The sequence below is a fragment of the Caballeronia terrestris genome (assembly GCF_001544515.1).
Classification (GTDB): domain Bacteria; phylum Pseudomonadota; class Gammaproteobacteria; order Burkholderiales; family Burkholderiaceae; genus Caballeronia; species Caballeronia terrestris.
Map to the genome: position 1 here is coordinate 1 of NZ_FCOL02000024.1, position 88,421 is coordinate 88,421.

Consider the following 88,421-nt stretch of genomic DNA (forward strand, 5'->3'; position numbering starts at 1 on the left):
TGGAGCGGTAGTTCAGTTGGTTAGAATACCGGCCTGTCACGCCGGGGGTCGCGGGTTCGAGTCCCGTCCGCTCCGCCAACAAGCCTCGTGTGGGTCACGTCGAGTGAGTCAAGGAATCCGGCTGATGAGCCGGTTTTTTTTCGCCACGGGCCACAAAAGATTTTCCTGTCCCCTTCGTCTAGAGGCCTAGGACATCACCCTTTCACGGTGAGTACAGGGGTTCGAATCCCCTAGGGGACGCCAGAAACATCGGCGGTTGCCATCGGCGCCGCAATCGATGAAAGCGCTGGAGCGGTAGTTCAGTTGGTTAGAATACCGGCCTGTCACGCCGGGGGTCGCGGGTTCGAGTCCCGTCCGCTCCGCCAGCCAGTTTCGAGAAAAAATCCAGCTCACGCGCTGGATTTTTTTTCGCCCATCGATTCCATCGTTTCCGTTCGCATTACGCCGGGGGTTTGCGGAAACCGGTTTTCGTAAAACTCTCCATTGCCAGCCCGCGCGCTCTGACTTAGTGTTTAGGCACTGACTTCCGTGCCATTGGCCCGCGCGATGCTCGATCCGACAGAAGATCTCTCGCTATATCAATTGCGCCAGGCGACGATGGACGATTTTCCCTTCGCCGAAACGCTCACGCATCAGAATATGGATGGCTATTACCGTCGGCATAATCTCGTCTGGCGGGGCGATCTTTTTCTCTGCAGCTGGCGCGAATCGGAGAATTTCGTGCTCGAAGCAGACGGTGCGCCGATCGGCGTCATGCGTGTGACCGAGGAAAACGATTCGCTCCACATCCGCGACGTGCAGATCGCCGAAGGTTGGCGCGGCCACGGCGCGGGGACGTTCCTGCTCAACACCGCTCATCGATGGGCGCGCGCCCGTGGCCTCGCCGAATGCCAGTTACGCGTGTTCGTCGATAATCCGGCGGCGCGGCTTTATATCCGGATGGGGTATCGGCCGGCGGGATCGCGGCTCGCGCAGCTCGGCGCCATTCGGCATATGGCGCGGCGAGTCTGATTATGTCTACGCCGCACCTTCGCGGTTCGATTCCAGAGTGTCACCCCGGCCGTCGCGCACGAAGAACGCGCGCGGACTCTCGCCGAACGCGCGCCTGAACATCGCTGAAAACGCGCTCTGGCTCTGGTAGCCGAGATCGCGCGCGACCTGCGCGAGCGGCCGACCCGCGCTCAAAAGCGGAATCGCGCGCGCGAGCACCGCCTGCTGGCGCCATTGCGAGAAGCTCACGCCCAGTTCACGCCTAAAGAGCCGCGCAATCGTGCGTGTGCTCGCACCGGCTTCCGCCGCCCAGTGTTCCAGCGAGTCGGCGTGCGCCGGGTCCGCGAGCACCGCATCGCAAAGCGCGCGCAGGCGCTTGTCGTCGGGCATCGGTACGGAAAGGGGCAACGGCTGTGAGCGTGTAATTTCGTCGAGGGCGAGCGTGCCGAGCAGCCGCTCTCGATGACGCGAGACGCCACGATCATCCAGCGCGGCAATCACTTCGCGCAGCAAAGGCGATACCTCCACCACACGACACGCGTCGAGTCCCGGCGGCACGACGCTCTCGTCCAGATAAAGCGTGCGCAGATAAGCGTCCTCGACGATCACCACCTCGTGCGTCACGTTCGGCGGCACCCAGATCGCGCGCGAGGGCGGCACCATCCACGTCGAATCGAGGGTGGCGACGCGCAGCACGCCGCGCGCCGAATACGCCAGTTGCGCCCACGCGTGCGTGTGCAGCGCGATCCGCACGCCGGCCGCCACCGGGCGCGCCCGCACGCAGATCGGATGCGCGTGCGTCGGGGAATGCTCGACGGGGATGTCGAGATCTTCGACGGTTTCGTGCAGCACGCGCAGATCGGCGGACGGTCTCATTCGGTGACAGGTGGGGCGTCTCAAAACCCGATGGTAATTTGAATCGGCGTAACGCGCCGTGCGAGCGCGGCATAATGCGCGATTAGGCAATTTTCGAATGGAGTTTTAGCCGATGCAACACGTTTTCATCTACGGCACGCTGCGCGCGGGCGAGATCAACGACATCAATCGCGCGGCCGAGCGGCATGGCATCGTGCGGCCCGAGCGCCTCGGCGTCGCGCATGTGACGGGGCGGTTGTTCGACTTCGGGCGCTATCCGGGCCTCGTGCTCGATCCGGAAGGCGCGCCGATTCGCGGCGACGTCTACCGTATCGACGACGCGCTCGTTCCCGTGCTCGACGAAATCGAGGAGGTGTATCCGGGCGTCGAAGGGCTGTTCCGGCCGCATCGCGTGCACGTGACGGTGGACGTGGAGGGCGCGGAACACGGCGTCGATTGCCTGATGTATCCGGTGGCCGCGCATTCGGTCGATGGCCTGCCGCACATCGAGGGCGGCGACTGGGTCGAGCATCGGGTGAGTCGAGGAAAATAAGAAAGCCGCGCCATCATCCCGAACGGCTTGCTCCTGAGCCAGGCCAGCCCTCAGTTTCCTTCGTAAAGCGCCAGCGTCAGGAACTCGGTGAACTTTTCAAGCAAAAAGCCGCTCCCGGAAAGCGGAACGGCTTGCTCCTGAGCCAGGCCAGCGCTCAGATTTCTTCGTAAAGCGGCAGGGTCAGGAATTCGGTGAAATTCTCCGACGTCGACATCTCTTCGAAGATCTTCACCGCGCGTTCATAGGGCTTCGTATCGCCGCCGACGGCAAGCTTCACCTTCTCCAGCTCGTCGATCGTGAAGCCGCGCACCATTTCGGCCGTGACCTTGCGGCCGTCCTCCAGCTTGCCCTTCGGCGAGCGAATCCACTGCCAGACCTGCGAGCGCGAGATTTCCGCGGTCGCAGCGTCTTCCATCAGGTTGTGGATCGGTACCGCGCCATTGCCCGAGAGCCACGCCCCCAGATAATGGATGCCGACGTTGATGTTATTGCGCACGCCCGCCTCGGTGATCGGCTCGTCGGGGCGGAAATCGAGCAGGTCGGTCGCCGTGACCTGCACGTCGGGGCGCTGCCTGGCGATCTGGTTCGGCTTGTCGCCAAGCACTTTCACGAACTCTTCCATCGCGATCGGCACGAGGCCCGGGTGCGCGACCCAGCCGCCGTCGTAGCCGTCGCCGGCATCGCGGGCCTTGTCCGAGCGCACGCCGCCCATTGCCTTCTCGTTCGCCGCCGGGTCGTTCTTGATCGGGATCAACGCGCTCATGCCGCCGATCGCCGGCGCGTTGCGCTTGTGGCACGTCTTCAGCAGTTCGAGCGCGTAGGCGCGCATGAACGGCACGGTCATCGTGATTTTCGCGCGGTCGGCGAGGCAGAAATTCGGGTCGGCCTTGAACTTCTTGATCGCCGAAAAGATGTAGTCCCAGCGGCCGGCGTTCAGGCCCGAACTGTGTTCGCGCAACTCGTAGAGGATCTCGTCCATTTCGAATGCGGCGAGGATCGTCTCGACGAGCACCGTCGCGCGAATCGAGCCGCGCGGCACACCGACAATCTCCTGCGCCGCCACGAAAATCTCGTTCCACAGACGCGCTTCGAGGTGGCTTTCGAGCTTCGGCAGATAGAAGTACGGGCCGGCGCCGCGCGCAAGCTGCTCCTTCGCGTTGTGGAACAGGAAAAGCGCGAAGTCGAAGATGCCGCCGGAGACGCGCTGGCCGTCGACGCTGACGTGCTTTTCATCGAGATGCCAGCCGCGCGGACGCACGATCAGCGTGGCGGTCGTGTCGTTCAGCTTGTACGACTTGCCGTTTTGCTCCAGCGAAATCGTGCCGCGCACCGCTTCCTTCAGATTCAGGTGGCCGGTCAACTGGTTGTCCCAGTTCGGCGTGTTCGAATCCTCGAAGTCGGTCATGTAGGCATCGGCGCCGGAATTGAGCGCGTTGATGATCATCTTGCGCTCGACCGGCCCGGTGATTTCCACGCGACGGCGTTCCAGCGACTTCGGCAATGGCGCGATCTTCCAGTCGCCTTCGCGGATCGACTTCGTTTCCGGCAGGAAATCGGGACGCTCGCCGGCGTCGAGCCGCTTCGTGCGCTCGACGCGCGCCGCGAGCAGTTCCTGGCGGCGCGGCTCGAACCGGCGATGCAGCGTCGCGACGAGTTCGAGGGCGTCGCGCGTCAGGATGGTCTCGTAACCGGGCTTGATGTCGGCCGTGATTGCCACGCCTTCGGGCAGGTTCAGCGGATTCGGCGATTGAGGCATGGTTGTTCTCCTTGGTCGGTCAGACGGTTTTCTGGCAGGCAATGGGTTGAGGGAAATCACGCGCCGGGGCGGCGGCGCATGCTGATTGGGCGTAGCGAATGGGCGGAGGGGCGGGGCCGAAAGGCGCTGCGCGGGGAAGTCATTGCGGGTGTCGTTTTGGCCGACATAGCCGTGCACTCCTATAGAGGTCTGACCAATTTTATTCGTGATCAGGATGCATAAAAAGACGCTCCGGATCACTTGATCTTTTACTTTTTCGTACTTAATCTGAGCGCGTGGTCTTCGATACAGGAATTTCGCGCATGGATCGCTTCAAGCAGATCGAAACGTTCGCCGCCGTCGCGGCGAAGGGCAGCCTCTCCGCTGCGGCGCAGGCGGAGGGCGTGGCGCCGGCGGTGATCGGCCGGCGGCTCGACGCGCTCGAGGAGCGGCTCGGCGTCAAGCTGCTCGTGCGCACGACGCGCAAGATTACGCTGACGTTCGAAGGCTCCGCGTTTCTGGAGGACTGCCAGCGCGTCATCAACGACATGCAGAACGCCGAGGCGAGCGTCTCGGCAGGCGGCGTGAAGGCGAGCGGACATTTGCGCGTGTCGGCGCCGGCGGGTTTCGGGCGGCGCCACGTCGCGGCGCTCGTGCCGGAATTCACGACGCAGCACCCCGACGTTTCGATTTCGCTCGATCTCACCGACCGCATGATCGATCTCGTCAACGAAGGTTTCGACTGCGCGGTACGGCTCGGCGAGCTGCCGGATTCGTCGCTGGTATCGATCAAGCTCGGTGAGAACCGGCGCGTGTGCGTCGGCTCGCCGGCGTATCTGGGCAAGCGCGGCAAGCCTGCCGACCTCGCCGCGCTCGCCGGGCACAACTGCCTTGCGCTCGGCGCATCGGCGAACCAGCAGCGCGGCTGGATGTTCCAGCACGACGGGAAGGTCACGACGATCAAGGTCTCGGGCACGATGGAATGCTCCGACGGCGCCGTCCTGCACGAATGGTGTCTCGCGGGCTATGGCCTCGCGTGGCGTTCGTGGTGGGAAGTCGGCGAGGACATCGCGGCGGGGCGTCTCAGGAGCGTGCTCGACGATTTCGCCGCGCCGCCGATCGGCATCCACGCGGTCTTTCCGCAGCGCCGCCATCTGCCGCTGCGCGTGCGGCTGTTTCTGGACATGTTGAAGCATACGTACAGCGCTCCGGGTTATTGGGGCTGAGTCGGCACTTCGTGTTACTACAATGAAAGAGCGCAACGACGTTCCAAGGAGGACGCCATGTTTAAGCACATCCTGGTTCCGACCGACGGCTCCGAGCTGTCGCAAAAAGCAATCGATGGCGCGATCGACCTGGCGCAATCTGTCGGCGCGCGGATTACGGCGTACGCGTGCTTGCCGCAGTACCCCTACTCGCCGTTCGCGGACGTCGCCGTCGAGCCTCCCGACGATTTCCACGACCGCGCCGAGCGCGAGGCGCGCGAGCATCTGCGCGCGGTGGAGGTGGCCGCGCGCGAGGCGGGCGTCACGTGCGACAGCGTGACGAGCATCGATTCGGCGCCGTATATCGGCATCATCGAGGCGGCGGAGTCGCACGGCTGCGACGTGATCCTGATGGCGTCGCACGGAAGGCGCGGGCTCGGCAGCCTCCTGATCGGCAGCGAGACGCAGCGCGTGCTGACGCATACCAAAATTCCGGTGATCGTCTATCGATAGCCTCAAAAAAAACGCGCGACCGAAGCCGCGCGTTTTCGTTATTGGTGGCGAATTGTGCCCGCCACCTTGTTCACTACGCTCCCTGATTACGCCTTTCGACTTCTGATCACGCCACTTTCTTGTCGAAGAACTGCTCGTCTTCGGTCGAGCCGTGCAGGGCGGTCGTCGATGCGTCGCGCTCGACCGTCTGCGTGACCGCGTCGAAGTAGCCCGTGCCGACCTCGCGCTGGTGCTTGACGGCGGTGAAGCCCTTCTCGGCGGCAGCGAACTCGGCCTGCTGCATTTCGACGAACGCGGTCATCTGATTGCGCGCATAGCCGTGCGCGAGGTTGAACATCGAGTAGTTCAGCGCGTGGAAGCCCGCGAGCGTGATGAACTGGAACTTGTAGCCCATCGCGCCGAGTTCGCGCTGGAACTTGGCGATCGTTGCGTCGTCGAGGTTCTTCTTCCAGTTGAACGACGGCGAACAGTTGTACGACAGCATCTGATCCGGGAATTCCTTGTGGATCGCGTCGGCGAAGCGCTTGGCGAACTCGAGGTCCGGCTTGCCGGTTTCGCACCAGATCATGTCGGCGTACGGCGCGTAGGCGAGACCGCGCGAGATCGCCTGCTCGAGGCCCGGGCGCGTGCGGTAGAAGCCTTCGATCGTGCGCTCGCCGGTGAGGAACGGCTTGTCGTTGTCGTCGATGTCGGAGGTCACGAGATCGGCGGCTTCCGCGTCGGTGCGGGCGAGCAGGATCGTCGGCGTGCCGCAGACGTCGGCGGCGAGGCGCGCGGCCGTCAGCTTCGCGATGTTCTCGCGCGTCGGCACGAGCACTTTGCCGCCCATGTGGCCGCATTTCTTCACCGAGGCCAACTGGTCTTCGAAGTGCACGCCGGCGGCGCCCGCTTCGATCATCGACTTCATCAATTCGAACGCGTTCAGCACGCCGCCGAAGCCGGCTTCCGCGTCCGCGACGATCGGCGCGAAGTAGTCGAGATAGCCTTCATCGCCCGGATTCTTGCCTTCGGACCACTGGATCTGGTCGGCGCGCGTGAGCGTGTTGTTGATGCGCTTCACGACGAGCGGCACCGAATTCGCCGGATACAGCGACTGGTCAGGATACATTTCACCTGCGACGTTGGCATCGCCCGCCACTTGCCAGCCGGAGAGATAGATCGCCTTCAGGCCTGCTTTAACCTGCTGCATCGCCTGGTTGCCGGTCAGCGCCCCGAGCGAGTTCACGAACGGCTCGTTATTGACGCTTTCCCACAGTTTTTCGGCGCCGCGCTTGGCGAGCGTGTGTTCGACCTGCACCGAGCCGCGCAGACGCACGACGTCTTCCGCCGTGTAGGTGCGCTTGATGCCCTTCCAGCGCGGATCGGTTTCCCATTGTTGTTGGAGTTCCTGCGCTTGTTGTTGACGTGTCATTGCGTTTCTCCTTGAGGTCCTGATCAACTAATAGGTGGTGAATCTGTCCTGAGAGCGACTTGGGCTAGACGCAGCGTTTCGGCGTTTCGTTTGCTCAACTCTTATATAAGAGTCTAGGCTTGTCGGGACTTTGGATATACCCTTGTCGAAGGCTTTTATGGATAAATATTATTCAACTAATTCAATTGGTTACAGACAATTTTTCGTAATGAGAAACGTCGTTTTCCATCTCGATATAGCGTTCATTGTGCCGCGCAGCACATTCTTTTGCGACGCAAAAAGCCTTTCCGTATCGTGAAATACGGGGAGCGGACGAAAAAAAACCGATGCACGAGGCATCGGTTTTTCTGGAGTGCTTGCCAGGTGAGGGCGATTCAGCCGCCCTCCGGCATTGCTTGTCGCTTTAGCTGCCACGGCGCGGTGCGCGCGGGCCGTCGTTGCGGCGCGTGCTGTAACCGTCGCGCGAACCGCCGCCGAAGCCGCTGCCGCCGTCACGCGAACCGCCGCGATAGCCGCCGCCGTCGCTGTTGCCGCCACGGTAGCCGCCGTCGCGCGCGCCTGCGCTTGCCGGCTTGTTGCCCCAGCCGCCCGGCTTGCCCGAACCGCCGGTGCCCGTGCCGCCGCCGCTGCCGTAACGACGGCCACCCGACGAACCGCCGCCCGGACGGCCACGTCCGCCGCCGAAGCCGCCACGGCCACCGCTAGGCGCCGACTTGCGCGGCTCGAAGCCGGCAATGACGTTCACCGCGAGCGGCGCACGCACGAAGCGCTCGATGCGCTTGAGCGCACCTTGCTCGGCGTGATGCACGAGGCTCACCGCCGTGCCGGTACGGCCCGCGCGGCCCGTACGGCCGATACGGTGCACGTAGTCTTCGGCGAACTTCGGCAGATCGTAGTTGAACACGTGCGTGATGCCGGGGATGTCGATGCCGCGAGCCGCGACGTCGGTGGCCACCAGCACGCGCACGCGGCGCTCGCGCAGCGCGCGGATCGTGCGGTTGCGCGCGCCCTGCGGCAGGTCGCCGTGCAGCGCGGCCGATTCGAAGCCGGCGTCGGCGAGACGGATCGCGAGCTGGTCGGCGTCGTTCTTGGTCGCCGTGAAGACGATGGCCTGATCGAGGTCGGCGTCCCGCAACAGGTGGTCGAGCAGACGATCCTTGTGATCGCGGTCATCGACGTAATGCACGGTTTGCGCGATGTTGTTCTGCGCTTCGAGCTTCTGGACGATCTCGATGCGTTCCGGGTTCTTCAAGAGACGGCCGGTCAGCGAGCCGATCTTGCCGTCGATGGTGGCCGAGAACAGCAGCGTCTGGCGCGAAGCGGGCGTCGCGGCGACGATCGTCTCGATGTCGTCGATGAAGCCCATGTCGAGCATGCGGTCGGCTTCGTCGAGGACGAGCATCGTCAGGTTCGACAAATCGATACGGCCGCGTTCCAGGTGATCGAGCAGGCGGCCCGGCGTTGCGACGAGGATTTCGGGGTTCTTCGCGAGCAGCATCAACTGCTGGCCGTACGCGACGCCGCCGAGAATGCTGACGGTGCGCAGGCGGCGAAGATGCTTGCCGTAGTTGGTCGCGGCGGCCGTGACCTGCATCGCGAGTTCGCGCGTCGGCGTGAGTACGAGCAGGCTCGGGCGTGCGACGGGTTGCTGGCGGCGCGCCGGGCGGCCGTTCGGGTCACGCGGTTCGCGCGGCTGCGAGGCTTGCAGCTTTTCGAGTTGCGAGAAACGCTCGATGGCGGGCAGCATGAACGCCGCGGTCTTGCCCGAACCGGTCGGGCTGGAAACGAGAAGGTCGCGTCCGGCGAGCGCTGCGGGAATCGCGCGCTGCTGCACGGGCGTCGGGACCTGATAGCCAGCGGCCGTCAGGGCGGTAACGATGTCGGCGGACAGGCCGAGCGATTCGAAGCTCGGGCCTTCAGGAACGGCCAGCGCTGCCTGAACGGGCGGAGTGGCTTGAATCGGTGCTTGAATGGGGGGCGATGCCGGCGCGACTGTTGCGTCCGTGCCGAGTGCTTGTGCTGCGATGGTGTCCAACGGGCTCTGGGTATTGCTCGAAGTCATGTCGATCCTTGAAACGGGAAATGAGGCGTCGGCGCCAATCGGCATACCCAAGTCGTCGGATTCAGCGAGCGAAGAAACAGCGAGCAAATCGAAAAACGGGGGCAACTCGCGACAGTGAAGGCGAGCTTTGTTGTTAGAAGCTGTATCGGATACGGCAGGCCGGGAGGGCGCTGTCGTCAGCCTGGTGCATGACGGGCCGAATGAGGCCTAGCAAGGAGGGGACAGTTTCTAAACTGGATTGGAGCAAAACGCTACGAAACGCCGCGCTGCGTTAAAAACTTAGTTCACAGTGAAGCGCGTAGACGCAAGTATATCGAAATTTGTTGCAGTGCGCCAGATAATAAGACGGCACCAGTGCGGAAAACCCTGCGCCGGGCCGTCAGCATGCGGTTCAGGCGGACGCGCCGCTTTTTAGAGATTCGACGAGGTCAACGTATTGCTGCTTCGCCTCGTCCTGCGGCGTGCCCTTGAGCGCGGACCACGCTTCGTATTTGTACTTGCCGGCGATGTCGGCGAAACCGGGCTTGTCGCCCTGCACGTCGCCGGTATTCGCCTGCTTGAAGAGCGCGTAGAGACGCAGGAGCGTCAGGTTGCCGGGCCGCTCGGGCAACTGCTTGACGTCGGCCTGGGCCTGGGCGAATTGCGCGTCGATGTCGCTCATCCGGGTTCTCCTCGTTGCTATTTTGGGACGGACGATCATAGCAAGCATGCGCGGCGTGGCTGTCGAGGCTTTCTTCCAGACGAAAGCGCGTTTTTTTGCGATCGGCGACGCATAAGGCGCGCGGCTCGACCGTTACGTCCCGCATTACAATGGCGCCTATGACACGCACCGTTTTGCTCGCCCTCGATACATCGACCGAATTCTGCTCGGTCGCGCTGCTTCTCGCCGATACCGATAATTCATCAAGCGCCGTGGCCGTGAGCGCCGTCACGGTGCCGAACGCCGTCACGGCTCCAAACGCCGCCGCGCCGCAGTACGTCACCGGGTCGAGCCGCGTGTGGTTTCGCCACGAAGCGACGGGCGCGGTATCGAGCACGCGGCTTTTGCCCGCGATCCGCGAACTCTTCGATGACGCCGGCCTCGCGCTCGCCGATTGCACGGCGATCGCGTTCGGCGCCGGTCCGGGCTCGTTCACCGGGCTGCGGACGGCGACGGGCGTCGCGCAGGGGCTCGCTTTCGGACTCGGCGTGCCGGTCGTGCCGGTCGGCACCTTGCTTGCGTGCGCGGAATTCGCGCGTCTGCGGGAGCCGTCGGTGACGCGCGTGCTCACCGCGCTCGACGCCCGCATGGACGAGGTCTACTGGGCCGACTTCGAATTCGATCCCGCCGCCGGCGACTGGCGCACGATCCGCCCCGCATCGCTCGATGCGCCGGACGCGCTCGTCCTGCCCGACGTGCCTTTCACGCTCGCCGGCAACGGCGCGGCGGCGTTCGGCGAGCGGCTGCCTGCGGTGGCAGCGGCCGCGCGTGTCGATCACGAGGCGTTGCCGCATGCGCTGCCCGTCGCGCTGGCGGGCTTGCGTGCGCTGCGTGCCGGTCGCACGGTGCCGCCCGAACTCGCCGCGCCGGAGTATGTGCGCGACAAGGTTGCCCAGACCACCGCCGAACGGCTCGAAGCGCGCGCCGCGAAGGACGCGCGGGGCAAGGAAGAGGAGCCGGTACGGTGAGCGGGGTGCTGCTCGCGGATCGCTATCTGTCGTCGATGACGGAGGGCGATCTCGACGAAGTCGCCGCCATCGAAAAGCTCGCCTACGAGTTTCCGTGGAGCCGCGGCAATTTTCAGGATTCGCTCAGGAACGGCTATTTCGGCGTGTGCATGCGGCATGTGACCGGAACGCTGGTCGGCTATTGCGTGCTGATGCCGGTCGTCGACGAGATGCATCTGCTCAATCTGTGCGTCGCGCCTGCCGCGCAGCATGCCGGCGCGGGGCTCGCGCTGCTGCGCGAGGCGGTGCGGATCACGCGGGCCGAGAAGCTCGACGGTGTATTGCTCGAAGTACGGCCGTCGAATCCGCGCGCGATCCAGCTCTACGAGCGCTTCGGGTTTTCGGCGATCGGGCGTCGCAAGAATTATTACCCCGCGCGGCATCGGTCGCGCGAGGACGCAATCGTCATGCGTCTGTCGTTTTCGAAGGAGGGCGCGCATGGCGCTGCATGAATCGATGCTGGAAGAGTTCGGGCTCGGGCCGGTTTGGGTTAGACGGCGGAGTGGGGCGGGGTCGGCTGGGACACTTGCTGATGATGCGGTTGGGCAGCCTGCAGCGCGGACGGATGAAGCGGGCTTAGCGTCCGCGTTGCCGCCACGGAACGCTGATGGTTCGCGGGCGCCTGCACCGCCGTTGCGAACCGTCGAAACGCTACAAACAGCCCCGCCTTTGACGCAACAAGTCGAAACGCCACGGGCAGTTCAGCCTCCGACGCAGGATGTCGAGCCGGTGGACGCGTCAGCGTCATTCGCGCAAAACATCGAAGCGCCGCGAACTCCTACGTCGCCGCCCCGAACCGCCGACGCGACGCGAACGCCTGCATCATCCCCGCGAACCGCCGAACCGCCGCAACCCCCCGCCGACTACTTCGACGCCCCGCCTTTCGACGATCTACCGTGGCTCGATGACGACCCCGTCGCGCCTTCAACGCCCGCCGCGATAGAACCGCCCGCCGACACCCACACCCTCGACTGGCCCACCCTCGCCGACCGCGTCGCGAACTGCCAGCTTTGCCGCCTCTGCGAGCGCCGTACGAACACGGTTTTCGGCGTCGGCGACCGCGAGGCCGACTGGATGCTGATCGGCGAGGCGCCGGGAGAAAACGAGGACAAGCTCGGCGAGCCGTTCGTCGGCCAGGCGGGCAAGCTGCTCGACAGCATGCTGCGCGCCGTCACGCTCGCGCGCGATTCGAACGTCTACATCGCGAACGTGATCAAGTGCCGCCCGCCGGGCAACCGCAACCCGGAACCCGACGAAGTCGCGCGCTGCGAGCCGTATCTGCAGCGCCAGGTCGCGCTCGTGAAACCGAAGGTGATCGTCGCGCTCGGCCGCTTCGCCGCGCAGAGTCTGCTCAAGACCGAGGCGAGCATCGCGTCGCTGCGCGGTCGCGTGCACCAGTACGAAGGCGTGCCGGTGATCGTGACCTATCATCCGGCGTACTTGCTGCGCAGCCTCCCCGACAAGGCAAAGACCTGGGCCGACCTCTGTCTCGCGAAGAAAACCTACCGCGAAGCCCTCGATGCGCTGGGAGTCGCGCAGGGCGGCAACTAATGGATACGGAGCGGCTCGTCGATGCCTACGGCGACGTCACCGTCCGCGATCTCGCGTGGCTGCTCTTCGCGCCCGACCTGCTGCGGGCGAGCCCCGCGGGCGCCCCGCTCGCGCATCCTTTCGAAACACCGTCCGAACGTGACGCCACGCTCGACTGGCTCGCCGCCCTCGATCGCGATCCGGCTCCGCTGCACGAGCGCGCGCGCAATCCGAAACTCACGCGGCTCGGCTTCTACGCCGAAAGTCTCCTCGAATATTTCCTGACGCACGGCCCGGCCGCGAGCCTCGTCGCGGCGAATGTGCCGTTGCGGCGCCAGCGTGTGACGATCGGCGAATTCGATTTCCTGCTGCAAACCGCGCGCGGCGCTCGCCTGCACTGGGAACTGGCGGTGAAGTTCTATCTGCACATCGGCGACGGTTCCGCCGCGACGGCGCGTCTTTCCGACTACGTCGGCCCCAATCTGCAGGACCGCTTCGACCTGAAGCACGAGCGTCTGCTCACGCATCAACTCGCGCTGACGTCGCGCGCGGAATTCGCGTCGCTCGGATTCGAGGGGCCGTGGGAGCCGCAGTTGTACATCAAGGGGCGGCTTTTCTATCACGGTGAGAGCGTGACGCCGGCGCCCGAACTAGGCGACGCGCATCTGCGCGGCTGGTGGCGCACGGTGTCGGAGTGGGGTGCGCTGCATGCGGAATCGGACGATGCCTGGGTTGTCCAGCCGCGTCTTGCGTGGCTCGCGTCGCGGCGGCTCGCGGCGTCGGATGGCGACGCCTTGCTGGCGGACGCCACTACGATCCGCGAAAGCCTCTCCAACACCGTGTCGCCGACGATGGTCGCCGCTTACGGGCGCAATGAAAAAGGCGAGTTCGTCGAACGTTCGCGCGGCTTCATCGTCCCGGACGACTGGCCGGAACGCGCGCGCGAATTCGCCCTCACCACCATCTGAAAAAGTGATGTACCGGCCCGACGCCGTGACCGACGTCGAGCCTTGCGCTCTGTTCGATCGCGCCCGTCAGGTAGCGCTTGGCTTCGGTGGTGGCGTCGGCGAGGCCGTCGGTTTGCGGGATCAGCGCCGCGATCGCCGACGAAAGCGTGCAGCCCGTGCCGTGCGTGTTCTTCAGCGGCACGCGCGCGCCGCCGAGCCTGAGCGCGCCGCCGCTTTCCACGAGCCAGTCGGGGCTGTCGGCGGAGGCGAGGTGGCCGCCTTTCATCAGCACCGCCCGCGCGCCGAGCGCCAGGAGCGCTTCGCCCTGGCGGACCATCTCGTCTTCGTCGGCGGCGCTCGTCGTGTCCAGCAGCGCCGCCGCCTCCGGCAGATTCGGCGTGACGAGTGTCGCGAGCGGCAGCAGTTCGTCGCGAAGCGCGGCGACCGCTTCCGGCGCGAGCAGCGCGTGATTGCTCTTCGAAATCATCACGGTATCGAGCACGACGTGCTGCGGATGATGGCGCCTCAGCGCATCGGCGACGGCGCGCACGATATCTGCGTTCGCGAGCATGCCGATCTTTACGGCATCGATGCGGATGTCGTCGAACACGGCGTCGAGCTGGGCGACGACGAACGCGGCGTCGGGCGTGTGGATCGCCGTCACGCCGCGCGTGTTCTGCGCCGTCAGCGCCGTGATGACGCTCGCGCCGTACGCGCCGAGCGCCGAGAACGCCTTCAGGTCGGCCTGGATGCCCGCGCCGCCGCCGGAATCGGAGCCGGCGATCGTGAGGACGTTGGGAATCGGTCTGGTATCTGGCATGGGTTCAGGGCTTCAATGTGATCGTCTCGCGCAACCGGGCGGCGGCATCGCGCGGATCGGCGGCGCGGCAGATCGCCGAAACGACCGCCACGCCCGCCGGACGCGCGCGCATCACGTCGGCGGCGTTGTGCAACTGGATTCCGCCGATCGCGACCGTCGGATAGCGCGACTGTGCGCACAGCGCGGCGAGGCCGTCGATGCCGCAGGGCGCGGAGGCGTCGGTCTTGGTGGGCGTTGCGAAGACGGGGCCGGCGCCGAGGTAATCGACGAGGTCGCCTAAAGCGTTCGCCTCGTCCACTTCGGCTGCGCACGACACCGACAGGCCGATCAGCGCATCCGGCCCCATCAGGCGGCGCGCAACGTCCGCGGGCAAATCGCGCTGGCCGACGTGCACACCGTCGGCGCCGCACGCGAGCGCGATATCGACGTGATCGTCGATGACGAGCGGCACGCCCGCCGCGCGCGTGATCGGCAGCAAATCGCGAGCGAGCGCGAGCCACGCGCGCTTGTGCCACTCGGGCGCGCGGAGTTGCACGACGGTCGCGCCGCCTTCGATCGCCGCACGGGCCACGTCGAGCGATGCCGCATGGCCGCCGCACTGCACAGGGTCGAGCACGAGATAAAGGGAAAGATCGAAGGCGGGGCGCATGCCGATCACGCCGCCGTGACGTCGCGCGCAACGAGCGTCGCGGCGAAGCTTACAGCGTCAAGCGAGGCCAGCCGGTCGAGATAGGCCACGGCGAAGCTGCCGGGCAGCGCGGCGTCGCGCGCGGCGAGTTCGCCCGCGATCGTCGAATAGGCGACGGCGGCGACCGTCGCGAGCCAGTATTCATCAGGCCCGGCCGACGCGCCCACGAACGCCGCGACCGTCGCTGAGAGCGCGCAGCCGACGCCCGTCACGCGCGTCATCAGCGGCGAGCCGTTCGAGAGCGCGACCGTGCGCCGGCCATCGGTGATGTAGTCAGTGGCACCCGTCACGGCGACGACCGCCTGCGTTTTCAGGGCGAGGATCTGCGCGGCGTCGAGTGCGGCATCGGTGGCGGCAGTGCTGTCGACGCCGCGTCCGCTCGCCATGCCACCCGACAGGCTGATGATTTCCGAGGCATTCCCGCGAATCACCGCCGGCTTCGAATCGAGCAGATCGAGCGCGAATTCCGTGCGGAACGCAAGCGGGCCGACCGCGACCGGATCGAGCACCCAGGGCTTTCCGGCGGCGTTGGCGGCATCGACGGCGACGCGGATCGCCTTCGACTGCGGCACGTCGAGCGTGCCGAGATTCACCGAAAGCGCGTTGGCGATTCCCGCGAACTCGCCGGCTTCCTCGCGCGCGACGACCATCGCGGGCGCGGCGCCGATCGCGAGCAGCACGTTCGCCGTGAAGTTGGTGACGACGAGGTTCGTCAGGCAATGGACGAGCGGTGCGTTCTCACGCACGCGCGTCGCGAACGAATGGAGATCGGCGGCGTGCATGGTCGTTAAAAAAGGAAAACGGCGTTCGCAGCGGTCGCTGCAAAAATCAGTGACGCGCCTCGCCGATCAGCGCGACCGAATCGAATGCGCGCTGATTCGCCTGGTGCCGGCGCATCACGAAATACATCATCAGGCAGACGAATGAGCCGAACAGCACGATCACGAACTGGATCGGCACGTCGAGCCAGACGAGCACGGCGTACAGGCACAGCATCACGAGCACGGAGAGATTCTCGTTGAAATTCTGCACGGCGATCGAGTGGCCGGCCGAGAGCAAAACGTGTCCGCGATGCTGCAGGAGCGCGTTCATCGGCACGACAAAGAACCCCGACAATCCGCCGACGATCATCAGGAACACATACGCGACGAGCAGATAGGCGGGCACGTGCATCGCGCCGATCGAGACGCCCCAAGTCGCGGGAAAGAGGTCGCGCGTGTAGAACGCCATCAGCATGACGGCGAGGCCCATCATGATGCCGACCGGCAGCACCGAGAGCGAGCGCTTGAGCGGCACGCGCGCGGCCGCGAGAATCGCGCCGACCGCGACGCCGACCGCGATCACCGCCTGCAGGATCGCCGCCTGCGAGAGCGACATCCCGAGCGCGACTTCGGCCCATTTCAGCACGATGAACTGCAGCGTCGCGCCCGCGCCCCAGAAGAGCGTGGTGACCGCGAGCGAAATCTGGCCGAGCTTGTCGTGCCAGAGCGTGACGAAGCAGTCGGCGAAATCGGTGATCAGCTTGACGGGGCGCGTCTCCTGCTTCGGATAGCGGGCGCCGGTGTCGGGGATGCGCAGATTGAAGATCGCGGCGACCGCGTACATCACGACGATCACGAGCATCGCGGCTTCGGCCGGCGTGTGGATGCGCGGAATGTTCAGGCTGAGAATGTGCCCGGCGATATGCGGACTGATGAGGGCGCCGCCCATGACGGTGCCGAGAATGATCGAGCCGACCGTCGTGCCTTCGATCCACCCGTTCGCTGCGACGAGCCGGTCGGGCGGCAGCAGCTCGGTGAGAATGCCGTACTTCGCGGGAGAATACGCGGCGGCCCCGAATCCGACGATGCCGTACGCCAGCAGCGGATGGGCGCCGACCAGCATCGTGAGACAACCGACCACCTTGATGGTGTTGGTGATGAACATCACGTTGCCTTTCGGCCGGGAGTCGGCGAAGGCGCCGACGAAAGCAGCGAGGACGACATACGACAGCACAAAAAACAGCTTGAGCAGCGGTGTCATCCAGTTCGGGGCGTGAAGATCTTTCAGCAGTGCAATAGCAGCGATCAGAAGCGCATTGTCGGCCAGCGAGGAGAAAAACTGCGCGGCCATGATGGTGTAAAAACCTTTTTTCATCTGATCCGAAGCTTTCCTCACTGCGGGTGATCCGCCCCGTCCGCCTGAGGCGCGGTCGGGCTTATTCCGTTCGAAATGGGTTGTGTGCACGGCTTTATAACACGAAAATAGGCGCATTCTGACTAGCAGTAATCTCGATTCGGTGTTGCAAAACACACGACCGTGCTGCTGGTTCTTCATAAGATACTGATTCGCAAGGCGTCTTGAACTGCTCGCTCGCCTCGCGCTCCAACTGCGTTTAATCCGAACTCTCATGCCGCGCCCCCTGTCAGCCACGATCCACACCGCCGCACTCGCCAACAATCTCGCCGTCGCGCGCAAGCACGCTCCGAAGTCCAAGATCTGGGCCGTCGTCAAGGCCAATGCCTACGGCCACGGACTGGCCCGGGCGTTCCCCGGACTGCGCGCCACCGACGGCTTCGGACTTCTGGACCTAGAAGAAGCCGCGAAGTTGCGGGAACTCGGCTGGGCCGGCCCGATCCTCCTGCTGGAAGGCTTTTTCCGGCCGACCGACATCGACGTGATCGACCGTTACAGTCTGACGACCGCCGTCCATTGCGACGAGCAGTTGCGCATGCTCGAAATGGCGCGGCTCTCGAAACCGGTCAACATTCAACTGAAGATGAATAGCGGCATGAACCGCCTCGGCTACACGCCGGAGCGCTATCGCGCCGCGTGGGAACGGGCGCGCGCATGCCAGGGCGTCGGGCAGATCACGCTCATGACCCATTTTTCCGATGCCGACAGCGATCGCGGCATTGCGTATCAACTCGAATCGTTCGAACGCGGCGCGGAAGGCATTGCCGGCGCGCGCAGCCTCGCGAATTCCGCGGCGACGCTCTGGCATCCGGCGGCGCACTTCGACTGGGTGCGGCCGGGAATCATTCTGTATGGCGCGTCGCCGTCGGGCGTGACGGCCGACATCGCCGGCATCGGCCTGCGTCCCGCGATGACGCTCGCCTCCGAACTGATCGCCGTCCAGTCGGTCGACAAGGGGCACACGATCGGCTACGGCTCGACCTACACGGCGGGCAAGCAGATGAAGATCGGCGTGGTCGCGTGCGGCTATGCGGACGGCTATTCGCGCATCGCTCCGGAAGGCACGCCGGTGATCGTCGACGGGATTCGCACGAAGCTCGTCGGACGCGTGTCGATGGACATGCTGACCGTCGACCTGACCCCGTGCCCGACGGCGGGCGTCGGCTCGCGCGTGGAATTGTGGGGCGCAAAACTCCCGATCGACGACGTCGCGCAAGCCTGCGGCACGATCGGCTACGAGCTGATGTGCGCGGTCGCGCAGCGCGTTCCGGTGCGGGCGGAATAAGCGTCTGCGTCACGTCTGACAAAATAGTCGTTTTTAATAGCAGTCGAATTCAGGATCACGCGTGGCAAAAGTAGCGAAGGCGAAGACGCTGTACATCTGTAGCGAATGCGGCGGTCAGGCGCCGAAGTGGCAAGGGCAATGCCCCGCGTGCGGCGCGTGGAACACGCTGGTGGAATCGGTGGCGGAAACGCCCTCGGCGCACCGCTTCCAGTCGCTCGCAAAGACCTCGACGGTGCGTCGGCTCGCCGACATCGAAGCGACCGACGTGCCGCGCTTCACCACCGGCATCGGCGAATTCGACCGCGTTTTGGGCGGCGGCCTGGTGGCGGGCGGTGTGGTGCTGATTGGCGGCGATCCGGGCATCGGCAAATCGACGCTGCTGCTGCAGTCGCTTGCCGAAATCGCGCGCGAGCGGCCCGCGCTCTATATCAGCGGCGAGGAATCCGGCGCGCAGATCGCGTTGCGCGCCCAGCGGCTCGGCCTCTTGAACGGCTCGGAATCGGCCGCGCCCGATTTGCGGCTCCTCGCCGAAATCCAGCTCGAAAAAATCCAGGCGACGATCGATGCCGAACGGCCCGAAGTCGCCGTCATCGATTCGATTCAGACCGTTTATTCCGAGGCACTCACGTCCGCGCCCGGCTCGGTCGCGCAGGTGCGCGAGTGCGCGGCGCAGCTCACGCGCATCGCCAAGCAGACGGGCACGACGATCATCATGGTCGGCCACGTGACGAAGGAGGGCAATCTCGCGGGGCCGCGCGTGCTGGAACACATCGTGGATACGGTGCTGTACTTCGAGGGCGACACGCACTCGTCGTTCCGTCTCGTGCGCGCGTTCAAGAACCGCTTCGGCGCGGTCAACGAGCTCGGCGTCTTCGCGATGACCGAGCGCGGCCTGCGCGGCGTGGCGAATCCGTCGGCGCTGTTTTTGTCGCAGCATGAGCAGAGCGTGCCGGGATCGTGCGTGCTCGTGACGCAGGAAGGCTCGCGGCCGCTGCTCGTTGAAGTGCAGGCGCTCGTCGATACGGCGCACGTGCCGAATCCGCGCCGGCTCGCGGTCGGGCTGGAGCAGAACCGGCTCGCGCTGTTGCTCGCGGTGCTGCATCGGCATGCGGGCATCGCATGCTTCGATCAGGACGTGTTTTTGAACGCGGTCGGCGGGGTGAAGATTACCGAGCCTGCCGCCGATCTCGCCGTGCTGCTGGCCATTCAATCGTCGATGCGCAACAAGCCACTGCCGAAGGGTCTGATCGTGTTCGGCGAAGTGGGGCTCGCGGGCGAAATCCGGCCGTCGCCGCGGGGACAGGACCGGCTGAAGGAAGCCGCGAAGCTCGGGTTTTCGATCGCGCTGATTCCGAAGGCGAACGCGCCGAAGCAGCCGATCGACGGGCTGGAGGTGATCGCGGTGGACCGCATCGAGGAAGCGATCGACCGGGTGCGCTCGCTCGATTAAGTAGCGTTCGGTCCCTCGTAATGCCGCGTAAAAGAGTTGGCGGCGCATGTAACCCAATCGACGCGTAGTTTTCTTATCCTTTCACGGCTGCAATTTCGAAAGCCTGCAAGAGTAGAGGACTACGCCTTGAAACACTCAGAACAATCCGGGCCGCAACCTTCGTATCACCTGCGCGGCTGCCGCGTCTCCGCGCCGATCGAGCAGCCTTGGGGCGGCGGTTGCCGGATCGTCGAATGGATCGATGCCGAAGGGCAGATTTCGCGCCGCGTCGTGGCGGCGGACGTGACCGAGGATGAAGTCGTCGCGACCATTCGACGTCACGTGACGGGACGCAAACACATGCTCGTCGACGATGAGCGCATGCCGCGGCAGACCTTGCCGCGCCGCTAAGCGTTTTTGCGCTGGAACAGCGGATGCACCGCCGCTTCGGCGGGCGTCAACACCGGCGCCACGCAGCAGCCGAGTGGCTCAAGCAGCGCGATCCATTCGTCGCGGGTGCGCTCGCGGAACAACGCGGCGAGCGATTGAGTGAGCTCGTCGGCATCCGCGCCGCCGATCGCCTGGCCGAGGCTCCAGTGCCGCGACGCCCATTCGGGCTGTCCGAGCGCCTTGCACAACGTTTCCCAGAACTTGAGTTCCAGCGCGCCCACCGCGACGAAGCGATCGTCGCGCGTGCGATAGACGTTGTAGCAGGGCGTACCGCCGTTCAGCAGCCCGGCGCCCGCGCGCGTGGTGGCATCGGCGGAATTGTCGAGTGCGATGTGCGCCATCACGTTGTGCGCGTGCACGGCGTGCGTCATCGATACATTCAGACAGCGGCCTTCGCCGCCGCGCGCCACGGGCCAGAGCGCCGCGAGAATCTGCGTGACGGCCGCGAGCGCGCCGCCCAGCAAATCCGCGATCTGGAAGTTCGGCACGATCGGCGTGCCGTCGCTCGCCGCGAGCTGGTCGAGGACGCCCGCGTACGCCATGTAGTTGAGATCGTGGCCGGGCAGGTCCGTGAACGGCCCGTCGCTGCCGAAACCTGTGATCGCGCAATAGACGAGCTTAGGGTTCGCCTCGCGCAACACGTCGTAGCCGACGCCGAGCCGCGCCATCACCGAAGGTCGAAAACTCTCGACGAGCACGTCGGCGTCGCGCGCCAAGCGGATCAACTGCGCGCGGCCTTCCGCGCTTTTCAGATCGAGCGTGAGAAAGCGCTTTCCGCGATTGACCTGCCGATAGAACGCGCTCGGCGTGCCCGTCGCGCGATCGGCGTCGCTCAGCAGCATCGAGCGGGCGTAGTCACCTGCGCCTGGCGCTTCGATCTTGAGGACGTCGGCGCCGAGTTCCGCGAGCCGCAACGTCGCCACCGGGCCGGGCAGGAGGCGCGTCAGGTCGAGCACGCAGAGGCCGTCGAGGGGTAAGGTTTGCGACAAGGCTCGGCTCCGGTTCCTGGTGGTAATGCTTCAGCCGATCTGCTCCAGCTCTTCGTGCACTTCGAGCCATTCGAGTTCCAGCGTTTCGAGCCGCGCGCTCACGTCGGCCTGGCGGCGGATCGAGTCGGTGAGCCTGGTTTTCATCGACGCCTCGTAGCTCGCCGGATCAGCGACGAAGTGATCGAGCGCCGTCTTCTCCGCATGCAGCGCGTCCATCTCCTTCTCGATCTTCGCGATCCGCGACTGCAACGGCCTCTTCAGATGCGAGAGCTTCTGCCGCTCCTGCGCTTCCTGCCGACGCTGTTCCTTCCGATTCTGCGCCGAGTCCTGTCCAGCATCGGCTGATCCGTTCGCTTCCTTCGCCGCCGCGCGCGCCTCGGCGGCGTGCTGCAGCAGCCAGTCGCGATAGTCGTCGAGATCGCCGTCGAAGGGCTGCAGACGGTGTTTCGCCACCAGCATGAAGATGTCGGTCGTCGCGCGCAGCAATGCGCGGTCGTGCGACACGAGGATCAGCGTGCCTTCGAACTGCGCGAGCGCCATCGTCAGCGCGTGGCGGGTTTCGAGGTCGAGGTGGTTCGTCGGCTCGTCGAGGAGCAGCAGGTTCGGCTTCTGCCAGATGATCAGCGCAAGCGCGAGGCGCGCCTTCTCGCCGCCGGAAAACGGCGCGATCTTCGCGGTCGCCATCTCGCCGGAGAAGTTGAAGCCGCCGAGAAAATCGCGCAATTCCTGCTCGCGCGTGTCAGGCGCGAGGCGCGCGAGATGCTGGATCGGCGAGTCGTCAGGACGCAGCGTTTCCAACTGATGCTGCGCGAAATAGCCGATGCGCAGGCCCTTGCCCTGGCGCACGGTGCCCGAGAGTGCATCGAGCGTGGCGGCGAGTGTCTTGATGAGCGTCGACTTGCCCTGGCCGTTCGCGCCCAGCAGGCCGATGCGCTGTCCGTTCTGAATCGATAACGTCACGTTCTCGACGATCGGCACGTCGCCGCTTTCGGTGTGATAGCCGCAGCGGACGTCGTCCATGACGATCATCGGATTGGGCGCGGCGTCGGGCATGCGGAATTCGAACGTGAACGGCGACGACGCGTGCGCCGGCGCGATCAGTTCCATCTTTTCGAGCGCCTTCACGCGGCTTTGCGCCTGCTTCGCCTTGGTCGCCTTCGCCTTGAAGCGGTTGATGAAGCTCTGCAGATGCTCGACCGTCTTCTGCTGCTTTTCATAGGCGCTCTGCTGCAGCGCGATCTGCTGCGCGCGCAGGATCTCGAACTGGCTGTAGTTGCCGCCGTAGCGCTTGATCTGGCGGTTTTCCAGATGCAACGTCACGTTGCAGACGGAATCGAGAAATTCGCGATCGTGGGAGATCACGATCAGCGTCCCCGGATAGCGATGCAGCCAGTCTTCGAGCCAGACGATCGCGTCGAGATCCAGGTGGTTGGTCGGTTCGTCGAGGAGTAGCAGGTCGGAGCGGCACATCAGCGCCTGCGCGAGGTTCAGCCGCATGCGCCAGCCGCCCGAAAAACTCGCGACCGGCTCGCGCGTCTGTGCGAGCGTGAAGCCCAGGCCGAGCAGCAGCGCCTCGGCGCGCGCGGGGGCGGTGTAGCCGTCGGCATCGGCGAAGGCGGCGTGTTCGTGCGCTTCGGCGGCGCCGTCGTGAGCCGCCGATGCCACCGCGATGCGCGCTTCGATCGCGCGCAGTTGCGTATCGCCGTCGAGCGTGTAGTCGAGCGCGGTGCGGTCGACGGCGGGCGTCTCCTGCGCGACGTGCGCGATCTGCCAGGACGGCGGCATCGAAAAGTCGCCGCCGTCGGCGTGCAGGTCGCCGCGCAGCACGGAGAAGAGCGTCGACTTGCCCGCGCCGTTCGCGCCGACGAGGCCGGCCTTCTCGCCCGGGTTGAGGGCGAAGGTGGTCGCGTCGAAGAGCGGCTTGGTGCCGCGGGCAAGGCTGAATTGGTTGAAGCGAATCACGACGTGACGACCGGGGCGGGGGAAAAGGGTATTTTAGACTGCCGGCGCTGCGCGGCGTCGGCTGGGCTTCGAGGCAGCCGCTGGCCGCGCCGCAATCAACTCCTTCAACAATCCCCCCATCCACCGATGCGCCGGGTCCCCATCCAGCCGGCTGTGCCACATCAGATACATCGCGACATTCAACCCCGCGAGCGGCGCCTCGAACGCGACAAGCCCATGCTGCGCCGCGATCTCGCACGCCATGCGCGTGGGCATCGTGCTCACGAGATCGGTCACCGCGACGACTCGCGGTACGTCGAAGAACGAATGCACCGTCGTATCGACTTCGCGCGCGAGGCCCTTGCTGTGCAGGAACTGGTCGATCGGACGCGCCCCTTGCCAGCTAGGCCAGGCGATACCGATATGCCGTGCCTGCAAATAACGCTTGAGCGTGACGGGCGCATCGAGCAGCGGATGCCCGCGCCGCACGACGCACGAAAGCGTATCGGTCGCGACCGCCTCGCAGCGAAAGCCGCTGTCCTTCACCGGCACGGCCCACAGATAGAAATCGACCTTGCCGAACTGCATCGCGTCGCGCACTTCGCCGAAGTGCTGTGCGCGCACATTGATGCGCAATTGCGCATCGAGATCCTGCAGGCGCCGCATCAGCGCGGGCAGGATCAGCAACTCGCCATAGTCGGAGAGCACGAGGTTGAACTCGCGCTGCGAGCCCGACGGGTCGAACACGGCGTCGTCGCGCAGCATGCCGTCGACATCGTTCAGCACGCTTTCGATCGCGACCCCGAGCCGATGCGCGCGGGCGGTCGGTTCCATCGCGCGGCCGTCGCGCAGGAACAACTGGTCGCCGAAGGTTTCGCGCAGGCGCGTCAGTGCATGGCTCACCGCTGGCTGGCTCAGGCCGATGCGTTCGGAGGCGCGCGTGAGGTTACGCGTCTTGTAAATGGCGTCGAAGATCGCGAGGAGATCCAGGTCGATGGCGCGCAGGGACATGGTGGTGATGGGGTCGTTCAGCTATTCGCGGCGTGAATGATTCATATGCTAACACTTCAGTTCCGTTTATTTTTTGGCGTGCCTACTCTTGTCTCACAAAAAAGATTCAACACGAATCCAGGAGACAGGTGGCATGGCAGAACAGCGAATTTCCGCGAACGGGGCGCGCGCCTTCAGGCTTTCCATTGCCGGGACCGAGCGCGTGTGCGACGTGCGTCCGGGCGAGACGATCCTCAAGGCGGGGCTTCGGGACAACATCAAGATCGCGCATCTTTGCCTCGTCGGCGATTGCGGCTCGTGCCGCAGCCAGCTCGTCGCGGGGCGCGTGCAGTTGAAGCGCGATATCTCCAGTCACATCTCAAGCGACGAATTGCAGGCGGGCTTCGTGCTCGCGTGCCAGTGCGTGCCGCAAAGCGACGTCGAGCTGATCGTGCCGGGCGTGTCGCCCGATCACGGCGAAGCGCACGCGGTGCATACGGTTGAAGGGTGTATCGAAAGCACGCGGCTGCTCAATCACGACATCCGCGAACTCGTGATCCATACCGATCAACCGGTGCGCTACGGCGCCGGTCAATACGCGCAGATCTCAGTGCCCGGCCATCCGACGCTCGCCGACGCGCCGCGCTGCTATTCGTTCGCCTGCGCGCCGCAGCCTGACGGCCAGACGCGCCTTCATTTCCACGTGCGGCGCGTGCCTGGCGGTGCGTTCACCGAATGGCTCTTCGAAGCCGATCGCAGCGGCGCGCGCGTTACGCTGACTGCACCGCTCGGCGCGTTCGGCCGCACGACAGGCGGCGGCCGGCCGATGGTCTGCGTCGCGGGCGGCAGCGGACTCGCGCCGATCAAGGCGCTGCTCGAATCGATGGTCCAAAACCCGCAGGTGCCCGACGTCACGCTCTTTTTCGGCGCGCGCACGCAGGCGGACCTCTATTGCATCGAGGAGATCGAGGCGCTCGCCGCGCGCTGGGCGGGGCGCTTCATCTTCGTGCCGGTGCTCTCGAATGAACCGCCCGGCTCGTCGTGGAGCGGCCACACCGGCTACTGCACCGAATTCCTCGACGCTTACTGCGACGTCGCGTCGAGCGCCTTTTTCCTGTGCGGCCCGCCCGCGATGGTCGATGCCGTGCGCGACGCGGTGGCATCGCGTGTAGCGGCCGCCCACATCCACTTCGATCGCTTTCTGGATCAGAGCACCCTTCAAACCGAGGAGATTTGACGATGTTCCGTACCACCCGTTTCACCACCGCAGCCTGCGCGCTCCTTCTGATGAGCGCCGCGACGACCGCCGTAGAGGCGCGCGAACTGCAATCGACGGTGCAGCTCGGCGCCGGGATCCGCAACATGAGCCGCACGACGATTCCCGGCGATCGCGCGCGTCTCGCGTTCATCGCGGAAGGCGCGGGCAAGCTCACATTCGACGCGCGCTCCGAGCCGATCTACGTGAACTGCGACGGCGTCGATGTCGTCGATGCGAAGAACACCGTCGTCGACGGCACCGCCTTCTGCGAGTTCAAGACGCAAAACGCGGGTTCGCTCTTCGTGCGCTTCCAGAAAATCTTCGATGACAAGGGCGTCTGGCATCAGACCGGCACGTTCACGATCACGGGCGGCACGGGCGAGATGTCGAAACTCGGCGGCGCGTTCGACGTGAAGGTCGAGGTGAGCCCGCCGCAGACGGGCGGCAAGCTCGTGTTCGGCGTCGCGGGCGCGGGCCGTCTCAGCGAGAAGTAAAAGTAAAGCCGGCAGATCCGGAGGAGACCGAGCATGACACTGGACATCAAAATCGCAGCCGCCACGTTCGGCGCGCTGCTGCTGTGGGAAATCGTCGCGGGCGAGTATCGCAAGCCGCGCGTGTGGACCGCGAACGAGCTCGGCGTGAGCGCGGGCGCGGCGATCAACCTGTTCACCGTGCGCGCGCTGCAACTGCTGCTGATCGCCACCGTGCTGCCGCGCCTCGTGCCGCAATGGCAGGGTGCGCTCGCTCATACCTCGGCATGGCTCGTCTTCCCGATCGCGATGCTGATGGACGACTACGGCAACTACTGGCTGCATCGCGGCGGCCACACAGTGCCGTGGATGTGGCGCCTGCACAAGCCGCATCACACGCCGACACGCCTGAACGTGCTCGCAACGATGCGCAACAACTGGATGTTCAACGCGCTCCTGCCGAACACCTGGATCGCGGGGACGCTGCTCTTTCTCGGCGCGACGCACGCCGCGCTCGCGATGCTCGTGCTGAAGATCGTCGTGGTGTATCTGCAGCACACGGCGGTGCGCTGGGATCTGGCGATTCGTCGTGTCGCGATCGGCCGCGCGGTGCTCGACGTGTTCGAGAAAATCTTCGTGCTGCAGGACTATCACCACGTGCATCACGGCATCGGGCGCTATGGCAATACGTCGGCGAACTACGCGAACGTGTTCGTCGTGTGGGATCACCTGCACGGGACGTCGGTTGGATCGCCGCATCGCGTGCAGGATGCGTTCGGGCTGCCCGTCGGTGTGCGCTCGGAGCCGTGGTACGAACAGCTCTGGTGGCCGCTTTTTCGCTCGAAGCCTGCGATGAATGCGGTCCGCAAATCTACCCCGCAACGCGAATACAGCGCCGACGAAGTGGCCGAGGCGCGCGCGGTCATCTATCTCGCCGACGGGCGCGCGGTCGTCGTTGGTCGGGCCTGAATAAATCTTTTCATACCTATAACGAGCGGCGCGCGATGCGCCGCGATGGAGATGTGTCATGCGTGGACTGATGCAGGATCGTCCGCTGTTGCTGTCGTCGATTGCGGAGTTCGCCGAGCGCTCGCACGGCGACGTGGAAATCGTGAGCCGTCGCGTGGAAGGCGACGTGCATCGCCATACCTATCGCGAGGCGTTCGCCCGCAGCCGCCGCCTGGCCAACGCGCTCGATGCGTTGGCGCTAAAGCCCGGCGAAACCGTCGTCTCGCTCGCGTGGAACGGCTACCGGCACTTCGAGTTGTACTTCGGCGTCTCGGGGTCGGCGCGCGTGCTGCATACGGTCAACCCGCGTCTCACGATCGAGCAGGTGCAGTGGATCCTGAACCACGCGCAGGATCGCGCGCTCTTCTTCGACCTTACCTTCCTGCCGATCGTGCAGAAGCTGCATCAGGCGTGTCCCGCGATCGGCGTGTATGTCGCGCTGTGCAGCGAAGCCGATCTGCCGCAGGAAAGCGGCATCCCGAACCTGCTGAGCTACGAGGCGCTGATCGGCGCGCAGAGCGACCGCTACGACTGGCCGCAGTTCGACGAACACGCGGCGTCGTCGCTTTGCTACACGAGCGGCACGACGGGCAAGCCCAAAGGCGTGCTCTACAGCCATCGGTCGTCGGTGCTGCACGCGTATGCCGTATCGCTGCCGGATTCGCTGAATCTCTCTGCGCGCGACACGATCCTGCCCGTGGTGCCGATGTTCCATGTGAACGCGTGGGGACTCGCCTATGCCGCGCCAGCGATGGGCAGCAAGCTGGTGCTGCCGGGGCAGTCGCTCGACGGCGCGTCGCTCTGCAAGCTGATCGAGGACGAAGGCGTGACGCTTGCCGCCGGCGTGCCGACCGTGTGGCAGGGCCTGCTCGATCACGCCGATGCCGAGCGCATCCGCTTTCGCACGTTCAGGCGCACGGTGATCGGCGGGGCGTCGTGCTCGCGCGGGATGTATGACGGGTTCACCGGGCGTCACGGCATCGACGTGTTGCACGCGTGGGGCATGACGGAGACCTCACCGCTCGGTACGGCGTCCGCGCCACGCCGCTCGCCCGCCGACATGACGCCGGACGAGCGCGCGTCGGTGGCGCTGTCGCAGGGACGCGCGCCGTTCGGCGTGGAACTGCGCATCGTCGATGAAAGCGGTGCCGGGTTGCCGCGCGACGGCGTCGCGGCGGGCGAGCTGCAGATTCGCGGCGCGTGGGTGCTGAGCGCGTACTTCGGTGCGGACCAGGCCGAAGCACTCACCACCGACGGCTGGTTCGCGACGGGCGACATCGCGACCATCGACGGCGACGGCTTCATGCGCATCACCGATCGCGCGAAGGACGTCATCAAGTCGGGCGGCGAGTGGATCAGCTCGGCGGAGCTGGAGAACATCGCGCTGTCGCATCCGGGCGTGCTGCGCGCGGCGTGCATCGGCGTCAAGCATCCACGCTGGGACGAGCGCCCGATCGTCCTCGTGATGAAGCGGCCCTGCGCGAGCGTAACGCGCGAGGCGTTGCTCTCGTTGTACGCGGATCGCGTGGCGAAGTGGCAGATCCCGGACGACATCGTCTTCGTCGACGACCTCCCGCTCGGCGCGACCGGCAAGCTGCTCAAGCACACGCTGCGCGAAACGTGGCGTGACCATCTGCTTGCAGTTACGGATTGAGGACAAGCCACATGAACATGCGTCTGGACATACCTCCCGAGAGCGAAACGACCGACACCCTGCGCGAGCGTTTCGACGTTCAGCGCGCCGCGTGCCTCGCGTCGCCGCCGCCGGATCTCGCGCTGCGCCTCGACCGGCTCGCGCGCCTCGAACGCATGACCGAGCGCGAGGCGCCACGGCTCATCGAGGCGATCCGCGAAGACTTCGGCCATCGCTCGACGCACGAGACGCGGCTCATCGACTTCGAGATGATCCTGTCCGCGATCCGTCATGCGCGCAAACATCTGCGCGGCTGGATGAAGACGCGCCGCGCGCCGACCTCGCTGTCGTTCCGGCCGGGGTGCAACGTGCTGATGCGCCAGCCGCTCGGTGTCGTCGGCGTGATCGCGCCGTGGAACTATCCGTATCAGTTGTCGATGGGGCCGGTCGTGCCCGCGCTCGCGGCGGGCAATCGCGTGATGGTGAAGCTTTCGGAGTTCACGCCGCGTTTCGCGCAAGCGATGCGCGAAGCCGCGCCGCGCTATTTCCAGGCCGATGAGTTCGCGATCGTCACGGGCGGCGTCGAGGCGGCGGAGGCGTTTTCGCAACTTCCATTCGATCACCTCGTGTTCACCGGATCGACGGCGGTCGGGCGGCGCGTCGCGCTCGCGGCTGCGGCGAATCTCACGCCGGTCACGCTGGAGCTCGGCGGCAAGTCGCCGGCGATCATCGATCCGAGCGCCGATCTCGATGCCGCCGCCGCGAGCCTCGTTTACGGCAAGTTGCTCAACGCGGGGCAGACGTGCATCGCGCCGGACTACGCGCTCGTGCCGGCTGGGTTGCGCGATGCGTTCGCGAAGGCACTGATCGCGGCGGCGCAGCGTCTCTTTCCGGCGGCGGCGAGCAATCCCGACTACACGTCGATCATCAACGAGCGGCAGTATCGGCGGCTGACCGGCCTGATTGGCGATGCACGCAAGCAAGGCGCACTCTGCGTGCCGCTCGGCGAGGCGGGCAAGGACGCCAAAGCGCCGCTCGGCGGCTGGCGTCTCCCGCCGACGCTGATGCTCGACGTCAAACCTGACATGGCCGTGATGCGGGAGGAAATCTTCGGACCGATCCTGCCGGTGCTGACCTATGGCGGCGATGTCGGCGAAGCGATCACGTTCGTCGCGGCGCGCGACCGGCCGCTCGCGCTCTATTGGTACGGGCGCGATACAGCAAACCGCGATCGCGTGCTTAGCGAGACGGTGTCCGGCGGCGTGACCGTCAACGATTGTCTCTGGCACTTCGGGCAGGAATCGCAGCCGTTCGGCGGCGTGGGCGCGAGCGGCATCGGTGCTTACCACGGCGAATGGGGGTTTCGCGCGTTGTCGAAGGAAAAGCCTGTGTTCCTTCAATCGCGCATCAACGGCATGCGCTTCATGTATCCGCCGTACGGCGCGCGCTTCGAGCAAATGCTGAAGCTTCTGCGCGTGATCGGCTAGTCATTCGGTTGCACCCGCGAGCACGTTCATGGCGAATTCATCGCCAGGGAAGCGCTCGCACAAAAAACACACACGAGACAAAGAATCAGGAGGAGATCACTATGAAACGAGCCTGTCTGCTGGGCGCGGCGCTTGCGCTCGACTTGAGCACGGCCTACGCGCAATCAACCGTGACGCTCTACGGCCTCATCGATGAAAACGTGCGTTATGTGACGAACGCCAATGCTAAGGGTGACGACAAGGTCGGCCTCGGCAACGGCGGGTTGTCGGAGAGCATGTTCGGCCTGAAGGGCACCGAAGACCTGGGCGGTGGCCTGAAAGCCGTCTTTCAGGTGGAGAACCGCTTCTTCCCGAACAGCGGCATCACCGATCCGGCCTATCCGTTCTTCAATACAGCGTTCGTCGGCTTGCAGTCGGCGAACGCCGGGCGGCTTACGCTCGGGCGCCAGTTCAACCCGCTCGCCGACGCGATGGTGCGCAACTACAGCTCGAACGCGTGGCTGCCGACCGTCTACGTCTTTAAGCCCGAAGCGACGATGGCCGAAGGCGTCTGGAGCAGCAACATGGCGAAATACGTCGCGCGCTACGGCTTCGTGCAGATGGAGCTGTCGTACTCGTTCGGCAACGTGGCGGGCGAGTTCAATCAGGGGCGGCAGATCGGCGCGATGCTCGAATACTCGTCAGGCGGGCCGTTTCGCGCGGCGGCCGGCTGGGTCGATGCCACCGACGCCGCCAACGGCGCGCATTCGAAGGCGTGGACGCTCGGCGCATCGTATCTGTGGGGCAACACGCGCTTCAATGCGGGCTACGTGGAGAACCGGCTGGACGCGGGATTCTCGTCGTATCCGAACGGCCCGTTCACGCCGGCCGCACTCGCTGCGCTCAAGTACACGGATTTTTCGAAGCGGCGGATGTATTTCGGCGGTGTGACGCAGCAGATCGGCGACCTGACGCACGTTTCGGGCAACGTGTGGCGCACGCTGCAGGACGGGCAGACCCCGTCGAAGGACGGCGCGGCGACGCAGTACCAGATGGTCGTCGACTACGGGCTGTCGAAGCGCACGAGCGTGTATGCCGAAGTCGATTACGCGGATTATCGCGGCGGGTTAATCGGCGCGCAGTTGCAGGGCATCAACGCGCCGAGTTCGGCGGGGACGGGCAACCAGCTCGGCGCGATGCTCGGGATGCGGCACGTGTTCTGAGCCTATCCCATCCGGCCGGATGCTCGCGCAGGGAATTTCGCTTAGACTGGATTTTTACCTCGCGGAGCATCGAATGGACTCTCTCTACGCCTTCACGGCAGACACGCTCGACGGCCAGACCGTCGCGCTCGACAAGTACCGCGGCAAGGTCCTCCTGATCGTCAACACGGCGAGCGAATGCGGGTTCACGCCGCAGTACAAGGGCTTGCAGGATCTGTACGCGCGCTATGCGGCGCGCGGCCTGGAAGTGCTCGGCTTTCCCTGCAACCAGTTCGGCAAGCAGGAACCCGGCGACGCCGCGCAGATCGGCAGCTTCTGCGAGAAAAACTACGGCGTCACGTTCCCGATGTTCGCGAAGATCGACGTGAACGGTGCGAACGCGCATCCGCTCTATAAGTATCTGACGGAGAAGGAGCCGGGCGTGCTCGGCATCGAGGCGATCAAGTGGAACTTCACGAAGTTTCTCGTCGATCGCGAGGGCAACATCGTCAAGCGTTTCGCTCCGATCACGAAGCCGGAATCGATCACCGACGAAGTCGAGAAGCTGCTGTAGGTGCTGTAGCCGCGCTCAAAGAATCGGCGAGAAGAGCCGCGCTACGTGCATCGCGATGCGCCGCCACGCGGGCGCAAGGCGGTAATCGTCCTGATCGATCTCGTATGACTCCGCGAAGTCGTCGAGCAGCATCGTTTCGACTTCGGCGGCGAAGCGCCGGTCCACGGTCAGCACCATGATCTCGAAGTTCAGGCGAAACGAGCGGTTGTCGAGATTCGCGCTGCCGATCGCGGCGGCGATGTCGTCGACGAGCACGACCTTCTGGTGCAGGAATCCCGGCCGGTAGCGGAAGATGCGCACGCCCGCCATGACGGCGTCGTAGGCATAGAGCTTCGACGCCGCGAACACCACGCGATGGTCACGCCGGCTCGGGATCAGGATGCGCACGTCCACGCCGCGCATCACCGCGAGGCGCAGCGCCGAGAACACGGCTTCGTCGGGGATCAGGTAGGGCGTCGTGATCCAGATCCGCTTGTGCGCCGCGTTGATCGCTTCGACGAAGAAGAGCGAGCAGGTTTCCTGTTTGTCGGCGGGGCCGCTCGAAAGCACGAGGCAGTGCATGTCGTCGGGGCAGCGCGTGGTCGGCCCGACTTCCGGCAGGCGCTGCGTCGCCCAGTACCAGTCCTCGATGAAGACGAACTGGATGCTCGCCACTGCCGGGCCGCGCACTTCGATATGCGTATCGCGCCACGGCGAGAGCCGCGGGTTGCCGCCTAGATATTCGACGCCCACGTTGTGCCCGCCGACGAAAGCGCGCTCGCCGTCCACCACGACGATCTTCCGGTGATTGCGGAAGTTGATCTGGAAGCGATTGACGAACACGCGTTTGGTCGCGAACTTGTGCACTTCCACGCCTGCGTTGCGCAGCGCGCCCACGTAGTGATGCGGCAGGTCGAAGCTGCCGATGCTGTCGTAGAGGAAGTAGACGCGCACGCCCGCCTGCGCCTTCGCGATCAGCGTCTCCTTCAGCAACTGGCCGAGCGCATCCGCGCGCACGATGAAAAACTGCACGATCACGTAGTGCTCGGCAGCTTCGATCGCGCTGAGGATCGCGGAAAAAGTGGCGTCGCCGTTGATCAGTACGCGCACGGCGTTGCCGCGCAGAAACGGCATGCCGGAGAGACGCGTGAGCGTGCGGATCGCCGGATGGCCGAGGTATTCGGCGGGTCCCGGCGCCGCGACGCCGCGCACGCTCGACACGTTCTGCAGCGCGCCGGCGTCGGTGGCATCGCCCGATTCCCACTCGGCGGGATGCGAGCGGCTGCGCAGGATTTCGTTTTCGAGACGGCGTTCGTCGATATAGCCGGCGAACTTGCTGCGGCCGAGGAAGAGATACGGGATCAGCGTGAAATACGGCATCGCCACGAGCGACACGGCCCACGCGACCGCGCCCTGCGACGTGCGCGTGTTGAGCACGGCATGACACGCGGCGATCGTGCCGAGCACGTGTGCCGCCATGACGAAGGTGCCGATGTGAAGCCAGTCTGCGAATTGCATGGATGCGCGCGGCCGAGCGTGGCGATCGGGGACTGGCCGGTGCTTCAAAGCACCGGCCGACGTTGCGTCATCTTACAGAAGGTAGGGCGCTTGCGGCCCGTCATTGCGCGCGCTCAAGCGCTCAGCCGGGCAGGTCGCCGGCCTGGATGAGAAAGACGTTGTCGTCGCCGGCGGAGGTCGAGAGCCACACGAGGTCGAGCCCGCCCAGCGACGCTTCCACGTTTTCCCGCTCGTTGCCGATCTCGACCACGAGCACGCCGTCTTCGGTCAGCCACTTGCTTGCCTCGGCGACGATCCGCCGCACCACGTCCATACCGTCCGCGCCGCCCGCAAGCGCCAGTTCCGGCTCGTGACGGTACTCGGCGGGCAGGTTGCTCATCGCGATGGCGTTCACGTACGGCGGATTGGTAATGATCACCTCATAGCGCACGCCCGGCAGCGGCGCGAAGAGATCGCCTTCGTAGAGCGCGATGCGGTCGTCGAGGCCATAGTCGTCCACGTTGCGATGCGCGACTTCGAGCGCAGCGGGCGAAATGTCGACCGCGTCGATGTCGGCGTTTTCGAACGCTTGCGCGGCGAGGATCGCGAGACACCCGGAGCCGGTGCAGAGTTCCAGCACGCGCGCGACCTGATCGGGATCGGCGACGTACGGTTGCAAGCCGTCCTGGAGCAATTCGCCGATAAAAGAGCGCGGCACGATCACGCGTTCGTCGACGTAGAAGCGATGCCCGTGCATCCACGCCTCGTGCGTGATATACGCCGCCGGCACGCGATCCTTCGCGCGGCGCTCGATCACTTTCATGACGGCGTCGATCTCGGTGTCGAGCAGGCGCGCGTCGAGGAACGGTTCGAGCGTGTCGAGCGGCAGGTGCAACGTGTGAAGAATCAGGTACGCGGCTTCGTCGTACGCATTCGACGAGCCGTGGCCGAACGACAATCCGGCTTCGGTGAACCGGGACACGCCGAAGCGCAGCAGGTCACGCACGGTGGTGAAGGGCAGCGCCATCGTCAGGCTCCTTGTGTTTTTACGCGATCAGTTGTTCGAGCACGCGGCGATACACGTTCTTCAGCGGCTCGATGAATTTGACTTCGATATGTTCGTCGATCTTGTGGATGCTGCCGTTCGGCGGCCCGAACTCGACCACCTGATCGCAGATGCGCGCGATGAAGCGGCCGTCGGAGGTCCCACCCGTCGTAGACAGTTCGGTGCGCACGCCGGTTTCATCGTGGATCGCTTTTTCGAGCGCGTTCGAGAGCGAGCCGCGCGGCGTGAGGAACGGCAGGCCGCTGACCGTCCAGGTGAGGTCGTAGTCGAGCGCGTGCTTGTCGAGGATCGCGTGGACGCGCGACTGCAGGCCTCCCACGGTGCTCGCTGTGGAAAAGCGGAAGTTGAACATCAGGTCCGCGTGGCCAGGGATCACGTTGGTCGCGCCCGTGCCGCTCGTCAGGTTCGACACTTGCCATGTCGTGGGCGGGAAGTATTCGTTGCCTTCGTCCCAGTGTTCGGCGACGAGCTCCGCGAGCGCGGGCGCGAGCAGGTGAATCGGATTCTTCGCGAGATGCGGATACGCGATGTGTCCCTGCACGCCCTTCACGACAAGTTTGCCCGACATCGAACCGCGACGGCCGTTCTTGACCATGTCGCCGAGCGTGGCCGAAGAAGTCGGTTCGCCGACGATGCAGTAATCCATCCGCTCGCCGCGTGCCTTCAAGGCTTCGATCACTTTCACGGTGCCGTCGGTCGCGGGGCCTTCCTCGTCGCTCGTGATGAGGAACGCGAGCGAGCCGCGATGCTCCGGATGCGCCTTCACGAACTCCTCGCTCGACACGACGAACGCCGCGATCGACGTCTTCATGTCCGCCGCGCCGCGTCCGAAGAGCTTGCCGTCGCGATGAGTCGGCGTGAAAGGTGGCGAGGTCCACTGTTCGAGCGGGCCGGTCGGAACGACGTCGGTGTGGCCGGCGAACGCGAGGAGCTTGCCTTGCGTGCCGTCGATGCCGCGCTTCACGGCCCACAGGTTCGTGACGCCGCCGGATTCGATGGTCTCGCAGTCGAAGCCGATCGCGGCGAGCCGCTCGGTCAGAAGCCGCTGACAGTGCTGGTCATCGGGCGTGACGGAGGCGCGCGCGATCAGGTCTTCGGTGAGGAGGAGGGTGCCGGACATGGATGGACCACTTTCAATAAAAAATGCCGGCGCGGCGGCCGGCTTTGCGTTAATCGACGCGACGCTCGGCGTCGCGTCAGGCGAACAGCGTTTCGTACTGCTCGGCCGAAAATCCGAGCGTCTTCACGCGGCCGTTCACGACGACGACCGGCCGCTTGATGATCGACGGCTTGTGGATCATCAGCGCGATTGCGCCGGCCGTCGTGCCGGCTTCGGCCTTGTACGTGTCGGACAGGCCGCGCCAGGTCGTGCCGCGGCGGTTGATCAATTCATCCAGCGACACGTCCTTCAGCCAGTCCTGCAAGAGCGCCGTCGAGACTCCCGCCTTCTTGAAGTCGTGGAATTCGAACGGCACGCCGTGCTCTTCCAGCCACACGCGTGCTTTTTTCACGGTGTCGCAGTTCGGAATGCCGTAGACGACGGTTTTCTTCGCCACGTCAGTCGCCTCGCAGCAGCTCGTTCAGGCCGACCTTCGCGCGCGTCTTGGCATCGACCTTTTTCACGATCACGGCGCAGTAGAGGCTGTGCGAACCGTCCTTCGACGGCAGATTGCCCGCAACCACGACCGAACCCGCCGGAATGCGGCCATACGTGACCGAACCGGTCTCGCGATCGTAGATCTTGGTGCTCTGGCCGAGATAGACGCCCATCGAAATGACCGAGTTTTCCTCGACGATCACGCCTTCCACGACTTCCGAGCGCGCGCCGATGAAGCAGTTGTCCTCGATGATGACGGGGTTCGCCTGCAGCGGCTCCAGCACGCCGCCAATGCCCACGCCGCCCGACAAGTGCACGTTCTTGCCGATCTGTGCGCACGAGCCGACGGTGGCCCACGTGTCGACCATCGAGCCTTCGTCGACGTAGGCGCCGATGTTCGTGTACGACGGCATCAGCACGACGTTCTTCGCGATGAACGAGCCGCGGCGCGCGATGGCCGGCGGCACGACGCGAAAACCGCCCGCCGCGAAGTCTTCGGCCGTGTAGTTGGCGAATTTCGAGGGCACTTTGTCATAGAACTGGCTGTAGCCGCCGGCCGGCATCGGCGCGTTGTCTTCGAGGCGGAACGACAGCAGCACGGCCTTCTTGAGCCACTGGTTGACGACCCAGTCGCCGTCTTTCTTCTCGGCGACGCGAAGCTGGCCTTTGTCCAATTGCTCGATGGCATGAGCGACGGCGTCGCGCACTTCCGCGGGCGCGGCTTTCGGCGACAGCTCGGCGCGGTTTTCCCAGGCGTTATCGATGATCTGCTGAAGTTGTTGCGACATGTCGGTGGTATCGGTAATGGAGGTGGAAGGTTACGGCTGCGCGAGCTGACGACAGAACTCGACGATGCGGCGGGCGCCCTCGACGCATTCGTCGACGTCGGCGACGAGCGCGACGCGCACGAACCCCTCGCCGGGATTCGTGCCGTGCGCGGTGCGCGCGAGAAAGGAGCCCGGCAGAACCGTCACATTATAGTCGGCGTAGAGACGCGCGGCGAACGCGGTGTCCGTGAGGCCCGTGCGCCCGACGTTCGCCCACAAATAGAACGCGGCGTCGGGCAGGCGCACGTCGAGGACTTCGGCGAGCATCGGCGTGACGGTCGTGAATTTCTGCAGATACTTCGCGCGGTTGTCGCGCACGTGCGTTTCATCCTGCCAGGCGGCGATGCTCGCTGTCTGGAACACGGTGGAGAGCGCCGCGCCGTGGTACGTCCGATAGAGCAGGAATTTCTTGAGAATCGACGCATCGCCCGCGACGAACCCCGAGCGCATGCCCGGCACGTTCGATCGCTTCGACAGGCTCGACAACATCACGAGCCGCTCGAAACCGCGTCCCAGCTTGTGCGCCGCTTCCAGGCCGCCGAGCGGAGGCGACGCTTCGTCGAAATAGATTTCCGAGTAGCACTCGTCGGAGGCGATCACGAAGCCGTGCTTGTCCGACAGCGCGAAGAGTTCGCGCCAGTCGTCGAGCGTGAGGACCGCGCCCGTCGGGTTGCCCGGCGAGCAGACGTAGAGCAATTGCGTGCGCGCCCAGATGTCCTCGGGGACGGCCGAATAGTCGCAGGCGAAGTTGCGCGCCGGATCGCTGTTCACGAAGTACGGCTCGGCGCCCGCGAGCAGCGCGGCGCCTTCGTAGATTTGGTAGAACGGGTTCGGACAGAGTACGATCGGCGGTTCGGCCGGATCGGTCGAACGGCTGTCGATCACTGTTTGCGCCAGCGCGAAAAGCGCCTCGCGCGAGCCGGAAACGGGCAGCACTTCGGTGGCGGCATCGACGGCCGGAAGGTGGTAGCGCGCCTTCACCCACGCCGCGATGGCTTGCCTGAGCGGCTCGCTTCCGAGCGTCGCCGGATACGACGACAAGCCGCCGAGCGCGTTCACGACGGCATCGCGCACGAGCAGGGGCGTCGGATGCTTCGGCTCGCCGATGCCGAAGCTGATGGGCTTGAAACCGGCGCGCGGCTCGATGCCCTGGAAGAGCGCCCGCAGCTTTTCGAACGGATACGGCTGAAGTTTCTGCAGAAGTGGATTCACGGCGACGGCGGCAAATGAGGGACTTGGAACGGCTCGCCTGGCGACTGACCGAGACCGCTCGCGCTACGTGTGCGGCGCCTGGAAACGGCAGTCGGCGGCGGCGGACCGCGGCTCGGGACATCGGGAAACGCTGTCGCGCGTGGGCGCGACGAAGCATCCGATTATACAGTGACGGATTACGACATTCCGCCGGGAAGACGCGGCACAGAAGGGTCTGCCGGGCGCGGCGACAGATGGACAACGCGCGCGAAAGCGCATGGCACGAAAGACGGAGCAGTGAATGCAGGCAAGTGAAGCAAGAAGCATTGCGCCGGGGGCGGCGCAGAGGCTCGGTGAAATGGAGACGGTTTCGATGCACGGGACGGATCGGCGCGGCTGGAGCGTGGCATCGCGTGGCGCGGTCGACTGCGGGTGGCACTTTGAGCGGCGCCTTGCAGGCCTTGACGTTTCAGGCGAACGCCACCCGCTTATGCTGCAGCGCCGCGCTGGTTCAGCCGTCCTGCCGCCAGCAACCCAGCGCTTCCGCCAAACACGCGGAGGCGCATCGCAATGAACCAGCGCCTTAAAAATACCCTGCCGACCCTCGCGATCATGCTCGGCGCGTCGGTGTGGGGCGTCATCTGGTATCCGATGCGCATGCTCGCCGCGCTCGGCCTCTCCGGCACGGCAGCCAGCGCGACGACGAGCGCCGCCGCGTGCCTCTTCGTCCTCGCGCTGCGCCGCCACGCGATCCGCACGGTCTCGTGGCACTGGCTGCTCGCTGCGCTCGCGCTGGCGGCGGGCGTGACGAACATCGGTTTCGTGTGGGGCGCGATCCACGGGCAAGTGATGCGCGTGCTCCTGCTCTTCTACCTGACCCCCGCGTGGACCGCCGTTTTCGCGCATTTCATCCTGCACGAGCGGCTCACGCGCTCGGGTGTCGCGCTCGCGGGCCTGTCGCTCGCGGGCGCGATGACGATGCTCTGGTCGCCCGAACTCGGCATGCCGCTGCCCGCGAACCTCGCCGAATGGGCGGGTTTGATGGCCGGCATGGGCTTCGCGATGAGCAACGTGCTGATCGTCAAGATCTGTCGCGTGCTGCCCGACATGAAGGCCGAAATGCGCACCGCGACGATCTTCGGCGGCGCGGCAATCGTCGCGGCGTTCGCGACCCTCTTCGAAGCGATGCCCACGCCGCCCGCGGCCTCGCAGATGGGTACGGTCGTGTTCATCGTGATCGGGTTGGGCGTCGTGCTCGCGTCGAACAACATGCTCGTGCAGGTCGGCCTGGCGAAGGTGCCGGCCAATCGCGCGTCGATCATCATGCTGTTCGAGCTCGTCGTGACGGCGCTCTCGGCGTGGGCCTTCGCAGGCGAAGTGCCGGGGCCGCGCGAGTGGGCGGGCGGTGCGTGCATCGTCGTGGCGTGCGTGCTGTCGAGCTGGGTGCATCGCGATCGCGCGCCGGTCGGACCGCTCGAAGCATTGCAGCCGATCGACCCCGCCGACCCGCCAAAAGAGCCCTCCGGCGACGCCTCAGCCAAAAAGAAATCGCAACGCGCGATGGTATGATTGTGACCGCTCGCCGGGCCGTGCCGACCAGTCAATCGGACAAATCCGCAAAGCGGTCCTAAGTCGTTGATTGCGCGCCGATTGCATATCGAGCGCAGCGCAAGCCCGAGCGATTCGACCGGCGACACGGCCAGCCGCGCATGCATCGAGACATCGAAACCGCGCGCGCCAGTCCCGCCGGCCCCGTATCAGAGATACGCCCAAGCATTCTTTTCCAACAGCGATATCGCCGTGCGTCTGACCTCGATAAAACTCGCTGGCTTCAAGTCATTCGTCGATCCCACGCATTTCCAGGTCCCCGGCCAGTTGGTCGGCGTCGTGGGGCCCAATGGCTGTGGCAAGTCCAACATCATCGATGCCGTGCGCTGGGTGCTCGGCGAATCGCGCGCCTCCGAATTGCGCGGCGAATCGATGCAGGACGTGATCTTCAACGGCTCGACGGCGCGCAAGCCCGGCAGCCGCGCCAGCGTCGAACTGATCTTCGACAACGCCGACGGCCGCGCCGCCGGCCAGTGGAGCACCTACGGCGAAATCGCCGTGAAACGCGTGCTCACGCGCGACGGCACCTCCAGCTACTACATCAACAACCTGCCGGCCCGGCGCCGTGACATCCAGGACATCTTCCTCGGCACGGGTCTCGGCCCGCGCGCCTACGCGATCATCGGGCAGGGCATGATCGCGCGGATCATCGAGGCGAAGCCGGAAGAGTTGCGCGTGTTCCTCGAAGAAGCGGCGGGGGTGTCGAAGTACAAGGAACGGCGTCGCGAAACCGAGAACCGTCTGCATGACACGCGGGAAAATCTGACGCGCGTCGAGGATATCGTTCGCGAATTGAGCGCGAATCTCGAAAAGCTCGAAGCGCAGGCGGTCGTCGCGACGAAGTACAAGCAGTTGCAGGCAGAAGGCGAGGAAAAGCAGCGGCTGCTGTGGCTCCTGCGCAAGAACGAGGCGGGTAACGAGTCAGAGCGTCAGCAGCGCGCGATCCGCGAGGCGCAGGTCGATCTCGAACGGCAGACGGCGCATCTGCGCGGAGTCGAAGCGCAACTGGAAACGCTGCGCGTCGCGCACTACAGCGCGAGCGACGCGATGCAGGGCGCGCAGGGCGCACTCTACGAAGCGAATTCCGAAGTGAGCCGTCTGGAGGCGGAGATCCGCTTCATCGTCGAATCGCGCAATCGCGTGCAGGCGCAGATCGCCGCGCTCACCGCGCAGCGCGAGCAATGGCAGATGCAGGCGGAGCGGGCGCGCGGCGAGATCGACGACGCAGAGGAAGCTCTGGCGATCGGCGAGGAAAAGGCGGCGGTCGCGCAGGAAACGGCGGCGGCGAAGCATGATGAGTTGCCGGCGCTCGAAGCGCGTTTTCGCGACGCGCAGACGAAGCTCAACGACGAACGCGCCGGCATCGCTCAGACGGAGCAGGCGCTCAAGCTCGAGGCGGCGCACCAGCGCAACGCCGATCAGCAGTTGCAGCAATTGCAGCAGCGCCACGAGCGGCTGAAGAGCGAAGCGGGCGGGCTCGACGCGCCTGACGAAGCCCAGCTCGAAGAGTTGCGCATGCAGCTCGCGGAACACGAAGAGATTCTCGCCGACGCCCAAACGCGTCTCGCCGATGCGCAGTCCACGTTGCCGCGTCTCGATGGCGAGCGCCGCTCGGCGCAGGAGCGCGTGCAATCGGAAAGCGCACTGATTCATCAACTGGAAGCGCGGCTCGCGGCATTGAAGCAGCTTCAGGAAAACGTCCAGACCGAAGGCAAGATCCAGCCGTGGCTCGACAAGCACGAACTCGGTGGATTGCCGCGTCTCTGGAAGAAGCTGCATATCGAGGCGGGCTGGGAAACGGCGCTCGAAGCCGCGTTGCGCGAGCGGATCGCGGCGCTGGAAGTGTCGAATCTCGACTGGGTCAAGGCCTTCGCCACGGATGCACCGCCCGCCAAGCTCGCGTTCTATGCGCCGCCGCCGGCCGGTCGTCCGCTGCTCGAAACGCCTGCGGGCTTGCGCTCGCTGCTGTCGCTGGTTCGCATCGACGATCCGGGCATTCGCGCCGTCCTGAACGACTGGCTCGGCACGACCTTTGTCGCGGACGATATCGCTCAGGCGCTCGCGTCGCGCATGCAACTGCCGGAGGGCGGCGCGTTCGTCGTGAAGGCGGGGCACATGGTGACGCGCGTCGGCGTGCAGCTCTATGCCGCCGATTCCGAGCAGGCCGGCATGCTCGCGCGCCAGCAGGAAATCGAGAACCTGACGCTTCAGGTGCGCGCACAGGTGCTTTTGGCCGACGAAGCCAAGGCCGCCGCCGTGCGCGCCGAGGCGGCCCACACGGCGGCATCGCACGCATTGGCGGACGCGCGCTCCGCCGCCGAGCGCGCCACGCAGCGCGTCCACGCCTTGCAGCTCGACGTGCTGAAGCTCACCCAGGCGCACGAGCGCTACACGCAGCGCAGCACGCAGATCCGCGAGGAACTGGAGGAAATCACCGCGCAGATCGACGAACAGCGCGCGCTGCGGGCGGAATCGGAAGCGAACTTCGAGCGTCACGACGCCGAACTCGCCGAATTGCAGGCGCGTTTCGAAGACAACCAGCTCGCCTTCGAAGCCCTCGACGAAACGCTTACGAACGCCCGCCAGGAAGCGCGCGATCTCGAACGCGCGGCCTCCGACGCTAGCTTCGCGGTGCGCGGGCTCGCGGCGAAGATCGACGAGTTCAAACGCAATATCGAGACGGCGCACGACCAGAGCGAACGCGTCGCGGGGGCACTGGAAGACGCGCGCGCCGAGCTCGAAACGATCAACGAGCAGACCGCGCACACCGGCCTGCAGGACGCGCTCGAAGTCCGCGCGGCGAAGGAAGCGTCGCTGCACGCGGCGCGCATCGAACTCGACGATCTCACCGCGCGCCTGCGTCAGTCCGACGAAGCGCGCCTGACCGCCGAGCGTTCGCTGCAGCCGCTGCGCGAGCGCATCGGCGAGTTGCAGTTGAAAGAGCAGGCGGCGCGCATCAGCGGCGAGCAGTTCGTCGAGCAGTTGCAGGCGGCGGGCGTCGATGAGGCCGAGTTGCAGGCGAAGCTCACGCCGGACATGAAGCCGTCGTACCTGCAGGGCGAAGTCACGCGCCTGAGCAACGCGATCACGGCGCTCGGGCCCGTCAACATGGCGGCGCTCGAAGAACTCGCGTCGGCGAGCGAGCGCAAGGACTTCCTCGACGCGCAATCGGCCGACCTGAATCATGCAATCAATACGCTGGAAGACGCGATCCACAAGATCGATCAGGAAACGCGCGCGCTCCTGCAAGGCACGTTCGACGAGGTGAATCACCACTTCGGCGAGCTGTTCCCCCGGCTTTTCGGCGGCGGGCAGGCGAAACTCATCATGACCGGCGACGAGATCCTCGACGCTGGCGTGCAGGTGATGGCGCAGCCGCCCGGCAAGAAGAATTCGACGATTCACCTGCTCTCGGGCGGCGAAAAGGCGCTGACGGCCACCGCGCTCGTCTTCGCGATGTTCCAGTTGAATCCGGCGCCGTTCTGTCTGCTGGACGAAGTGGACGCGCCGCTCGACGACGCCAACACCGAGCGTTTCGCGAATCTCGTGCGCGCCATGTCCGCCAAGACGCAGTTCCTGTTCATCTCGCACAACAAGATCGCGATGGAAATGGCGCAGCAACTGATCGGCGTGACGATGCAGGAGCAGGGGGTATCGCGGATCGTTGCCGTTGACATGGAATCGGCGGCCGGATTCGCACAGAATGCTGGCTGACAGGTAGTTGTTATCAAAAAAATGCGGGGCGGGATCCAGAGTCCGGCCCCGAGCGCGCAGGCGCGGAGTCCTGCGCACGCCGACACACGGCGTGCGCGACAGATCGCGCGGCGCATCGCAATCAAAAGAATGATGGAGCGTGCATGGACGAGTTGACACTCGGTTTGATCGGCGCCGGTGCCGTGGTGGTGGGCGGCGTCGTGGTTTACAACGCATGGCAGAGCGCGAAGGTGCGCCGCAGGATGCCCCGTCCGATGCCCGAAGAAGCCGCGGATTCGCTCGCGCGCCAGGATGCGGACGAAGAGCATCCGTTTATCGAGCCGGTGCGGCCCACGCGCCGCGAGCCCGCGATGGGCGAAGCCGAAACCAGTGAGAACAGGGAATCGCGCCTCGAACCGAGTTTCGGCGGCGCGCCGATGCCCGGTGTAGCCCCAGCCGATACGGCCGTCGACCTCCAGGCCGAGGCGACGTCGACGAACGGCGAAGCGCAAATCGAGGACGAAAGCGACGAGCCGATCCTCCCCGCCGCGACGACGATCTCATCGGCGCCGCCCGCGCTGGTGGATCGCCGTATCGATTGCGTCGTGCCGATTCGCCTCACCGCGCCGATCGCCGGCGACAAGCTCGTGCCGCTGGCCCAGCGCTTGCGCCGCGCGGGCAGCAAGCCGGTGAACATCGAAGGCCAGCCCGAGGGCGAGACCACCTGGGAGCTGCTAAAGAACGGCGCGCGCTATGCGGAATTGCGCGCGGCGGCGCAACTGGCGAATCGCAGCGGGCCGCTCAACGAACTGGAATTCTCCGAATTCGTGACCGGCGTGCAGCGTTTCGCCGATGCGATCGACGGCGCGCCCGAATTTCCCGACATGCTGGAAACCGTCGGCATGGCGCGCGAACTCGATGCGTTCGCCGCCCAGTGCGACGCGCAGTTGTCGATCAACATCCTTTCCGACGGCGCGCCGTGGTCGGCAAATTACGTGCAGGCGGTGGCGTCGCAGGACGGCTTGCTGCTCTCGCGCGACGGCACGCGCTTCGTCAAGCTCGACGCCAAGCAGAATCCGGTCTTCATGCTCCAGTTCGGCGACACCAACTTCCTGCGCGACGACCTCACGTACAAGGGTGGCCAGATGATCACGCTGGTGCTCGACGTGCCAGTCGCCGACGAAGACATCCTGCCGTTTCGCCTGATGTGCGATTACGCGAAGTCGCTGTCCGAGCGGATCGGCGCGCGCGTCGTCGACGACCAGCGCCGGCCGCTGCCCGAATCGGCGCTGCTCGCGATCGAAAAGCAGTTGATGGCGCTATACGCGAAGCTGGAGCAGGCCGGCATCCCGGCGGGATCGCCCGCGACGCGGCGGTTGTTCAGCCAGTAACGCCGTGCTGCCTGCCACGCAATGATACGAATCGCGCTCCACGGAGCGCGTTTTTTTGTGCGCGTCCGCACGGCGGCGCACACGTTGCGGCGCCGTTGGCCATCCGGCCGATGCCACGATTTACCGATCTTCTGAGACAATCGAACGGTCGGATTTCTCTTAATCCAAACCATTTTCCGTGTTACTACGCATGTCCGCCAAAACGAAAGCCGAGTCCATCGCCAAGTCGCAGTCCGCCGCCCCGGTGCCGAGCGCCGAGCGCCCGGCCGAGCGCGCCGCGTGGCTGCGCTCGGAACTGGAACGCGCGAACTACGCGTACTACGTGCTCGACCAGCCGGATTTGCCCGACGCCGAATACGACACGCTCTTCAAGGAACTGCAGCAGATCGAGGCCGACCAGCCCGATCTGGTCACGCCCGATTCGCCGACCCAGCGCGTGGGCGGCCAGGTGGCGGCGGGCTTCGAGCCGGTCGTCCACGACGTGCCGATGCTGTCGCTGAACAACGGCTTTGCCGAGGAAGACATCGTCGCGTTCGACAAGCGCGTGTCCGACGCGCTCGGCCACGCGCCGGTGCAGTACGCGTGCGAGCTGAAATTCGACGGCTTGGCGATCTCGCTCCGCTACGACGACGGCCGCCTCGTGCAGGCCGCCACGCGCGGCGACGGCGCGACCGGCGAGGAAGTGACCGGCAACGTCCGCACGATCCGCTCGATTCCGCTCAAGCTGAAGGGCAAGAACGTGCCGAAGCGCCTCGACGTGCGCGGCGAAGCGCTGATGTTCAAGCGCGATTTCGAGCGCCTTAACGCGCGGCAACGCGAGGCCGAGCATCGCGAGTTCGCGAATCCGCGTAACGCGGCGGCGGGCAGCCTGCGCCAGCTCGATCCGAAGATGACGGCGCAGCGGCCCCTCTCGTTCTTTGCATACGGCATCGGCGTGCTCGAAGGCGCCGAAATGCCGCCGACGCATTCCGCCTTGCTCGACTGGTACGTCGAACTCGGCTTGCCGGTCAATGCGGAGCGTGGCGTGGTTGAAGGCGCGCAGGGTTTGCTCGACTTCTTCGCGAAAACCGGCGAGAAACGCGAAGGCCTGCCGTACGACATCGACGGCGTCGTCTACAAGGTCAACCAGCGCGACGAGCAGGACAAGCTCGGCTTCGTCTCGCGCGCGCCGCGCTTCGCGCTCGCGCACAAGTTCCCGGCGCAGGAAGCGCTCACGCAACTGCTCGCGATCGACGTGCAGGTCGGCCGCACGGGCGCGATCACGCCGGTCGCGCGGCTCGCGCCGATTTTCGTCGGCGGGGCGACGGTAACGAATGCCACGCTGCATAACGAGGACGAAGTGCGCCGCAAGGACATCCGTATCGGCGACACGGTGATCGTGCGCCGCGCGGGCGACGTGATTCCCGAAGTGGTCGGCGCGATCCTGGACCGCCGTCCCGACGACGCACACGAATTCGTCATGCCGGCCGAGTGCCCGGTCTGCGGCTCGAAGATCGAGCGCCTGCCGGACGAAGCGATCGCGCGCTGCACTGGCGGCCTGTTTTGTCCCGCGCAGCGCAAGCAGGCGCTGTGGCATTTTGCGCAGCGTCGCGCACTGGATATCGACGGCCTGGGCGAAAAGATCATCGACCAGTTGGTCGAGGAGAACCTCGTGCGCACGCCCGCCGATCTCTTCAGCCTCGGCTTTTCGACGCTTGCCGCACTTGACCGTTTCGCTGATAAATCCGCACAAAACCTGCTCGATTCGCTCGAAAAAGCCCGAAAAACGACACTGGCGCGGTTCATCTACGCGCTCGGCATCCGGCACGTCGGCGAATCGACGGCGAAGGATCTCGCGAAGCATTTCGGCTCGCTCGACCCGATCCTCGCGGCCACGGTCGAAGAATTGCTGGAAGTGAACGATGTCGGGCCGGTGGTTGCCGAATCGATCCACAATTTCTTCAGCGAAGCGCACAACCAGCACGTGATCGAGCAGTTGCGTGCGAAGGTGTCGTGGCCCGAAGGTCCTCCCGCTCCGAAAGCGCCACAGGGTGTGCTGGCGGGCAGGACGGTCGTGCTGACCGGCACGCTGCCGGCGTTGTCGCGCGAGGAGGCGAAGGAGATGCTGGAAGCGGCCGGGGCGAAGGTGGCCGGGTCGGTATCGAAAAAGACCGATTACGTCGTGGCGGGGACGGAGGCGGGCAGCAAGCTCGCGAAAGCCGAGGAACTCGGCATCCCCGTGCTCGACGAAGACGGGTTGCGCAGGCTTTTGGAAGGAGTGACTCCATGATTCGCGAAATACTGAAGATGGGCGATCCGCGGCTGTTGCGCATCGCCGAGCCGGTCGAGCATTTCGATACCCAGGAATTGCACGAGCTCATCAAGGACATGTTCGACACGATGCGCGACGCGAACGGCGCGGGGCTCGCCGCGCCGCAGATCGGCGTCGATCTGCAGGTCGTGATCTTCGGGTTCGGCTACAACGAGCGCTACCCGGACGCGCCGTCCGTGCCGGAAACCGTGCTGATCAACCCGATCATTTCGCCGAATTCGCACGACATGGAGGAGGGCTGGGAAGGATGCCTGTCCGTGCCCGGCCTGCGCGGCGCCGTGCAGCGGTACTCGATGATCCGCTACCAGGGCTTCGACCAGTTCGGCGGCGCGATCGACCGGCTGGCCGAGGGGTTTCACGCACGCGTCGTGCAGCACGAGTGCGATCACCTGATCGGCAAGCTCTATCCGATGCGAATTACGGACTTCTCGAAGTTCGGCTTCACCGACATCCTGTTCCCGGGGCTCGACTCGCCGCGGGATGATTGATCGGTAGCTTTTTCAAACGCGAAGGCCGCTCCGGGGAGCGGCCTTCGTCGTTTCAGGCGAACGTTTTCTTCGCACCGATCTCGGGTTGGCGAAAGAGCTTCACGTGCTCGGGATTCGCCGATGCCTGCAAGCGCCCGTCCGGCAACCGCGCAATGACGACCTCACCGATGCCCGGGCTCATCACGACGACTTCGTCGCGCAGGGCGAGGAGCGCGTCGAGCCGTCGTCGGCCGCTGATGATTTCGAGGCCGGTTTTGGTTTCGCGAACAATGATCTCAACTGACATGGCGGTTCTCCCCAATGACGTGCGAAGCATGAATACGCGCCCTCAGGCGGTAAAAAGGGCGTTACCTTCCTATCGGGTGGATGACATATTTTCTTTAATCAAAAATCCATAAAAAAATCGACGCGCACGATTGGGGTGCGTGCGCGTCGATTTCGTGGTTTTTCGTCGTTTTTTTACTACGTATTTTTGGTGGATTGCGAGATCAGAACGCTTCGTCCGGCCCGAGATACCGCCATTGTCCCGGCGGCAGCGCGCCGAGTGTCACGCGACCCATGCGAATGCGTTTCAGCCCGACCACTTCGAGCCCGACCAGCTCGCACATCCTGCGAATCTGACGCTTTTTGCCTTCGCGCAGCACGAAGCGCAGTTGTTCGCCGTTCTGCCAGCTCACCTGCGCCGTCTTGAGCGGGACGTCGTCGAGTTCCAGGCCGTGGCGCAGCAACGCGAGGCTTTCGGCGGGCAGATGCTGATCGACGTCGGTCGTGTGCTCGCCAAATTTCACGCGCACAAGATATTCCTTGTCGACTTCCGAGTGGCCGCCGATCAGTTGCTTCGCGATGCGGCCGTCTTGCGTGAGGACGAGGAGGCCCGTCGAATCGATATCGAGACGGCCGGCGGGCGCGAGCGTGCGCAGGTGGTTCGGCGTGAAGCGGATGCCGGACTGGTCGTCGGGCCAGTGATTCGACGGGCTGACCAGCGTGACGGCCGGCTGGTAGCCGTCCTCGGCCTGTCCGGAGACGTAGCCGACAGGCTTGTGCACCAGGATCGTGACCTGTTGCGACTGGGCGGCGTGCGCGGCCGGCAGGACTTCGACGTTTTGGTCGGGACGGATCCGCGTGCCGAGCGTGTCGATCACCTGGCCGTCGACGAGCACCCAACCCTTTTCGATCCACTCGTCGGCTTCGCGGCGCGAGCACAGGCCGAGTTCGGACATCACCTTCGAGAGGCGCACGAGGCCTTCTTCTCCGGCGCGCGCCATGCGGGCGGGAGAGATGGCGGGTTCCTTGCGTTTTTTCTCCGCGCGGGGGAGGGAGGGCGCGCTGGACGAGGGGCGGCGGTCGTCGTTGCCTGGGCGGTCGCTACGCGGTGCGGCACGGTCGCCAAATGAAGGGCGGGGGCCGCGGTCGGCGGAGCGCGAATCATCTCCACGCGCCTTGAACAGACGGCGTTCGTCACCGCTCGGGCGGTCGCCACGCGGGGCGCCGCGATCGCCAAATGACGGACGCGGGCCGCGATCGCCTGATCGCGAATCGTCGCCGCGAGCGTTGAACGGACGACGCTCATCGCCGCTCGGGCGGTCACCACGCGGGGCGGCGCGATCGCCGAATGACGGACGCGGACCGCGATCGCCCGATCGCGAATCATCGCCACGCGCTTTGAACGGACGGCGTTCGTCGCCACTCGGACGATCACCACGCGGTGCGGCGCGATCGCCCGACCGCGACTCTTCTCCGCGCGGTTTAAACGGACGGCGTTCATCGCCACTTGGACGATCACCACGCGGTGCGGCGCGATCGCCAAATGAGGGGCGCGGACCGCGATCGCCCGATCGCGAATCATCGCCACGCGCTTTGAACGGACGGCGTTCGTCGCCACTCGGACGATCACCACGCGGTGCGGCGCGATCGCCAAATGAGGGGCGCGGACCGCGATCGCCCGACCGCGAATCATCGCCACGCGGTTTGAAAGGACGCCGCTCATCCCCAGCCGGCCGATCACCACGCGGTGCGGCGCGATCGCCGAATGACGGACGCGGACCACGATCGCCTGCCCGCGAATCATCGCCACGCGGTTTAAAAGCACGGCGTTCGTCGCCGCTCGGCCGATCACCACGCGGCGCGCTGCGGTCACCGAACGAGGGACGCGGACCACGATCGCCCGATCGCGAATCATCTCCACGCGGTTTGAAAGGACGCCGCTCATCCCCACCCGGCCGATCGCCACGCGGCGCGGCGCGATCCCCGAACGAAGGACGCGGACCACGATCACCCGACCGCGACTCCTCACCACGAGCTTTAAAAGGCCGCCGCTCATCCCCACCCGGCCGATCACCCCTCGGCGCCCCACGATCCCCAAACGAAGGACGCGGACCACGATCACCCGAGCGCGACTCCTCACCACGCGCCTTGAACGGCCGCCGCTCATCTCCACTCGGCTGAGACTGAGACTGAGGCCGAGGCCGATCCCCCGCCGCCACACTCTCACGCACAGGTTTCCTCCCCGCAGCACTACCGGAACGCACAGGGGAGCGCGCCGGCGTGGCCGGGCGCGGATGTTTGGCTGTCAGTTTGACGCGCATAATTTCTCAGGCTGCGATCGCGCGCAGCAGTTCGGTTTCGACCTGAATCTGGGTCCGGTTGCTGGAAAGGCCTTTGCCGTCGAGCAGGAACACGTCCTCGACGCGTTCGCCGAGCGTGTTGATCCGCGCCGCCTGCACGCCGATCCGGTGCTGGGCCAGAACCCGCGCGATCGAATAAAGGAGGCCCTGCCGGTCGTTCGCCGACACGGACAGGATGTAGTACTGGCCGCGCTCGTCGGGACGCAAATCCACACGCGGCGTAATCGGGAAAGTGCGCACGAGCCGCGACAATCGTCCCTTCGACGGTTCCGGCAACATGCGCTCGGCCGTCAGGAGCGTGCTCAACTGCTCCTCGACCAGATTCGCAATGTCGCGATAATGCCCGTCATGCTCCGGGTGCGCGACAAGAAAATTGTCTAGCGCGTAGCCGTGACGGGTCGTCGTCACCCGCGCATCGAGCACGGAGAGGCCGTTCTTGTCGAAATAACCGCACATCGCCGCGAACAGGTCCGGGCGATCCGGCACGTACACGAGGACCTGCAACCCCGCTCCGATCGGCGACGGCCGTGCCCGCACGATCGGCTTCGCGCTCTCGACGTGCTTGTACAAGACACGCGTCTGCCAGGCGATGTCGGCGGCGTCGTGGCGCAGGAAATAGCCGACATCGAGCTGATCCCACAGCCGCCGCTCCGCATGTTCGGGCACCGTTTCGAGCCGCAGCAGCGCGAGCGCTTCTTCCTGACGCGATTTCAGCTCGGAATGCGCATCGGGTTCGGCGCCGCCGAGCACGGCCCGCGTCGCGCGGTACAGGTCTTCCAGCAGTTTGCCCTTCCACGCGTTCCAGACCTTCGGGCTCGTGCCCCGAATATCCGCGACGGTCAGCAGGTACAGCGCACTCAGCCGGCGCTCGGTTTTCACGAGCGCGGCGAACTGCTTGATGACTTCGGGATCGCTCGTGTCCTGCTTCTGCGCGACCTGACTCATCGTCAGATGCTGCTCGACCATCCACACGACGAGCGCGCTGTCCTCGGCACCGATGTCGTGCTCGCGGCAGAAGCGGCGCGCGTCGACCATGCCGAGCGTCGAATGATCGCCGCCGCGGCCCTTCGCGATATCGTGAAACAGCGCCGCCACGTAGAGCACCCACGGCCGCTCGAAGTTGCCCATCAACTGGCTGCAGAACGGATATTCGTGCGCGTGCTCGGCGATCGCGAAACGTCGCAGATTGCGCAGGACCATCAGGATGTGCTGATCGACGGTGTAGACGTGATACAGATCGTGCTGCATCTGTCCGACGATGCGCCGGAAATTCAGCAGATAACGCCCGAGCACGCTCGTCTGGTTCATCAGACGCAGCGCGTGCGTGATGCCTTCCGGCTGCTTCAGGATCTCCACGAAAAGCCGGCGGTTTTCCGGATCGCGGCGCCAGTCGCGATCCATCAGGTCGCGCGCGTTGTAGATCGCGCGCAGCGTGCGCGCCGAGAGGCCTTTTATGCCACGCGTCTGTTCGTAGAGCAGAAACGCCTCGAGAATCGCGTGCGGCTCGCGTTCGAACACATCATCACGAGCGATTTCGAGCATGCCCTGCTTCTCGACGAAACGGCCCGAAATCACGCGCGTGATGCCGCTCGTCGTCGGGAAAAGCTGCGCTTCGACGTTCTGGATCAGGATCGTCGCGAGTTGCGTCACGGCTTTCGCCGCCCAATAGTAGCGGCGCATCAGTTGCTCGCTCGCGCGCTTGGTCGCGGTCGCCTGGAACCCGAAGCTCTCGGCAAGCGCCGTCTGCAGGTCGAACACGAGGATGTCCTGCCGACGCTTCGCGATCACGTGCAGCCGCGCGCGCAGCGTCTTCAGGAAGCCTTCGTTGCGGCGCAGTTCGCGCGCTTCGCGTTCGGTGATGAGGCCGCGCAGGTCGAGCTCACGCCAACTGCTGCCGAAGCCCGCCGCGCGCGAAATCCACAAAATGAGTTGCAGATCGCGCAGTCCGCCCGGACTTTCCTTGATGTTCGGCTCGAGGCTGTAAGGCGTGTCCTGGAATTTCGCATGACGCTGGCGCATTTCCAGCACTTTCGCCTGGAAGAACGCGCGCGGGTCGAGCGTCTGCTGGTAGCGCTCGCGGAAAAGCTGGAAGAGCGGTGTGTCGCCGTAGACGCGCCGCGCTTCCAGCAGCGACGTGAGCACGGTGACGTCGTTCGTCGCTTCGTCGATGCACTGCGCCACCGACCGCACGCTGCTGCCGATATCGAGCCCCAGATCCCACGCCATACCAATGAAGCGCTCGATGCGAACGGTGAGTTCGGCGTCGCCGGAATCGGCCGGCTTGTGGTCGGGCAGGAGGACGAGAATGTCGACGTCGGAATAGGGCGCGAGCTCGCCGCGTCCGTACCCGCCGACCGCGACGAGCGCCGCCCACGACGGCATCGCGCAGGCGTCCCAGGCGCCTTTCAAGGCGTCGTCGGTGACGCGGGCGAGGGCGTTCATCAGCGCATCGACGTTCGAGGCGGTCTGGAAACGCTCGAGCAAATCCGCTTTCGCCGACTTGAAAGCGGCCTTCAGCGATTCACAGGGCGGGGCGACGACGGTAACGCTCATGGATGGACCGGTGCGGAAGATCGGTTGGACGGAACGGCGTTTTGGTCCTGCGACTGCGTTTTACGCGTCTTTTTGTGCGTCTCGTTGATCATGGGCGACGCTGCGTTTTGAAAACGGCCAGTAAACGGCAAGGATTTCCTCGGCGTCAGCGGAGCTTTACCAGTGTTACCCTAACTGCGGCGGCGGACTGCTGTAAAAGCCGGTCTCAGACGCGTTCCGCGAGCGAATGGCTTCGCGGTACGGAGAGCCGCACGGTTTCACGCGAATTTCGGTGCTACCGCGTCCGGTCAGTTTGCCCGTCTTGAAATTCGGGCGCCGTCATCGCAAATCAAACGCCCGAGCTCTTCGGGGAAACCGCCAACTCAAGCCGTAGCCGCAATCAACTGCGACGGCGCCTGCGTCCCCGCCGACACGGTCAGCACGTCATACCCCGTCGGCGTGACGAGCACCGTGTGCTCCCACTGCGCCGACAGACTGCGATCGCGCGTCTTGACCGTCCACTGATCCGGCATCGTGCGGATATCGCGCCGGCCGGCGTTGATCATCGGTTCAACGGTGAAGATCATGCCCGCCTCGAGCTCCATACCGGTACCCGGGCGTCCGTAATGCAGGACTTGCGGCTCTTCGTGAAACACCTGCCCGATGCCGTGGCCGCAATACTCGCGCACGACGCTATAGCCCTGCGACTCGGCGTGTTTCTGGATTGCGTGGCCGATATCGCCGAGATGCGCGCCGGGACGCACCTGATCGATGCCGAGCCACATGCAGTCGAAGGTGGTCTGCACGAGGCGTTTCGCGAGAATCGACCCTTCGCCGACGATGAACATGCGGCTCGTATCGCCGAAATAGCCGTTCTTGATGACCGTGACGTCGATATTGAGCGCGTCGCCGTTCTTCAGCGCCTTCTCGCCCGGGATGCCGTGGCAGATCACGTCGTTGACCGAGATGCAGGTGGCTTTCGGGTAGGGCGGATAGCCGGGCGGCTGGTAATTCAGCGGCGCGGGCACAGTGCCCTGTTCCTTCACCATGTACTCGTGACAGAGGCGGTCTAGCTCGCCGGTCGACACGCCGGCTACGATGTGCGGCGTGATGAAGTCGAGCACTTCGCTGGCGAGCCGGCAGGCGACGCGCATCTGCGCAATATCGTGGTCGTTTTTCAGCGTAATGGACATGACTGGGTGGGCAAAATCGTGTAGGCGGCGCATTCGCGCGAAAGCGGCATTATCGCACCTTAGGGCGGGGGGCGCAGGTGGGGAGGGCGTTGCCGGGCGTTCGCGCGCATCGGGCGGTGCGTTCTGCCCGCCACTTTCCGCCTGACTGGCCACCTTGAGCCCCGTAACCCGTGCGTGCTATACTCTTTGGCTAAGTCGGTATCCACTTTACGGCCGTTGTCAATCGGACGAAGCGAAAGGCAGCCAAGCTACAAGGCAGGAAACAGACTTGATTCGCAAGCCGGCGCACCCAGGGTGTCCGGCGTTCTTCCAAAACTGGCCGAAAGGCAGGAAGGGCGCGGGATGCGGCAGCCGGCTTAAGACCCAACCCTCGCGGAGAATTTCATGGCAGTTACCATGCGTCAAATGCTGGAAGCCGGTGTCCACTTCGGTCACCAAACGCGCTTCTGGAACCCGAAGATGGCCCCCTATATCTTCGGTCATCGCAACAAGATTCACATTATCAACCTCGAAAAGACGCTGCCGCTCTATAACGACGCGCTGAAGTACGTGCGTCAACTGGCAGCCAATCGCGGCACGATCCTGTTTGTCGGCACGAAGCGCCAGTCGCGCGACACGGTCGCTGAAGAAGCGCAACGCGCCGGCATGCCGTTCGTGAACGCGCGCTGGCTCGGCGGCATGCTGACCAACTTCAAGACTCTTAAGATTTCGATCAAGCGCCTGAAGGACATGGAAGCAGCGCTGGAATCGGGTGAAACCGAACGCATGAGCAAGAAGGAAGCGCTTCTGTTCGAACGCGAAATGGCCAAGCTGCAAAAGTCCATCGGCGGCGTGAAGGACATGGGCGGCATTCCGGACGCGATCTTCGTGATCGACGTCGGCTACCACAAGATTGCCGTGACCGAAGCGAAGAAACTGGGCATCCCCGTTATCGCCGTGGTCGACACGAACCACTCGCCGGAAGGCATCGACTACGTGATCCCGGGTAACGACGACGCCAGCAAGGCCGTCGTGCTGTACACGCAAGGCGTGGCCGAAGCGATCCTCGAAGGCCGTGCGAACGCGGTGAACGAAGTCGTCCAGGCTGCGCGCAGCGGCGAAGGCGACGAGTTCGTCGAGGTCAACGCAGAGGCGTAAAGAGCCCTCTCGTCCGGCAAAAAAGGGGGCTTTGTGAAAGGCCCCTTTTTTTTAAGCCGACGACCGGAGTTCGACCTGCAGTACATGGCGGCACCCCAATTATTGTCGCGGGCTTTTACGCCGGCGGCACGTATCAAACAGACTCAAGGAGCAGATGATGGCGGCAATTACCGCAAGCATGGTGGCAGAACTGCGCGCGAAGACCGACGCGCCGATGATGGAATGCAAGAAGGCGCTGACGGAAGCCGACGGCGACCTCGAGCGCGCGGAAGAACTGCTGCGCGTGAAGCTTGGCAACAAGGCGAGCAAGGCGGCATCGCGCGTGACGGCTGAAGGCATCGTGACGTCGCACATCGAAGGCGGCGTGGGCGCGCTCGTCGAACTGAACTGCGAAACCGACTTCGTCGCGAAGAACGACGATTTCCTCGCGTTCGGCAAGACGGTCGCCGAAATCGTGGCGAAGACCAACCCGGCCGACGTCGCCGCGTTGAGCGCACGTCCGCTCGAAAGCTCGACGGTCGACGCCGTGCGTCTCGCGCTCGTCGGCAAGATCGGCGAAAACGTCTCGATCCGCCGTTTCGTGCGTTTTGAATCCAGCAACAAGCTGGCTTCGTATCTGCATGGCACGCGCATCGGCGTGCTGGTCGAGTTCGCGGGCGCTGATGAACAGGTCGGCAAGGACGTCGCGATGCACATCGCCGCAATGAAGCCGGTTTCGCTGTCGTCGGAAGAAGTGCCGGCGGACCTGATCGCGAAGGAACGCAGCATCGCCGAGCAGAAGGCCGCCGAATCGGGCAAGCCGGCTGAAATCGTGGCGAAGATGGTCGACGGCAGCGTGCAGAAGTATCTGAAGGAAGTCTCGCTGCTGAACCAGCCGTTCGTTAAGAACGACAAGCAGACGATCGAGCAGATGCTGAAGGCGGCAGGCGCTACGGTGCAGAAGTTCGCGCTGTTCGTGGTCGGCGAAGGCATCGAAAAGCGTCAGGACGATTTCGCTGCCGAAGTGGCCGCCCAAGTCGCAGCAGCAAAGCAGAGCTAAATCCGGCGGCGGGCGGCGCGGCACGAATCCAGTGCGCGCCGCCCGCGGCAGGAACGCAGTACCCGCAGCACAGCGAGACGTCCGGTGGAACATTCGTTCCGCCCGCTCGCAAGCAACACCAGCAGGTCGCAAATTCAAGGGTTTACCCTAAGTCAACCCGCCGCTGCACGAATTTGGCGCGCTTGCCGTAAATATCGTTTCACCCCTACAGTTCTACGTTGTTGCAACCCCCTCGGCGCGATCGGAACCTTCATATGCCCACAGCCTACAAACGCGTACTCCTCAAGCTCTCCGGCGAAGCCCTTATGGGCGATGATGCCTTTGGCATCAATCGCGCGACCATCGAACGCATGGTGGCGGACATGGCTGAAGTGGTCCGCATGGGCACCCAGCTTGCTGTCGTGATCGGCGGCGGCAACATTTTTCGCGGCGTGGCGGGCGGCGCGGCCGGCATGGACCGTGCAACAGCCGATTACATGGGCATGCTCGCCACGATGATGAACGCGCTGGCGCTGCAAGACGCGATGCGCCACGCGGGCATCGAAGCGCGCGTGCAGTCGGCGCTGCGCATGGACCAGGTCGTCGAGCCGTATATCCGTCCGCGCGCGATTCGCCAGCTCGAAGAGGGCAAAGTGGTGATTTTCGCGGCCGGCACGGGCAATCCGTTCTTCACGACCGACACCGCAGCGGCCTTACGCGGCTCGGAGGTCGGCGCCGAAGTGGTGCTGAAGGCGACGAAGGTCGACGGCGTATACTCCGCCGACCCGAAGAAAGACCCGAACGCCACGCGCTACAGCACGATCAGCTTCGACGAGGCGATCGGGCGCAATCTGCAGGTGATGGACGCGACGGCGTTTGCGCTGTGCCGCGACCAGAAGCTGCCGATCCGCGTGTTTTCGATCAATAAGGCGGGAGCGCTCAAGCGCATCATCCAGGGCGACGACGAAGGCACGCTCGTCCACGTGTAAACTCTTGCGGGATAGGGCGCGGTGCGGCTCGACAGCCTGCGCCCGGAGCGCCTGCATTGCCAGTAACCAAGGTTTGGAGGTTTAAATGAGTGTGGCTGACATTAAAAAGGGCGTCGACCAGAAGATGCAGCGGTCGATCGAAGCGTTCAAGGCCGATCTCGCCAAGATCCGCACGGGTCGCGCCCATACCGGCTTGCTCGACCACATCCAGGTCGATTACTACGGCTCGAACGTACCCATTTCGCAGGTCGCGAACATGACGCTCGTCGATGCGCGTACGATCGGCGTCCAGGCGTGGGAAAAGAAGATGGTGCCGGTCATCGAGAAGGCGATCCGCGAGTCGGACCTCGGCCTGAACCCGTCGAACCAGGGCGATTTGATCCGTGTGCCGATGCCCGCGCTGACCGAAGAGCGCCGCAAGGAACTTACGAAGGTCGTGAAGAGCGAAGGCGAAACGGCCAAGATCGCGGTGCGCAACCTGCGCCGCGATGCCAACGAGCAACTGAAGAAACTCGTCAAGGACAAGGAAATCTCCGAAGACGACGAGCGTCGTGCAAGCGACGACGTTCAGAAGTTCACCGACAAATTCGTCGCGGAAATCGACAAGCTGGTTCAGTCGAAAGAAGCCGAGATCATGACGGTTTGAAGGCCGATTCCGGTCTTGCCAGTGTTGCTGGCACTTCATTCTGTCGATCATAAGATTCAGCGGCCATGACCTATACCAGCTCTACCGTTCGCGTACCCGATGTCGCGGCTGTTCCACGCCATATCGCGATCATCATGGACGGCAACGGCCGTTGGGCGACGCAGCGGCGCCTGCCGCGCGTCGCCGGCCACACGCGTGGCGTCGATGCCGTGCGCGCGACCGTCGAAAGCTGCGCGCGGCGTGGCGTCGAGTACGTGACGCTGTTCGCATTCAGCTCGGAAAACTGGCGCCGCCCGACGGAGGAAGTGTCGTTTCTGATGCGCCTGTTCGTCACGGCCCTCGAGCGCGAAATCGGCAAATTGCATGCTAATGGCATCCGTCTGCGCGTCGTCGGCGACATCTCGATGTTCGACGAGCGCATTCGCGCGCTGATCCAGCGCGCCGAAACCAAAACCGCGCGCAACACGCGCCTCACGCTGACGATCGCAGCCAACTACGGCGGCCGCTGGGACATCATGCAAGCCACCCGTAAGCTTGCCGAGCAATCGGTGGAAGAAGGGCAGGCGGTCGTGGTGGACGAGGCATCGTTCGCACAGCACCTCGCGATGGCCTATGCGCCGGAGCCCGATCTCTTCATCCGCACGGGAGGCGAGCAGCGCATCAGCAACTTCTTGCTGTGGCAACTCGCCTACACCGAGTTTTATTTCACCGATACCTACTGGCCGGATTTCGACGCCGACGCCCTCGGCCGCGCCATCGAATCCTATGGCGAGCGCGAACGCCGCTTCGGCCGCACGAGCGCCCAACTCGCACCGCAATCGCAGAAGGTCGACACCCTTTCATGCTAAAGACCCGTGTCATCACGGCAATCGTTCTGCTGGCAGTGCTGGTGCCGATCACGCTTTTCGCGCCGGTCGGGGCTTTCGGGGCGCTGATCGGGTTCGTCGTCGTGTTTGCCGCCTGGGAATGGGCGCGGCTGCTCAAGGTCGGCGGCGCCGGGCCGGTCGCCTATGCGGTCTTTACCGCACTCGTGCTGATTCTGAGCACGTTTCTCGGCGTCGCGCCGAAAGGCCTTTTCCAGATGGCCGCGATCTTCTGGGTGCTGGCGGGTCCGTTCGCGCTGTTGCGCAAGCCCGTTCTAGCCGCTGGTCTGTGGCAGGTCTTTCTTCTTTTCGCCGGAATTGTCGTGTTCGTCGCCTGCTGGCACGCGCTCGTCGCGGCGCGCACGGTCGGCGTGGCATTCGTGCTATCGCTTCTCCTAGTCGTCTGGCTCGCCGACATAGGCGCATACTTCGCCGGAAAAGCCCTTGGGCGCCACAAGCTCGCCCCGTCGATCAGCCCCGGCAAGACGTGGGAAGGGGCGGTCGGCGGCTGGGTCGCGGTGATCGTGATCGGCTCGATCGCCGCCGCCAGCCAGGTTTTCGCGCCCACGCTCTTCACGGCCTACGTCGAGCATAGCGGATGGCTCAAGGCGCTGGTCGCGCTCACCGTGCTGGTCGCGTTCAGCGTGATCGGCGACCTGTTCGAGTCGCTCATGAAGCGCCAGGCCGGCGTCAAGGATTCGAGCGGTCTGCTGCCGGGCCACGGCGGCGTCATGGACCGCATCGACGCATTGTTGCCTGTACTGCCGATCGCGCTATTGCTGCTCGGCTAAAGAAGGATTTATGCAAAAACGTCTGACTTTGCTCGGCTCCACGGGCTCGATCGGCGAAAGCACGCTCGACGTCGTGGCGCGGCATCCCGACCGCTTCTCGGTCCACGCGCTCACCGCTCATCGCAACGGCGACAAGCTCGTCTCTCAGTGCCTGCGCTTTCAACCCGAAGTGGCGGTCGTAGGCGATGCCGATACGGCCGCGAAGGTCGCTGCCGTTCTGCGCGCCGCGGGCTGCCGGACCGAAGTGCTGCACGGGCCGCAGGCGCTCGTCGACGCGGCATCGTCGGCGGCGTGCGACACGGTCGTCGCGGCGATCGTCGGCGCGGCGGGGCTCGCGCCCACGCTCGCGGCCGCGCGCCACGGAAAGCGCATCCTGCTCGCGAACAAGGAAGCGCTCGTGATGTCGGGACAGATTTTCATCGACGCCGTGCGCGACAACAACGCCGTGCTGCTCCCCGTCGACAGCGAGCACAACGCCGTGTTCCAGTGCCTGCCGCGCGGCGCGGATGCCGAGGCGAAACTGCACGGCGGCGTCTCGAAGATCATCCTGACCGCATCCGGCGGGCCGTTTCGCACGCGCGAGCCGTCGACGCTCGTCAACGTCACGCCCGACGAAGCCTGCAAGCATCCGAACTGGGCGATGGGCCGCAAGATATCCGTCGATTCCGCGACGATGATGAACAAAGGCCTCGAAGTCATCGAGGCGCACTGGCTCTTCGACCTGCCGGGATCGCGCATCGAAGTGCTGATCCACCCGCAAAGCGTCATCCATTCGATGGTGTCCTACGCCGACGGCTCCGTGCTCGCGCAGCTCGGCAATCCCGACATGCGTACGCCGATCGCGCACGCACTCGCGTATCCGGATCGCGTGGAATCGGGTGTCGCGCAGCTCGATCTCGTGCAGATCGCCACGCTCACGTTCGAAAAGCCCGACTTCGAGCGCTTCCCGTGCCTCGCGCTGGCGATCCAGGCGCTCGAAGCAGGCGGCATTGCGAGCGCGGCGCTGAACGCGGCGAACGAGATCGCCGTGGAAGCGTTCCTCGCGCGCCGTATCGGCTTCATGGCGATCGGCGATGTGGTGGAACGCGTGCTGAACGTGCTGCCGAACACGAGCGCCGCCACGCTCGACGACGTCCTCGCCGCCGACGCCAGCGCGCGCCGCCTCGCGAACGGTTTCGTCGACAACCTGAGCGCGGACGCATCGAGTCCCTTGCCCGCCGAGCGCATCGCGCATTGAGGCCGTCATGAACTTCCTGACCGAAATCGTTGCCTTCGTCGTCGCGATAGGCGTGCTTGTCGTCGTCCACGAATTCGGCCACTACAGCGTCGCGCGGCTGTGCGGCGTGAAGGTCCTGCGGTTCTCGGTCGGCTTCGGCAAGCCGCTCGTGCGCTGGGTCAGCAAGAAGACGGGCGTCGAGTGGACCATCGCCGCGTTGCCGCTCGGCGGCTACGTGAAAATGCTCGACGAACGCGAAGCCGATGCCACGATCCCGCCCGAGGACCTACCGCGTGCGTTCAACCGGCAGAGCGTCGGCAAGCGCATCGCGATCGTCGCGGCGGGCCCGATCGCAAACTTCATCCTCGCGATCGCGCTGTTCGCGGCCGTGTTCGCCGGCGGCGTGACGGAACCCGCCGCGATCATCGCGACCCCCGCCGCCGAATCCGCCGCGGCTCAGGCCGGCTTCGAAGGCGGCGAAACGATTCTGTCGCTGCGCGACGCGCAAAGCGGCGGCGATTCGCACCCGATCCGGTCGTGGTCCGACCTGCGCTGGAAGTTGCTCGACGCCTCGTTCGATCATCGGCGCGTCGTGCTCACGGCGAAAAAGCCCGACGGCACGTTCGATTTCCCGATCGACGTCGCGGGCATCGGCGACCCCGACGCCGACACCGATTTCATGGACAAGCTCGGCTTCGCGCCCGGCGGCGGCACGCTCGCGGTAGCGGGCGTGGAGGCGGGCAGCGCGGCGCAAAAGGGCGGCCTGCGCGCGGGCGACAAGCTGATCGCGATCGAAGGCAGGAAGGTCGAGAACGCGAGCGGCTTCATCGATTTCGTGAAGACGCACGCGGGCAAGCCGGTGACTCTAACTGTCGAGCGCGATGGCAGCGCGCGCACGGTGCAGGTCGTGCCGGACCTCAAGCGCGATGCCGAGAGCGGCCGCGAAGTGGGACGCATCGGCGCGGCGCTCGCGAACCATCTGCCGACCGTCGACGTGCGCTATGGCCCGATCGAAAGCGTGCGGCTCGGCGTGAGCCGCACGTGGGACATCAGCGTGTATTCGCTGCGCATGTTCGGGCGGATGATCGTCGGCGAGGCGTCGCTCAAGAACCTGTCGGGCCCGGTTACCATCGCCGACTACGCGGGCAAGAGCGCGCGGCTCGGATTATCGGCGTTCGTATCGTTTCTGGCGCTCGTCAGCATCAGTCTGGGCGTCCTGAACTTGTTACCGATTCCGGTTTTGGACGGTGGCCATCTGTTATATTATTTGGTTGAAGCCGTTACCGGCAAAGCGGTTTCCGATCGCTGGCAGCTGGTTCTGCAACGGGCGGGCCTCGTGTGCATCGTCGCTTTGTCGATGATTGCGCTGTTCAACGACCTGGCTCGCCTGATTCGTTTTTGATCCATTTCCATCAGTCCCTGGCGTCTCATCATGAAGACCGCCGGAACTGATGCAGCTTTAACACTGGGGAAGCACGTTGTTCAAACCTCATCGCTTTGTTCCTAAGACGGCTGTGGCCGCGGCACTGGCCGCAACCGGCATGGCGGCACACGCGACCACGCCTTTTGTCGTGCAGGATATCCGGATCGACGGTCTCCAGCGCATCGAACCGGGTTCCGTCTTCGCCTACCTGCCGATCAAGCAAGGCGACACGTTCACCGACGACAAGGCATCCGAAGCGATTCGCGCGCTCTACGCAACGGGCTTCTTCAACGACGTGCAGATTGCGACCGAAGGCAATGTCGTCGTGGTGCAGGTGCAGGAACGTCCGGCCATCTCGCAGATCGACTTCGCCGGTCTGCATGAATTCGAAAAGGACAATCTGACGAAGGCATTGCGCTCGGTCGGATTGTCGCAAGGCCGCTCGTACGACAAGGCGCTCGTCGATCGCGCGGAGCAGGAACTCAAGCGTCAGTACCTGACACGCGGCTACTACGCGGCCGAAGTGACGACGACGGTGACACCGGTCGACCGCAATCGCGTGTCGATCTTGTTCTCGGTTGCGGAAGGCCCGAGCGCGAAGATCCGCCAGATCAACTTCATCGGTAACAACGCGATCAGCACGAGCACGCTGCGCGACGAAATGCAGCTTTCCACGCCGAACTGGTTCTCCTGGTACACGAAGAACGATCTGTACGCGAAGGAAAAGCTGACGGGCGACCTCGAGAACGTCCGCTCGTATTACCTGAATCGCGGCTACCTCGAATTCAGCATCGACTCGACGCAGGTGTCGATCTCGCCGGACAAGAAGGACATGTACCTGACGGTCGCGCTGCACGAAGGCGAGCCGTACAAGGTGAACAGCATCAAGCTCGCGGGCAATTTGCTCGATCGCGAAGCCGAGCTCACCAAGCTGATCAAGATCAAGCCGGGCGAGCGTTTCTCAGCCGAAAAGCTGCAGGCGACCACGAAAGCGATCGTCGACAAGCTCGGCGAGTACGGCTACGCGTTCGCGCAGGTCAACGCGCAGCCGCAGATCGATCAGGCGAACCATACCGTCGACCTCACGCTGCAAGTCGATCCGAGCCGCCGCGTGTATGTGCGCCGCGTGAATATCGTGGGCAACACGCGTACGCGCGACGAAGTCGTGCGTCGCGAAATGCGCCAGCTCGAAAGCTCGTGGTTCGATTCGAGCCGTCTCGCGCTCTCGAAGGATCGTGTGAACCGCCTCGGCTACTTTACCGACGTCGATGTCACCACGCTGCCGGTCGAAGGCACGAACGACCAGGTCGACGTGGATGTGAAGGTCGCGGAAAAGCCGACCGGCGCGATCACGCTGGGCGCCGGCTTCTCGTCCACGGACAAAGTGGTGCTCTCTGCGGGCGTGTCGCAGGACAACGTGTTCGGTTCCGGTACGAGCCTCGCGGTCAACGTGAACACCGCGAAGACGTACCGCACGCTGACGGTGACGCAGGTCGATCCGTACTTCACAATCGACGGCATCAAGCGCATCACCGACGCGTACTACCGCACGTACCAGCCGCTGTACTACTCGACGGATTCGAGCTTCAAGATCGTCACGATGGGCTTCGATACGAAGTTCGGCATCCCGTTCTCCGAGCAGGACACCGTGTATTTCGGTGCCGGCATCGAGCAGAACACGATGGACGTCGACCAGAACACGCCGGAAGCCTACCGAAACTACGTGAATGAATTCGGCCGCGTCGTAAACAACATTCCGTTGACGGTCGGCTGGTCGCGCGACAATCGCGACAGCGCCTTGGTACCGAGCCGCGGCTACTACGTGCAGACGAACGCCGAATACGGCACGCCGCTCGGCGGCACGACGTACGGCAAGTTCGACGCGCAGTTCCAGTATTACTACTCGTTCGCGCGCGGTTTCGTGCTCGGCTTCAACCTGCAGGGCGGTTACGGCAAAGGGCTGCAGGGCCAGACGTATCCGATCTTCAAGAACTACTACGCCGGCGGTATCGGTTCGGTGCGCGGCTACGAGCCGAGCTCGCTCGGTCCGCGCGACGGCAAGACGAACGACCCGATCGGTGGCTCGCGCATGGCGGTGGGTAACATCGAACTGACGTTCCCGCTGCCGGGCACGGGCTACGACCGCACGCTGCGCGTCTTCACGTTCCTTGACGGCGGTAACGTCTGGGGCGATCCGGGCCAGGGCGGCACGGCCGGCGGTTCGAACGGCCTGCGCTACGGCTACGGTTTCGGTCTCGCGTGGATCTCGCCGATCGGCCCGCTCAAGCTGAGCCTGGGCTTCCCGCTGCAGAAACATGAAGGCGACCAGTACCAGAAGTTCCAGTTCCAGATCGGCACGGCATTCTGACGTGATGCGTGACTCGTTTCTGCACTCTAGTAACGTGAGGAAGACTTTGCGAACCGGTAAGCTTTCGAAACATGTGGGATTGGCCCTGGCGCTTTCGATGATGATCGGCTTCTCGGGCGTTTCTGCGGCGAATGCCCAGGACATCCCGTCAGCCCGGATCGCGGCGGTCAATTCCGACCGCATCCTGCGCGAATCGGCGGCGGCGAAAGCGGCGCAGACGAAGCTCGAGCAGGAGTTTTCGAAGCGCGACAAGGCGTTGCAGGAAATGGCCCAGCGCCTGAAGACGATGTCGGACGGCATGGACAAAAACGGTCCGTCGATGTCGGCGACCGACCGCGCCGCGCGTCAGCGCGATCTGTCGCAACTGGATGCCGACTTCCAGCGCAAGCAGCGTGAATTCCGCGAGGACCTGAACCAGCGCCGCAACGAAGAACTCGCGGCGGTGCTGGATCGCGCGAACAAGGTCATCAAGCAGATCGCCGAGCAGCAGCATTACGACCTGATCGTGCAGGAGGCGGTGTACGTGAGCCCGCGCATCGATATCACCGATCAGGTGCTGAAGGCACTTGCCGCCAGCAGCGCGAACTGATCAGGAGCCACACACGCATGGCATCAGGCACTGAACCGGGCATGACGATCACGCTCGCCGAGTTGATCAAGCGCTTCGGCGGCGAGATCGCCGGCGATGCGGCGCATCGGGTCGGCAGCCTGGCGCCGCTCGACAAGGCCGGTCCCGCGCAGCTTGCGTTTCTCGCGAATCAGAAATATCTGCCGCAAGTCGAGACGACGCGAGCGGGCGCGGTCCTGATTTCACCCGCGGATCGCGAAAAAGTGATGGCCCGCGAGGGCCTTAACTTCATCGTCACGCCGAATCCCTACGCTTACTTCGCGCGCGTCGCGCAGGCGTTCATCGACCTCGCTACGCCGCCCGCCAGACCCGGCGTGCATCCGAGCGCATCGATCGATCCGTCCGTAAAGGTCGCGGCGAGCGCCGTGATTGGCGCGCACGTGTCGGTGGAAGCGGGCGCGGTGATCGGCGAGCGCGTGAAGCTCGACGCGGGCGTCGTGATCGGCCGGGGCGTGAAGCTCGGCGACGACGTCCATCTGTACCCGAACGTCACCGTATATCACGGCTGCAAGCTCGGCGCGCGCGTGATCGTGCACGCGGGCGCGGTGATCGGCGGGGACGGTTTCGGCTTCGCGCCGGACTTCGTCGGCGAGGGCGAGGCGCGCACCGGTAGCTGGGTGAAGATCCCGCAGGTGGGCGCGGTCGATATCGCCGCGGACGTCGAAATCGGTGCGAACACCACGATCGATCGCGGCGCGATGGCTGACACGATCATCGAGGAATGCGTGAAGATCGACAATCTCGTGCAGATCGGGCACAACTGCCGGATCGGCGCGTTCACGGTGATCGCGGGCTGCGCGGGCATTGCGGGCAGCACGAACATCGGGCGGCACTGCATGATCGGCGGCGCGGTGGGCATCGCGGGCCACGTGACGCTCGCGGACTACGTGATCGTGACGGCGCAGTCGGGCGTGTCGAAATCGCTCACGAAGCCCGGCATGTACACGAGCGCCTTCCCGGCCGTGAATCACGCCGACTGGAACAAGAGCGCGGCGCTCGTGCGCAATCTCGACAAACTGCGCGACCGAATCAAGGCGCTCGAAGCCGCGCTCGACAAGCGCGACGGCGAATAGCCAGCAGCGTCACCCCGAAAGCGGGCCGGTTCGAGCCGCGAACGAGACATCAGCATCCCCGGCGGGCCGCGTGCGCGGCCCGCAGTCAACATCCGCGCTTAACAGGCGCGCGAGCAGAACGACCATGAGCACAGAAAAAATCAACCTCGACATCCACAAGATTCTCACGTTGCTGCCGCATCGGTATCCGATCCTGCTCGTGGATCGTGTGCTCGAACTCGAGCCGCACAAGAGCATCAAAGCGCTCAAGAACGTGTCGATCAACGAGCCGTATTTCCAGGGTCACTTCCCGACGCGTCCCGTGATGCCCGGCGTGCTGATCCTCGAGGCGCTCGCGCAGACGGCCGCGCTGCTGACGTTCGCGGAAGAACCGCACGATCCGGAAACGACGCTCTACTACTTCGTCGGCATCGACGGGGCGCGTTTCAAGCGTGTCGTGGAGCCGGGCGACCAGTTGATCCTGAACGTCGAGTTCGAGCGGTACATGCGCGGCATCTGGAAATTCAAGGCGCGCGCCGAAGTCGAGGGCGCGGTCGCTGCGGAAGCCACGCTCATGTGCACCGTGAAGAACACCGGGACCGAGGCTTAAAGCGAATTTCGACGCTTCAAAAGCATCGGACGAAACGAACAGAACACAAGGCGAGGGCGCATGAGCAAGATTCACCCTACCGCGATCATCGAGCCGGGCGCTCAGCTCGACGCATCCGTTGAAGTCGGGCCCTACGCGATCGTCGGCCCGCACGTCGTGATCGGCGCGCGCACGACCATCGGCTCGCATAGCGTGATCGAAGGCCACACGACGATCGGCGAAGACAACCGCATCGGCCATTACGCGTCGGTCGGCGGTCGTCCGCAGGACATGAAGTACAAGGAGGAGCCGACGCGGCTCGAAGTCGGCAACCGCAACACGATCCGCGAATTCACGACGATCCACACCGGCACCGTGCAGGACGCAAGCCTGACGTCGGTCGGCGACGACTGCTGGATCATGGCGTACGTGCACATCGGCCACGACTGCCGGCTTGGCAGCAACGTGATCATGTCGAGCAACGCGCAACTGGCGGGCCACGTGACGGTGGGCGATCACGCGATCGTCGGCGGCATGTCGGGCGTGCACCAGTTCGTGCGCATCGGCGCGCATTCCATGCTCGGCGGCGCCTCGGCGCTCGTGCAGGACGTGCCGCCGTTCGTGATCGCGGCGGGCAACAAGGCGGAGCCGCACGGCATCAACGTCGAAGGCTTGCGCCGGCGCGGTTTTTCCGCCGAGGCGATTTCGGCGTTGCGTGCGGCGTACCGCGTCGTCTACAAGAGCGGTTTGTCGCTCGAAGAGGCGAAGGCACAGTTGCGCGAACTGGCGACGGCCGGCGGCGACGGCGACGCGCCCGTCACCGCGTTTTCCGATTTCATCGCGACGTCGCAGCGCGGCATCATCCGCTGACCGGCCGCCTGAATGACGCTGTTACCCAATCCCTTGCGCGTCTCGATGGTCGCGGGCGAGCCGTCCGGCGACCTGCTCGCGGCGTCGCTGCTTGGCGGGCTCAAGGAGCGGCTGCCGGCCGCGACGCACTATAGCGGCATCGGCGGCCCGCGCATGACGGCCGCCGGCTTCGACGCTCACTGGCCGATGGACAAGTTGACCGTGCGCGGCTACGTCGAAGCGCTCAGGCACATTCCCGAGATTCTCGGCATCCGCAACGAGCTGAAGCGGCAATTGCTGGCCGAGCCGCCGTCGGTGTTCGTCGGCGTCGATGCGCCCGATTTCAATTTCGGGCTCGAGCACGCGCTGCGCGACGCGGGCATTCCGACGGTGCATTTCGTGTGTCCGTCGATCTGGGCGTGGCGCGGCGGGCGCATCAAGAAGATCGTGAAAGCGGTCGATCACATGCTCTGCGTGTTTCCGTTCGAGATCGCGCTGATGGAGAAGGCGGGCGTCGCGGCGACCTACGTCGGCCATCCGCTCGCCGACGAAATCCCGATCGAGCCGGACACATTGGGCGCGCGCCGCGAACTTGGCCTGGCCGAAGGCGGTCCGGTAATCGCGGTGCTGCCGGGCAGCCGCCGCTCGGAGATCGCGCTGATCGGCCCGACGTTTTTCGACGCGATGGAGCTGATGCAGCAGCGCGAACCCGGCGTGCGCTTTCTGGTGCCAGCGGCCAACGCGGCGCTGCGCGAGTTGCTGCAGCCGCTCGTCGAGGCGCATCCGCGGCTGAACCTGACGATTACCGTTGGCGATGCGCAAACCGCGATGACCGCCGCCGACGCCATTCTCGTGAAAAGTGGCACGGTGACACTGGAAGCGGCGCTGCTGAAAAAGCCGATGGTCATTTCGTACAAGGTGCCCTGGCTCACGGGCCAGATCATGAGACGGCAGGGTTATCTGCCCTACGTCGGCTTGCCGAACATTCTGGCGGGGCGCTTCGTCGTGCCGGAAATCCTGCAGCATTTCGCGACGCCCGAAGCACTTGCCGACGCCACGCTGAAGCAGTTGAACGACGACGCGAACCGACGTACGCTCACGGAAATCTTCACGGAAATGCACCTGGCGTTGCGGCAGAACACGGCGCAGCGGGCAGCGGAAGCTGTCGCGACGGTGCTCGAAACCCGGAGGCCGCGGTGAAAGGCACGTCGTCCAAGCAGCGCGGCCTGAATTTCGACTCGCCGTTCGACGTGATTTGCGGCGTCGACGAAGCGGGGCGCGGGCCGCTGGCCGGGCCGGTCGTCGCGGCGGCGGTGATCTTCGATCCGGCAAAACCGAAGATCCGCGGCCTCGACGACTCGAAGGTCCTCAGCGCCAAGAAGCGCGAAGAACTGTACGAGAAGATCGTCGACCGGGCGCTGGCGTATTACGTTGCGTCGGCGACTGTCGAGGAAATCGACACGCTCAATATCCTCCACGCGACCATGCTCGCGATGAAACGCGCGGTCGAAGGGCTGTCGGTGACACCGACGCTGGTCAAAATCGACGGCAACCGCTGCCCGATCCTCGCGATCCGCTCGGAAGCCGTTATCGGCGGCGACGCACTCGTCGCGCAGATTTCGGCGGCGTCGATCCTCGCGAAAGTCACGCGCGACCGCATGCTGTTGCAACTGCACGAGACGCATCCCGTCTACGGTTTCAACGCCCACGCCGGCTACGGCACGCCGCAGCACCTGGCCGCCTTGCGCGACCACGGGCCATGCGAGCATCACCGGCGCTCGTTTGCGCCGGTGCGCGAGGCGCACGCGCGTTTCGGCATCGTGCTGCCCGAAATCTCGCCCGAAGTGATCCAGGCGGCCGTCACGGCCGATCAGGATCCGGACGCCCGCGCCTTCTGACCCTCCCAACGTGAAAGCCATTACCTCGCGGGACAATCCGCTCTACAAGCGCCTGAAGGCGCTCGCCGGTTCGACCGCGCAGCAGCGCCGCAGCGGCCACGCGCTGCTCGAGGGCCTGCATCTCGCGTCGGCGTATCTCGACGCGGCCGGGCAGCCGGAAACGTGCATCGTCACCGAAGGCGCGCTCGCACACGAGGAGGCGCGGGCGATCGTCGCGCGGATCGAAGAGAAGCGCGTCCACACGCTGCCCGATGCACTCTTCGGCCAGCTTTCGAGCGTCGTGCATGGCGTCGGAATGCTGCTGCTCGTCGAGAAAATCGAAACGCCGATACCGGAACGCGTCACGACGACCTGCGTCGTGCTCGACGGCGTGCAGGACGCGGGCAACGTCGGTTCGATCCTGCGGAGCGCGGCGGCGGCAGGCATCCAGAACGTGTTTTGCGCTCCCGGGACGGCGTACGCGTGGTCGTCGAAGGTATTGCGCTCCGGGATGGGCGCGCATTTCCTGCTGAATATTTTCGAGGACGCCGAGCCCGCCGATTTGATCGCGCGGCTCGACGTACCGGTCACGATCACCGATTCCCACGGCGCAAAGGCGCTCTACGACTGCGACCTGTCGGGCCAGCTCGCGTGGGTGTTCGGCAATGAAGGGGCGGGGGTGTCGCAGGCTTGGCGCGATGCCGTGACGCATCGCGTGACCATTCCGCAGCCGGGCGGCATGGAATCCCTGAATGTCGCGGCCGCAGCCGCCGTGTGTCTTTTCGAGCAATGCCGCCAGCAGCGCGGCAAATAGGCTCTCGTTCTAGTAATACGACGGCCGCTCCAGCTTGATTTCCTGCAGGATGGTCGTCGCGATTTCCTCGATCGACTTGTGCGTCGAGGAAAGCCATTTTATCCCCTCGCGCTTCATCATCATTTCCGCTTCGTTGATCTCGTAGCGGCAATTCTCCAGCGCCGCGTACTTGCTGCCCGGCCGCCGCTCGTTGCGGATTTCCGAAAGCCGCTGCGGATCGATCGACAAACCGAACATCTTTTCGCGATGGTCCAGAAGCGGCGTCGGCAGTTTGCCGCGCTCGAAATCTTCCGGGATCAGCGGGTAATTCGCCGCTTTCACGCCGTATTGCATTGCGAGATAGAGGCTCGTTGGCGTCTTGCCGCTGCGCGAGACGCCCACCAGGATCACGTCGGCGTCGGTCAGGTTGCGGTTCGACTGGCCGTCGTCGTGGGCGAGCGAAAAATTGATCGCCTCGATGCGGTTCTTGTACTCCTCCGTATCGGCGTTCTGGTGCACGCGCCCCATCGCGTGCGTCGACTTGATGTCCAGTTCGTGTTCCAGCGGCTCAATGAACGTCTGGAACATGTCGAGCACGAGCGCATTCGACGCCTTCACGATCTCGTTCGACTGGCTGTTGACCAAGGTCGTGAAGACGATCGGACGCCGCCCGTCGAGCGACACCGCCTCGTTGATCTTCGCAACCGTCGCATGCGCCTTGTCGCTCGAATCGACGAATGGCACGCGCACGAGCCGGAATTTCTGGTCGAACTGGGAGAGGATCGAGTGCGCGAAGGTTTCGGCAGTGATCCCGGTACCGTCGGAAACGATGAATACGGATGGCGGCATCGGAAAAAAGGGGAACGAGAGTGGGCGGGCGCGCTCAAATCAATACGCTGTCCATTGAGTGCGGGCTAAAAGCTTAAGGCTAGGGCGGTGTGCGCCGGCGCACCGTACACGCCAGGAAGACGTCGATTTCACCGTGCTGGGTGCGCTGCCGAAACATTTTCGAGAGCCAGCACGGTAGAATAGCGGCAACCTGTTTGATAAGCAATTGCGAACAATTTGATAACGAATCTCGTTGATTTTACCGGGATTCGCGCAGTTTTCCTGCAAATTGTCCTCGATTCGAGCATATTCTGGCCGAATCGGCGCATCGTCTGCCGGACGTTTTTATCCGCGCCGGACTATTTTGCGATAGCTCATCAAACAGGTTGTGCAAGATGCGGCACGCGTTTTCAATGAACGCCGCCGCATGAGAGCCCACTTGCATGATCGTGAATTCCATCCACCTTAGGGGCTTGTATGAACAACGCAGTCAATGTTGCGAAAGATGTCGCAAAGGATCAGGCGTATGTAGTTCCATTCGAGCAGTTGCGAATGACCGATGTTGAAATCGTCGGCGGCAAGAACGCGTCGCTCGGCGAGATGATCAGTCAGTTGGCCAACGCTGGTGTGCGCGTGCCGACGGGTTTCGCCACCACGGCGCTCGCCTTTCGCGATTTCCTCAATCACAACAATCTGACCGAGCGCATCGCGAAGCGCCTCGAACTCTTCGACGTCGACGACGTGAAGGCCCTCGCCGTTGCAGGCAAGGAAATTCGCCAGTGGATCGTCGATGCGCCGATGCAGCCGCGTCTCGAAGAAGAAATCCGCAAGGGTTTCGACACGCTGCAAAACAGCTCGCCCGAAGAGCTTTCGTTCGCCGTGCGCTCGTCGGCGACCGCCGAGGACTTGCCGGACGCGTCGTTCGCCGGTCAGCAGGAAAGCTATCTGAACGTGGTCGGCATCGAAGAAGTGCTCGACCGTATGAAGCACGTCTTCGCGTCGCTGTATAACGACCGGGCCATCTCCTATCGCGTCCACAAGGGTTTTACCCACGCTGAAGTCGCGCTGTCGGCGGGCGTGCAGCGCATGGTCCGCTCGGACGTGGGCGCGGCCGGCGTCATGTTCACGCTCGACACCGAGTCGGGCTTCAAGGAAGCCGTGTTCATCACGTCGAGCTATGGTCTCGGCGAAACGGTCGTGCAGGGCGCCGTGAACCCGGACGAGTTCTACGTCTTCAAGACCACGCTCGCGCAGGACAAGTACCCAATCATCCGCCGCTCGATCGGTTCCAAACTGATCAAGATGGAATTCACCAAGGCAGGCGAAGAAGGCCGCGTGAAGACCGTTGACGTGCCGCACGAGCAGCGCAACCGCTTCTCGATCTCCGACGAAGACGTGATCGAGCTCGCGAAGTACGCCGTGATCATCGAAAAGCACTATCAGCGTCCGATGGACATCGAGTGGGGCAAGGACGGCCGCGACGGCAAGATCTTCATCCTGCAGGCGCGCCCCGAGACGGTGAAGAGCCAGGCGGCCGGCAAGGCCGAGATGCGCTTCAAGCTGAAAGGGCAGTCGAACGTGCTCGCGACCGGCCGCGCGATCGGCCAGAAGATCGGCGCGGGTCCCGTGCGCGTGATCCACGATCCGTCGGAAATGGAACGCGTGCAGCCGGGCGACGTGCTCGTCGCCGACATGACCGACCCGAACTGGGAGCCGGTGATGAAGCGCGCCTCGGCGATCGTCACCAATCGTGGCGGGCGGACCTGCCACGCGGCGATCATCGCGCGTGAGCTCGGCGTGCCGGCGGTGGTCGGCTGCGGCGACGCCACCGACGTGCTGAAGGAAGGCGCGCTCGTGACGGTTTCGTGCGCGGAAGGCGACGAAGGCAAGATTTACGACGGCCTGCTCGAAACTGAAGTGACCGAAGTGCAGCGCGGCGAACTGCCCGAGATTCCGGTCAAGATCATGATGAACGTCGGCAATCCGCAGCTCGCGTTCGATTTCTCGCAACTGCCGAACGCGGGCGTCGGCCTCGCGCGGCTCGAGTTCATCATCAACAACAACATCGGCGTCCATCCGAAGGCGATCCTCGAATATCCGAACATCGATTCGGATCTGAAGAAGGCCGTGGAAAGCGTCGCGCGCGGTCACGCGTCGCCGCGTGCGTTCTACGTCGACAAGCTGACCGAAGGCATTGCCACGATCGCGGCGGCGTTCTATCCGAAGCCCGTGATCGTGCGTCTGTCGGACTTCAAGTCGAACGAGTACAAGAAACTGATCGGCGGTTCGCGCTACGAGCCGGACGAAGAAAATCCGATGCTCGGTTTCCGCGGCGCGTCGCGCTACATCTCCGACGACTTCGCCGAAGCGTTCCAGATGGAATGCATCGCGCTGAAGAAGGTGCGCGAGGAGATGGGGCTCGATAACGTCGAGATCATGGTGCCGTTCGTGCGGACGCTCAAGCAAGCGGAACGCGTGGTCGGGCTGCTGGAGAAGTTTGGCCTGAAGCGCGGTGTGAACGGCCTGAAGCTGATCATGATGTGCGAAGTGCCGTCGAACGCGATTCTGGCCGAAGAGTTCCTGCAATTCTTCGACGGCTTCTCGATCGGATCGAACGACCTTACGCAGCTCACGCTCGGCCTCGACCGCGACTCGGGCATGGAACTGCTCGCCATCGATTTCGACGAACGCGATCCGGCCGTGCAGTTCATGCTCAAGCGCGCGATCGAAACGTGCCTGCGGCTGGACAAGTACGTCGGTATTTGCGGGCAGGGTCCGTCGGATCATCCGGACCTCGCCGAATGGCTCGCGAAGGAAGGCATCAAGTCGATGTCGCTGAATCCGGACACGATCATCGATACGTGGCAGACGCTTGCCAAAGCCTTGAACAAGTAAGCAGGCAGCTCATGGCGGCCTTTCGATAGCCTTTTCGAGACGGTTGCCGTGCTATAAACACCCCGGATATTCCGGGGTGTTTTCGTTTGGAGACTGGCATGGCCGCAAGCGGACTTTTCTGGTGGATCGCAGCCGGCGCGCTCGTGGTGATGGAGCTGTTCACGGGCACGTTCTATCTGCTGATGATCGCGCTCGGTTTCATCGCGGGCGGGCTCGCGCATTGGGCGGGCGCGTCGCTCGCCATCGAACTGGCGGTGGCCGCGCTGGTGGCGCTCGTCGCGGTTATCGTACTCAGGCGCTCGCGCTTTGGCAGTTGGAAGCGCCGCGATGCCTCGCGCGATGCGGGCGTGAACCTCGACATCGGCGAGACGCTGCAGGTGAACGAATGGCACGAGGGCCATGCGCGCGCGATGTATCGCGGGGCGGAATGGGACGTCGAACTCGCGCCCGGCGAAACGGAAGGCGCGCGCTGGTACCAGATAATGGCGATGCAGGGCAATCGGCTCGTCGTGGCGGCGAAGCGTTGATAACAAAGGAGTGAAGAGATGGATGTAACTATCGTCGGGGCAATCCTGCTGGTGATCGTGATCGTGATCGCCGCGCAGACCATCAAGATCGTGCCGCAGCAGCACGCGTGGGTCCTGGAGCGGCTCGGCCGCTATCACACGACACTCACGCCCGGCCTCACGATCGTGCTGCCGTTCATCGATCGCGTGGCCTACAAGCATGTGCTCAAGGAGATTCCGCTCGAAGTGCCGAGCCAGGTCTGTATCACGCGTGACAACACGCAGTTGCAGGTCGATGGCGTGCTTTACTTCCAGGTCACCGACGCGATGAAGGCGTCGTATGGATCGAGCAATTTCGTCTACGCGATCACGCAGTTGTCGCAGACCACGCTGCGCTCGGTGATCGGCAAGCTTGAACTCGACAAGACGTTCGAGGAACGCGACTACATCAACCACAGCATCGTGACGGCGCTCGACGAAGCGGCGTCGAACTGGGGCGTGAAGGTGCTGCGCTACGAAATCAAGGATCTGACGCCGCCGAAGGAAATCCTCCACGCGATGCAGGCGCAGATCACCGCCGAGCGTGAGAAGCGCGCGGTGATCGCGGCATCGGAAGGGCGCAAGCAGGAGCAGATCAATCTCGCGTGGGGCGCGCGCGAGGCGGCGATCCATAAGTCGGAAGGCGAGCGGCAGGCGGCGATCAATCAGGCGCAGGGACAGGCGTCGGCGATTCTGGCTGTTGCCGAGGCGAACGCGCAGGCAATCGCGAAGGTCGGCGCGGCGATCCAGAGCGGCGGCGGGATGGAGGCGGTGAACCTGAAGATCGCGGAGCAGTATGTCGGCGCTTTCGGCAACATCGCGAAACAGGGCAACACGCTGATCGTGCCGGGCAATCTGTCGGACATGGGATCGATGATCGCGTCGGCGCTGGCGATCGTGAAGGGCGACGCCGGCGGCGTCATCCGCAAGAGCTGAAGAAGCTTCAAAAGACAACGGGGCGTTGACTCAAGCAGTCAACGCCCCGTTTTCATTGCCAACGCAATGGTTACTTCGTCGCGCCGCGCATGATGCGCGCCTTTTCGCGTTCCCAGTCGCGTTTCTTTTCGGTTTCGCGCTTGTCGTGCATCTTCTTGCCCTTGGCGAGGCCGATCTCGCATTTCACGCGGCCGCCTTTGTAATGAAGATTGAGCGGCACGAGCGTATGGCCGCGCTGCTCGACCTTGCTGATGAGCTTCGAAATCTCTTCCGCATGCAGCAGGAGCTTGCGCGTGCGCACCGGATCGGGATTGATGTGCGTCGACGCTTCCGGCAGCGGGCTGATGTGCGCGCCGATCAGATACAGCGCGCCGTCGCGGATCATGACGTAGCCTTCCTTGATCTGCGTGCGGCCGGCTCGGATGGCCTTGACTTCCCACCCTTCGAGCACGAGCCCGGCCTCATAGCGGTCTTCGATGAAATAATCGAAGAAGGCTTTTCTGTTGTCTATGATGCTCATGAATGGAAAGTGCCCAACTCGTTTAAAATCCTGATTTTAGCAGCGCGGCGTCGAACGGAGCCCAAGGCCCCGCCCGATAAGGTCTGAAGAAGCGGCCGCGATGCTTCCCACTCTTGCCACATGTTGCGCCCTTTATGGCAGATGTTCAGAAAACCGTTTTGATCCGCCATTCGGCGGAGCAGATGTTCGACCTCGTCACCGACGTTGCCGACTACCCCAATTTCCTGCCGTGGTGCGGCGGCGTCGAGATTCGCCGCCAGGACGAGACCGGCATGGAAGCCAAGATCGACATCAGCTTCAAGGGAATCAAGCAGCATTTCGCGACGCGCAACACGCAAAAGCGGCCGACCAGTATCGATATGGAGTTCATGGACGGTCCTTTCAAGAAGTTCACCGGCTACTGGCGCTTCACGCCGCTTCGGGCCGATGCCTGCAAGATCGAATTTGCGCTGCATTACGAATTTTCCAACATCATCCTGGAGAAGCTCATCGGGCCGGTGTTCAGCCATATCGCGAACACGTTCGTCGATTCGTTCGTCAAGCGCGCGGACCAGAAGTACGGGAAGGCATGAGCATGCGGATCGAAGTATGTTACGGCTTGCCCGAGGGGCAGAGTTTTCTTGCGACGATCGATCTGTCCGACGGCGCGACCGTGCGGCAGGCCATCGATGCGAGCGGTGTTTTGCAGCGCCATCCGGAAATCGATGTCGATGCGCAGAAAGTGGGCGTGTACGGCAAGATCAGTCCGCTCGGCGCAGTGCTTGCAAATCACGATCGTGTAGAGATTTACCGGCCGCTGAAGGTCGATCCGAAGATGGCGCGTCAGCGGCGCGTCGAGAAGACTCGCAGGGCAGGGTCGATCGAGGGCAGGAAGTGGCAGAACAAGGATTCGCGGTAGATTAATGACAAAAGGCCGTTCCAGTTGACTGGAACGGCCTTTTGTCTTGTCCGAAGCGTGTCGCGCTATCGCTTGAGTTTCGCGAAAGCCGCCGCCATCGCGCCGGACGGCTCCGTCTCGCGACGGCCGCTATTGCCACGCACGTCGCGATTGCCGCCGCCGCCACCGCCACGCCTGTCCTGAGCGCCGCGCTGCGAGCCGCCCGTCGCTCCACCCGCCGAGCCCGCAGCGGCGAAGTCGTCGTCGAGACGCATCGTCAGCGCGATACGCTGGCGTTTCACGTCGGTCTCCACCACCTTGACCTTCACGACTTGCCCTGCCTTCACGACTTCGTGCGGGTCCTTGATGAACTTGGTCGACATCGCCGAGACGTGCACGAGCCCGTCCTGATGCACGCCGATATCGACGAACGCGCCGAACGCCGCCACGTTCGTCACGACGCCTTCCAGCACCATGCCCGGCGTGAGGTCCGAGATTTTCTCGACGCCTTCGCGGAACGTCGCCGTCTTGAATTCGGGACGCGGATCGCGGCCCGGCTTCTCCAACTCGGAGAGAATGTCGCGCACGGTCGGAAGACCGAAGCGATCGTCGACAAATTCCGCCGGCGACAGGCCCGAGAGCGCCTCGCGCTTGCCGAGCACATCGGCGACGTGCTTGTTGATCTTCGCGAGAATCCGCTCGACGACCGGATACGCCTCCGGGTGCACCGACGAGCGGTCGAGCGGATTGCTGCCGTTGTTGATGCGCAAGAAGCCGGCGGCCTGCTCGAACGTTTTATCGCCGAGACGCGGCACCTTTTTCAGATGCTCGCGCGACGGGAACGGCCCGTTCGCGTCGCGAAACTCGACGATATTGCGCGCGAGCGTCGCGTTGAGCCCCGACACGCGGGCGAGCAGGGCGACCGACGCCGTATTCGCATCGACGCCGACCGCGTTCACGCAATCCTCGACGACCGCATCGAGCGAGCGCGCGAGTTCGCGCTGGTTCACGTCATGCTGATACTGGCCGACGCCGATCGCCTTCGGATCGATCTTGACGAGTTCGGCGAGCGGGTCCTGCAGACGCCGCGCGATCGATACGGCACCGCGCAGCGTCACGTCGAGGTCGGGAAACTCTTTCGCGGCTAGCTCGGACGCCGAATACACCGACGCACCCGCTTCCGACACCACGATCTTCTGCAGCTTCAGCTCCGGATGCTTCGCGATGAGTTCGCTCGCGAGCTTGTCGGTTTCGCGCGATGCGGTGCCGTTGCCGATACTGATCAGTTCCGCTTGCGTCTGCGCGGCGATGCGCGCGAGCTTCGCGAGCGAGCCGTCCCAGTCGCGGCGCGGCTCGTGCGGGTAGATGGTATCGGTGGCGAGCACCTTGCCCGTCCGATCGACCACCGCGACTTTCACGCCCGTGCGCAGGCCCGGATCGAGTCCGATCACGGCTTTCGGGCCGGCGGGAGCCGCGAGCAGCAGGTCCTTGAGGTTGCGCGCGAACACGCGGATCGCCTCGGCTTCGGCTTCTTCGCGCAATTGCGTCAACAGATCGTTTTCGATGCTCGGCTGCACCTTTACGCGCCAGCACCAGCGGCAGACGTCGGAAAGCCACTTGTCGGCCGGACGCCCCTGATTCGCGATGCCGAAATGATGCGCGATCATCGCTTCGCCCGGATGCGGCACTTGCGCGTCGAGTTCGTCGCCCAAGCCCAGCTTGACCATCAGCACGCCGGCATTGCGTCCGCGAAAGAGCGCGAGCGCGCGGTGCGACGGCACGGTGCGAATCGTCTCGCTGTACTCGTAGTAATCGCGGAACTTCTCGCCTTCTTCGCTCTGTTTTCCATCGACCACCGTCGACATCACGCGGCCTTGGTTGAACAGGTAGTCGCGCAGCCGGCCGAGGATTTCCGCCGTCTCGCCGAACTGCTCGGAGAGAATGTCGCGGGCGCCGTCGAGCGCGGCCTTTACATCCGCGACGCCTTTCTCGGCATCGACGAACTTCGCGGCTTCGGCTTGCGGATCGAGCTTCGGATCGGCGAGGAGCGCCTGTGCGAGCGGCTCGAGCCCGGCTTCGCGGGCGATCTGCGCGCGCGTGCGGCGCTTTGGCTTGTAGGGGAGATAGAGGTCTTCGAGGACCTGCTTGCTGTCGGCGCCTTCGATAGCGGCGCGCAGTTCGCCGGTGAGCTTGCCCTGCTCGTCGATGCTGTGAAGGATCGACGCGCGGCGGTCTTCGAGCTCGCGCAGATACAGGAGCCGTTCTTCGAGATTGCGCAGTTGCGTATCGTCGAGATTGCCGGTCACTTCCTTGCGATACCGGGCGATGAACGGAACGGTTGAGCCTTCATCGAGGAGTTGCACGGCCGCGGCGACCTGACGCGGCTGAACGGTCAACTCGCTGGCGATGCGCTGGACGATCTTGAGTGCTACGGTTTCCGTCATGGGTTTCTGCACTGCCTGCTGGCTCATCAAGGGCGTTGGCGTCGCGCGATCCGGACTCGCGCGGGAGCGCGCGAGTATTGAGGGCGCGAGCACGTCGGCCGGGTTGGTGAAGCGGGGCATTTTGCCATAAATGCCGGGGCGCTCCGGCGCGCGGTGATAGAATTTCGGGATCGTTCAAGCTGCTTGCCCATCACGTTGCCGACCTCCCGCCTTAACCACGTCCTGCCGAGCGCATCGTCCGCGAGCGCGTCGAAAACCGCCGTCGCTTTGTCTTCGGGTTCGTTTCCTCACGTGCATGTCGGTTCCCCGTGGCGGGTGGTGGCGCTGGCTGTATCGGCGGTGCTCTTGATGTCGTCGCAGGCGGTGTCGGCGCAAACGCCCAAGCCGATCGACGCCACCACGTCGGTCACCGCGAAGCCGCTCGGCGATGCTGTCGATGCCCCTGTCGAGAACGAGTTTGCGCAACGGCAGAAAGTACTGAGCCTCCGCAGCGAGGAAAACAACTACCGGTATGGCGTCGCGCAGCACAACTGCTATAGCACGTTTTTCGTGAATCACTGTCTCAACAAGGCGCGCGACGAAATGCGCTTCGAGCGCCAAGACATTCGAAAGCAGCAGCTCGCGCTCGACGACGAACAGCGCGCCCAGCACGCGAGCGAACGCGACCAGCAGACGGCGATCAAGCGCGCGCAATACGAGGCGGAAGCGCCGCAGCGCGCCACGAACGAGAAGGCGAACGAGACATCGTTTGCCGAGAAGCAGCGTCAGAGCGATCTGGCGGCGGCGCAGCGCAACGCCGAGGCGCCGCAGCGCGCCGCGAACGAAGCCGCGTACCAGAAGAAGCAGGCCGACTACCAGAAGCAGCTCGACGATGCGCGCGCCCGCGGCGCGCAGGACGCGCGCGATCGCGATGACAAGGCGCAGCGCTACGAGGAAAAGCAGCGCCAGGCGGCTCTGCACCAGGCGGAAGTCGAAGCGCGCCAGAAAGAGGCTGCGGCGAAACAGCAGCAGCGCGCGCTCGAGGCCCAGCAGGAACAGCAGCGTCAGCAGCAGCAGATCAAACAGCAACAACAGCAACAGCAGCAGAACAAGTAGCACCTTCGAGCCGGACAGCAACCTCGGGCGATGCCGTTTTCGACGCGGCGCCGCGCGTAGTGTGAGGAGGCGAGCATGCAACAGCGTTTGACCACAGCGCCAGCCGTAGCCGTGGATGCAGGCACGATCCGCGATCGCATCGCGCAATTGCAGACCGAGCATCACGGCCTCGACAGCCTGATCGGCAAGATGGCGAGCGTGCCCGGCATCAACGATCTCGAGCTGCGGCGTCTCAAAAAGCGCAAGCTCAAGGTGAAAGACACCATCATCCTGTTGCAATTGCAACTGGAGCCGGACGCGCACTGAGCGTCGCGTTCACCGCCAGGCGGCGCGCGTACCGGCATTAGCAGGAATCGCTTGCCTTGAATTCTCCCGTCCGTTCATCGCCTTCAAACAGCGCTGCCGCCATCGCCGATGGCCCGGCCACGCTCGTCCTCGCCGACAAGCGCCGCGCCGAACTCGATTCCATCTTCTCCGCCGAGGGCCTGCTTGCCCGCGCGATCGACGGCTATCGCTCGCGCGCGTCGCAGATCGACATGGCGCGCGCCGTCGCCGCCGCGATGGAAGCGTCCGGCCGCGCGATGCCCGAGCCCGTGATGTTCGAGGCGCAGCGCCGTCCGGCGCGCAAGCTCGGACCTTCCGATGCGCCACAGTCGCCCGTCGAGCAGCAGACGGACGACGTGGGCATCGCCACCGCGACGGCCGCGGTCGACGGCGGCGAGAACACGCTGATCGTCGAGGCGGGGACGGGCACCGGCAAGACCTACGCGTACCTCGTCCCGGCGATGCTGTGGGGCGGCAAGGTGATCGTCTCGACGGGCACGAAGCACTTGCAGGACCAGCTCTTTCAGCGCGACATCCCGACCGTGCGCGACGCGCTCGCCGTGCCGGTTTCGGTGGCGATGCTGAAGGGCCGCGCAAATTACCTGTGCCATTACTACCTGCAGCGCACCGCCGACAACGGCCGGCTGCCGACGCGCCAGGACACGTCGCATCTGCAGGACATCATCCGGTTCGCGAAAATAACCCGCACCGGCGACAAGGCCGGACTCGCGAGCGTGCCCGAGAATTCGCCGGTCTGGCCGATGGTCACGTCGACGCGCGACAACTGTCTCGGCCAGGAATGCCCGCATTACAAGGACTGTTTCGTGATGCAGGCGCGCAAGGAGGCGCAGCAGGCGGATATCGTCGTCGTGAATCACCACCTGTTTTTCGCCGACGTCATGCTGCGCGACACCGGCATGGCCGAACTGCTGCCGACGGCGAACACGATCGTCTTCGACGAAGCGCATCAGTTGCCCGAAACCGCGACGCTCTTTTTCGGCGAAACCGTTTCGACGACGCAATTCCTCGAACTCGCGCGCGATTCGGTCGCGGAAGGCCTGAGCCACGCGCGCGATGCCACCGACTGGACCAAGCTCGGCGCCGCGCTTGAACGCGCCGCGCGCGACCTGCGGCTCGCGTTTCGGGAGGATTCGGTGCGTCTGTCGCTTGGCCAGCTCCCCGACGATCATCCGCTTTTCGAAGCGCTCGACACGCTCGAAACGCATCTCGATGCGCTGAGCGCCGCGCTCTCGGCGCACGCTGAACGCGCCGAACCGCTGCAGGCGCTCGTGCGCCGTGCGCGCGAGTTGCAGGGCCAGCTCGCGGGCTGGACGACGCCGCCGACATCGTCGGAACGCGCGGTCGTCGAGGACGAGGAGACCGCGAAGGAAGCCGCGAATGCCGATCCGAACGAAATGGTGCGCTGGATCGAAGTTTTCTCGCACACGGTGCAGTTGCACGAGACGCCGCTTTCCGTCGCGCCGATCTTCGCGAAACAGCGCGCCGGCGTGCCGCGCGCGTGGATCTTCACGTCGGCGACGCTCTCGGTGCGCGGCGACTTCACACACTACGCAGCACAGATGGGCCTCAACGCGCGCCGCTCGATGACGCTGCCGAGCCCCTTCGATTACCCGACGCAAGGGCTCCTGTACGTGCCGCGGAATTTGCCGCAGCCGTCGTCGCCGCAATTCACCGACGCCGTGTTTGAAGCGGCGCTGCCCGCGATCGAAGCATCGGGCGGCGGCGTGTTCGTGCTGTGCACGACGCTGCGAGCGGTCGATCGCATCTCGATGCGCCTGCGCGACACGATCGAGCGGCGCGGCTGGGATTACCCGCTGCTGGTCCAGGGCGACGCAAGCCGCACTGAGCTGCTCGATCGTTTTCGCGCTTACGGCAACGCGATCCTCGTGGGGAGCCAGAGCTTCTGGGAAGGCGTCGACGTGCGCGGCGATGCGCTGTCGCTCGTCGTGATCGACAAGCTGCCGTTCGCCCCGCCCGACGATCCCGTGCTCTCGGCGCGGCTCGAAGCACTGACGAAGAAGGGGCTGAGCCCGTTTGCCGTGCATCAGTTGCCGCAGGCGGTGATCACGCTCAAGCAGGGCGCGGGGCGGCTGATCCGCGCGGAGACGGATCGCGGCGTGCTGATGATCTGCGACACGCGTCTCGTCGATAAACCGTATGGCCGGCGCATCTGGCAGAGCCTGCCGCCGTTCAAGCGCACGCGGGAAATCGAGGTCGTGCGCGAGTTCTTCGCCGATCCGGACAGCACGGCCGCCGATCTGGCGGAGTAGATCGAGGGCGTAAAAAAACCCGGCTTTTTGAAGAGCCGGGTTTTTTGTTTGCGTGACGAATAATGTGCTTACCAGATCTGATACCAGGGCTTGTCCGTGCCCGCGCGGCGCTTGCCGGTCACGTACGGGCTGTCGGGGAACGTGGCGGCGAGCACGCGCTTCGTGTCGTCGGCCAGTTGCGGCTGCTCGAGCTTCTGGTACGAGAGCATCATGATGTGCAGCGCGTCTTCGGTCGCCGGCGCGTTCTTGTATTCGCGAATCGCGAGCTGCGCCCGGTTGATCGCCGCGACATACGCGCCACGGCGATAGTAATAATCGGCGGCATGGACCTCGTGCGACGCCAGCGCATTCACGATATAGCGCATGCGCTGCGCGGCATCCGGCGCATACTTGCTGTTCGGATAACGGTCGACGACCACCTTGAATGCGTCATACGACTCGCGCAGCGACTTTGGATCGCGCTCGCTCATGTCCTGGCCGGAGAAGCGGCCGAAGAGACCGAGATCGTCGTTGAAGTGGATCATCCCCTTCAGGTAATACGCGTAGGAGATTTCCGGGTGATCCGGATGCAGCTTGATGAAGCGGTCGATGGCCTGGTCGGCGTTGGCGGTTTCGCCGTCCTTCCAGTTGCAATACGCGACGTTGATCTGCGCCTGCTGCGCGAAATGGCCGAACGGGTCGCGGCCTTCGAGGCTTTCGAAGTACTTCGCGCACTTGCCGAAGTCGCCGCCGGAAAGCGCGTCCTGAGCCTCCGTATATAATTTGTTGTTATTCCACGTTGCCGTCTCGTCGGTCTTCTCGGGCAGGCCGTGGCAACCCGCCACAATGGCAACGCCAGCGGCCAGCGCCAGGTACTTGATCGATTTCTGCATCGATTGTTTGGTGGTGTTCAGGGCTCGCATCAGTGCTTGCATTTCCTAGCTATTTCCCGGCTTTCAGTCTAAATGACCCGCTCAAGTACTAGTCGTACCAAAGATCGCAACAAAGATTATAGCCCAAGCTCACCGGCCGACGACGCACGCCCGGACGATTCAGCCATGTCCCGAGAGCCTGCCGCGCCGTCTGCAGAAGGCCCCGAGACCACCGTCCCGACGATGCTCGCCGAGCGTCGCGCCGACGCCGAAACGCCGCGCGTCGCGGTCGTGCCCGACGAGTACGCGGGCGACCGGCTCGACAAGGTCCTCGCGAAGATGTTTCCCGAGTTCTCACGCAGCCGCCTGCAGGCGTGGATCGACGCGCAGCGCGTGCAGATCGACGGCGCGCCCGCGAAGATCCGCCAGGCAGTGCCGCTCGGCGCCACGATCACGCTCGTGCCCGACCTGCTGCCCGAGCAACTCGCGTTCACGCCGGAGCCGGTGCCGCTCGAGATCGTCTACGAGGATGACGCGCTCGTCGTCATCAACAAGCCGGCGGGCATGGTCGTGCATCCGGCGGCGGGCAACTGGAGCGGCACGCTGCTGAACGGCCTCCTGTACCGGTATGGCGAGGCCGCCGCCGGCTTGCCGCGCGCGGGCATCGTGCATCGGCTGGACAAGGAGACGTCGGGGCTGATGGTCGTCGCGCGCACGCTCGAGGCGCAGACCATCCTCACGCGGCAGTTGCAGGCGCGTACCGTCAAGCGCCGCTACGTCGCGCTCGTGTGGGGCACGATGGCGGACGAAGGCACGATCGATGCCCCGATCGGTCGCGATCCGCGCGACCGTACGCGCATGGCGGTCGTCGAGAGCGCGTCGGGCAAGCCCGCGCGCACGCACTTTCGCACCATCGACCGCGCGCTGTGGAACGGCCAGCCCGTCTCGGCGATCCATTGCGATCTCGAAACCGGGCGCACACATCAGATTCGCGTGCATTGCGCGCATACGCGGCATCCGCTGCTCGGCGACCCCGTCTATGGGCACGCGCGCGGCAAGCGCTCCGTCACGCCGCTGCCGAACGGCTTCGCGCGCCAGGCGCTGCATGCGTGGCGGCTCGGGCTCGTTCATCCGGTGACGGGCAAGGACATCGCCTGGCGCGCCGATGTCCCCGAGGACATGTCGATTCTTGCCGCCGAACTGGGCCTCGGCCGCGAGGAAGAGATGGACCACGGCGACGATGACGACGATTTCGTCGAGGTCTACGAGATCGACGACGACTACGAAGAAGACTACGAGGATGACGAAGAATGAGCATCGTCCGCGCCACGCTACGCAACGATGACTGCCTGTGGCCGGCGTGGCGCGTGTCGTCGCGCGTGCGCGCGCTCGTCACGACGAGAAACGGCGGCGTCAGCGGGGCGCCATACGGCGGCGGACAGTCGGGCGAGGGCGGTTTGAATCTCGGGCTGCACACCGGCGACTCGCCCGATGCCGTGCGCGAAAACCGTCGCCGCCTGCTCGCGCTGACCGAAGCGCCCGCGGCCGCGTGGCTCGAACAGATTCATGGCGCCGATATCGCGGAAGCGGGCGCGGTGATCGACCGGTGCGCGAACGCGCCATCGACGGGCAACGTGGTGCGCGCCGACGCAAGCGTCACCGATCGTCCGGGCGCCGTGTGCGTCGTCATGATCGCGGACTGCCTGCCGGTGCTCTTCTGCGACGAGGCCGGCCGCGCGGTCGGCGCCGCGCACGCGGGCTGGCGCGGACTAGCGGCGGGGATCGTCGAGAAGACGGCGGGGCGCGTCGCTGCGTTGGCTGGCGCGAGCCCTTCGGCATTGCATGCATACATGGGACCGGCGATCGGGCCGTCTGCGTTCGAAGTCGGCGAGGACGTGCTCGATGCTTTCGTATCCACCGCCGACGCCACCCGCCGCGACGCCACCGCCGCTGCTTTCAACGCGACGCAGTCGAAAGGAAAATACCTCGCCGACATCTACGCGCTCGCGCGCCTGCGCCTCGCGGACGCGGGCATCGATGCCGCGCGCGTGCACGGCGGCACGCAATGCACGGTGACGGAGCGCGAGCGCTTCTACTCCTATCGACGTGACCGCGTCACCGGCCGCATGGCCGCGATGATCTGGCTCGCCGAATAACGCCCCGCGCTTCGAATCTCCGAACGCATGAGCGTTTTTTTTGTTGTGCTGCAATATCCGCGACACATGCCCGTGCGTCATCTGATGGGTCGGCGACGCCCGCGTGCGAGGGACGAATTGGCGCAACGATCGCATGGGGGAAAACGATAATTAAAAAAATATCGCACTGCGGCAAAATCGGGGCAAAGCATTGACATGCCTGACGCTCGGGAGCAAGAATGTTCCCGATTCATTCCGAAATCAGGCACGGCGTGGCAAGGTCGGTGTCCATCGCGCACTTGACGCAACACTTGCGCGCTGTCCCGGCGAGCCCTGCACGAGCGCCTGCATCAGCAATCAGTCTTTCGAGACTCACAGGTCAATAGCGGGTATGGCTGCCTCTAAAACATCCTCTCAAACTTCCCGCTCAGATTCCGCCGATACGAAATCGGCCAGCGCAGGTCCCGCCGACATGGCAGGCATGCAGCAAGTCTTCGAGCAATGGTTGAACGCGTGGCGCTCGGTCGCCGATCCGTCGCAATGGGCGACGCTCGCCCAGCAGGCAACTCCGCAGACGAATGGCGGCAACGGACCGAGCGCCTCGAATCCCTTCGCAGCGTTGAACGGCGCGCCCGGCGCGGTGCCGTTCACGATCCCGCCGATGCCGGACTTCACGAAGCTCGGCACGATCCCCGACTTCTCGAAGTTCGCGGGCGCGATCCCCGGCATGCAGGCGATTCCCGGCTTCAACGGCGCGCTGTCGCAGATGCCCGCGATGCCGAACGCCGTCATTTCGCCCGAGCGTCTTCAGCAATTGCAGAGCAACTATTCGCGCGACGTGATCGAATTGCTCAAGCAGGCCAGCGCGCAGAACATCGATCCGGCGGCGTTGAAGGATCGCCGCTTCAGCACGACGGCGTGGCAATCGACGCCCGCGTATGCGTTCACCGCCGCGTGGTACCTGCTGAACGCGCGCTATCTGCAGGAGCTCGCCGAAGCGGTCGATACCGATCCGAAGACGCGCGAGCGCATCCGCTTCACCGTGCAGCAATGGACCGCTGCCGCCTCGCCGAGCAACTTCCTCGCGTTCAATCCGGAAGCGCAGAAGGCGCTGATCGAAAGCAAGGGGGAAAGCCTCTGGCAGGGCATGATGAACCTGCTGAACGACATGCAGCGCGGCAAGATCTCGCAGTCGGACGATTCGGGCTTCGTAGTCGGGCACAACATCGGTTCGACGGAAGGCTCGGTCGTCTATGAGAACGAGCTGCTGCAACTGATCCAGTACAAGCCGCGCACGGCGCAGGTGTTCGAACGGCCGCTCCTGATCGTGCCGCCCTGCATCAACAAGTTCTACATCCTCGATCTGCAGCCGGAAAGCTCGCTCGTGCGCCACGCGCTCGACGCGGGGCATCAGGTGTTCATCCTGTCGTGGCGTAACGCCGATCAGTCGATCGCGCACAAGACCTGGGACGACTACGTCCAGGAGGGCGTGCTCGAACCGATCGAAGTCGTCAAGCAGATCACCGGCCGCGAGCAGATCAACACGCTCGGCTTCTGCATCGGCGGCACGATCCTCGCCACCGCGCTCGCGGTCGCGGCGGCGCGCGGCGAACACCCGGCCGCATCGATGACGCTTCTCACCGCGATGCTCGATTTCTCCGACACGGGCGTGCTTGACGTCTTCATCGACGAGTCGCACGTGCAGATGCGCGAGCAGTCCATCGGCGGCAAGAACGGCGCGCAACCGGGGCTCCTGCGCGGCATCGAGTTCGCGAATACGTTTTCCTATCTGCGTCCGAACGACCTGGTGTGGAACTACGTCGTCGATAACTATCTCAAAGGACGCACGCCCCAGGCGTTCGACCTGCTGTTCTGGAACAGCGACTCGACGAACCTGCCGGGTCCGATGTGCGTTTGGTATCTGCGCAACACGTACCTCGAAAACAAGCTGCGCGTGCCGAACCAACTGAAGACGTGCGGCGAACCGGTCGACCTGACGCGCATCGACGTGCCGACGTTCCTCTACGGGTCGCGCGAGGATCACATCGTGCCGTGGACGTCGGCGTATGCATCGGCGCCGCTGCTCACCGGGCCGCAGAAGTTCGTGCTGGGCGCGTCGGGGCATATCGCGGGGGTGATCAACCCACCGTCGAAGAACAAGCGCAGTTTCTGGAGCATCGACGCCGACGCCAAGACCCTGCCCGCCGATCCGGACGACTGGCTCGCCGCCGCGACCGAGCAGCCGGGAAGCTGGTGGCCCACCTGGACGAACTGGCTGCAGGCCTACGCCGGCAAGAAGTTGAAGGCGCCGGCCACGCCCGGATCGGAGGAACACCGTGTTATCGAAGCGGCGCCTGGCCGCTATGTGCTGCAGCGTGACCAGTAAGCCGCTTTTCGTCGCCTCGACGGTGCGCTTCGGCGTGCCGGGCATCAAGAGCCCGCATTAACATTCGTAGCCAAAGGAAACTGAAATGACTGACGTAGTGATCGTATCGGCCGCACGGACAGCGGTCGGCAAATTCGGCGGGTCGCTCGCGAAGATTGCGGCGCCCGATCTG

Annotated in this window: 76 protein-coding genes and 3 tRNA genes; 53 read left to right on the top strand and 26 right to left on the bottom strand. The window is 64.6% G+C overall.

The window, feature by feature from the left end:
• Position 1 precedes the first annotated feature (1 nt).
• The 4 genes from AWB67_RS19875 to AWB67_RS19890 all read left to right on the top strand — a co-directional run bounded on the left by AWB67_RS19875 (position 2) and on the right by AWB67_RS19890 (position 1,011).
• Positions 2-78: transfer RNA gene (locus AWB67_RS19875), tRNA-Asp, on the top strand.
• Positions 79-167: 89 nt separating this feature from the next.
• Positions 168-243, top strand: a tRNA-Glu gene (locus AWB67_RS19880).
• Between the two features lie 45 nt (positions 244-288).
• Positions 289-365: transfer RNA gene (locus AWB67_RS19885), tRNA-Asp, on the top strand.
• A gap of 181 nt (positions 366-546) precedes the next feature.
• Positions 547-1,011 carry a GNAT family N-acetyltransferase gene (locus AWB67_RS19890; RefSeq protein WP_087657948.1) on the top strand — a complete coding sequence of 155 codons (465 nt, stop codon included), beginning with the start codon at positions 547-549 and terminating at the stop codon, positions 1,009-1,011.
• A 6-nt stretch (positions 1,012-1,017) separates the two neighbouring features.
• On the opposite strand, the gene AWB67_RS19895 is transcribed toward AWB67_RS19890, so the two are convergent.
• Entirely contained in the window at positions 1,018-1,866 is an 849-nt protein-coding gene (locus tag AWB67_RS19895) for an AraC family transcriptional regulator (protein ID WP_200822263.1), read from the bottom strand.
• A gap of 112 nt (positions 1,867-1,978) precedes the next feature.
• Between AWB67_RS19895 and AWB67_RS19900 the strand changes: the two genes are divergently transcribed.
• On the top strand, positions 1,979-2,398 hold the full coding sequence (locus AWB67_RS19900; protein ID WP_087657949.1) for a gamma-glutamylcyclotransferase family protein: 420 nt from the start codon (positions 1,979-1,981) through the stop codon (positions 2,396-2,398).
• A 154-nt stretch (positions 2,399-2,552) separates the two neighbouring features.
• Here AWB67_RS19900 and aceB read toward each other — a convergent pair whose 3' ends face one another.
• On the bottom strand, positions 2,553-4,154 hold the full coding sequence (gene aceB, locus AWB67_RS19905; protein ID WP_087657950.1) for a malate synthase A: 1,602 nt from the start codon (positions 4,152-4,154) through the stop codon (positions 2,553-2,555).
• A gap of 302 nt (positions 4,155-4,456) precedes the next feature.
• Between aceB and AWB67_RS19910 the strand changes: the two genes are divergently transcribed.
• Both AWB67_RS19910 and AWB67_RS19915 read left to right on the top strand, forming a co-directional pair.
• Positions 4,457-5,359 (top strand): LysR family transcriptional regulator, encoded by a 903-nt coding sequence (locus AWB67_RS19910; RefSeq protein ID WP_087657951.1) that lies wholly within the window; start codon positions 4,457-4,459, stop codon positions 5,357-5,359.
• Positions 5,360-5,416: 57 nt separating this feature from the next.
• Entirely contained in the window at positions 5,417-5,851 is a 435-nt protein-coding gene (locus AWB67_RS19915; protein WP_087657952.1) for a universal stress protein, read from the top strand.
• Between the two features lie 106 nt (positions 5,852-5,957).
• Here AWB67_RS19915 and aceA read toward each other — a convergent pair whose 3' ends face one another.
• The 3 genes from aceA to AWB67_RS19930 all read right to left on the bottom strand — a co-directional run bounded on the left by aceA (position 5,958) and on the right by AWB67_RS19930 (position 9,985).
• A complete protein-coding gene (aceA, locus tag AWB67_RS19920; RefSeq protein ID WP_087657953.1) occupies positions 5,958-7,262 on the bottom strand; it encodes an isocitrate lyase in 1,305 nt (434 codons plus the stop codon).
• A 403-nt stretch (positions 7,263-7,665) separates the two neighbouring features.
• Positions 7,666-9,324 (bottom strand): DEAD/DEAH box helicase, encoded by a 1,659-nt coding sequence (locus tag AWB67_RS19925; protein WP_087657954.1) that lies wholly within the window; start codon positions 9,322-9,324, stop codon positions 7,666-7,668.
• A gap of 391 nt (positions 9,325-9,715) precedes the next feature.
• Positions 9,716-9,985 (bottom strand): acyl-CoA-binding protein, encoded by a 270-nt coding sequence (locus AWB67_RS19930; protein ID WP_087657955.1) that lies wholly within the window; start codon positions 9,983-9,985, stop codon positions 9,716-9,718.
• 158 nt (positions 9,986-10,143) lie between these two features.
• On the opposite strand from AWB67_RS19930, the gene tsaB reads away from it, so the two are divergent.
• Genes tsaB through AWB67_RS19950 form a run of 4 tightly spaced genes read left to right on the top strand, consistent with a single transcriptional unit; the run spans position 10,144 to position 13,529 of the window.
• Complete coding sequence (gene tsaB / locus AWB67_RS19935; protein WP_087657956.1) at positions 10,144-10,992, top strand: tRNA (adenosine(37)-N6)-threonylcarbamoyltransferase complex dimerization subunit type 1 TsaB; 849 nt, start codon at positions 10,144-10,146, stop codon at positions 10,990-10,992.
• A complete protein-coding gene (rimI, locus tag AWB67_RS19940; RefSeq protein WP_087657957.1) occupies positions 10,989-11,483 on the top strand; it encodes a ribosomal protein S18-alanine N-acetyltransferase in 495 nt (164 codons plus the stop codon). Before tsaB ends, rimI begins: the two co-directional genes overlap by 4 nt.
• Positions 11,470-12,582, top strand: a complete 1,113-nt coding sequence (locus tag AWB67_RS19945; protein WP_087657958.1) for a uracil-DNA glycosylase — start codon at positions 11,470-11,472, stop codon at positions 12,580-12,582. Before rimI ends, AWB67_RS19945 begins: the two co-directional genes overlap by 14 nt.
• A complete protein-coding gene (locus AWB67_RS19950) occupies positions 12,582-13,529 on the top strand; it encodes a DUF1853 family protein (protein WP_087657959.1) in 948 nt (315 codons plus the stop codon). Before AWB67_RS19945 ends, AWB67_RS19950 begins: the two co-directional genes overlap by 1 nt.
• Here AWB67_RS19950 and thiD read toward each other — a convergent pair.
• The 4 genes from thiD to lplT are packed head-to-tail and all read right to left on the bottom strand — an operon-like array spanning position 13,516 to position 17,152.
• Positions 13,516-14,328: a bifunctional hydroxymethylpyrimidine kinase/phosphomethylpyrimidine kinase gene (gene thiD / locus AWB67_RS19955; protein ID WP_087657960.1), complete on the bottom strand. Its 813-nt coding sequence runs from the start codon at positions 14,326-14,328 to the stop codon at positions 13,516-13,518. The two genes, AWB67_RS19950 and thiD, sit on opposite strands and share 14 nt — an antisense overlap.
• Before the next feature lie 4 nt (positions 14,329-14,332).
• Positions 14,333-14,977, bottom strand: coding sequence for a thiamine phosphate synthase (gene thiE, locus AWB67_RS19960; protein ID WP_087658016.1), 645 nt, complete (start codon positions 14,975-14,977; stop codon positions 14,333-14,335).
• A 5-nt stretch (positions 14,978-14,982) separates the two neighbouring features.
• The gene (gene thiM, locus AWB67_RS19965) at positions 14,983-15,798 is read right to left on the bottom strand and encodes a hydroxyethylthiazole kinase (RefSeq protein ID WP_087657961.1); all 816 of its coding nucleotides are present in this window, start codon (positions 15,796-15,798) and stop codon (positions 14,983-14,985) included.
• A gap of 46 nt (positions 15,799-15,844) precedes the next feature.
• Positions 15,845-17,152, bottom strand: a complete 1,308-nt coding sequence (gene lplT / locus AWB67_RS19970) for a lysophospholipid transporter LplT (protein WP_087657962.1) — start codon at positions 17,150-17,152, stop codon at positions 15,845-15,847.
• 253 nt (positions 17,153-17,405) lie between these two features.
• On the opposite strand from lplT, the gene alr reads away from it, so the two are divergent.
• The 3 genes from alr (at position 17,406) to AWB67_RS19985 (ending at position 20,316) form a co-directional block, all read left to right on the top strand.
• Complete coding sequence (gene alr, locus AWB67_RS19975) at positions 17,406-18,476, top strand: alanine racemase (RefSeq protein ID WP_087657963.1); 1,071 nt, start codon at positions 17,406-17,408, stop codon at positions 18,474-18,476.
• A 61-nt stretch (positions 18,477-18,537) separates the two neighbouring features.
• On the top strand, positions 18,538-19,926 hold the full coding sequence (gene radA, locus AWB67_RS19980; protein ID WP_087657964.1) for a DNA repair protein RadA: 1,389 nt from the start codon (positions 18,538-18,540) through the stop codon (positions 19,924-19,926).
• A gap of 126 nt (positions 19,927-20,052) precedes the next feature.
• Entirely contained in the window at positions 20,053-20,316 is a 264-nt protein-coding gene (locus AWB67_RS19985; protein ID WP_087657965.1) for a DUF2866 domain-containing protein, read from the top strand.
• Here AWB67_RS19985 and AWB67_RS19990 read toward each other — a convergent pair.
• Genes AWB67_RS19990 through AWB67_RS20000 form a run of 3 tightly spaced genes read right to left on the bottom strand, consistent with a single transcriptional unit; the run spans position 20,313 to position 24,296 of the window.
• Positions 20,313-21,344, bottom strand: a complete 1,032-nt coding sequence (locus tag AWB67_RS19990) for a CaiB/BaiF CoA transferase family protein (protein WP_087657966.1) — start codon at positions 21,342-21,344, stop codon at positions 20,313-20,315. The genes AWB67_RS19985 and AWB67_RS19990 overlap by 4 nt on opposite strands.
• Before the next feature lie 30 nt (positions 21,345-21,374).
• Entirely contained in the window at positions 21,375-23,306 is a 1,932-nt protein-coding gene (locus AWB67_RS19995) for an ATP-binding cassette domain-containing protein (RefSeq protein ID WP_087657967.1), read from the bottom strand.
• Positions 23,307-23,339: 33 nt separating this feature from the next.
• Positions 23,340-24,296, bottom strand: coding sequence for a LysR family transcriptional regulator (locus AWB67_RS20000; protein WP_087657968.1), 957 nt, complete (start codon positions 24,294-24,296; stop codon positions 23,340-23,342).
• Between the two features lie 133 nt (positions 24,297-24,429).
• On the opposite strand from AWB67_RS20000, the gene AWB67_RS20005 reads away from it, so the two are divergent.
• The 7 genes from AWB67_RS20005 to AWB67_RS20035 all read left to right on the top strand — a co-directional run bounded on the left by AWB67_RS20005 (position 24,430) and on the right by AWB67_RS20035 (position 31,886).
• Positions 24,430-25,512: a 2Fe-2S iron-sulfur cluster-binding protein gene (locus AWB67_RS20005; protein ID WP_087657969.1), complete on the top strand. Its 1,083-nt coding sequence runs from the start codon at positions 24,430-24,432 to the stop codon at positions 25,510-25,512.
• 2 nt (positions 25,513-25,514) lie between these two features.
• Complete coding sequence (locus AWB67_RS20010) at positions 25,515-26,027, top strand: hypothetical protein (RefSeq protein WP_087657970.1); 513 nt, start codon at positions 25,515-25,517, stop codon at positions 26,025-26,027.
• Positions 26,028-26,060: 33 nt separating this feature from the next.
• Positions 26,061-26,972: a sterol desaturase family protein gene (locus AWB67_RS20015; protein WP_087657971.1), complete on the top strand. Its 912-nt coding sequence runs from the start codon at positions 26,061-26,063 to the stop codon at positions 26,970-26,972.
• A gap of 58 nt (positions 26,973-27,030) precedes the next feature.
• Entirely contained in the window at positions 27,031-28,665 is a 1,635-nt protein-coding gene (locus tag AWB67_RS20020) for a 3-(methylthio)propionyl-CoA ligase (RefSeq protein ID WP_087657972.1), read from the top strand.
• 17 nt (positions 28,666-28,682) lie between these two features.
• A complete protein-coding gene (locus AWB67_RS20025; protein WP_087658017.1) occupies positions 28,683-30,131 on the top strand; it encodes a coniferyl aldehyde dehydrogenase in 1,449 nt (482 codons plus the stop codon).
• Positions 30,132-30,232: 101 nt separating this feature from the next.
• Positions 30,233-31,333, top strand: a complete 1,101-nt coding sequence (locus AWB67_RS20030) for a porin (RefSeq protein WP_087657973.1) — start codon at positions 30,233-30,235, stop codon at positions 31,331-31,333.
• Positions 31,334-31,406: 73 nt separating this feature from the next.
• On the top strand, positions 31,407-31,886 hold the full coding sequence (locus AWB67_RS20035; RefSeq protein WP_087657974.1) for a glutathione peroxidase: 480 nt from the start codon (positions 31,407-31,409) through the stop codon (positions 31,884-31,886).
• A gap of 15 nt (positions 31,887-31,901) precedes the next feature.
• Here the strand turns inward: AWB67_RS20035 and cls are convergent, their stop codons facing one another.
• From cls to dapC, 6 genes are all read right to left on the bottom strand, one after another.
• Positions 31,902-33,383, bottom strand: coding sequence for a cardiolipin synthase (gene cls, locus AWB67_RS20040; RefSeq protein ID WP_087657975.1), 1,482 nt, complete (start codon positions 33,381-33,383; stop codon positions 31,902-31,904).
• Between the two features lie 121 nt (positions 33,384-33,504).
• A complete protein-coding gene (prmB, locus tag AWB67_RS20045; RefSeq protein ID WP_087657976.1) occupies positions 33,505-34,389 on the bottom strand; it encodes a 50S ribosomal protein L3 N(5)-glutamine methyltransferase in 885 nt (294 codons plus the stop codon).
• Between the two features lie 19 nt (positions 34,390-34,408).
• Positions 34,409-35,548, bottom strand: a complete 1,140-nt coding sequence (dapE, locus tag AWB67_RS20050; protein ID WP_087657977.1) for a succinyl-diaminopimelate desuccinylase — start codon at positions 35,546-35,548, stop codon at positions 34,409-34,411.
• A gap of 76 nt (positions 35,549-35,624) precedes the next feature.
• Positions 35,625-35,984 carry an ArsC family reductase gene (locus tag AWB67_RS20055; protein ID WP_087657978.1) on the bottom strand — a complete coding sequence of 120 codons (360 nt, stop codon included), beginning with the start codon at positions 35,982-35,984 and terminating at the stop codon, positions 35,625-35,627.
• Between the two features lies 1 nt (position 35,985).
• Positions 35,986-36,813 carry a 2,3,4,5-tetrahydropyridine-2,6-dicarboxylate N-succinyltransferase gene (dapD, locus tag AWB67_RS20060; protein WP_087657979.1) on the bottom strand — a complete coding sequence of 276 codons (828 nt, stop codon included), beginning with the start codon at positions 36,811-36,813 and terminating at the stop codon, positions 35,986-35,988.
• Positions 36,814-36,843: 30 nt separating this feature from the next.
• Positions 36,844-38,064 carry a succinyldiaminopimelate transaminase gene (dapC, locus tag AWB67_RS20065; RefSeq protein ID WP_087657980.1) on the bottom strand — a complete coding sequence of 407 codons (1,221 nt, stop codon included), beginning with the start codon at positions 38,062-38,064 and terminating at the stop codon, positions 36,844-36,846.
• Positions 38,065-38,613: 549 nt separating this feature from the next.
• On the opposite strand from dapC, the gene AWB67_RS20070 reads away from it, so the two are divergent.
• The 5 genes from AWB67_RS20070 to def all read left to right on the top strand — a co-directional run bounded on the left by AWB67_RS20070 (position 38,614) and on the right by def (position 47,534).
• A complete protein-coding gene (locus tag AWB67_RS20070) occupies positions 38,614-39,612 on the top strand; it encodes a DMT family transporter (RefSeq protein WP_087657981.1) in 999 nt (332 codons plus the stop codon).
• A 231-nt stretch (positions 39,613-39,843) separates the two neighbouring features.
• Positions 39,844-43,365 carry a chromosome segregation protein SMC gene (gene smc / locus AWB67_RS20075; protein ID WP_087658018.1) on the top strand — a complete coding sequence of 1,174 codons (3,522 nt, stop codon included), beginning with the start codon at positions 39,844-39,846 and terminating at the stop codon, positions 43,363-43,365.
• 143 nt (positions 43,366-43,508) lie between these two features.
• Positions 43,509-44,735 carry a cell division protein ZipA C-terminal FtsZ-binding domain-containing protein gene (locus tag AWB67_RS20080; RefSeq protein WP_087657982.1) on the top strand — a complete coding sequence of 409 codons (1,227 nt, stop codon included), beginning with the start codon at positions 43,509-43,511 and terminating at the stop codon, positions 44,733-44,735.
• A gap of 190 nt (positions 44,736-44,925) precedes the next feature.
• Positions 44,926-47,004 (top strand): NAD-dependent DNA ligase LigA, encoded by a 2,079-nt coding sequence (gene ligA / locus AWB67_RS20085; RefSeq protein WP_087657983.1) that lies wholly within the window; start codon positions 44,926-44,928, stop codon positions 47,002-47,004.
• Complete coding sequence (gene def, locus AWB67_RS20090; RefSeq protein ID WP_087657984.1) at positions 47,001-47,534, top strand: peptide deformylase; 534 nt, start codon at positions 47,001-47,003, stop codon at positions 47,532-47,534. Before ligA ends, def begins: the two co-directional genes overlap by 4 nt.
• A 52-nt stretch (positions 47,535-47,586) precedes the next feature.
• Here the strand turns inward: def and AWB67_RS20095 are convergent, their stop codons facing one another.
• The 4 genes from AWB67_RS20095 to map form a co-directional block, all read right to left on the bottom strand.
• The gene (locus AWB67_RS20095; RefSeq protein WP_087657985.1) at positions 47,587-47,820 is read right to left on the bottom strand and encodes a hypothetical protein; all 234 of its coding nucleotides are present in this window, start codon (positions 47,818-47,820) and stop codon (positions 47,587-47,589) included.
• A gap of 202 nt (positions 47,821-48,022) precedes the next feature.
• On the bottom strand, positions 48,023-50,119 hold the full coding sequence (locus AWB67_RS43370; RefSeq protein WP_087657986.1) for a pseudouridine synthase: 2,097 nt from the start codon (positions 50,117-50,119) through the stop codon (positions 48,023-48,025).
• A 6-nt stretch (positions 50,120-50,125) separates the two neighbouring features.
• Complete coding sequence (locus AWB67_RS20105; RefSeq protein ID WP_087657987.1) at positions 50,126-52,711, bottom strand: [protein-PII] uridylyltransferase; 2,586 nt, start codon at positions 52,709-52,711, stop codon at positions 50,126-50,128.
• A gap of 362 nt (positions 52,712-53,073) precedes the next feature.
• Positions 53,074-53,883 (bottom strand): type I methionyl aminopeptidase, encoded by an 810-nt coding sequence (gene map, locus AWB67_RS20110; protein WP_087657988.1) that lies wholly within the window; start codon positions 53,881-53,883, stop codon positions 53,074-53,076.
• Positions 53,884-54,267: 384 nt separating this feature from the next.
• On the opposite strand from map, the gene rpsB reads away from it, so the two are divergent.
• From rpsB to AWB67_RS20190, 16 genes are all read left to right on the top strand, one after another.
• On the top strand, positions 54,268-55,020 hold the full coding sequence (gene rpsB / locus AWB67_RS20115) for a 30S ribosomal protein S2 (RefSeq protein WP_087657989.1): 753 nt from the start codon (positions 54,268-54,270) through the stop codon (positions 55,018-55,020).
• Between the two features lie 157 nt (positions 55,021-55,177).
• Complete coding sequence (tsf, locus tag AWB67_RS20120) at positions 55,178-56,059, top strand: translation elongation factor Ts (RefSeq protein WP_087657990.1); 882 nt, start codon at positions 55,178-55,180, stop codon at positions 56,057-56,059.
• A 254-nt stretch (positions 56,060-56,313) separates the two neighbouring features.
• Entirely contained in the window at positions 56,314-57,027 is a 714-nt protein-coding gene (gene pyrH, locus AWB67_RS20125) for a UMP kinase (protein ID WP_087657991.1), read from the top strand.
• A gap of 85 nt (positions 57,028-57,112) precedes the next feature.
• Positions 57,113-57,673: a ribosome recycling factor gene (gene frr / locus AWB67_RS20130; protein WP_087657992.1), complete on the top strand. Its 561-nt coding sequence runs from the start codon at positions 57,113-57,115 to the stop codon at positions 57,671-57,673.
• 65 nt (positions 57,674-57,738) lie between these two features.
• Entirely contained in the window at positions 57,739-58,521 is a 783-nt protein-coding gene (gene uppS / locus AWB67_RS20135; RefSeq protein ID WP_087657993.1) for a polyprenyl diphosphate synthase, read from the top strand.
• Positions 58,515-59,327, top strand: coding sequence for a phosphatidate cytidylyltransferase (locus tag AWB67_RS20140; protein ID WP_087657994.1), 813 nt, complete (start codon positions 58,515-58,517; stop codon positions 59,325-59,327). Before uppS ends, AWB67_RS20140 begins: the two co-directional genes overlap by 7 nt.
• Positions 59,328-59,337: 10 nt before the next feature.
• Positions 59,338-60,564: a 1-deoxy-D-xylulose-5-phosphate reductoisomerase gene (locus AWB67_RS20145; RefSeq protein ID WP_087657995.1), complete on the top strand. Its 1,227-nt coding sequence runs from the start codon at positions 59,338-59,340 to the stop codon at positions 60,562-60,564.
• Between the two features lie 7 nt (positions 60,565-60,571).
• On the top strand, positions 60,572-61,945 hold the full coding sequence (gene rseP / locus AWB67_RS20150; RefSeq protein WP_087657996.1) for an RIP metalloprotease RseP: 1,374 nt from the start codon (positions 60,572-60,574) through the stop codon (positions 61,943-61,945).
• 76 nt (positions 61,946-62,021) lie between these two features.
• Positions 62,022-64,334, top strand: a complete 2,313-nt coding sequence (gene bamA / locus AWB67_RS20155; RefSeq protein ID WP_087657997.1) for an outer membrane protein assembly factor BamA — start codon at positions 62,022-62,024, stop codon at positions 64,332-64,334.
• Between the two features lie 46 nt (positions 64,335-64,380).
• On the top strand, positions 64,381-64,923 hold the full coding sequence (locus AWB67_RS20160) for an OmpH/Skp family outer membrane protein (RefSeq protein ID WP_087657998.1): 543 nt from the start codon (positions 64,381-64,383) through the stop codon (positions 64,921-64,923).
• A 41-nt stretch (positions 64,924-64,964) separates the two neighbouring features.
• Positions 64,965-66,035 carry a UDP-3-O-(3-hydroxymyristoyl)glucosamine N-acyltransferase gene (lpxD, locus tag AWB67_RS20165; RefSeq protein WP_087658019.1) on the top strand — a complete coding sequence of 357 codons (1,071 nt, stop codon included), beginning with the start codon at positions 64,965-64,967 and terminating at the stop codon, positions 66,033-66,035.
• Positions 66,036-66,159: 124 nt separating this feature from the next.
• Complete coding sequence (fabZ, locus tag AWB67_RS20170; protein WP_087657999.1) at positions 66,160-66,624, top strand: 3-hydroxyacyl-ACP dehydratase FabZ; 465 nt, start codon at positions 66,160-66,162, stop codon at positions 66,622-66,624.
• A 60-nt stretch (positions 66,625-66,684) separates the two neighbouring features.
• Positions 66,685-67,473 (top strand): acyl-ACP--UDP-N-acetylglucosamine O-acyltransferase, encoded by a 789-nt coding sequence (gene lpxA, locus AWB67_RS20175; protein WP_087658000.1) that lies wholly within the window; start codon positions 66,685-66,687, stop codon positions 67,471-67,473.
• Positions 67,474-67,485: 12 nt separating this feature from the next.
• Positions 67,486-68,652, top strand: coding sequence for a lipid-A-disaccharide synthase (gene lpxB, locus AWB67_RS20180; RefSeq protein WP_087658001.1), 1,167 nt, complete (start codon positions 67,486-67,488; stop codon positions 68,650-68,652).
• On the top strand, positions 68,649-69,350 hold the full coding sequence (gene rnhB, locus AWB67_RS20185) for a ribonuclease HII (protein WP_087658002.1): 702 nt from the start codon (positions 68,649-68,651) through the stop codon (positions 69,348-69,350). The genes lpxB and rnhB overlap by 4 nt, the downstream gene beginning before the upstream one ends.
• 10 nt (positions 69,351-69,360) lie before the next feature.
• On the top strand, positions 69,361-70,143 hold the full coding sequence (locus AWB67_RS20190; RefSeq protein ID WP_087658003.1) for a TrmH family RNA methyltransferase: 783 nt from the start codon (positions 69,361-69,363) through the stop codon (positions 70,141-70,143).
• Positions 70,144-70,152: 9 nt separating this feature from the next.
• Here AWB67_RS20190 and ppsR read toward each other — a convergent pair whose 3' ends face one another.
• Positions 70,153-70,971 (bottom strand): posphoenolpyruvate synthetase regulatory kinase/phosphorylase PpsR, encoded by an 819-nt coding sequence (gene ppsR / locus AWB67_RS20195; RefSeq protein WP_087658004.1) that lies wholly within the window; start codon positions 70,969-70,971, stop codon positions 70,153-70,155.
• A 456-nt stretch (positions 70,972-71,427) separates the two neighbouring features.
• Between ppsR and ppsA the strand changes: the two genes are divergently transcribed.
• The 3 genes from ppsA (at position 71,428) to AWB67_RS20210 (ending at position 75,326) form a co-directional block, all read left to right on the top strand.
• On the top strand, positions 71,428-73,845 hold the full coding sequence (ppsA, locus tag AWB67_RS20200) for a phosphoenolpyruvate synthase (protein ID WP_087658005.1): 2,418 nt from the start codon (positions 71,428-71,430) through the stop codon (positions 73,843-73,845).
• Positions 73,846-73,943: 98 nt separating this feature from the next.
• On the top strand, positions 73,944-74,372 hold the full coding sequence (locus AWB67_RS20205; RefSeq protein ID WP_087658006.1) for an NfeD family protein: 429 nt from the start codon (positions 73,944-73,946) through the stop codon (positions 74,370-74,372).
• Between the two features lie 18 nt (positions 74,373-74,390).
• Entirely contained in the window at positions 74,391-75,326 is a 936-nt protein-coding gene (locus AWB67_RS20210; protein ID WP_087658007.1) for an SPFH domain-containing protein, read from the top strand.
• Between the two features lie 70 nt (positions 75,327-75,396).
• Here the strand turns inward: AWB67_RS20210 and smpB are convergent, their stop codons facing one another.
• Positions 75,397-75,846: an SsrA-binding protein SmpB gene (smpB, locus tag AWB67_RS20215; protein WP_087658008.1), complete on the bottom strand. Its 450-nt coding sequence runs from the start codon at positions 75,844-75,846 to the stop codon at positions 75,397-75,399.
• Positions 75,847-75,980: 134 nt separating this feature from the next.
• Here smpB and AWB67_RS20220 point away from each other — a divergent pair, with 134 nt between their 5' ends.
• Together AWB67_RS20220 and AWB67_RS20225 are read left to right on the top strand one after the other, a co-directional pair.
• Positions 75,981-76,418 carry a type II toxin-antitoxin system RatA family toxin gene (locus tag AWB67_RS20220; RefSeq protein ID WP_087658009.1) on the top strand — a complete coding sequence of 146 codons (438 nt, stop codon included), beginning with the start codon at positions 75,981-75,983 and terminating at the stop codon, positions 76,416-76,418.
• 2 nt (positions 76,419-76,420) lie between these two features.
• Positions 76,421-76,744: an RnfH family protein gene (locus tag AWB67_RS20225; protein ID WP_374729836.1), complete on the top strand. Its 324-nt coding sequence runs from the start codon at positions 76,421-76,423 to the stop codon at positions 76,742-76,744.
• Positions 76,745-76,809: 65 nt separating this feature from the next.
• On the opposite strand, the gene AWB67_RS20230 is transcribed toward AWB67_RS20225, so the two are convergent.
• The gene (locus AWB67_RS20230; RefSeq protein WP_087658020.1) at positions 76,810-79,167 is read right to left on the bottom strand and encodes a Tex family protein; all 2,358 of its coding nucleotides are present in this window, start codon (positions 79,165-79,167) and stop codon (positions 76,810-76,812) included.
• Positions 79,168-79,458: 291 nt separating this feature from the next.
• On the opposite strand from AWB67_RS20230, the gene AWB67_RS20235 reads away from it, so the two are divergent.
• From AWB67_RS20235 to yoaA, 3 genes are all read left to right on the top strand, one after another.
• Complete coding sequence (locus tag AWB67_RS20235; RefSeq protein ID WP_235025233.1) at positions 79,459-80,262, top strand: flotillin family protein; 804 nt, start codon at positions 79,459-79,461, stop codon at positions 80,260-80,262.
• 75 nt (positions 80,263-80,337) lie between these two features.
• Positions 80,338-80,568 carry a DUF465 domain-containing protein gene (locus tag AWB67_RS20240; RefSeq protein WP_200822264.1) on the top strand — a complete coding sequence of 77 codons (231 nt, stop codon included), beginning with the start codon at positions 80,338-80,340 and terminating at the stop codon, positions 80,566-80,568.
• A 56-nt stretch (positions 80,569-80,624) separates the two neighbouring features.
• Positions 80,625-82,877: a DNA repair helicase YoaA gene (gene yoaA / locus AWB67_RS20245; RefSeq protein ID WP_200822265.1), complete on the top strand. Its 2,253-nt coding sequence runs from the start codon at positions 80,625-80,627 to the stop codon at positions 82,875-82,877.
• A 68-nt stretch (positions 82,878-82,945) separates the two neighbouring features.
• Here the strand turns inward: yoaA and AWB67_RS20250 are convergent, their stop codons facing one another.
• Complete coding sequence (locus AWB67_RS20250; protein WP_200822268.1) at positions 82,946-83,779, bottom strand: outer membrane protein assembly factor BamD; 834 nt, start codon at positions 83,777-83,779, stop codon at positions 82,946-82,948.
• Positions 83,780-83,821: 42 nt separating this feature from the next.
• On the opposite strand from AWB67_RS20250, the gene AWB67_RS20255 reads away from it, so the two are divergent.
• The 3 genes from AWB67_RS20255 to phaC all read left to right on the top strand — a co-directional run bounded on the left by AWB67_RS20255 (position 83,822) and on the right by phaC (position 88,249).
• Positions 83,822-85,042, top strand: coding sequence for an RluA family pseudouridine synthase (locus AWB67_RS20255; protein ID WP_087658013.1), 1,221 nt, complete (start codon positions 83,822-83,824; stop codon positions 85,040-85,042).
• Positions 85,039-85,884 (top strand): peptidoglycan editing factor PgeF, encoded by an 846-nt coding sequence (pgeF, locus tag AWB67_RS20260; protein WP_087658014.1) that lies wholly within the window; start codon positions 85,039-85,041, stop codon positions 85,882-85,884. Before AWB67_RS20255 ends, pgeF begins: the two co-directional genes overlap by 4 nt.
• 370 nt (positions 85,885-86,254) lie before the next feature.
• Positions 86,255-88,249, top strand: a complete 1,995-nt coding sequence (gene phaC, locus AWB67_RS20265) for a class I poly(R)-hydroxyalkanoic acid synthase (protein ID WP_200822266.1) — start codon at positions 86,255-86,257, stop codon at positions 88,247-88,249.
• Positions 88,250-88,421: the final 172 nt, after the last annotated feature.

Bases quoted from the DNA above. Each gene is read 5' to 3' on its own strand.
- map (WP_087657988.1), bottom strand. From the start codon at position 53,883: ATGTCCATTACGCTGAAAAACGACCACGATATTGCGCAGATGCGCGTC.
- AWB67_RS19950 (WP_087657959.1), top strand. From the start codon at position 12,582: ATGGATACGGAGCGGCTCGTCGATGCCTACGGCGACGTCACCGTCCGC.
- AWB67_RS20095 (WP_087657985.1), bottom strand. From the start codon at position 47,820: ATGTCAGTTGAGATCATTGTTCGCGAAACCAAAACCGGCCTCGAAATC.
- ligA (WP_087657983.1), top strand. From the start codon at position 44,926: ATGTCCGCCAAAACGAAAGCCGAGTCCATCGCCAAGTCGCAGTCCGCC.
- smpB (WP_087658008.1), bottom strand. From the start codon at position 75,846: ATGAGCATCATAGACAACAGAAAAGCCTTCTTCGATTATTTCATCGAA.
- AWB67_RS19900 (WP_087657949.1), top strand. From the start codon at position 1,979: ATGCAACACGTTTTCATCTACGGCACGCTGCGCGCGGGCGAGATCAAC.
- dapD (WP_087657979.1), bottom strand. From the start codon at position 36,813: ATGTCGCAACAACTTCAGCAGATCATCGATAACGCCTGGGAAAACCGC.
- AWB67_RS19925 (WP_087657954.1), bottom strand. From the start codon at position 9,324: ATGACTTCGAGCAATACCCAGAGCCCGTTGGACACCATCGCAGCACAA.
- AWB67_RS20015 (WP_087657971.1), top strand. From the start codon at position 26,061: ATGACACTGGACATCAAAATCGCAGCCGCCACGTTCGGCGCGCTGCTG.
- cls (WP_087657975.1), bottom strand. From the start codon at position 33,383: ATGCAATTCGCAGACTGGCTTCACATCGGCACCTTCGTCATGGCGGCA.
- AWB67_RS20035 (WP_087657974.1), top strand. From the start codon at position 31,407: ATGGACTCTCTCTACGCCTTCACGGCAGACACGCTCGACGGCCAGACC.
- AWB67_RS43370 (WP_087657986.1), bottom strand. From the start codon at position 50,119: ATGCGCGTCAAACTGACAGCCAAACATCCGCGCCCGGCCACGCCGGCG.
- AWB67_RS19890 (WP_087657948.1), top strand. From the start codon at position 547: ATGCTCGATCCGACAGAAGATCTCTCGCTATATCAATTGCGCCAGGCG.
- AWB67_RS20010 (WP_087657970.1), top strand. From the start codon at position 25,515: ATGTTCCGTACCACCCGTTTCACCACCGCAGCCTGCGCGCTCCTTCTG.
- AWB67_RS20105 (WP_087657987.1), bottom strand. From the start codon at position 52,711: ATGAGCGTTACCGTCGTCGCCCCGCCCTGTGAATCGCTGAAGGCCGCT.
- AWB67_RS20080 (WP_087657982.1), top strand. From the start codon at position 43,509: ATGGACGAGTTGACACTCGGTTTGATCGGCGCCGGTGCCGTGGTGGTG.
- lplT (WP_087657962.1), bottom strand. From the start codon at position 17,152: ATGAAAAAAGGTTTTTACACCATCATGGCCGCGCAGTTTTTCTCCTCG.
- aceA (WP_087657953.1), bottom strand. From the start codon at position 7,262: ATGACACGTCAACAACAAGCGCAGGAACTCCAACAACAATGGGAAACC.
- AWB67_RS20145 (WP_087657995.1), top strand. From the start codon at position 59,338: ATGCAAAAACGTCTGACTTTGCTCGGCTCCACGGGCTCGATCGGCGAA.
- AWB67_RS20240 (WP_200822264.1), top strand. From the start codon at position 80,338: ATGCAACAGCGTTTGACCACAGCGCCAGCCGTAGCCGTGGATGCAGGC.
- thiD (WP_087657960.1), bottom strand. From the start codon at position 14,328: ATGCCAGATACCAGACCGATTCCCAACGTCCTCACGATCGCCGGCTCC.
- fabZ (WP_087657999.1), top strand. From the start codon at position 66,160: ATGAGCACAGAAAAAATCAACCTCGACATCCACAAGATTCTCACGTTG.
- AWB67_RS20030 (WP_087657973.1), top strand. From the start codon at position 30,233: ATGAAACGAGCCTGTCTGCTGGGCGCGGCGCTTGCGCTCGACTTGAGC.
- AWB67_RS20205 (WP_087658006.1), top strand. From the start codon at position 73,944: ATGGCCGCAAGCGGACTTTTCTGGTGGATCGCAGCCGGCGCGCTCGTG.
- AWB67_RS19915 (WP_087657952.1), top strand. From the start codon at position 5,417: ATGTTTAAGCACATCCTGGTTCCGACCGACGGCTCCGAGCTGTCGCAA.
- phaC (WP_200822266.1), top strand. From the start codon at position 86,255: ATGGCTGCCTCTAAAACATCCTCTCAAACTTCCCGCTCAGATTCCGCC.
- AWB67_RS19945 (WP_087657958.1), top strand. From the start codon at position 11,470: ATGGCGCTGCATGAATCGATGCTGGAAGAGTTCGGGCTCGGGCCGGTT.
- tsaB (WP_087657956.1), top strand. From the start codon at position 10,144: ATGACACGCACCGTTTTGCTCGCCCTCGATACATCGACCGAATTCTGC.
- AWB67_RS20230 (WP_087658020.1), bottom strand. From the start codon at position 79,167: ATGACGGAAACCGTAGCACTCAAGATCGTCCAGCGCATCGCCAGCGAG.
- AWB67_RS20250 (WP_200822268.1), bottom strand. From the start codon at position 83,779: ATGCGAGCCCTGAACACCACCAAACAATCGATGCAGAAATCGATCAAG.
- AWB67_RS20210 (WP_087658007.1), top strand. From the start codon at position 74,391: ATGGATGTAACTATCGTCGGGGCAATCCTGCTGGTGATCGTGATCGTG.
- AWB67_RS20070 (WP_087657981.1), top strand. From the start codon at position 38,614: ATGAACCAGCGCCTTAAAAATACCCTGCCGACCCTCGCGATCATGCTC.
- ppsA (WP_087658005.1), top strand. From the start codon at position 71,428: ATGAACAACGCAGTCAATGTTGCGAAAGATGTCGCAAAGGATCAGGCG.
- AWB67_RS20225 (WP_374729836.1), top strand. From the start codon at position 76,421: ATGCGGATCGAAGTATGTTACGGCTTGCCCGAGGGGCAGAGTTTTCTT.
- pyrH (WP_087657991.1), top strand. From the start codon at position 56,314: ATGCCCACAGCCTACAAACGCGTACTCCTCAAGCTCTCCGGCGAAGCC.
- rseP (WP_087657996.1), top strand. From the start codon at position 60,572: ATGAACTTCCTGACCGAAATCGTTGCCTTCGTCGTCGCGATAGGCGTG.
- dapE (WP_087657977.1), bottom strand. From the start codon at position 35,548: ATGTCCGGCACCCTCCTCCTCACCGAAGACCTGATCGCGCGCGCCTCC.
- ppsR (WP_087658004.1), bottom strand. From the start codon at position 70,971: ATGCCGCCATCCGTATTCATCGTTTCCGACGGTACCGGGATCACTGCC.
- lpxD (WP_087658019.1), top strand. From the start codon at position 64,965: ATGACGATCACGCTCGCCGAGTTGATCAAGCGCTTCGGCGGCGAGATC.
- uppS (WP_087657993.1), top strand. From the start codon at position 57,739: ATGACCTATACCAGCTCTACCGTTCGCGTACCCGATGTCGCGGCTGTT.
- alr (WP_087657963.1), top strand. From the start codon at position 17,406: ATGCCGCGCCCCCTGTCAGCCACGATCCACACCGCCGCACTCGCCAAC.
- thiE (WP_087658016.1), bottom strand. From the start codon at position 14,977: ATGCGCCCCGCCTTCGATCTTTCCCTTTATCTCGTGCTCGACCCTGTG.
- lpxB (WP_087658001.1), top strand. From the start codon at position 67,486: ATGACGCTGTTACCCAATCCCTTGCGCGTCTCGATGGTCGCGGGCGAG.
- AWB67_RS19895 (WP_200822263.1), bottom strand. From the start codon at position 1,866: ATGAGACCGTCCGCCGATCTGCGCGTGCTGCACGAAACCGTCGAAGAT.
- pgeF (WP_087658014.1), top strand. From the start codon at position 85,039: ATGAGCATCGTCCGCGCCACGCTACGCAACGATGACTGCCTGTGGCCG.
- AWB67_RS20000 (WP_087657968.1), bottom strand. From the start codon at position 24,296: ATGTCCCTGCGCGCCATCGACCTGGATCTCCTCGCGATCTTCGACGCC.
- aceB (WP_087657950.1), bottom strand. From the start codon at position 4,154: ATGCCTCAATCGCCGAATCCGCTGAACCTGCCCGAAGGCGTGGCAATC.
- AWB67_RS20220 (WP_087658009.1), top strand. From the start codon at position 75,981: ATGGCAGATGTTCAGAAAACCGTTTTGATCCGCCATTCGGCGGAGCAG.
- AWB67_RS20025 (WP_087658017.1), top strand. From the start codon at position 28,683: ATGCGTCTGGACATACCTCCCGAGAGCGAAACGACCGACACCCTGCGC.
- AWB67_RS20255 (WP_087658013.1), top strand. From the start codon at position 83,822: ATGACCCGCTCAAGTACTAGTCGTACCAAAGATCGCAACAAAGATTAT.
- AWB67_RS20005 (WP_087657969.1), top strand. From the start codon at position 24,430: ATGGCAGAACAGCGAATTTCCGCGAACGGGGCGCGCGCCTTCAGGCTT.
- thiM (WP_087657961.1), bottom strand. From the start codon at position 15,798: ATGCACGCCGCCGATCTCCATTCGTTCGCGACGCGCGTGCGTGAGAAC.
- rpsB (WP_087657989.1), top strand. From the start codon at position 54,268: ATGGCAGTTACCATGCGTCAAATGCTGGAAGCCGGTGTCCACTTCGGT.
- AWB67_RS19930 (WP_087657955.1), bottom strand. From the start codon at position 9,985: ATGAGCGACATCGACGCGCAATTCGCCCAGGCCCAGGCCGACGTCAAG.
- tsf (WP_087657990.1), top strand. From the start codon at position 55,178: ATGGCGGCAATTACCGCAAGCATGGTGGCAGAACTGCGCGCGAAGACC.
- frr (WP_087657992.1), top strand. From the start codon at position 57,113: ATGAGTGTGGCTGACATTAAAAAGGGCGTCGACCAGAAGATGCAGCGG.
- AWB67_RS19910 (WP_087657951.1), top strand. From the start codon at position 4,457: ATGGATCGCTTCAAGCAGATCGAAACGTTCGCCGCCGTCGCGGCGAAG.
- prmB (WP_087657976.1), bottom strand. From the start codon at position 34,389: ATGGCGCTGCCCTTCACCACCGTGCGTGACCTGCTGCGCTTCGGCGTG.
- lpxA (WP_087658000.1), top strand. From the start codon at position 66,685: ATGAGCAAGATTCACCCTACCGCGATCATCGAGCCGGGCGCTCAGCTC.
- AWB67_RS20140 (WP_087657994.1), top strand. From the start codon at position 58,515: ATGCTAAAGACCCGTGTCATCACGGCAATCGTTCTGCTGGCAGTGCTG.
- AWB67_RS20020 (WP_087657972.1), top strand. From the start codon at position 27,031: ATGCGTGGACTGATGCAGGATCGTCCGCTGTTGCTGTCGTCGATTGCG.
- def (WP_087657984.1), top strand. From the start codon at position 47,001: ATGATTCGCGAAATACTGAAGATGGGCGATCCGCGGCTGTTGCGCATC.